The sequence below is a fragment of the Pseudomonas sp. B23(2017) genome, assembly GCF_002113725.1.
GTDB classification, from domain to species: Bacteria; Pseudomonadota; Gammaproteobacteria; order Pseudomonadales; family Pseudomonadaceae; genus Aquipseudomonas; species Aquipseudomonas putida_Z.
This window is the reverse complement of record NZ_NEJM01000002.1, coordinates 113,792-227,457: the sequence shown is the minus strand read 5'-3', so window position 1 is coordinate 227,457 and position 113,666 is coordinate 113,792. Positions and strand designations below refer to the sequence as shown.

Here is a 113,666-nt window from a genome sequence, read left to right as displayed (position 1 = left end):
GCCAAGGCCACGGCGCGCTCGAAGGTACGCGCGGCATCGGCAGGGCGCTGCTCGGCCATGTAGGCTCGGCCCAGGAAGTACACGGCCTCGGCCGAATCCGGCTGGGCCTGCACCACCCGTTCCAGGCGGGCAGTCATTTCTTCCATCGACTTGGGCGCCTCGGCAAACTCCTGGGTCAACTCCACCTTGTCGGCCGCGCCGAAATGCAGGTACAGCCCCAATGCCAGCAGCGGCACCAGCAGCGCCGCCAGCAACGGCAGGGCCTTGCCCAGGTGCCCCTGGCGCGGGGCCTCGGCACCTTCGGTATCCGCCAGCAGCTCACGGGCGGCCTCGTCACGGCCCTTGGCCATCTGCGCCTCGTCGAGCACGCCAGCGGCCTGCTGGGCAGCCAGTTCGGCGACGCGCTCCTGGTACAGGGCCACGTTCAGGGCGGTGCGGTCTTCTTCCTGCTGGCGGCCACGGCCACGCAGGATCGGGATCAGCAGGAAGCTGAGGGCAGCGAGCAGCAGCAGGCCCGCGCTAAGCCAGAATTCAATCATGGGTCTGTTCTTTTTCCAGCAATTTGGCGAGACGCTCGCGTTCTTCGGCGGACAACTCATTGGCGCCCTGCACGGCCGCACCGCGGCGCCGGCGCACGATCAGCGCCAGTACCACGAAACCACCGGTCAGCAAAATCCCCGGGCCGAACCACAACAGCCAGGTACGCCCGCTGAGCGCCGGCTTGTAGCGCACGAAGTCGCCATAGCGGTCGACCATGAAGTCGACGATCTGCTGGTTGCTCTTGCCCTCGCCGAGCATGCGGAAGATTTCCCGACGCAGGTCGGCGGCAATCGGCGCGTTGGAGTCGGCGATGTCCTGGTTCTGGCACTTGGGGCAACGCAGCTCCTTGGTCAGCTGCTGGTAGCGCTCACGCTCGGCATCGTCGCGGAACTGGTAGGTGTCGATGGCCGCCTTGGCCACGCCTGCCAGGCTAAACCCCATGAAGAGCCCCAGCACGGCAGCTGCCAGCCCCCGCTTCATGGCTTGGCCTCGTCGACCAGGCCCTGGTACAGCGGCGCCAGCTGCTCACGCCAGACCGTGGCATCGACCACGCCCACGTGCTTGTAGCGGATGATGCCCTTGGCATCGATCAGGAAGGTTTCCGGCGCGCCATACACGCCCAGGTCCAGGCCCAGGCTGCCCTGCTCGTCACGAATGTCCAGCTGGTACGGGTTGTGGAACTCGGCCAGCCACTTCAGGGCCGCCGCATTGTCGTCCTTGTAGTTGACGCCGTGGATCACCACGCCCTGCTGGGCCAGCTGGTTCAGGTACGGGTGCTCGACCTTGCACGACGGGCACCAGGTGGCCCACACGTTGACCAGTGCCGGGCGGCCCCGCAAGTCGGCCTCGGTCAGGGTACGGTCACCCTGGGTCGAGGCCAGGGAAAAGGCCGGGAACGGCTTGCCGATCATTGCCGAGGGCAGCTCGTCGGGCTTGAGGAACAGCCCTTTGTAGAGGAACACCGCCACCAGCAGAAATACCGCCAGGGGGACTACCATGATCCAACGCTTCATGCAGCTGCTCCAGACACGCCCAGGGCATCACGCACCCGGGTCTTGACCTTGACGCGATAGCGCCGGTCGAGGGCCGCCAGCAACCCGCCCAGGCCGGTCAGCAGACCGCCCAGCCAGATCCAGCGGACGTAAGGCTTGATATGCACGCGTACCGCCCAGGCACCGTTCTCCAGCGGCTCGCCGAGGGCGACGTACAAGTCGCGGGTAAAGCCGGCGTCGATGCCGGCTTCGGTCATCATCGACTGCTGCACGGTATACAGGCGTTTCTCCGGGTGCAGGGTGGTCACTTCACGGCCATCGCGGCTGACCACCACGGTGCCCTTGTCGGAAATGAAATTCGGCCCTTCGAAATGCCGGGCACCCTGGAACAGGAAGTGGTAACCGCCCAGTTCCACGCTCTCGCCCGGCGCCATGCGCAGGTCGCGTTCGGCGCTGTTGTTGCTCGACAGCACCACACCCAGCGCGCACACCGCCAGGCCCAGGTGCGCCAGCTGCATGCCCCAGTAGCTGCGACCCAGCCCGGGCAGGCCCTTGAGCAGGCCTTTGTGGCGGGTCTTGTCGAGAATGTCGCGCAGCCCGCCAAGCACCACCCAGGCGGCCAGGGCGAAGGCGGTCAGGGTCGGCCAGTCGAAGTCGTCGACGATAAAGCCCGCCACCGGCGCGAGGATGGCGCTGCCGAGCAGCACCGGGGTCATCATGCTGGCCAGCCATTTGCCGGGGGTGTCTTTCCAGCGCACCACCACGCCCACACCCAGCACCACCATCAGCAGTGCCATCAGCGGCAGGAACAAGGCGTCGAAATACGGTGGGCCCACCGACAGCTTGGCCCCGGTCAGCGCATCGAGCACCAGCGGGTACAGAGTACCGAGCAGAATCATCGAGGCCGCCACTACCAGCACCAGGTTGTTGGCCAGCAGCAGCGTCTCGCGCGACCACAGGGCAAAGCCGACCTGGCTCTTGACCACCGGTGCGCGCAGGGCGAACAGGGTGAGCGATCCACCGACCACGAACAGCAGGAAGATCAGGATGAAAATGCCCCGCGACGGGTCGGCGGCAAACGCGTGCACCGAGGTCAGCACACCGGAGCGCACCAGGAAGGTACCCAGCAGGCTCAGCGAGAACGCGGCAATCGCCAGCAGCACGGTCCAGCTCTTGAATACCCCGCGCTTCTCTGTCACCGCCAGCGAGTGGATCAGCGCCGTACCTACCAGCCAGGGCATGAACGAGGCGTTTTCCACCGGGTCCCAGAACCACCAGCCACCCCAGCCCAGCTCATAGTAGGCCCACCACGAGCCCAGGGTAATGCCGACCCCGAGGAAGGCCCAGGCAACGATGGTCCAGGGCCGCGACCAGCGCGCCCAGGCAGCGTCCAGGCGGCCACCGAGCAAGGCGGCGATGGCGAAGGCGAAGGCCACCGAGAACCCGACGTAGCCCATGTACAGCATCGGCGGGTGGACGATCAGGCCAAAGTCCTGCAACAGCGGGTTGAGGTCGCGGCCATCGGTCGGCACCTGCGGCAGCAGGCGCTGGAACGGGTTGGAGGTGATGATCAGGAAGCTCAGGAAGCCCACGCTGATCATGCCCATTACCGCCAGCACGCGGGCCAGCATCACCTGCGGCAACTGCCGCGAGAACACCGACACGGCGAAGGTCCAGCCGCCGAGGATCAGCGCCCACAGCAGCAGCGAACCTTCGTGGGCGCCCCACACGGCACTGAACTTGTAGTACCAGGGCAAGGCGCTGTTGGAGTTGCTGGCCACATAGGCGACCGAGAAGTTGTCGGTCATGAAGGCATGGGTCAGGCAGGCGAAGGCAAAGGCCAGGAAGGCGAACTGCCCCCAGGCCGCCGGCCGCGCCAGGCTCATCCACAGGCTGTCGCCACGCCAGGCGCCGAGCAGCGGTACGCTGGCCTGCACGGCGGCAAAGCAGATGGCCAGGATCATCGCCAGCTGGCCGAGTTCGGGGATCACCAGCGCCGCGTTCATGGCTTGGCCTCCCCGCCGGTGGCGGCCTGGCCGCTTTCCTTCAGGGCCTTGGTGACCTCGGGCGGCATGTACTTCTCGTCGTGCTTGGCCAGTACTTCATCGGCCACCACCACGCCATCGGCGTTGAGCTTGCCGAGGGCGACGATGCCCTGCCCTTCGCGGAACAGGTCGGGGAGGATGCCACGGTAGGTGATCGGCACCGACTTGTTGAAGTCGGTGACCACGAAGCGCACGTCCAGCGAATCGGACGAACGCTGTACCGAACCTTTCTCGACCATGCCGCCGGCGCGGATGCGGGTGTCCAGCGGCGCTTCGCCGTTGGCGATCTGGGTCGGGGTGTAGAACAGGTTGATGTTCTGCTGCAATGCGCTCAAGGCAAAGCCGACGGCAACCCCGACGCCGACCAGCAGGCCGACGATGAGCAACAGGCGTTTCTTGCGCTGCGGATTCACTGGTTGTTCTCCCGGCGCAAACGGCGCGCCTCATCTTGCAGGTAGCGACGGCGGGCCAGCACGGGCGCGGCGACATTCAGCGCCAGCACCGCCAGGCAGATGCCATAGGCCGTCCACACGTACAGGCCATGGTGGCCCATGGCGAGAAAGTCACCGAAGGTGGCGAAACTCATTGTGCGGCCCTCCGCCCCAGGCTGTTCAATACTTCGTCCTTGACCCAACTGGCGCGCGCTTCGCGCTTGAGCACTTCAAGGCGCATGCGCAGCAACAGCACCGCGCCAAAGAAGCAGTAGAAGCCCAGCGCGGTGCACAGCAGCGGCAACCACATTTCTGCGGGCATCGCCGGCTTTTCGGTGAGGGTGAAGGTGGCGCCCTGGTGCAGGGTGTTCCACCACTCCACCGAGTACTTGATGATCGGGATGTTCACCACGCCGACGATCGCCAGTACCGCACAGGCCTTGGCTGCACTGTCACGATTACTGATTGCCTGGCCCAGCGCAATAATGCCGAAGTACAGGAACAACAGGATGAGCATGGACGTCAGTCGGGCATCCCAGACCCACCAGCTTCCCCAGGTGGGCTTGCCCCAGATGGCCCCGGTGACCAGTGCCACGGCGGTCATCCAGGCACCGATGGGGGCGGCGCATTGCAAGGCGACGTCGGCCAGTTTCATCTTCCATACCAGCCCCACCACCCCGGCCACTGCCAGCAGCACGTAGCAGGACTGCGCCAGCATCGCCGCCGGCACGTGGATGTAGATGATGCGGAAGCTGTTGCCTTGCTGGTAGTCCTGGGGGGCGAAGGCCAGGCCCCAGGTGATGCCGACCAGCAGCAGGAGCACGGCAGCGCCGGCAAGCCACGGCAGCATGCGGCCGCTGATGGCATAGAACCATTTGGGGGAGCCCAGCTTGTGGAACCACGTCCAGCTTATTTTCATCAGGGTACATCCAGGGTATTGGCCGGGCTTGAAAGCCCGGGACTCGTTATTCGCCGACGCTGATCTTCAGGCCGGCCGCTATCGCAAAGGGTGCCAGGGTCACGGCCAGGGCCGTCAGGCTGGCGAGCCAGAGCAGGTGGCCGGTTGCCGGCATATTCTGCAACGCCGCTTGCAACGCACCACTGCCCAGGATCAATACAGGGATATACAACGGCAGAATCAGCAATGCCAGCAGCAAACCGCCGCGTTTCAGACCGACTGTCAGCGCCGCGCCCACCGCGCCCAGCAGGCTCAGCACCGGCGTGCCCAGCAGCAGGGAACCGAGCAGCACCGGCAGGCAATGGCTCGGCAGCCCCAGCATCAGTGCCAGCAGCGGCGCCAACAATACCAGCGCCAGCCCGGAAAAGATCCAGTGCGCCAGCACCTTGGCCAGCACCAGCAGCGCCAACGGGTGCGGCGACAGCACCCACTGTTCCAGCGAGCCGTCCTCGAAATCGCTGCGGAACAGGCCGTCCAGCGACAACAGCACCGCCAGCAGTGCCGCCACCCAGACCAGGCCTGGCGACAAGGTTTGCAACAATTGGCTTTCCGGGCCGACTGCCAGCGGGAACAGCGCAACCACGATGGCGAAGAATACCAACGGGTTGGCCAGCTCGGCCGGGCGGCGGAACAGCAGGCGCGCTTCGCGGCGCAACAACAGGATGAATACGCTCATGCCGCCCATTGCCCCAGGTTCAGTTCACGGTAACCGGAGGGCTTGCGTTCCAGCGTGTGGTGGGTGGTCAGCACTACCGTGCCGCCCTGCTCGCAGTGGGCCGCCAGGTGCGCCTCGAGCTGCGCCACGCCCTGCTTGTCGAGGGCGGTGAAGGGTTCGTCGAGGATCCACAGCGGCGGGCTGGCCAGGTACAGCCGGGCCAGGGCCACGCGGCGCTGCTGGCCGGCAGACAGGGTGTGGCAGGGCACGTCTTCGAAACCACGCAGGCCGACGGCCGCCAGTGCCGCCCAGATCGCTTCGCGGCTGGCAGGCTGGTGCAGGGCGCACAACCAGGTGAGGTTCTCCTCGGCGGTGAGCAGGTCCTTGATGCCGGCGGCGTGGCCGATCCACAACAGGATGCTGGCCAGGGCGTGGCGCTGCTCGGCCAGTGGCTTGCCGCCCAGCAGGATCTGCCCGGCCGTCGGCTGCATCAGGCCGGCCAGCAGGCGCAGCAGGCTGGTCTTGCCGCTGCCGTTGGGGCCGCTGATCTGCAGCATGTCGCCGGGCCGCAGCTCGAAAGCGAGGTGCTCGAACAGCAGGCGCCAGTCGCGCTCGCAGGCCAGGCCCGCGGCTTGGAGGTGAAGGGTCACGGTTTCGCCTTATCTTTGTAGGGCTAGAGGTCGGCGTCGCCTGCTTCGCGGGTAAACCCGCTCCTACAAAGGTTTGCGCAGCTTTCAAACCCTGCGCTGAACCTGTGGGAGCGGGTTTACCCGCGAAGCAGACGACGCCGACCTCTAGCCCTGTATCTCAAGTCGCCCCCCTCGCTGCCGTTATACTGGCAACGACGGACGGTCGGCATTATTACACGCGCCGCCGCGCTGCCAAGAGGGCGGGCTCGACAGGTTGTATACAATCATGACTGAAATCAATAGTCTCGGCGCACAAACCGCGATCAGCCCCCAGGCCATCAAGGCGGGCATGACCGGCGAACTGCTGCGCCTGACGCAACCGCAGCCCGGCTTGATGGCCCCCGGCGAGACCGCGCAGGCCGAGGTCATGTCTTTGCGCCAGGTGGGCCAGGACTTCCAGCTGGTGCTGCGGCTGATGCTGGCCAACGGCACCCAGACCCAGCTGCAAGCCAGCGCCAGCCAGCCCCTGCCCCAGGGTAGCCAGGTCACGGTCAGCCAGACCGAAAGCAACCGCCTGGCGATCATGCTGCAGCAGGCCAGCGCCAGCCAGGTCGCCACCCTCACCCAGCTGGACACCAGCAAGGTGCCGGTCGGCACCCTGCTGCAGGGCAAGGTCCTGACCAACCAGGCGCTGGCCCAGGCGCCCGGCCAGCCCGCCGTCTACCGGGCGCTGGTCAGCCTGCTGAACAGTGCCCAGGCCGGCGCAACCCTGAGCGTGGACAGCCCGCGACCGCTGGCCGTCGGCAGTCTGCTCAGCGCGCTGGTGCAAGGCGACCAGTCGCTGCGTTTCGTACCGCTCAGCGGCCGCCAGGACCAGCTCAGCATTGCCCAGCAGCTGCTGACCCAGCAGAACCGCCAGGCTTCGCTGCCCGGCCTGCTCAATGCCCTGCAACAGGTGGCCCGCGACCCGGGCGCCGATGGCGAACTGCGAGCCAGCGCCGAACGCCTGCTGGCGGGCCTGCCGGAAGCCCGGCAACTGGGTGATGCCAAGGCAGTGGCCCAAGCCCTGAACAACAGCGGTACCTTTCTCGAAGCCAAACTGCTGGGCGGCCTCCCGGCCAGCGTCGCCACCGACCTCAAGGCGCACTTGCTGCGGCTGATCACCGTCGCGCCGGCCAGCATACCCGGGGCGCCCAACCTGGCGCCCGCCAGCCTGGCCGTTACCATGCCGGCCCTGGCCCGCAGTGCGCTGGGCATGCTCGAACGGGTCAGCCCCAAACCGCAGCCGGGCGCATTCCCGCTGCCGTCGCGCCTGCTCAAGGCCATGGAAGACGAAGGCGACCTGCAACAACTGCTGCGCCTGGCTGCCGCTGCCGTGTCGCGCCTGCAAAGCCACGCCATGAGCAGCCTGCAACAAACCGGTACCTTGGAAAACGGCAACCTGCAGACCACCTGGCAAACCGAAGTGCCGATCCGTCACGGCCAGGAGTTCATCCCGTTGCAGGTCAAGCTGCAGCGCGAAGAAACGCCACAGCAGCAGGCCGACCGCCAGCAGGAATCAGCCGACCCGCTGCAAGCCCTGTGGCGTATCGAGCTGGCTTTCGACCTATCGCCCCTTGGCCCGGTGCAGGTCCAGGCACAACTGAGCCAAGGCCGCCTGGGTGGCCAGCTTTGGGCGGAACGCGAGGCGACAGCCCGGCTGATCGACAGCCAGCTCGGCAGCTTGCGCGAACGCCTGTTGGCGCGGGGCCTGGATGTGGGTGATGTGGAATGCCATCCTGGTATCCCGCCACAAGGCCCGCGTACGCGGGTAGAACAACGTTGGGTGGATGAGAACGCATGACGCACCAACCTGCACGGCAGGCGATTGCCCTGTTCTACGACGGGCAGCAAGCCCCTACCCTCACCGCCAAGGGCGACGATGCGCTGGCCGAGGCCATCCTGGCATTGGCCCGCGAGCACGAAGTGCCGATCTACGAAAATGCCGAGCTGGTGCGTCTGCTGGCGCGCCTGGAGCTGGGGGACCAGATACCAGAGGCGCTGTACCTGACCATTGCCGAAATCATCGCCTTTGCCTGGCACCTGCGAGGCAAAGTGCCTGCGGGCTTCGATGACGAACCTGCCGCTCCAGGGCCTACCCCACCGCTGCTCGGAAGGCTGCTGCCCGGAGGCGAAGGCGCCTGACACCAGTCCCCTGCCCTTGCGAGGGTCACGGGGGTGATGAGGACGGCCAGGTCCCGTACCGACATATCTACCACCGCTTTTCCGTGCCCCTGCTTCAACCTTGCCGGCTTCATCTCAGCGCAAGGTACCCCCCATGCATTCGACTCGCATCAACGTGATGGGCACGCATTACGTTATAGACCACCTCGGCCATGTGCCTCGCCCCGATCGTGAAGCCAACCGCGCCATCCGCCAATGGCTCGCGCAGCAAGGCCATGACCTGGACCCGGACCAGCTCGACGTCGTTACCCTCCACTACTGCCCGGACGGTGCAGGTGGCCAGCTGGCCGCGATCAGCCAGCGCACCAGCCTGCCCCAGGCACTGCTGGGCAACTGGCAGGGCGAGTCGGCCAGTGACATGTTCGGCAAGCTGCTGCAAGCACCCTGGGCCGGTGCATTACCCGCAGGCCCGCTACGATTGGTGGAAACCCTCCCGGCACCCGGCTTCAATCACTACGGGGCCCCCTTCGAGGTATTCAACGGCCTGTTCCGGCGCACTGCCCCGCAACGCTACGACGCTTCCACCCATCTGCCGGTAAGCGCCGAAGCCTTCCAGCAGTTCATCAGCAACCTGGACTTCCAGCAGCCTTTCAAGGCGGCGCTGGATGTGTACTGGCGTGACCATCTGCACAGTCACAGGCTGTCGCTGAAGCTCAACTTCATCGCAGCCTGCAACAGACAGGTCAGCGAGGGCAGCCTCAGCGAGCCTGCACGGCAACTGGTCTGGCAAGCGGCCGGGCTGATGCCACGGCGTAACAGGCTGCGACGCAGCACGTTGAGCATCTACGGCTATGCCGCAACCGACCTGCTGTACCTGAACGACCCCGCTACCGACCTGACAGTGCTGTATGTTCCTGGCAACAGCTCACCGTTGTTGACGTTCAGCAGCGAACGAGAATTGAAGGCCTGGGTCGGCGAACAATGCAAAGACCCGACCAAACGCCAGGCCCTGAAACAGCACTTTCGCTTGGCCGATTGCCCGCAAGGCCTCGACTTCAGCGGCCTGGACACTGCCATGGAGGGGCTGGGCGCCTACCCTGAACGTCACCTGCTGCCGCCCGAACACGGCTATTTCAACGACGACGGCACCTGGCCGCCGCAGACCTATGTCAATTATCGACCAGCCAAGTACAACCCCAAAATCAAGGGCGACCTGTTCCAGGCGTTGGCCGAGCGCCAGCGTCAGCGCAGCTACGACGATGCCGCGTTTCTGATCACGGCTGACAGCGAAGTCATCAAGGCCAGGTGGCGTGGCTACCTGGCCACTACGCTCAACCTGCTGGCGCCACTGTGCCTGGTGGTACCCGGCCTTGGGCCGCTGCTGGCCATCGGTGGCATCGCCCAGCTTGGCCTGGGGCTCGACCAGGCAATCAACGGCAAGTCCCTGCAGCAGCAGCAAGAAGGTATCGGCAACATCACCTGGGGCCTGTTCAATGCCTTGCCCCTGGCGTTGGGCGCTGCCGCAAGGGGCAAGGCACTGTTCGAATTCAAGGTCGAGGGTTTCGCGCCGCCGACGCGGCTGAATGAACAGTTCGGCTACCCCCTGAGCCCGCTCTCGCCACCGCGCTTCCCCGAGCCCGAGGGCGCAAGTTACTTCCATATCACCGACCCGATAGAGCCACTGGCAGACGCTGACGAGGCGGTTGCCCACGCCGTCATTCGTACGCCCCAGTACGATGGGGAACCAGACACCCTGACAGCCAGCATCGATGGCTACAACACCAGGATCATCTACGACATGGAGCGGGACGTATTCATTCGGGCCGAAGACCTGAACCAGGTCGACCCTGTCGGCTTCGTGGCGGTACCCGGCAGCCGGAACCTGCGCCCCGCACCACAAGGGCGCGTGGTTACCCATGCGATGCGCAGTCGTACCTTGCGGGCGCTGGGCGTGGACCTGCCATTGCCGCTACAGGTGCCGGCCAGAGCGCCGGGCAGTTGGCCAATACCCAGACACATCTCCTGCCTGTGGGTCGGTGACCAGATCATCGGCCCGGAGCTGCTGGCCAACCTGGGCCAGAACGCAGCGCGGTTGCAAGGCAGCGAATACAGCATACGGTTGTTCCTTTCCAGCACTGCCCGGCAGGCCTACGCCGAAAACCTGGACCTCCTGGCCGCTCACGCCCCGGGCTTGCAGGTGCTACCGCTGGAAGAGCAGGCCTTCTTCAGGGCTTTCCGCCAAAGCAAGTACTACACGCAGTACGACGCGGCCCTGGATGGCAACGGCGGTGTTGCCCGCAACTATGCATCGGCATGCGATGTGCTGCGCTACCCGATGCTGCACCACGAAGGTGGCTTGTACATGGATGTCGATGACACCTTGCTCGCGCCAGGCGAATACTCATTGATCATCGACGGGCAACCGGTAGGCCCCGCCGGTGAACCCATCGATCAGGTCGACTTGAGCACCGACGCCAATGGGCTGCTGCTGGTACCGCCCATGTCCAATGAAAAGATGAGCATGAACAGCCTCTACAACTCCAGCCTTATCGGCAGCCATCCCGGCAACCCCACCCTGGAGGCCATTTCCGAAGAGATGTACGCACGCTACCAGCTCAATCGCGACTTCTACGACAGCAAGCCCAGCCTGGCTGAGGACCCGGGGAATTTCTATGAATATGCCAGCCGCCTGAGCTACCTCACCGGCCCTGCCCTGCTCAGCGACGTGGTCGATCGGCAACTGCCGAGCCTGCGTATCCTGCGCCAGCTCACCAATCTTTATGGGATGCCGCGCATCAATGCCTACCGGTTCGTCGATCTGCCACGCATGCGCGATTCGGTGCGTACGCTCCTGCCCCTGAACCGGTTCGCCACTGTCGGCGGCAACCATTCCTGGAGCCGAACATGACCCAGCGCCAACCTGTGGTCGGCGCAGCCGGCCAAGACTACGTCAAGGCAATGCTGGGTTCCGTGCCTCGTCCTGACCGCAGTGCCAGTGCAGCCATCCGCGAATGGGCCAGCCAGCAGCGGCTGGATGTGGAACCCGACAACACGCTTGCGGTGACCTTGCATTGCAAATTCGTTCCCAAGCGGGGCTGGCTGGCCAAGGTCGTCCAACAAATGAACCTGACCGAAGCGCTGCTTGGCAACTGGCAGCAAAGTGGCTACTCCAAGGTTGCCGAGCAAACCGCGCAGTTGCTGCTAAGAGGCGGGACGGCCACCGTCGACCTGCTAGGTGTACTGCCGGAGCTGTCACTGCCACATGGTCGAGCACCCTGGGCCCAGGCCTTCAGCCATGGTCAGGTGACGATCGTCGATGAATTGCCAGGAAGCGGCCTGGACCACGACATCGATGTGCACACCGAATTCCACGGCCTTTTTCGCCGAACCGCACCCATGCGCTACGACGCCAGCACTTATGTCCAGTTCGACGCCACGACTTTCCAGTCCTTCATCTGGCAGCTCGACTTCCAGGGCGTATTCAAACGCCAGCTCGATGACTTCTGGTCTCATGCCGCCAGCCAGTACAGCGTCAGCGCGTGCATCGCATTCCTCGCTGCCTGCAACCGGCAAGCATTGCGGGGCAACCTCAGTGAACAGGGGCGCAGCCTGGCGTGGCGGGCGGCAGGCGTGGAACGCTGGCAGCACGGCGCCAGCCTCAGTGCCAACGGGGTAGACGCCAGGCTGCTGAACATCAATGGCTACCCATCAAGCGACATCCTCTGCCTGAACGATACGCGCAGCCACCTGACCTTGCTGTACATACCGGGCAATGCGGCGCCGTTGCATGAGTTTGCCAACCCGGGCGCCATGCGTGCGTGGCTTGCCAGGCAGTGCCGCGACGCCGAAAAACAGGGGGCCCTGCTTGCCCACTTCAGGGCCTGCGATATTCCGGACAGGATCGGTCGGTCGGGGTTGCGTCGGATACTTCAGGGCATGGGCGATTTCCCGCCCCGCCAGATCATCCTGCCTGCAACCAGCGTGTATCGCCTGGCCAGGGTTTGGAACCCGCATACCCTGATCAACTACAAGGCAGACACCTCCAGCCCACGCATCGAATACAACCTGTTCGAGGCATTGACGGTGGCACAACGTCAACGCAGCCAATCCGACGCCGACTTCCTGATCACGCGCGACAGTGAAGTGACCAAGGCCGCATGGCGCAGCTATTTCTACCTGACCATGAACCTGGCCACACCGTTTCTGGTGGTGGTTCCCGGACTGCTACCCCTGGCTGCCGTGGCCGGGGTGGCCCAATTTACAGTGGGCCTGGACCAGGCGCTGCACGGCAAGGACTTGAACCAACAGCTCGAAGGCGCGGAGCAGGCCGTGTTCGGCCTGCTGAACGCAGCCCCGGGGCTGGCGCGTGGAGTCAAGGCGAGCAAGGCGCTGTTCGGCCAACGCCCCATTGGCTTCATCAAACCGGTGAGGCTCAATGGCCGCATAGGCTACCCGCTGAGCCCGGTCTCGCCGCCACGCTGGCCCGGGCCTGCGATGACACCCTATTTCCAGGACCTGGCAGTAGCGGGCGACCAGGTAGCCGCCAGCTGGTCCGGCGCCGATTCACACATTGCCCGCTGCGTAACGCGGCGCAGGGCATTCGGCACGGGTGACGAACTGATCGGCGATGTGGGCAATGGCCCGCACCCGCTCTACTACGACGCCCGACAGGACAGCTTCGTGCTCAAGTACCCCAACGGCACACGCGGCGCCCAGCACTATGTGGCCAGCGCCGATCCGCTGCAGCCCTCGATCAGCCGGCTGCTGCCCGATACGGACCCGTTGCGGGAAATCAGCCCGGCATCGCGCTCGCGGACGCTGCGGGCACTGGGTATCGATCTGCAGCTGCCCGTCGACCTCGATGCCCTGGGGACTGCACCAGGCATACCCGTCCCCAGGCAGGTATTTCACATCTGGCTGGGTGACAGGACGATCGCCGGTGATTACCTGGCTGCGCTCGACAACAACGTACAGGCACTGCGAAACAGCGATTTCACGCTCAAGCTCTACCTCTCCAACGCAAACCCTCAGGCATTCGAACGCAACATGACCCTGCTGCAGCCCCGCATCGACGAGGGGTTGAAGGTTGCAGTGCTGGAGCAGCAGACCTTCTATCATCAATTCGCGGCAAGTGAATACTTCGGCCAGTACCAGGCTGCGCTGGAAGGAAATGGCGGTGTGGCGAGCAACTTTTCATCGGCCTCGGACATCTTGCGCTACCGCGTCCTGCACAGCGAAGGGGGCATCTACCTGGATATCGACGACCATCTGCTGGTCGAGCCGGACGCAACCGGGCAGCTGCGGGCAAAGATAGACAGCGTACCGCTCACCACGCCCCTCGACGGGCTGCTGTTGAGGAGCCCGGTGTGCAATGCGCAATTGGGCATGTATACCAGCTACAACACCAGCATGATTGGTAGCCGCGCTGGCAATCCGGTGCTGAACGCCATTTCCGACGAGATCCTGGCCCGCTACCGCACCCCGGAGGGCCAGGCGTTCTACGAGGCCCCCAAACCGCCGCGACAGCATGCGGCGGCATTCCAGGCCTATACCGAAAGGCTCAACACACTGACCGGGCCTGCGGTGCTCAACCATGTGATCGACCAACGTCTACCTGAGCTGTACACCTTCAGGCAGGTGGCGGACCTGGCAAACATGCTCACCCTGAACTACGACGCGCTGCTGGATGAAGCAGCACAACGGCGTGCAGAGCTGCGGCTGCTACCACTGGAGGAGGTCGCAATGGCGGGGAACGCACAGGGCTACTGACTGCCGGGCGAGCTTGCGCGGCCACTGTATCAGGGGCCGCGCAATGCTCATGGCAATCAGTTGCTGCGATGCAGCTTGCTCATCAGCTCTGCCTCGGCCTGGGTCAGGCCGCAGCTTTCGGTCAGCTCGGCCACGCTGGCGCCCATGCCCACCAGCTTGGCCGCCTGGGTGAAGGTGACGTTGTGCGGGTCGCGCTGTTCCAGCTGCTGGATCTTGTCTGGCAGCGGGGCAACCGCCACGCGCAGGTCGTGCAGCGCCTCGCCCATGCGCACGGTACCGTTCTGGTAGTCGTCCAGGCGCTTGGCGAGGTCCTTGATGCGCTGGTCACGCAGGGCATCACCCTCGGCCTGCTGCGCGGCCAGCTCGCGCTGGCGCTTGCTGTAGTTGAGGAAGAACCACAGGCTCAGCGCCCAGACCAGCGCCAGGAAGATGACAGCAACCTGTAGGATCAACTCAGATGTTCTCCAGCTCGGACCACTCTTCCTCGGTCATCATCTTGTCCAGCTCGACCAGGATCAGCAGTTCGCCATTCTTGTTGCACACGCCCTGGATGAACTTGGCCGATTCTTCGTTACCCACGTTCGGCGCGGTCTCGATCTCGGACTGGCGCAGGTACACCACCTCGGCCACGCTGTCGACCAGGATACCGACCACTTGCTTGTCGGCCTCGATGATGACGATACGGGTGTTGTCGGTGACTTCGGTCGGCATCAGGCCAAAGCGCTGGCGGGTGTCGATCACGGTCACCACGTTGCCGCGCAGGTTGATGATGCCCAGCACGTAGCTTGGCGCACCCGGCACCGGGGCGATCTCGGTGTAGCGCAACACTTCCTGCACCTGCATCACGTTGATGCCGTAGGACTCATTGTCCAGACGGAAGGTAACCCACTGCAGGATCGGATCTTCGGAACCTTGTGCAGACGACTTTTTCATTCCCCTACCCTCAAAATCCGCCATCGGCGGTGTATTCGGTGTCATTTCTGTTTGGCGTGCATCTGCTTGACCGCACCGCTGGCGATCAGCTCGGCCAGTGCGGCGACGTCGAGCAGTGCACACATGTGTTCAATCACCGTGCCGGCCAGCCACGGGCGCTGGCCACGCTGGCTGCGCCACTTGATCTCGGACGGGTCCAGGCGCAGCGAGCGGCTGACCTGGTGCACGGCCAGCCCCCATTCGTAGCCCTGCACGGAAATCACGTATTGCAGGCCCTGGCGAAAATCATCGCGATAGCGGTCGGGCATCACCCAACGCGCGGTATCCAGCACCTTCAGGTTGCCGGCCTGGCAGGTCAGGATGCCGAGGAACCAGTCGGGCTGGCCGAACAGCGGTGTCAGTTCCTGGCCGGCCAGGGTGTAGATCGAACCCAGGCACACCAGCGGCACCGCCAGGGTCAGGCCCGCCACGTCGAACAGCAGGCATTCGAACGGCTCGGCGGCCCAGGCCGGGCGGCCATCGACCGTAGCCGGGGGCACGGGCACCTGCGGCGCCGGCAGGTGCACATCCACCAGCGGCACTGCCGGTTCCACGGTTTGCTCTTCGACCAGCACCGGGATGCTGGCTTCGGCCACCACTTCGCGCTCGACCACCGTCACCACCGGTGCTTCCACCGGCATCACGCGGGGCAGCACCGCCAGCCTGGGCTCGGCGAACGGCCGTGGTGCGGGGCTGACGGTCGCTTCGGCTGACGCCGGCCTGGCTTGCTGCAAGGCATCACGCGCCTGCTCTTCGCGCACCGCTTCGGCGAACTCGTCCGCCGCCGCTGGCGCCTCGAACAGGTCTTCGGCTTCGGTGGCCTCCTGCAGCAGGCCGTCGAGGTATGACTGCAGGGCCATCTGTGGCCGGGTATTGGTTTGCCGGGTCTGGGTCATCAGGCCACCTGCGCTGCAGTCTTGTAGGTCAGCAGGTGCTTGAGCAGCGCCCGATAGGCAATCAGCCCGCGGCTCTTGCTGTCGAATTGCGAGGGCGTGACGCCCTTGCGGCTGGCATCGCGCAGGCGCGTATCCACCGGGATGTAGCCCTGCCATACATGCTGGTCGTAGGTGTCACGCAGCAGCTTGAGCGTGGCCAGCGAGGCCTGGGTGCGGCGGTCGAACAAGGTCGGCACGATCTGGTACGGCAGCGCTTGCTTGCGCGAGCGGTTGACCATGGCCAGGGTACCGACCATGCGCTCCAGGCCCTTGACCGCGAGGAACTCGGTCTGCACCGGGATCACCAGCTGCTGGCTGGCTGCCAGGGCATTGACCATCAGCACACCGAGCAAGGGTGGGCTGTCGATCAGGGCAAAGTCGAAATCCTGCCACAGCTGCGCCAGACTCTTGGCGATCACCAGGCCCAGGCCGTTCTGCCCCGGTGACTGGCGCTCCAGCACCGCCAGCGCGGTACTCGACGGCAACAGCGAGATGCGTTCGTCACTGGTGGGCAGCAGCAGTTGCCCGGGCAGGCCCTCGGGCACCGCGCCCTTGTGCAGGAACAGGTCGTAGCAGCTGTGCTCCAGGGCATCGGGGTTGTGCCCGAAATAGCTGGTCATCGAGCCGTGCGGGTCGAGGTCGACAACGACCACGCGCTTGCCGGCCTCGGCCAGCAGGCCGGCCAGGGCGATGGTAGTGGTGGTCTTGCCGACGCCACCTTTTTGATTGGCTACTGCCCAGACTCTCATCAAGCAAACTCTATCTATTGATTTGGCAGGGACACTGCTGGGGCAACTGTCTTGCTCAACATCGGAAAGCTGGCGCGATCAGTGTGGGAGCGGGTTTACCCGCGAACACCGGCGCAGCCGGTGCCATGCACCGTGTCACCTTCTTCGCGGGTGAACCCGCTCCCACACAAGACCGCGCTACATTCAACTATTTGGCAACGTCGGGGAATTGACGGATCACTGCCCCGCCACCGTTGCTGGCGTAGCCGGTGCACTTTGTGTGCCAGCCCGGCGCAATGCGGCATCCGGCGTGGCATTGGCACTGCCCGAGCCCGTCAGGCTGCGGCGCACTTCGAGATTGCGCGAAATCACCAGCACCACGCGGCGGTTGCGCGCACGGCCTTCGGCAGTGTCGTTGCTGGCCACCGGCTGGTACTCGCCATAGCCGACCGAGGCCATGCGTGCCGGGTTTACCCCTTCCATGGCCAGCAGGCGCACGATGCTCGCCGCTCGCGCCGATGACAGCTCCCAGTTGGTCGGGTACTGCGCGGTGCGGATCGGCAGGTTGTCGGTAAAGCCTTCGACGTGCACCGGGTTGGCGAACGGCTTGAGAATGCCGGCCACCTTCTCGATGATGGCAAATGCCTTGTCGCTGGGCATGGCATCGCCACTGCCGAACAGCAACGAGGAATTGAGCTCGATCTCGATCCACAGCTCATTGCCGCGCACCGTCATCTGGTCGCTATTGATCAGGTCGCCAAAGGCATCGCGCACATCATCGCTGATGGTTTTCAGCGGGTCGACACTGGTCGCCCCAAGGCCTGCATCGGTCTGCTCGCTGTCCTTCACCAACGGCTCGGCCGGGCGCACGCTCAGCGGCCGCTCTTCACCGATGGGGATCGGCTTCATGCTGCGCTCGGGGTCGTTGAACACCCCGAGCAAGGCCTGGGAAATGACCTTGTACTTGCCCTCGTTGATCGAGGAAATCGAGTACATCACCACGAAAAAGGCGAACAGCAAGGTGATGAAGTCGGCGTACGACACCAGCCAGCGTTCGTGGTTTTCGTGTTCCTCGGTATGACGACGGCGACGCATGGGTTACTCCATGAAGCCTTGCAGCTTCAGCTCGATCGAGCGCGGGTTCTCACCCTCGGCAATCGACAGCAGGCCCTCGAGCAGCATCTCGCGGTAGCGCGACTGGCGCATGACGATGGCCTTGAGCTTGTTGGCGATCGGCAGCAGCACCAGGTTGGCGCTGGCCACGCCGTAGATGGTCGCGACGAAGGCCACGGCAATGCCGTTGCCCAGCTGCGACGGGTCGGCCAGGTTGCCCATCACGTGGATCAGGCCCATCACCGCACCGATGATGCCGATGGTCGGCGCGTAGCCACCCATGCTTTCGAACACCTTGGCGGCCTGGATATCACGGCTTTCCTGGGTCAGGAAATCGACTTCGAGGATGCTGCGGATGGCCTCTGGCTCTGCGCCATCCACCAGCAGTTGCAGGCCCTTGCGCGCATACGGGTCAGGTTCGCTGTCGGCCACCCCTTCCAGGCCCAGCAGGCCTTCCTTGCGCGCGGTCAGGCTCCAGTTGACGACGCGGTCGATCCCGCCCGCCAGGTCGACCCGTGGCGGAAACAGGATCCAGCGCAGAATCTGCAAGGCACGCTTGAACGACGACAGTGGCGACTGCAGCAAGGCCGCCGCCAGGGTGCCGCCCAACACGATCAGTGCTGCCGGGCCATTGATCAGGGCACCGACATGGCCGCCTTCGAGGAAGTTGCCACCGACGATGGCGACAAAGGCAAGGATCAGGCCGATCAGGCTGAGCACGTCCATCAGACGCACGCCTCCACCAGGTGCTTGCCGATTTCGTCCAGGCTGTACACCGCGTCGGCCAGGTTGGCCTTGACGATGGCCATGGGCATGCCATAGATCACGCAGCTGGCTTCATCCTGGGCCCACACCGTACTGCCGCCCTGCTTGAGCAGGCGCGCACCTTCACGGCCATCGGCGCCCATGCCGGTAAGCACCACCGACAGCACCTTGTCGCCATACGACTTGGCCGCCGAGCCGAAGGTGATGTCCACGCACGGCTTGTAGTTCAGACGCTCGTCACCGGGCAGGATTTTCACCGCGCCACGGCCGTCGATCATCATCTGCTTGCCACCTGGGGCCAGCAGGGCCAGGCCCGGGCGCAGCATGTCGCCGTCCTCGGCTTCCTTGACGCTGATGCGGCACAGCTTGTCCAGGCGCTCGGCAAAGGCCTTGGTGAACGCCGCCGGCATGTGCTGGATCAGTACGATCGGCGCCGGGAAGTTGGCTGGCAACTGGGTCAGCACCCGCTGCAGGGCGACCGGGCCGCCCGTGGAGGTGCCGATGGCCACCAGCTTGTAAGGCTTGCGCTTGGGTGCCGGCGAGTGAGCTGGCGCCGCAGCCGGGGCCGCCGCACGGGCAGGCGCAGGCGTGCGCGCCGCTGCCGGGCTGGCGAAACTGCTGGTGGGTGCATGGCTGCTGCCTGCCGGCGCAGGTGCGGCAACCGGCGCATGGCTGGCGTAGCTGCCAAAACGGCGGTTGCTGCGGGAAATGGTATGCACCTTCTCGCACAGCAGTTGCTTGACCTTGTCTGGGTTGCGCGAGATGTCCTCGAAGTTCTTCGGCAGGTAATCCACCGCACCGGCATCCAGCGCATCGAGGGTGACACGGGCGCCTTCATGGGTCAGCGACGAGAACATCAACACCGGCGTCGGGCAGCGCTGCATGATGTGCCGCACCGCTGTGATGCCGTCCATCATGGGCATTTCGTAGTCCATGGTGATGACATCGGGCTTCAGCGCCAGCGCCTGGTCGATTGCTTCCTTGCCATTGGTCGCGGTACCCACTACCTGGATCGTCGGATCCGCCGAGAGGATTTCCGAGACGCGGCGGCGGAAGAAACCGGAATCATCCACCACCAGGACCTTGACTGCCATAAACACTCCATTAGGCGGCGCAACCCGCCAGGGTGCGCCACCGAAATCAAATACGCCGCGCGGCGTAACGCTTGAGCATGCTCGGGACGTCGAGAATCAACGCGATGCGACCGTCGCCGGTGATGGTGGCCCCGGACATGCCCGGGGTGCCCTGCAGCATCTTGCCCAGCGGCTTGATTACCACTTCTTCCTGGCCAACCAGTTGATCGACGACAAAGCCGATGCGCTGGGTGCCGACCGACAGGATCACCACGTGGCCCTCGTGCTGCTCTTCGTGCACCTGGCCCTGCACCAGCCAGCGCTTGAGGTAGAACAGCGGCAGCGCCTTGTCGCGCACGATCACCACTTCCTGGCCGTCGACCACGTTGGTGCGCGACAGGTCGAGGTGGAAGATCTCGTTGACGTTGACCAGCGGGAAGGCGAACGCCTGGTTGCCCAGCATCACCATCAGGGTTGGCATGATCGCCAGGGTCAGCGGCACCTTGATGACGATCTTCGAGCCCTGGCCCTTGGCCGAGAAGATGTTGATTGAGCCGTTGAGCTGGGAGATCTTGGTCTTCACCACGTCCATGCCCACACCGCGGCCGGACACGTCGGAAATCTCGGTCTTGGTCGAGAAGCCCGGGGCGAAGATCAGGTTGTAGCAGTCCGACTCGCTCAGGCGATCGGCGGCATCCTTGTCCATCAGGCCCTTTTCCACGGCCTTGGCGCGGAGGATGTTGGGGTCCATGCCCTTGCCGTCGTCAGAGATCGACAGCAGGATGTGGTCGCCTTCCTGCTCGGCCGACAGCACCACGCGGCCGGTGCGCGCCTTGCCGGAGGCTTCACGCTCTTCGGGCATTTCCACGCCATGGTCGACGGCGTTGCGCACCAGGTGCACCAACGGGTCGGCCAAGGCCTCGACCAGGTTCTTGTCGAGGTCGGTCTCTTCGCCGACCAGCTCCAGGTTGATCTCTTTCTTGAGCTGGCGGGCCAGGTCGCGCACCAGGCGCGGGAAGCGGCCGAAGACTTTCTTGATCGGCTGCATGCGGGTTTTCATCACCGCGGTCTGCAGGTCGGCGGTGACCACGTCGAGGTTGGACACAGCCTTGGACATGGCCTCGTCGCCGCTGTTCAGGCCCAGGCGCACCAGGCGGTTACGCACCAGCACCAGTTCGCCGACCATGTTCATGATCTCGTCCAGGCGCGCGGTATCGACCCGCACGGTGGTTTCCGCTTCGCTGGCGCCATGCTTCTCGGCAGCCGGCGCCGGGGCGCGGGGTGCTGCGGCAGGTTTGCTGGCAGGTGCCGGTGCCGGCGCAGCAACTGCGGCTGGCTTGGCCACGGGCTGGCTGTCGGTCTTGGCCGCGACCGGCGCTTGCACCTTGGCCGCAGCCGGGGCTTCGACGGCGGCAACGTCGCCACCGAACTTGCCCTTGCCGTGCAACTGGTCCAGCAGCGCCTCGAACTCGTGCTCGCTGATTTCGTCGCTGGCTGCGCTGGTATCGGTTGCGGCAGGCGTCTGCGCCTTGGCAGCGGGCAAGGCATCGGCCTGGAAGGTGCCCTTGCCATGCAACTGGTCCAGCAGCGATTCGAACTCGGCGTCGGTAATTTCGTCGCTGGCCGCTTCCGGCGCGCTGGCAACCGGCTGCGCGGCAACCTCGGCGCTGAACTGGCCTTTGCCGTGCAACTGGTCGAGCAGCGACTCGAACTCGGCGTCGCTGATTTCGTCACCTTCACCGCTGACGGTCTCGCCCTGCATCTGCTCGTCGGCCGCAGCTTGTGCCTTGACCGCATCGAGCGAATCGAGCAGCTGCTCGAACTCGCTGTCAGTGATGTCCTGCTCCTCGGCAGGCGCTTCGGCAACCGGTGCCGCAGCGGCAGGCACTTCAACGGCTTCGGCGCCACCCGGCTCGGCCAGGCGCGACAGCGCCGCCAGCAACTCGGGGGTGGCCGCGGTCACTTCGGTGCGCTCGCGCACCTGGCCAAACATGCTGTTGACCGTGTCCAGTGCCTCGAGCACCACATCCATCAGTTCCGCGTCGACCCGGCGCTCACCTTTGCGCAGGACATCGAACACGTTCTCGGCGATATGGCAGCACTCCACCAGCTCGTTCAGCTGAAGGAAGCCGGCGCCCCCTTTTACAGTGTGGAAACCGCGAAAGATCGCATTGAGCAGGTCGGCATCGTCGGGCCGGCTTTCCAGCTCGACCAGTTGCTCGGACAGTTGCTCAAGAATTTCGCCGGCTTCTACCAGGAAATCCTGGAGGATTTCTTCATCGGCGCCGAAGCTCATCAAACGTGCTCCTTAAAAACCCAGGCTGGACAGCAAATCATCGACATCGTCCTGACCGGACACGACGTCTTCACGCTTATCGGCATGAATCTGCGGACCTTCACCCCGAGTCGGATGTTTTTCTCGATCTTTTTCTGCGCGCAGTTGATCGTGGTCATGCTGGATGCCCGCAAAGCGGTCGACCTGGCTGGCCATCAGCACCAGTTTGAGCAGGTTGCTTTCCACCTCGGTGACCAACGTGGTGACGCGCTTGATCACCTGGCCGGTCAGGTCCTGATAGTCCTGGGCCAGCAGTATGTCGTTGAGGTGGCCGGCGACCTTGCGGTTACCTTCGGCGCTGTGCGTCAGGAAACTGTCGACGCGCTTGACCAGGTCACGGAACTCCGGCGCAGCCACTTCGCGGCGCATGAAGCGCTGCCAGTCGGTGCTCAGGGCCTGGGCCTCGCTGGCCAGGTCGTTGAGCACCGGGGTGCTTTCCTCGACCAGGTCCATGGTGCGGTTGGCCGCGCCCTCGGTGAGCCTGACCACGTACGACAGGCGCTCGGTGGCGTCGGTTATCTGCGACACCTCCTCGGCCTGCGGCATGGTCGGGTCGATCTGGAAACTGACGATGGCACTGTGCAGCTCGCGGGTCAGCTTGCCGACTTCCTGGTACAGGCCGCGGTCGCGGGTCTGGTTCAGCTCGTGAATCAGCTGCACCGCGTCGCCGAAACGGCCCCGCTCCAGGCTCTCGACCAGCTCCTGGGCATGCTTCTTCAGGGTCGATTCGAACTCGCCCAAAGACGTTTGTGATGAATCCATGGCGCGCCCCCTGACGTGACTCAGCCGTTGACGCGTTCGAAGATCTTCTCGATCTTTTCTTTGAGCACCTGGGCGGTGAACGGCTTGACCACGTAGCCATTTACGCCGGCCTGGGCCGCTTCGATGATCTGGTCGCGCTTGGCTTCGGCGGTCACCATCAGCACCGGCATGGATTTCAGGCGATCGTGGGCACGCACCTTGCGCAGCAGGTCGATGCCGGACATGCCAGGCATGTTCCAGTCGGTCACCAGGAAGTCGTAGTGGCCGTTTTCCAGCATCGGCAGCGCCGTGGTGCCGTCGTCGGCTTCTTCGGTGTTGGTGAAGCCCAGGTCACGCAACAGGTTCTTGATGATCCGCCGCATCGTCGAAAAGTCGTCAACGATGAGGATTTTCATGTCTTTGTTCAAGTAGACCTCCAAGCAGTCTCAAACGCGCTCGGCCCCGAGCGCGCATTCACAATTCGGTACAACGTAGAAAACGACTGCAACGACAGCGGGCTCAACGCGCCCGCCATTCCCCCAGGCGGCTGCGCAGGCGCGCGGCACACTGGCTGTGCAACTGGCTGACCCGCGACTCGCTGACCCCCAGCACCTCACCGATTTCCTTGAGGTTCAGCTCTTCGTCGTAGTACAGCGCCAGCACCAGGCGCTCACGCTCCGGCAGGTTGGCGATGGCCTCGGTCAGGGCGGCCTGGAAGCGCTCGTCCTCCAGGCCACGCGCAGGTTCCACCTGGCCACTGGCGCCATCCTCATGCAGCCCTTCGTGCTCGCCGTCCTGCAACAGGTCGTCGAAGCTGAACAGACGGCTGCCCAGGGTATCGTTCAAGATCCCGTAGTAATCATCGAGACTCAATTGGAGTTCGGCAGCAACTTCATGATCTTTAGCGTCACGGCCGGTTCTGGCTTCAACCGCACGCATCGCGTCGCTGACCATGCGGGTGTTGCGGTGCACCGAACGCGGTGCCCAGTCGCCCTTGCGCACTTCGTCCAGCATGGCCCCGCGAATGCGGATGCCGGCGTAGGTTTCGAAGCTGGCGCCCTTGCTGGCGTCGTACTTGTTGGCCACTTCCAGCAGGCCGATCATGCCGGCCTGGATCAGGTCCTCGACCTGCACGTTGGCCGGCAGCCGCGCCAGCAGGTGGTAGGCGATGCGCTTGACCAACGGGGCGTAGCGCTCGATCAGCTCGTACTGCGCGTCTTTCGACGCCCGGCTGTACATCTTGAAACCGCTGGCGTTCATAGCACAGGTCCCGCGCTGGTGGGCTGCACCAGACGCTCGACAAAGAACTCCAGATGGCCGCGCGGGTTGGCCGGCAGCGGCCAGCTATCGACCTTCTGGGCAATCGCCTTGAAGGCCAGCGCGCATTTGGAGCGTGGGAAGGCTTCGTACACGGCACGCTGCTTCTGCACCGCCTTGCGCACGCACTCGTCATACGGCACGGCGCCCACGTACTGCAGGGCAACGTCGAGGAAGCGGTCGGTGACCTTGGTCAGCTTGGCGAACAGGTTGCGGCCTTCCTGCGGGCTCTGCGCCATGTTGGCCAGCACCCGGAAACGGTTCATGCCGTAGTCGCGGTTGAGCAGCTTGATCAGGGCGTAGGCATCGGTGATCGAGGTGGGTTCGTCGCATACCACCAGCAGCACTTCCTGGGCGGCACGTACGAAGCTGACCACCGAATCACCGATACCGGCCGCAGTGTCGATCACCAGCACGTCGAGGTTGTCGCCGATTTCGCTGAACGCCTGAATCAGCCCGGCATGCTGGGCCGGGGCCAGGTGCACCATGCTCTGCGTGCCCGAGGCAGCCGGCACGATGCGCACACCACCGGGGCCCTGCAACATCACGTCGCGCAGCTCGCAGCGCCCTTCGATGACATCGGCCAGGGTCCGCTTGGGGGTAAGGCCCAGCAGCACATCGACATTGGCCAGGCCCAGGTCGGCGTCGAGCAGCATGACCCTGCGGCCAAGCTCGGCCAGCGCCAGGGACAGGTTCACTGAAACGTTAGTCTTGCCGACGCCACCTTTGCCACCGGTCACGGCGATCACCTGTACGGGATGCATGCTACCCATGTCTGTTCTTTACCTTGTCTCGCTGGGACTCAGGCCACACGTAGGGCAATTCTGCGTACCCCTTGGCATAGCTACCTTGCACACATTTCATCATCAACCCGCTCGCCGTGGGTTGTGATAGAGATCAGCGAACATGTCGGCCATGGCCTCTTCGCTGGGCTCGTCCTGCTGCTGCACATTGACCGCGCGGGAGACCAACTGGTGCCCCCGTGGCAGGTGCAGGTCGTCAGGAATGCGCGGCCCGTCGGTCAGGTAGGCCACTGGCAAATCATGACTGATGGCAAGGCTCAGCACGTCGCCAAGGCTCGCCGTTTCATCGAGTTTGGTCAGGATGCAACCGGCCAGGCCGCAGCGCTTGTAGCTGTGGTAGGCGGCGGTCAGCACCTGCTTCTGGCTGGTGGTGGCCAGCACCAGGTAGTTCTTCGCGGCAATGCCACGCCCGGCCAGGGTGTCCAGCTGCATGCGCAGGGCCGGGTCGCTGGCCTGCAGGCCGGCGGTATCGATCAGCACCACGCGCTTGCGCAACAGCGGCTCCAGCGCCGCGGCCAGCGACTGGCCCGGGTCGACGTAGGTAACCGGCACGTTGAGGATGCGGCCCAGGGTCTTGAGCTGCTCCTGGGCGCCGATGCGGAAGCTGTCCATGCTCACCAGCGCCAGGTTCTGCGCGCCGTACTTGAGCACGTAGCGGGCGGCCAACTTGGCGAGGGTGGTGGTCTTGCCCATGCCGGCCGGGCCGACCATGGCGATCACCCCGCCCTCTTCGATCGGCTCGACCTCGGGGATTTCAATCATTCGCGCCAGGTGCGCCAGCAACATGCGCCAGGCCTGGCGTGGCTCGTCGATCTCGGCAGTCAGGTCCAGCAGCTCACGGGCGATCGGCCCGGACAGGCCGATGCGTTGCAGCCGGCGCCAGACGGTGGCCTGCTGCGGCTTGCTGCCCTGCAGCTGGTTCCAGGCCAGCGAGCCGAGCTGCACTTCCAGCAGCTCGCGCAGGCCCGACAGCTCGGAGCGCATGGCATCGAACAGGCGCGGGTCGACCGGCGCCGACGCAGGCGCTGCAGCAGCCTCGGGCGCATCGACGTGCGGTTCGATCAACGGCTCGGCGGCGGTCAGCGACTGCCCGGCGAACAATTGGCGGTTGTTGTCGCTGCTGTCCTGGCGGTGGCCCAGCTCGGCCTGGGCAGTGGCGATGCGCGTATGGGTCTTGCGCAGCTCTTCTTCCAGTTCGGCGTTGGGCACACGCGGGGCCAGGGCGGACAGCTTGTAGTCCAGCGCGGCCGTCAGCTCGACACCGCCGGCGATGCGCCGGTTGCCGATGATGGCGGCATCGGCGCCCAGCTCATCACGGACCAGCTTCATGGCCTGACGCATATCGGCGGCGAAAAATCGCTTAACTTGCATTATCCCCTACCTCAGCCGTTAGGGCCCACGGTGGCAACGATGGTGACTTGCTTGTTGTCCGGTATTTCCTGATACGCCAGAACATGCAAATTCGGTACAGCCAGGCGACCGAAACGCGACAGCATGGCGCGGATCGGGCCGGCAACCAGGAGGATGGCCGGCTGGCCCTGCATTTCCTGGCGCTGGGCCGCCTCGATCAGCGAACGCTGCAGCTTCTCGGCCATGCTCGGTTCCAGAAGAACACCGTCTTCCTGACCTTGCCCGGCCCTTTGCAGACTATTGAGCAAAATCTGTTCCAACCTTGGCTCCAGGGTAATCACTGGCAGCTCCGACTCAACGCCGACAATGCTTTGCACGATGGCGCGACACAATCCGACGCGCACTGCCGCCACCAGCGCGGCGGTATCTTGACTCTTGCCGGCGTTGTTCGCGATCGCCTCGGCGATACTGCGAATATCGCGCACTGGCACCTGTTCCGACAACAGCGCTTGCAGCACCTTGAGCAGGCCCGACAAGGAAATGACACCCGGCACCAGCTCTTCTGCAAGTTTAGGCGATGCCTTGGCCAACACCTGCAGCAGTTGCTGGACCTCTTCATGGCCGATCAGCTCGTGGCAGTGCTTCTGCAGGATCTGGTTCAGGTGGGTGGCCACCACGGTGCTGGCGTCGACCACGGTGTAGCCCAGCGACTGCGCCTGGGAGCGCTGGCCGACATCGATCCACACGGCTTCAAGGCCAAACGCCGGGTCGCGCGCGGCAATGCCGTTGAGGGTGCCGAACACCTGCCCCGGGTTGATTGCCAGTTCGCGGTCCGGGTAGATCTCGGCTTCGGCCAGGATCACCCCCATCAGGGTCAGGCGATAGGCGCTGGGCTGCAGGTCGAGGTTGTCGCGGATGTGCACGGTGGGCATGAGGAAGCCCAGGTCTTGCGACAGCTTCTTGCGCACGCCCTTGATCCGCGCGAGCAATTGGCCACCCTGGTTACGATCGACCAGCGGGATCAACCGGTAGCCGACCTCCAGGCCAATCATGTCGATCGGCGTGACGTCGTCCCAGCCCAGCTCCTTGGTTTCCAGCGCACGCTGTGGCGAGGGCAGCAGGTCCTGCTGGCGCTGCGCCTCCTGCAGCGCTTGCACCTTGGCCTTCTGCTGCTTCTTCCATACCAGGTAGGCGCCACCACCGGCCAGCAGGCCGAGGCTGAGGAAGGCCACGTGCGGCATGCCCGGCACCAGGCCCATGACGATCATCAGCGCGGCGGACACCGCCAGGGCCTTGGGCGAATCGAACATCTGCCGGTTGATCAGCTTGCCCATGTCCTCGGAGCCCGAAGCACGGGTAACCATGATCGCGGCAGCGGTGGACAGCAACAGGGATGGCAATTGCGCCACCAAACCGTCACCGATGGTCAGCAAGGCGTACACCTTGCCGGCATCGCCAAAGCTCATGCCGTGCTGCAGCATGCCGATCAGCATGCCGCCGATCAGGTTGATGAACAGGATCAGCAGGCCGGCAATGGCGTCACCGCGGACGAACTTGCTGGCACCGTCCATCGAACCGTAGAACTCGGCTTCCTGCGCCACTTCGGCACGACGGTGCTTGGCCTGGGCCTGGTCGATCAGGCCGGCGTTGAGGTCGGCGTCGATGGCCATCTGCTTGCCGGGCATGGCGTCGAGGGTGAAACGCGCGCTCACTTCCGAGATACGCCCCGCGCCCTTGGTCACCACCACGAAGTTGATGATCATGAGGATGGCGAACACCACGGCACCGACCACGTAGTTACCGCCGATCACCACCTCGCCGAAGGCCTGGATAACCTTGCCGGCGGCGCCGTGGCCCTCCTGGCCATGCAGCATCACCACCCGGGTGGAAGCCACGTTCAGGGCCAGACGCAACAGCGTGGCCACCAGCAGGATGGTGGGGAACGCGGCGAAGTCGAGCGGGCGCAGGGCGTAGACGCAGACCAGCAGGACCACGATCGACAGGGCGATGTTGAAAGTGAAGAACACGTCGAGCAGGAACGGCGGTATCGGCAACATCATCATTGCCAACATCACCAGCAGCAACAGCGGCACACCCAGGTTGCCCCGGCCGAGCCCGGCCAGGTTGTTACGGGCGTTGCTGATTAACTGAGTGCGATCCACCGCGAGTCCTCTTGATGCAAAACTTTGACGCACAGGGGGCGCCTGGCGCTGGCTTTGCAAGAAGCTTTCCAACTTTGCTCGACGGGGGATTTATGTTGCCTGTTCCGGCCTCTTCGCGGGTGAACCCGCTCCCACAGGTGCGGCGTCGCCCTCGAGGAGCATGAGGTCCCTGTGGGAGCGGGCGTGCCCGCGAAAGGGCCAGAAGCCCTGACACAAGGTCAACTGTCGCGGCGCAGGCGCCTGGCGCTGGCTTGGCAAGAAGCCTTCCAACTTTGCTCGACGGGGAATTTATGTTGCCTGTTCCGGCCTCTTCGCGGGTGAACCCGCTCCCACAGGGACCGCACAGCCTTCAAGGCCTGCACAGGACCTGTGGGAGCGGGTTCACCCGCGAAAGGGCCAGGCGCCCTGACACAAGGTCAACTGTCGCGGCGCAGATCCGGCGGAATCGGCAGGTCGTCCTTCAGCGGCTCTGGCCGCTTGCCCTTGCCTGCCCGGTACTGGCGGATCTGGAACACATAGGCCAGCACCTGCGCCACCGCCAGGTAAAGCCCGGCAGGGATTTCCTGCTCGAGTTCGGTGGAGTAGTAGATCGCCCGCGCCAACGCCGGCGACTCGAGGATCTGGACCTTGTGCTCCACGCCGATCTCGCGAATCTTCAGGGCAATGAAATCCGTCCCCTTGGCCAGCAGCAACGGCGCCGCCCCGCCTTTCTCCGGGTCGTATTGCAAGGCCACCGCATAATGCGTCGGGTTGGTGATGATCACGTCGGCTTCGGGCACAGCCGCCATCATGCGCCGCTGCGAAGCCTCACGCTGCAGCTGGCGAATACGCTGCTTGACCTCGGGCTTGCCTTCGCTGTCCTTGTACTCGTCCTTGATTTCCTGCTTGGTCATCTTCAGCTTGTTGTGCGTCTGCCACAGCTGGAACGGCACGTCCGCCGCCGCAATCAACAGCAGCCCGGCCGACATCCACAACGCACTCCAGCCCACCACCTGCAGGCTATGGATGATCGCCTGCTCCAACGGTTCATTGGCGATGGCGAGCAGCGCCTGGCGGTCATTGACCAACACCACTACCGCCACGACCAGAATCACGAAAAACTTGGCGAGTGCTTTCAATAGCTCGGTCAGGGCGTTCATCGAGAACATGCGCTTGATCCCCGACAAGGGATTCATGCGGCTGAATTTCGGCTGCAACAGGCTGCCGGAAAACAGGAAACCGCCCAGGACAATCGGCGCGACAAAGGAAATCACGAACAACAGGATCAAGATCGGCTGCACCGCCCAGATGGCCATCTTGCCCGAGGCCAGCAGGAAGGCACCCATGGCCCGCTCATCGACGATGAAGTCGCGGGTCAGGCTGAAGTTCATGCGCATGATCGCCAGCAGTGTCTCGGCCAGGTGGCCGCCAAACGCCAGCAGGCCACCGGCGCCGGCCAAGGTCACCGCCACCGTGTTCAGCTCCTTGGAACGCGCGATCTCGCCTTTCTCGCGGGCATCGCGCTTGCGCTTGTCGGTGGGTTCTTCTGTCTTGTCCTGACCGCTTTCGCTTTCCGCCATGCTCAGCGCGCCCTTGCCAGATCACGCAGCCATTGCAGCGCTTCGCTGGCCAATGCCTGGTAATGGGAAAGTATGTCGGCCAGGCCGACCCAGAAAATGAACATGCCCATGACCAGGGTCAGCGGGAAACCGATGGAGAAAATATTCAGCTGCGGCGCGGCACGCGTCATTACGCCAAAGGCGATGTTCACCACCAGCAACGCGGCGATAGCCGGCAGGATCAGCAGCAGGCCGGCACCGAACACCCAGCCCAGGCGCCCCGCCATCTCCCAGAACTGATTGACCACCAGCGCATTGCCCACCGGCAAGGTGGTGAAGCTTTCGGTCAGCACCTCGAACGCCACCAGATGGCCGTTCATCAGCAGGAACAGCACGCTCACCAGCATGGTCATGAACTGGCTGATCACCGCAACGTTGACGCCGTTGGCCGGGTCGACCATCGATGCGAAGGCCATGCCCATCTGCACCGCGACGATCTGGCCAGCGATGACGAAAGCCTGGAACAACAACTGCAGCGACAACCCGAACAACGCCCCGACGATGACCTGCTCGGCACACAGCAGCAGGCCGCGCAGGCTCAGCGGATCGAACTCGGGCAATGGCGGCAGGGCCGGGACGATCACCACGGTGATGGCCACCGCCACGTACAGACGCACCCGCGCCGGCAGCATGCGGGTGCCAAAGATCGGCATGGTCATCAACACTGCCGTCACCCTGAACAACGGCAGGATGAAGGTGGCGACCCAGGTGCCGATCTGCGTGTCGGTCAGCTCCAGCATCGGCGCGTCAACCGATCAGCTGCGGGATGTTGGTGTACAGACTGGTGATGTACTCCATGAACTTCTGCACCAGCCACGGCCCGGCGACGATCAGCGTGACCAGCATCACCAGCAGGCGTGGCAGGAAGCTCAGGGTCTGTTCGTTGATCTGCGTGGCGGCCTGGAACATGGCCACCACCAGGCCCACCAGCAGGCTGGGCACCACCAGTATGGCGACCATCAGGGTGGTCAGCCACAAGGCATCACGGAACAGGTCGACAGCGACTTCAGGTGTCATCGGCGGCTCTCCTTGACGGCGTCAGACGCCGCCGAAACTGCTGGCCAAGGTGCCCATGATCAGCGCCCAGCCATCGACCAGCACGAACAGCATGATCTTGAACGGCAGCGAGATGATCAGCGGCGACAGCATCATCATACCCATGGCCATCAGCACGCTGGCTACCACCATGTCGATGATCAGGAACGGGATGAAGATCATGAAACCGATCTGGAACGCAGTCTTCAGCTCGGAGGTGACGAACGCCGGCACCAGGATCGTCAGCGGCACCTGGTCCGGGCCGGCGATGTCGGTACGCTTGGACAGGCGCATGAACAGGTCGAGGTCGCTTTGCCGGGTTTGCGCCAGCATGAAGTCCTTGAGCGGCCCCTGGGCCTTGTCGATGGCCTGCTGGGCAGTCATCTGCTCCTTCAGGTACGGCTGCAGTGCGTCCTGGTTCACCCGGTCGAACACCGGCGCCATGATGAACATGGTCAGGAACAGCGCCATGCCGGTCAGCAGCTGGTTCGACGGCGTCTGCTGCAGGCCCAGGGCCTGACGCAGGATCGAGAACACGATGATGATGCGGGTGAAGCTGGTCATCAGGATGACGAACGCCGGGATGAAGCTGAGCGCCGTCATGATCAGCAGGATCTGCAGGCTGACCGAATACTCCTGCTGCCCGTCCGCGGTATTGGACAGGGTAATGGCCGGGATCGACAGCGGGTCGGCCCCCAGGGCCAGCGGCGCAGCCAGCAGCAGCGCCAGAGTCAACAACACACGCAGCGCGCCATTCATCACTTCTTGTCCTTAGGGTCCTTGCCCATCAGCTCCATCAGCCGCTGGGCAAACTCCGGCGTCGCCTGGCGGGCGTTTTCCGGCACTTCCACGGGTTCGGCCAGCACATGCAGGGCCTCGATGCTGCCAGGGGTATGGCCGATCAGGATCTGCTCCTTGCCCACCTGCACCAGCAGCAGGCGGTCACGCGGGCCGATGGCCCGGCTGCCGACGATCTCGATCACCTGCCCGCCCTTCACCGCCGTGCTTTGCATGCGCCGCAGCAACCAGGCCAGGAAGAAGATCAGGCCGACCACCAGCAGCAGGCCGAAGACCATCTGCGCCAGCTGCCCACCGAGGCTGCCAGGCGCGGTTGCCGGGGTTGCCGCCGGTGTGGCCGCGGCCAGGCAAGCCTGGCTGGCGAGCAGCGCGGCGAGCGCCGCGATGGCGCGCATCGTGCCCTTCACTCAGCGCAGCTTCTTGATACGTTCGCTGGGGCTGATCACGTCGGTCAGGCGGATGCCGAACTTCTCGTTGACCACCACCACCTCGCCATGGGCAATCAGCGTGCCGTTGACCAGCACGTCGAGCGGCTCGCCGGCCAGGCGGTCGAGTTCGATCACCGAGCCCTGGTTGAGCTGCAGCAGGTTGCGGATGTTGATCTCGGTGCTGCCCACTTCCATGGAAATGTTCACCGGGATATCCAGGATCACGTCCAGGTTAGGGCCTTCGAGGCTGACGTTTTCGTTCGGCTTCGGCGAGCTGGCGAACTCCTCCATCGGCAGGCGGCCCGCGCCGCCGGTGCTGCTACCGGTGTCACCACCCAGCAGTGCATCGATATCGGCCTGGCCGGCCGCACCGGTTTCTTCCAGTGCCGCAGCCCATTCATCGGCCAGTGCCTGGTCCTCTGCGGAGGTGATCTCGTTTTCGTTAGCCATGGTTTCCTCGACAGGCATTCAATTCGTTATGAGCGACCGGCACGCGTCAGCGGCGTTCGATCGGGTCGATGATCTGCAGCGCCAGGTTGCCCTTGTGCGAACCCAGGCGCGCCTTGAACGACGGCACGCCGTTGGCGCGCAGCACCAGGTGCTCGGGCAGCTCCACCGGGATCACGTCACCAGGCTGCATGTGCAGGATGTCGCGCAGCTTCAGCTGGCGCCGGGCTACGGTGGCGGTCACCGGCACAGCCACGTCCAGCACGTCCTCGCGCAGGGCCTTGACCCAGCGCTCGTCCTGGTCGTCCAGGTCGGACTGGAAACCGGCGTCGAGCATTTCCCGCACCGGCTCGATCATCGAGTACGGCATGGTCACGTGCAGGTCGCCGCCACCGCCGTCCAGTTCGATATGGAAGGTGGACACCACCACCGCCTCGCTGGGGCCGACAATGTTGGCCATGGCCGGGTTGACCTCGGAGTTCATGTACTCGAAGGTGACCGGCATGATTGCCTGCCAGGCTTCCTTGAGGTCGACGAAGCACTGGTCCAGCACCATGCGCACCACGCGCAACTCGGTGGGGGTGAACTCGCGGCCTTCGATCTTGGCGTGGCGGCCGTCGCCGCCGAAGAAGTTGTCCACCAGCTTGAACACCAGCTTGGCGTCGAGGATGAACAGCGAGGTACCGCGCAGCGGCTTGATCTTGACCAGGTTGAGGCTGGTCGGCACGTACAGCGAGTGCACGTATTCGCCGAACTTCATCACCTGCACGCCGCCCACTGCCACGTCGGCGGAGCGGCGCAGCAGGTTGAACATGCTGATTCGGGTGTAACGGGCGAAACGCTCGTTGATCATTTCCAGGGTCGGCATGCGACCCCGCACGATACGGTCCTGACTGGTCAGGTCGTAGCTTTTGATGCTGCCAGGCTCGGATGCACTCTCGGTCTGCACCAGCCCGTCGTCGACGCCATGCAACAGGGCATCGATTTCATCCTGGGACAGCAGGTCCTGTACGGCCATTGCGGACTCCTACTGCAATACGAAATTGGTGAACAGCAACTGGTCGACGACCGGCTTGCCGACTTCCTTCTGCGCCACTTCCTGAACCACTGCGGTGGCCTTCTGGCGCAGCATTTCCTGCCCCACCGGGCTGCCAGCCAGGGTGTCGAAGCCTTGCCCGGAGAACATCATCACCAGATTGTTGCGGATCACCGGCATGTGCACCTTGAGGGCGTCCAGGTCAGCCTGGCTGCGCGCTTGCAGGGTGATGCTCACCTGCATGTAGCGCTGGCGGCCGTTCTGGTTGAAGTTGACCACGAAGGCCGGGGCCAGCGCTTCGTAGATAGCCGCTGGCTTGACGTTGCTGGCTGCAGGATCGGCGGCCGGGGCCGGCTCGCTCTTGTGCATGATGAACCAGGTAGCGCCCACCGAAAGGCCGATCGCCAGCAACAGGCCCACTACCGCCAGCAGGATCAGCTTGAGTTTGCCTTTAGTGGCGGGGTCTTTGACTGCTTCGCTCTTCGCCATGCCAATAATCCGTCGTCCATCGGGGGTTCAAGGGAGGATGGCTTGGCTTGAGCAAGTGTTATGCCAGATTTCGCAGAAGGGAGATTTCAGCAGGAACGACTGTGCTGGCTTCTTCGCGGGTGAACCCGCTCCCACAGGACCTCCACAGGCTTCGAAGCCTGCACTGTACTTGTGGGAGCGGGTTTACCCGCGAAGAGGCCAGTACAGGCAATCGGGATCTACGCGTAGTAATCGACCGCACTGTCGCCAACAACCACCTGCTGCTCCACAGGCCGGGCGCTATCGACTGCCTCTGCCCCGCCCTGCTCGGCCCGGCGCGCCGCCACTCCGGACAGGTTGCTGCCCTGCGCCTGCCCCTGCTGCTGTTGTTGCTGCCCACGCGACTGGTCGGCCACGTTGACATCCGGCTGTGCCAGCCCCTGCTGGGCAAACAGCTCGCGCAGGCGGTGCACCTGGCTGTCGAGGGCGTCACGCACGCCGGCGTGGCCGCTGATGAAGGTGACTTGTGTCGACTGGTCCGTCGCAACATTGACGCGAATGTCCAGGCGGCCCAGTTCTGCCGGTTCCAGCTGGATATCCGCCGACTTGAGGTTCTGGCTGGACAGGTACATGACCCGGTTGACCAGGCCCTCGGCCCAGGCGTTCTGGTTCATCGGCAGCGGTTGGTGCAATGGGCTGGCATTGGCCGGCACGGCATTGGCGGTCTTGGCCGTGGCGGCCTGGGTCAGGTTGGCCAGGCGGTTGGCGAAATCGTCTACGCGTGTATCGCTGCCAGCGCTCTTGGTGTCTTTCAGGCCATCTTCGAGCAAGCCGGCAAAGGCCTTGTCGCCAGGCTCGCCCGTTTCACCCTCGGCATTCTCGACCAGATTCGCCAAGGTATTGACGGCCATCTGCCCCTCTTCGCCCTGAGCCTGCGAAGGGTTCAGGGCATGCGCCGAGGTCGCTCCCTTGGCCTGGGCGCTTTGTTCCAGCGCCAGGCGCAGGGTAGGCAGGTTGGCCAAAGGGTCGGCGTCAGGGTCGAAGGCTTCCTCGGCGGCCGGCTCCTCGGGCAGCTCGGCGGTGACCTGCGCCTGCGCCGCGGCGGCCTGCAACACCGGCGCCACCGCCTCGGCCTGGGCCTGGATCAGTTGTGCGCCAGGCTGGGCGTCGGTGACCTGGCCGGCAACCAGGCTGGCATCGCGCAAGCCGGTGTCGGCCTGGGCCTGGTCGTCGGCTGGCAATTGTTTGCCGTCATCGGCAATCGCGGGTTTGTCGGCAGCGGCTTTCTTGCCGCCCTGCGCCGCCTCGGGCTTGTCCTTGGGCTTGTCCTTGGGCTTGGCCTGGGCGACCTTGTCGTCCTGCCCGGCGGCCTTGTCGCGGCCCTGCCGGGCCATCACCTGGCCGAAGCCGTCGCCCTTGTCGCCCGGCGCCTGCAGCGGCTTGTCGGCCTGTGCGGCGGCCGAACGCGAGGTGTTGGCAATGGCGTTGCCTTGCAACAATGGGTTGGGTGCGACAGGCATCGAGCGGTCTCCGCGCCAAAAACAAAAAAATCATCCAGCCAGAGACAGGCAAGACTCGCGCCAAGTCGTGTTTCAACCCGCCGAAATGCGCTGCTGCTCACCTCGGTAGAAGCCCTGCACCTCGAGGAACTCTTGGTCGATGCGGTTGATCAGGTCTTCGATGCCATACAGCGGGGGCCGCCGTGCGCGCTCCTCCAGCTGCTGGCACAGGCTGGCCAATGCAACCGCGCCCATGTTGCTGCTGCTGCCCTTGAAACTGTGGGCCGCGGAGCCGAGCTCTTCGGCATTTTGGGCCGCGTGCAGCTGGCCCAGGCGCCGTTCGGAGTCTTCGAGAAAGGTTTGCACCAACTGCAGGTAGCCATCTTCCATGACCTCACGCAGGTCGCTGAGTACCTTGTGGTCAATATGCATGTCAGTCACTTGTTCACTCCTTGATCAAGCCAGATTATGCCCGAGCCAACCCGTGGCTCACCAGACGAACTCCACATGCGCGCAGCGCCCGCCCTCACTCCAGTGCGCGCTGCTGGCCAGCCGCCTCACCAGGTTCAGGCCTCGCCCGCTCAGCCCCTGCTCCAGCGAGGGCCGCGACAGCACCCGTTGCACATCGAACCCGGCACCACTGTCACGGACCTCGATCATCAGACGCCCGCCGTCGGCTTGCGGTTCAACCTTGAAATCGATGCGCACGTAACCGTCGGTCAGAACCCCAAGGCGCCGGGCGCGTTCCTGATAATAGTCGGCAAAGCCCTGTACATCGCGCTTGAGCTGCGAGTCCAGGCCCAGCACGCCATGCTCCAGGGCATTGGAATACAGCTCGCTGAGCACGCTGTGCAGGTTGCCGGTACGCGCGCGCAGGCCATGAATCTCCTGCAACAACTGCACCAGGTACGGCACCGGGTTGAAGCGCTTCAGGCTCTGGCCACGCACCTCGAACCCCAGCGACCAGTCCAGCGGGCTGGAGCGGCCGCTATCAGAGTAGATCATCGGCGCCGGCACCCGCTCCTCGGCGCTGAACATGCGAATGTCGCACAGGCTGATGTCATCGCGCGGGCGCCCGCCAAAGCGCTCCAGGGCCTGCATCACTTCGTCGAACAACCGCACCGGGTCCCGGTTGTCGGCCAGCACCCTGCGCAGGCGCTGTACACCGAACAGGCGCTCCTGGTCGTCGGCGGTGTCCAGCACGCCGTCCGACAGCAGCAGCAGGCGCTCGCCCGGTGCCAGCGGCAACACTTCGGTACTGTCATCGAAACGCTCGGCGTCCAGGATGCCCAGCGGCAGGTGTCGCGACGTCAGCACCGACAGCACCTGGCCATCCACTGCCAGGCGATAGCCATCAGGCATGCCGCCGTTCCACACTTCCACCGAACCGCGCTGCATGCTGAGGTTGAGCAGCAGCGCACAACAGAACATGTCCACCGGCAGGATACGTTTGAGCTTGGCATTCATCTCGCGCAGGATCTGCGCCATGCCGTAGCCCTTGGCAGTCATGCCGTAGAACACTTCGGCCAGCGGCATGGCGCCTACCGCCGCCGGCAGGCCGTGGCCGGTGAAATCGCCGAGCAGCACGCGCATGTCGCCGGACGGGGTGAACGCGGCCAGCATCAGGTCGCCATTGAACAGCGCATAGGGCGATTGCAGGTAGCGGATGTTGGGCGCGGCCAGGCAGCCGGAGTGGGCCACCTTGTCGAACACCGCCTTGGCCACCCGCTGCTCGTTGAGCAGGTGGTGGTGGTGCCGGGCAATCTGGTCGCGCTGCTCCAGCACGGTGGCCTGCAGCCGGCGCAGGCGGTCCATGGCGCGTATCTTGGCACCGAGGATCACCGCACTGTAGGGCTTGGCCATGAAGTCGTCGCCCCCGGCCTCCAGGCAGCGCACCAGGCCTTCCTCCTCGTTCAATGACGTCAGGAAAATGATCGGCACCAGCGCTTCGCCGGCCAGCGCCTTGATCTGCCGCGCCGCCTCGAAGCCATCCATCACCGGCATCAGCGCATCCAGCAGCACAAGTTGCGGGCGCCGCTCGACGAACAGCGCCACCGCCTGCTCGCCGTTTTCCGCGGTGAATACCTGATGGCCCTGACGGCGCACGATCTGCGCCAGCAGCAGGCGGTCGGCGGCACCGTCTTCGGCGACCAGCACGGTCAACGTCTGTTCGGCCGGCATGTCGGCGCTCAACTGATATCGAAGAGTTTTTCGAAATTGGAGATGGCGAGGATCTTGCGCACATCGGAGCTGGCATGCACCACACGCACATCCGACTCATCGCCGCCCGCATGGTCGCGCAGCAACAGCAGCATGCCGAGTGCGGAACTGTCGAGGTAGGTGGTGTCCTTCAGGTCGACAACCACCGAATCTGGCCGGCTGGGCTGGCGTTCGTAGGCGTCACGAAATTCCTGATGCTTGCCGAAATCGAAGCGCCCCTTGATCTTGATCGTCAGCTTTTTCCCGTCCTGCGAAAAATCAGTCTCGACTGCCATGCTAGCGATTCCTTCGATGATGGCGGATGCAACTCCTTAAAGGTTTAGCAGGCGATGCCGGGGGTGGCAAGCATGTGGGCTGCCTGTCCCGGCCTCTTCGCGGGTAAACCCGCTCCCACAGGATCTCCACGAATTCGAATCCTGCGCCGTACCTGTGGGAGCGGGTTCACCCGCGAAGAGGTCAGTACAGGCTATAGGTGATTCTGCCGCGGCAGGCGTTGTGACAGCTCGTCGAGCAAGCGCTGCTCGCGCTTGTCTTCGGCCCGCCGGGCTTCGTCCAGGTAGCGCTGCACCAGCTTGCGCAAGCCTTCCACCCGGGCATAGGCCTGCTGCCAGGTACCGCGGGCGTTGTTGAGGTTGTTCTGGTGCCAGACCAGGCTCTGGCGCTGCTGGGTCATGGCCGTTTCCAGCTGCCCGAGGAAGCGCTGGTAATTGACCAGCCAGCTACCGTTTACCCCCTGCCCGCCACGGTTGATCCACTGCAGTTGGTAGTCCTCGCGAAACCGCTCGAGCTCGGCCAGCTTGGCCTGTGCCATGGCCACCTGCTGCTGGAACTGCCCAAGGCGCTGAGCGGCCTGGCGCTCGGCCTCTTCGGCCATGTCCACCACCGGCGCCAGGCGCGCGGCACGTCCGGGCAGTGCCATGGCCTATCAACCGCCCGCCGGGGGCGCAAAGATCGCCCCCAACTGTTCGCGGCTTTGCGCCATGCCCACGCTCTCGCGCAGGCCCTGGCGCAAAAACTCCACCAGCTTCGATTGCAGGGCGATGGCCAGGTCGGTTTCCGGGTCGCCACCCGCCACATAGGCACCCACGCTGATCAGGTCGCGGCTTTGCGACAGGCGCGACCACAACTGCTTGAACTTTTGCGCCTGGCGCAAATGGTCGGCATCGACCACCTGGGGCATGACCCGGCTGATCGAGGCTTCGATGTCGATGGCCGGGTAATGGCCTTCATCGGCCAGCCGCCGCGACAGCACGAAGTGGCCATCGAGCACACCGCGCGCCGCGTCGGCAATCGGGTCCTGCTGGTCGTCACCCTCGGACAACACGGTATAGAACGCGGTGATCGAACCACCACCTGGCTCGCCGTTGCCGGCCCGCTCCACCAGCTTGGGCAGTTTGGCAAACACCGACGGCGGGTAACCCCGGGTGGCCGGCGGTTCGCCGATGGCCAAGGCGATTTCACGCTGGGCCTGGGCAAAACGGGTCAGCGAGTCCATCAGCAACAGCACGTTCTTGCCCTTGTCGCGGAAGTACTCGGCAATACGTGTGCAGTACATGGCGGCCCGCAGGCGCATCAATGGCGCATCGTCGGCGGGCGAAGCGACCACCACCGAGCGCTTGAGGCCTTCCTCACCAAGGATATGCTCGATGAACTCCTTGACCTCGCGGCCCCGCTCGCCGATCAGGCCGACGACGATGATCTCGGCTTCGGTGAAGCGGGTCATCATGCCCAGCAACACCGACTTGCCCACCCCGGTACCGGCGAACAGGCCCAGGCGCTGGCCGCGACCGACGGTGAGCAGGCCATTGATGCTGCGAATGCCCACGTCCAGCGGCTTGCTGATGGGGTCGCGGTTCAACGGGTTGATCACCGGGCCGTCCATCGGCACCCAGTCCTCGGCCTTCATCCCGCCCTTGCCATCCAGCGCGCGGCCGGCGCCGTCCAGCACCCGGCCAAGCATGCTCATGCCCATGGGCAGGCGGCCGCTGTCATCCAGCGGCACCACCCGGGCGCCGGGGGCGATGCCGACAATGCTGCCGACCGGCATGAGGAATACCTTGGACCCGGCAAAGCCCATGACTTCGGCCTCCACCTGCACCGGGTGGTAGCTGTCGTCGTTGATTACCAGGCAGCGGCTGCCGACTGCAGCGCGCAGGCCTTCGGCTTCCAGGGTGAGGCCGACCATGCGCAGCAGGCGGCCTTCGACGATGGGCTGGGCCGGCAGCTCGATGGCCTCGGCGTAACTGCCCAGGCGCTTGCCGAAACTGGTGCGCTCAAGTTGCATCCGGGCTACCCACGGCGCGCTCTGGCAGGCTGTCCAGGTCTACCGACATGTCCGGCGCTGCCGGGTGCAGCGAATGGTCGTGCAACTGGTCGAACAGTTGTGCCACGGCTTTCTCGATGCGGGTTTCCATGGTCGCGTCGATGCGGCTGTGCGCAGTCTCGATACGGCAGCCGCCTGGTAGCAGTGCGCTGTCCTCGAGCAGCCGCCAGCTTTCCTCATGGCGCTCGCGCAGGGCCTTGGCCAGCTCGAAATCCTGCGGGTTGAGGTGGATGCGGATATTGTCCGCGCCCATGGGCAGCAGCTTGAGCGCTTCGCGCAGTACCTGGGTGATCTGGCTGGAATCGCCCCGCAGTTCGCGACCGATCACCTGGCGGGTCATGTGAGCCACCAGGTGGACCAGGGTTTTCTCGATCTGCGTGTCCTGCTCGGCGATCGGCTCCATCAGGTTGGTCATCAGCCGGTCGAGGCTCTCCAGCTTGGTCTTCAGGGCCTCTTCGGCTTCCTGGCGGACCTTGAGCTGGGTGCTATGGAAGCCCTCGCGCTCACCGGTGGCGAAGCCTTCGTTGTAGGCCTCCTGGCGGATGGCCTCGAGTTCTTCCAGGGTCAGTGGCTGGACTTCTTCCAGCGGCACTTCCTCGACTTCTTCCTCGATTACCTCGGGTTCCGGCGCCGGTTCGGGCTCAGGCTCCGGTTCCGGGTCGAAGCTGGGCAGCGCCCATACATCCACGCCCTCGAGGTCGCGGGCGCGGATCAGGTCGCTGGGGTGATGTTCTTTGGTGGGCATGCTGTCATGTTCTCAAACCATGTTCAGCCGACACGGTCCCTGTGGGAGCGGGTTTACCCGCGAATGCGTCGGCAGCGACAACCTCTATCGCCAGGTCCGACGCCTTCGCGGGTAAACCCGCTCCCACAAGGGGTGGCGTCGGCCTTCAGATCGCGAATACCTTAGATCATTTCCTCGGCACCCTTGCCGCCGAGCACGATCTCGCCGGCCTCGGCCATGCGGCGGGCGATGGTGAGGATTTCCTTCTGCGCCGTTTCCACGTCGCTGACCCGCACCGGCCCCTTGGCCTCCAGGTCGTCGCGCAACAGCTCCGAGGCACGTTTGGACATGTTCTTGAAGATCTTGTCCTTGACCCGCTCGTCGGCGCCCTTGAGCGACACCACCAGCACGTCGGACGAGACTTCGCGCAGCAACGCCTGGATGCCACGGTCGTCGACGTCGGCCAGGTTGTTGAAGACGAACATCAGGTCTTCGATCTGCTCCGACAGGTCGCTGTCGATCTCGCGGATCGCGTCCATCAGTGCACCTTCCACCGAGCTGTCGAGGAAGTTCATGATGTCGGCGGCGCGCTTGATGCCGCCCAAGGTGGTACGCGCCGCGTTGGAGTTGCCCGAGAACTGCTTCTCGAGGATCTGGTTCAGCTCCTTCAGCGCCGCCGGCTGCACGGTGTTCAGCGACGACACGCGCAGGACGATGTCCAGGCGCACCTTGTGGTCGAAGTTGCTCAGCACTTCGCCGGCCTGGTCGGGGTCGAGGTAGGCAACCACGATGGCCTGGATCTGCGGGTGCTCGTAACGGATCACGTCGGCAACGGCGCGCGGCTCCATCCACTTCAGGCTGTCCAGGCCGCTGGTGTTGCCACCGAGCAGGATGCGGTCGACCAGGCCGTTGGCCTTGTCCTCGCCCAGGGCCTGGTTGAGCATCTTGCGGATATAGGCATCGGAGCCCACGCCCAGGCTGGTCTGGTCGCCGACGATTTCGACGAACTCGCTCATCACCTGCTCGACCTGTTCACGGTGCACATTGCCCATCTGCGCCATGGCCACACCCACCCGCTGCACTTCCTTGGGCCCCATGTGCCGCAGCACCTGGGCGGCATCGGTCTCGCCCAGCGAAAGCAGGAGGATCGCCGCCTTGTCGACGCGGCTCAGCTTGGCGGTAACGGCTCGGTTATCACTCATCGGCGTTGATCCACTCTTTCACGACCTGGGCAACGCGGCCCGGGTCTTCGGCCACCAGGCCTTTGATTGCGTTGAGCTGTGCCTCGTAACCCTCGTTCGGGCTAGGCAGCAGAATGCTTGTCGGGCCACCCAGACTGACGCGGTCGTTGGCCAGTTCGCCATCCAGACCCATCATGCCGCCCAGCTCCATGTCGCTATCCGGGGCAGCCTGCTTGCCGCCCCCTGTAATGTTGTTCAGCACCGGGCGCAGCACACCGAACACCAGCACCAGGATGAACACCACGCCCAGCACTTGCTTGACGATGTCCCAGAACCACGGCTGCTGGTAGAAGGCGATGTCGGTGATCTCTTCGCCGCGGTCGGCGGCGAACGGCACGTTGATCACCGTCACGCTGTCGCCACGGCTGGCATCGAAGCCGACCGCGTCCTGCACCAGGCGAGTGAAGCGTGCCAGGTCCTCGGCGCCCCATGGCGCACGGGTGGCGTCGCCGGTGGCCGGGTCGATCTTGACCTGGTCGTCCACCACCACCGCCACCGACAGGCGGGTCATGCGCCCCTGCTGCTGGCGGGTGTGGCTGATGGAACGGTCCAGCTCGAAGTTCTTGGTGCTTTGCTGGCGCTTGTCCGAGGGGTACGGCGCAAGCATCGGCTGGCCGGTGGCCGGGTCCATGATCTGCTGGCCGTTGGCATCCACCAGCGGCTGGCCAGGCTGGATGGCCGCGGCCGGGGTAGCGGCACCACCGGTGGTCTGCGGTGCCGAGGCCGGGCCTGGCGGCTGGTTGCTCAGCGCACCGGGCACACCTTGCGGCCCCTGGCTGCTGGCACGTTGTTCATCGACCGACTGCTCGCTGCGCAGCGCCGGCTGGTCTGGGTTGAACTGCTCGGAGGTGGACTCGACCGCACTGAAGTCCAGGTCGGCGGACACTTCGGCCTTGTAGCGGTCATTGCCCAGCACCGGCTGCAGGATGTTGTGCACCCGCTGGGTGAGCATGCTTTCCACCCGGCGGCTGTAGTCGAACTGTTTGCCTGCCTGGGTCAGGGCGGTGTCCTGGATCTGCTCGGACAGCAGGTTGCCCTTCTGGTCGACCACGGTGACCTGGGACTTGTCCAGTTCCGGCACGCTTGTGGCGACCAGGTTGACGATGGCCATCACCTGCCCGGCTTCCAGGGCACGGCCCGGGTACAGTTCGACCAGTACCGAGGCGCTGGGCTTGCGTTCGTCACGCACGAACACCGAGCTTTTCGGGATGGCCAGGTGCACGCGCGCGCCCTTTACGTTGTTCAGGCTGGACACGGTACGCGCCAGCTCGCCTTCCAGGCTGCGACGGTAACGGGTGGCTTCCATGAACTGGCTGGTGCCCAGGCCCTGCTCCTTGTCGAGCAGCTCGAAACCGACGTTGCCATCGCTTGGTGCCACACCGGCGGCCGCCAGTTTCAGGCGCGCACGGGAGAGGTCGTCGGCCTTGACCAGCAGAGCACCGGAATTGGGCTCGACGTTGTAGGGGATGTCGGCGGCGGCCAGGGTGTCCATGACCTGCTTGGTGTCCATGCCCGCGAGGCTGCCGTACAGCGGACGGTAATCGGGTTGTTGCGACCACAGCACCACGGCAAAGCCGATCGCCACGCTGGCGGCCAGGCCGACCAGAAGGCCGATCTGACGCAGCATGGGCATCTGCGCGATGTTTTCCAGAAACGCCATGCCGAACAGCGGCGGCTTGGCCGCGGGCGGGCCGCTTTTGGCAGGGGGGTTGTCGACGACTGCTTCAGCCATGGTTTACGTCCGTCCTCAAACCGGCATCTGCATGATGTCCTGGTACGCCTGGACCAGCTTGTTGCGTACCTGGGTCAGGGCCTGCATCGACACGCTGGCCTTTTGCGAAGCGATCATCACGTCGGTCAGGTCGACGCCACTCTTGCCGATCTCGAAGGCGTTGGCCAACTGGGTCGAAGCCTGCTGCGTCTCATGCACCTTGCCGATGGCCTGGCCGAGCATGTCGGCAAAGGTACTTTGCCCGGGTGCCAACTCGGGGGCGGCGGCCACCTTGGGCAGCGACATGGCATCGGCCTGCATGGCCCGCATGTCCAACATCAGACGATTGAATTCAACACCTTGGCTCATGACCCTTCTCTCTCCTGCGGCCGCATTTTTTTGACAGTGATGCGGCGGATAGCCAACCTAAAGCAACAAAGGTGCCAGCCTATGTATGCCAGACAATCTGGGGCCGCTTCGCGCCCCATCGCCGGCAAGCCAGCTCCCACAGGTACAGCGCGGGGCTCTGTGGGAGCTGGCTTGCCGGCGATGGGCTGCGCAGCAGCCCCTTTCGATCTTCAGCCGAACAGGCTGGCCTCGACGTCAAACCCGGCATCGCGCATCTGCGCCAGCTTGTAGCGCAGGGTACGCGGGCTTATCCCCAGGCGTTCGGCCGCCTCTTTGCGGCGGCCGCGCTCGGCGCGCAGGGTGTCGATGATCATCTGGTACTCATGACGACGCATGTCATCGCCCAGCCCGCCGGGCTCGGCCACCACCTCGGATGATGGCTCGATGCCAGCTGACAATGGAATGGCGCCTGCCAGACAAAAATCCGCCGCCTCGATCACCCCGCCCTGCTGCAGGATCAGCGCCCGCTGCAGGGCGTTGTCCAGTTCGCGTACGTTGCCCGGCCAGGCATACGCCTGCAGGCAGGCTCGGGCCTGGGGCGACAGCTGCACGGGGGCGTGCTTCATCTTCGCCACGTGACGCGCCAACAGGCGCTCGGCCAGTTGCAGGATGTCACCCGGGCGTTCGCGCAGCGGGCGCCAGGCCAGAGGGAACACCGACAGGCGGTAGTACAAGTCTTCACGGAAACGCCCGGCCGCCACTTCGCCAGCCAGGTCACGGTTGGTGGTGGCCAGCACGCGAATATCCAGGCTGATCGGCTTGCGCCCACCCACCCGCTCCACCTCGCGCTCCTGCAGCACGCGCAGCAGCTTGGCCTGCAAGGCCATTGGCATTTCCGAGATTTCGTCGAGCAGCAAGGTGCCACCTTCGGCCTGCTCGAACTTGCCGGCCTGGGCAGCGATGGCGCCGGTGAAGGCACCCTTCTCGTGGCCGAACAGGGTGGCCTCGAGCATGTTGTCGGGGATGGCAGCACAATTGATCGCCACGAAGGGCTGCGCCGCCCGCGGCGACTGCTGGTGAATGAAGCGCGCCAGCACTTCCTTGCCGGTACCGGATTCGCCGGAAATCAGCACGGTAGAGTCACTGCGCGCCACCCGCGTGGCCAGCTCCAGCAACTGTCGACTGGCCGGCTCGCAGGCCACCGGGCCTTCCTCTTCAGCCACGCGCCCGGCGGCATGCCGCTCGACCAGGCTGAGCAAGGCCTTGGGTTCGAATGGCTTGACCAGATAGTCGGCAGCCCCTTGGCGCATCGCCTCGACGGCACGCTCCACCGCGGCATGCGCGGTCATCAGCAACACGGGCAGTTGCGGTTGCTGGCGGCGCAGCTGGGCCAGCAGTTGATGCCCATCCATGCCAGGCATGTTCACATCGCTGACTACCAGGCTGAAGGCCTCCTCCAGTACTGCTTCCAGCGCTTCTTCGGCACTGCCCACCGCCTGGTAGGCGAAGCCGCCGATTTCCAGGGTATCGCCCAGCGCCTGGCGCAATACGCGGTCATCCTCGACCAGCAGCACCTTGATCGCCATTACATGCCCTCCGCCAGTTGCCCGTCGATCAACGGCAGCTCCACCCGCACACAGGTACCACGGCCAACCCTCGAGCGCAGGCGCAGCGTACCCTGGTGCGCACGCACCACGGCCTTGACCACAGCCAGGCCCAAGCCGGTGCCGGTAGCCTTGGTGGTCAGGAACGGTTCGCCCAGGCGGCCGAGCAGGTTGGCATCGATGCCACTGCCGGCGTCGCTTACACACAGGTGCAGGCTGCGCTCGCGGCGGAACAGGTGCACCTTCAGTCGCGCCGGGCCGTCGCTGGCTTGCAGCGCATTTTCGATCAGGTTGAGCAATGCACCAACCAGGGTGTCGCGGTTGCACAGCAGCTCACCCAGGTGGCTGTCGCACTGCCAGCGCACGGCGTGCCCTTGCACATGCGCCTGGGCAGCCTGCTGCAGGGCCTGGAACAAGGCTTTTGGCGTGACTCGATCATTCAGCGGCAGCTCGCCACGGGCGAATACCAGCATGTCGCGCACCTGGTGTTCCAGCTCGTGCAGGCGCTCCTTCAGAGTGCCGGCAAAGCGCTGGCGGGTTTCCGCGCTCAGGTCTTGCTCGGGATCAGCCAGGTGGCTGGCGTAGAGCATCGCCGCCGACAGTGGCGTGCGGATCTGGTGCGCCAGCGAGGCGACCATGCGCCCCAGCGAAGACAGGCGCTCGTGGCGAGCCAGCTGGTCTTGCAGGCGACGGGTTTCGGTCAGGTCGTTGAGCAACACCAATTGGCCAGGCTCGGCATCCAGCGAGCGAGTGGCAATGGACAGACGGCGGCCGTCGCGCAGCGAGACTTCGTGACCGTCATCCTTGCGCGGGGCAAAGCTGCGGGCGATCACCTGGCGCCACAGCTGGCCGACCAGCGGCTCGCCGAGCAGTTCGCAGGCGGCCGGGTTGGCTTCGCGTACCAGGCCCTGGCCATCGATCACGATCACTCCGCCGGGCAGCAGGTCCAGCAGGTTCTGCAGGCGGTTGGCCAGGCGTTCCTTTTCGCTCAGTTCATCGATGCGCTGGGCGCTGACCACCGCCAGCTCGCCCTTGAGTTCGCTGACCCGGGCTTCGAGCAGGCTGTAGGACTGACTCAGTTGGGTGGATACCTGACTGAACAGGGCGAAGGCCTGCTCGAGACCCTGACGGCTTTCCTGCTCGATCGGGGTTTGCCCCTGCGGATCGGGGGCTAGGGATACGTGGGCGGCCTGGGGCATCTTGCTCTCTCGCGTGGCTGACCGTCATAAAAACGGTGTGTTGCCAGCGGTGTAGCAATAGCCGTGCCGGAGATAGGGATTTGGGTTGGCTGTGCCGGCCTCTTCGCGGGCTTGCCCGCTCCCACAGGGACCGTGCAGGCTTCAAGCCTTGCGTAGTACTGGAGATTTTGGCTCCCTGTGCCGGCCTCTTCGCGGGCTTGCCCGCTCCCACAGGGATCACCGAATTCAAGCTGTGCATCGATCCTGTGGGAGCGGGCGCGCCCGCGAAGAGGCCGGTACAGGCAACCGCCAGCCGTCAATCCTCCGCCTGTTCCTCGCCACCCTGGCGGCTCATGCCGTACTTGCGCATCTTCTCGACCAGGGTGGTACGACGTATACGCAAACGTTCAGCCGCGCGCGCAACGATACCGTTGGCATCATCCAGCGCCTGCTGGATCAGACCCTGTTCCAGGCTACCCAGGTAGTCCTTCAGGTCCAGGCCTTCAGGTGGCAGCATGGCGTGGTTGCTGAAGTTCGGCGTATGGCCGTTGATTGCGACGCGCTCTTCCAGGTCGCTGCGCAGGCTGTCGACCATCTGCTCGTCTTCGTCATCGACGTAACGGAATTTCTTCGGCAGCTCGGACACGCCAATCACCCCGTACGGGTGCATGATCGCCATGCGCTCGACCAGGTTGGCCAGCTCGCGCACGTTGCCCGGCCAGCCGTGGCGACACAGCGACATGATCGACGCGGAGTTGAAGCGGATGGACCCGCGCTTCTCGTGCTCCATGCGCGAGATCAGCTCGTTCATCAGCAGCGGGATGTCTTCCACCCGTTCACGCAGCGGCGCCATCTCGATGGGGAACACGTTCAGGCGGTAGTACAGGTCTTCGCGGAACGTGCCCTCCTCGATCATGGTCTCGAGGTTCTTGTGGGTCGCGGCAATGATGCGCACATCGATGCTCTGGGTCTTGTTGCTGCCCACGCGCTCGAAGGTACGCTCCTGCAGTACGCGCAACAGCTTGACCTGCATCGGCAACGGCATGTCGCCGATTTCGTCGAGGAACAGGGTACCGCCATTGGCCAGCTCGAAACGCCCGGCACGGCTGGTGATCGCCCCGGTGAAGGCGCCCTTCTCGTGACCGAACAGTTCGCTTTCCAGCAGCTCGGCCGGGATCGCGCCGCAGTTGACCGGCACGAACGGCGCTTCGCGGCGCTTGGAATGGTAGTGCAGGTTGCGCGCGACCACTTCCTTGCCGGTGCCAGACTCACCCAGGATCAGCACGCTGGCATCGGTATCGGCCACCTGCTGCATCATCTGCCGCACGTGCTGGATGGCACGGCTGGTACCGACCAGGCTGCGGAACAGGTTGGGTTCGCGCTGGCGGCCACGCTCGCGCGCCTGGTCGTACATCTCGCGATAGACCTGGGCACGGTGCAGCGAATCCAGCAGCTGGCTGTAGCTTGGCGGCATTTCCAGGTTGGAAAGCACCCGGCGGCGAAGGTCTTCCGGGAACTCCGCAGAAGAAATTTCACCTAAAAGCAGAACCGGAAGGAACTCATCCCACCCAGCCACTGTCTTAACGAGCCCAAGCACACTGCCCGGGGCGTTTACAGTGCCAATGAGCACGCACAGCACTTCGCGACTCGAAGACAATGGCTCGACCACCTGCTGCCAGTCCTGGCTGGAGCAAGCGAGGTTTTCTTCGCCGAGGAAGTTAAGCACCACCGCCAGGTCGCGGCGGCGTGCGCTGTCGTCGTCGATCAGCAGAATCTTGGTTTCACGCCACATGCAATAGCAACTTCCCTAGTCATATCGGCGCCCGAGGGCGTGCTCGACATCATTCCGACTGAATGGTCAGTGTTCGGACGTCTGAAATTCGAAAACAGCCACTAGTAAAGTCAAAAAACACCAGCCAGTCAAATTAATGGCGCATGGCTTTTGGCAACATCTGTGGTCAGGTGAATAGATGGTATACCTTTGCCGCGTTCTTCGCCTGACGGATTTTCGTCATTTCATCCACCAAGGATTGACGTTCGCCACTTGCAACATCGATTAGTTGACGGTATACGGCCAGCAACTGCTCAAGGCTGGCACTGACATCGGCCTCGTTGCCTTTCGCCTCGCTCACCATGTCACCGATGCGCAAGCGGCATTCCAGGTCCAGCTCACCCACCGCTTCCCAGTTGCGCTCGGCCAGCGCCGCCAGCAGCATTTCCCGAGTCTGCTCGATCCGGGCGATTACTTCGTTCATGTCATCCTCCTTTATCAGGAAGCCGACGACTGATCGCCGATTGCGTCCCAACCTTCCTTCACAGTGATCAGCAGGCGCGCGACCTCGTCGATGATGGCCGGGTCACCCTTGACGTTGGCCTCGATCAGGCGACGGCTCATGTACATGTACAAGCTGTCCAGCTCAGCCAGGCTGTCGGCATGGTTTTCCAGGTCCAGGCCTTCGCGCAAGCCGCCGATGATGTCAATGGCCTTGCCGATGAGGATGCCCCTTTGCGCGATGTCGTTGCGGGCAATGGCGCCCTTGGCCTGCGCCATGCGATCAAGGCCGCCCTGCATGAGCATCTGCACCAGGCGGTGCGGGCTGGCTTCGGACGTCTGCGCTGCGCCGTTGACTTTCTGGTACTGCCGAAGGGCCAACATCGGGTTCATGGATCTGCCTCGTTGCTGCGGTAAAAAGTTGCTTGTACCTGCTGTATCGCCTGTACGTCAAAAAACTTTAGGGGAAAAGCAAAAAGCCCGGGGCGTCTCGCGGACGCCGCCGGGCTTTTGGCATGTTCAGCCGATCAGGATTTCTTGGCCTGGGCGTTGATCGCTTCGAAGATCGAGGTGATCTGGTCGGCCTGGGCTTTCATCTTGCCCAGGGCGGTGTCCAGGGCCACGTACTTCTTGGTCAGCGATTCAGTCAGCGACTCGGTGCGGCGATCAAGCGCGGCCTGCTGGTTGGCCAGTTCCGAGACTGCCTTGTCGAGGTTCGACTTGCGCGTTGCAAGGCTGCCATCGGTCTTGTTGTAAGGATCGATGGCCTTGTTCATGCGCTCGAAGATGCCGTCGGTACCGGTGAACAGCTCCTGCACTTCCGGGCCGAGCTTCTTGTCGTTCATCGCCGCGGTGAACTTGCTGCTGTTGAATTCGAGCGTGCCATCTTTCTGGGTGTTGATACCCAACTGGCTCAGCGTGGTCAGCTGGTCGCCGGCCCCCACCTCACTCAGCACCTTGCGCACATCACCCAACAGAGAGCGGGTGGTCGGGTCGTTGGTGAGCGGGCCGAGCACCAGCTTGTCATCGTCATCACGGCTGGTCGACGTCAGCGACGTGATCGCCTTCTGCAGCGTATTGTAGGCATCGACGAAGCTCTGGACCGACTTCTTCAGGCCATCGTTGTCCGCCGCAACGGTGACCGCGGTCGGCGTACCAGTGGGGACGCCGCTGGCCTTCGGGCTGACCCCGGTCAACTCCAGGGTCATGCCGCTGATGGCGCTATCGAGCGTGTTGGAGGCACTCTTGACCTTCAAGCCGTCGATGGTCAGTTCAGCGTCCTGGGCCTTGGCAGTGATGAAGCCCGCACCGGTCCCGGACATCTGCGTGGTGCCATCGATTGTCAGCTCGGCGATACCGCTCAGGGAAATGTCAGTCCCCGCACCTGTGGTGGTCGAGCTGAGCACCAGGCGCGAGCCGCCTTCCTCGTTGACGATGTTGGCGGAAATGCCGTTGGCGCTCATTTCCTTGTTGATCTGGTCGCGCACACTTTGCAGCGTCGCACCACTGGCCACGTCCAGGTTGTAGGTCTTGCCGTTCTGGCTGATGGTCAGCTGGCCAGCACTGATCGGGCTGGTGGCACCACCGCTGAACTGCTGGCTGGCCACTTTCGAGCTGGTGGCCAGCTTGTCCACCACGATGTCATAGCTACCCGCTACCGCAGAGTTGCTCGACTTGACCTTGACCACCGACTCGTTGGCCGAGGTCGCTGCATAGGCGTTGAACGACGGCGCATCCTTGTTGTTGAGCGCCTTCATGGCGTCCTGGAATGCCGTGAGGGCACTGCGCAGCGAGCCAATACCCGAAATCATCGCAGTGTTGTTGCTGGTTTGCCGAGTGATCTGCGCCTGCTTGGCGGATGTATCGGCCTTGACCAACGCGGTCACGATCTCGGTAATGTTGAGACCAGAACCCAGGCCTGTACTGGAAGTAATCGGGCTTGCCATGCTGTAGTCCCTCTCATCAACGCGTCAACCCGCTCCTGCGGGACAGACATGCTTCACTTCATTGGTGTTCGCCGCCAACTATACCTTGGCGTCGAACAGAACACTTTTGACATCGCTCAGGCTGTGAGCGATCCGCAGGGCCTCTTCCGAGGGCAACTGGCGAATCAGTTCACCACTGTCGGTAGCGATGACTTTGACCACGATCTTGCCGGATTCTTCATCCGTGGAAAATTCCAGATTGCGCTGCGACGCCTTCAGGAACTTTTCGATCTCCGAAACGGCATGTTTGACCTTGTCGGCATCCTGCACCGCCTTGGCGTCTTTCTTGTCGTCTTCGGGTTTTACGTTTTCCGTCGACCGGGCAACCGGTTTTTCGGCAACCTGCTCGGCCGGACGTGCGGCCGGATAAGACAGGTTCAGCTTGACGCTCATGTCCATGCCCACCACCTCGCAATGAAAAGGCGGGGAAGTGCCTTACCAGCACTTCCCCGCCAGCAACCAGGCAGATTAGCCCAGCAGCTTCAGTACTGCCGACGGCAGCTGGTTGGCCTGGGCCAGAACCGAGGTGGAAGCTTGCTGCAGGGTCTGCTGCTTGGTCAGCTGGGCAGTTTCAGCAGCGAAGTCGGTGTCCTGTACACGGCCACGAGCAGCTTCGGCGTTTTCGTTGATGTTTTGCAGGTTGTTGATGGTGCTGGTCAGACGGTTCTGCGCGGCACCCAGGTCAGCACGGTTGCTGTTGATGGTTTGCAGAGCGGCGTCGATGGCCGAAACAGCAGCGCTGAAGTTGGCTTCGGCGGTGGTGGTGTCGGAACCCTGAATGTTGATCGAGGAAGTAACGCCCAGGTCCGAAGCGGTGAACTTGGCGCTCAGGTCGATGGTGATCTGGTTGGCGGAACCGGTGTTGGAACCAACCTGGAAGGTCATGACCGAAGCCGAACCGTCCAGCAGGTTCTTGCCGTTCAGCTGGGTGCTGTTGGCGATACGGGTCAGTTCCGAAGCCATCGACTGGAATTCTTTGTCCAGAGCGACACGGTCGTTGGTGCTGTTCGAGTCGTTTCGGGACTGAACGGCCAGTTCACGCATACGCTGCAGGATGTTGGTCTGCTCTTGCATCGCGCCTTCAGCGGTCTGGGCGATGGAGATACCGTCGTTGGCGTTTTTGATAGCCATGGTCTGACCACGGATCTGCGAGGTCATGCGGGTAGCGATCTGCAGGCCGGCGGCGTCGTCTTTGGCGCTGTTGATTTTCAGGCCGGAGGACAGACGGGTCATCGAGGTGCTCAGCGCATCGGAAGCACGGTTCAGGTTTTTCTGAACGCCCAGAGAGGTGGTGTTGGTGTTAACAGTCAAAGCCATGACGAATTCCTCGTTGGATTGGGTACTACGGCTTCCGGCCTTGGCAATTCGCCGGGTGTGGCACAGAGAACCTTCGTAATGTTTATCGTCGTCAGGGCAGTTTGCTTTAGGGCGATTTCTCACTTTTTTTGCTGGCATCCGGCCATCCCAATGAAATCAAGGGTTTGACGCCAGAAAACCATCATCAGAAACGAAAGAAGCGCGGCCCGAGGTCGGGCAGCGCTTCTTTGATAACGCGAGGGTGACGCTCGATCAGCCGTTGCGCTCGATGATCGCCGAACCCCAGGACAGGCCGACGCCGAAGCCACTGAGCGCAACGCGCTTGTGCTGCGAGTTCATCACGTGCTTTTCCAGCAGCAACGGGATGCTCGACGACACGGTATTGCCGGTCTCGACCATGTCCTTGACGAACTTCTGCTTGTGCGCGCCCTCATCGAAGCGCGCAGACACGGCATCAACGATCGCCGCGCTGCCCTGATGCAGGCAGTACAGGTCGATGTCCTCGGCGCGCAACTGGCTGGCCTCGAGCAACTGCTGCAGGTGCGCAGGCACTTTGACCAGGGCGAAGTTGTAGACCTGACGGCCGTTCATGAAGAACTTGCCGTCGGTGGTGCGCAAGTGCTCGGCACCTGCACCATCGCTGCCGAACAGCGATCTGCCAAGCTGCCAGGCAGCATCTTCGCCCATCCAGGTCGCGGTCGCGGCATCCCCGAACAACATGGTCGTGTTGCGATCCTCGGGGTCGACGATCTTCGAATAGGGGTCGGCGGTAATCAGCAGGCCATTCTTCAGGCCCGCCGCTTCCATGAAGCCCTTCATCGCATACAACCCATAGACGTAGCCGGAGCAGCCCAGGGAAACATCGAACGCCGCGACATGCGTCGACAGCCCCAGCTTGTGCTGGACGATCGCGGCCGTATGCGGCAGGCCTTCGGCATCACCATTCTGAGTGACCACGATCACCGCATCGATGGCCGCCGGGTCAAGCGATGGATTGGCAGCGAACAGCGTCCTGGCCGCCTCGACACACAGGTCAGAGGTTTCCTGGGCCGCATCCTTGCGCGGCAAGAAGGTCGAACCGATCTTGCCGAAGATGAAATCCTGATCCTTGCCGAATTTCGCACCCTGAGCGTAGTTATCCACGCCTTCTACAGGTACGTAACTGGCGATGCTTTTGATGCCAATCATTGTGGCTTCCCGATGGAAATGGCAAAAATTCGCAGGTAACGCGGCCATGGCTGCCAGAACTTGCACCCCACGGCGACGGGACTACCCACAGACTCAATAGATTAAAGATGCACGTTTCGACTGCCAAGTCACGATCAACGACAGATTGAACACAATCATACCAATGGAGAAGGTTGGCCGACTTCTTGCTATCAACCCATCAACCCGGTGCCGGCCGTCGGTTTCATGGCGAAACCTCGTCTGCGCACGTTGTTCAGCGGCAGGAACCAGCTTGCCCTGCTTCTATAACCGAAAAAACGAGCAGTGCCGCCATGGCCAAACCGATCACCGTAACCAGCCCTCTCCTGCCCCCCCTGGAAGAGTTCCTTCCTTATCTGGAGAGTATCTGGAAAAGCAAGCGCCTGACCAATGCAGGGCCGTTCCATCAACAGCTGGAAAGTGAGCTGGCCGAATACCTGGGCGTCAAACACATATCGCTGTTCTCCAATGGCACCCTGGCGCTGGTGACAGCGCTGCAGGCGCTACGCGTGACGGGCGAAGTCATCACCACCCCCTACTCCTTCGTCGCCACAGCCCATTCGCTTTTGTGGAACAACCTCAAGCCAGTCTTCGTCGACATCGATCCGCGTACCAACAACCTGGACCCACAACGCGTCATCGAAGCGATCACCCCTGAGACCACGGCAATTCTCCCGGTCCATTGCTATGGCATCCCTTGCGACATCGGTGCCATCCAGGAGATCGCAGACACCTACGGCCTGAAGGTGATCTATGACGCCGCCCACGCCTTTGGTGTACGCCAGGACGGGCGCAGCATTCTCGACAATGGCGACCTGTCGATCCTCAGCTTCCACGCCACCAAGGTATTCAACACCTTCGAGGGCGGTGCGATCATCTGCCAGGACGAAAAGCTCAAGCGCCGTATCGATTTCCTGAAGAATTTCGGCTTTGTCGATGAAACCGTGATCATGGCCACCGGCATCAACGGCAAGATGAACGAGATCCAGGCAGCGTTCGGTGTGTTGCAACTGCGCCACATCGATGATGCCCTGCAGCGCCGCCGCCAGGTCTTCGAGCGCTACCGCCGGGCCCTGGAAGACGTTGACGGTATCTCCCTGCTGCAACAGCCGGAAGGGCTCGACTGGAACTACGCCTATTGCCCCATCCTGATCGATGAACAACGCTTCGGTATCTCGCGCGATGCGCTGTACCAGCGCTATCGCGACCAGGACATCCTGGTGCGCCGTTACTTCTACCCACTGATCTGCGAATTCCCCATGTACCGGGGCCTGGCCAGCTCCAATCTGGAACGCCTGCCCAACGCCCTGAGGATCTCGAGCCAGGTGCTGTGCCTGCCGATCTATCCGGACCTGGACGTACCATCCCAGGAACAGATCATCGATATCCTGCTGCAGGCTCGCCAGGCATGACCCGACAGACCGCCCCCCGTTCGCCCGGGCGTCATCGGGTTGCCTTGATGCAGCCGTACTTCCTGCCATACCTGGGTTATTTCCAGCTGATCGCTGCTGCGGATCACTTTGTCCTCTATGACAATGTGCAATTCATCAAGAACGGCTGGATCGAGCGCAACCGTTATCTGCTCGACGGCGAAGCCAAGTGGTTTCGTATCGCCCTGGCCAAGGCCAGCCATACCCAGCACATCATGCAGCGGCGCATTGCCGAACAGTTCGAGCTCGCCGACCTGCTCAACAAGCTCGACTTCGCCTACCGCAAGGCGCCCCGTCGCGCGCCGGTGATGGCCTGGCTGGAAGCGCTGCTCACCCCGTCCGCTGACAGCATCGCAACGCTTGATGAGCGCCTGCTCAAGGCCTGCTGCACGCTGCTCGGCATCGACACACCGATATCACGCGCAAGCGCGCTGCCCATCACCGGCGAGGCCTCGAGCCAGGAGCGGGTCATTCAGATCGTTCAGGCGTGCGGCGCAACCCATTACCTCAACCCGATCGGTGGCGGGCACTTGTACCAGGCCGAGGCATTCCAGCAAGCCGGCATCACCCTGGAACTGCTTGGCGCCACGCTGCCCCCATATTCCCAGGGCAGCGACAGCCAACCCTTCGTTGCCGGGCTGTCGATCCTCGACGCCTTGATGTTCCAGGAGCCAGAAGTGGTGGGTACCTGGGCCAGACTCGGAGAAATCCAAAGTGCCTGAGGCCATAGGCGGCTATTTCGAACTGGAACTGCGCAGCGGCCAGCACCCCTACCCACAAGCCAAGGCGTTCAACAGTGCCCGCTCGGCCTTTCGCGCCTTGATGCAGGCACGTGATCTGCGCCGTGTCCACCTGCCCCACTATATCTGCGCCGTCCTTGAACAAGCGCTGGCCGGCCTGGACATCGAAGTGTGCCGCTACACGCTGGACGCCGAACTCTCCCTGGCCGCCCTGCCTGACGTGGCTGCCGACGAAGGTCTGTTGTACGTCGACTACTTCGGGCTCAAGGCCGACTACGTCCGCCAGGTGCTCGCGCCCCGCTACGGGCAGCAGTTGATCATCGACAACTCCCAGGCATTGTTCAGCCAGGCATTGCCAGGCATTGCCACCCTCTACTCGCCGCGCAAGTTCGTCGGTGTGGCCGATGGTGGCTGGCTGGTCAATGGCCCCGCCCGGATGCCCGAGGCACAGCCCAGCGCTTCGCGCTACCGCTTCGCGGCACTGCTCGGAAGGCTCGAGCAGGCGGCCGAGCAGCACTACAACGAATATCAGGCAAATGAGGCAGCACTGGCCGAGCAAGGCGTTCGAGCCATGTCCGCCAGCACCGCGCGCATCCTCGACAGCATCGACTATGCAAGCGTGGCTGACCGGCGCCGCAACAATCTGACCCTGCTGCGCGAGCGGCTGGACGGCTGCAATCGCTTCAGCGCCTGGCCCGGCGAGCTGCCTGCGGCCCTGTGCTACCCGCTGCTGCTCGATTCGCCTGCCCAGGCAAACCGCCTGCGCAGGCACCTGCTCGACCAAGCCATCTATGTTCCCTGCTACTGGCGGGAACTGATCGACAACCCGACGACACCCGCGCTGGAGCGGCATCTGGCCGAATGCCTGTTGCCACTGCCGATGGACCAACGCTACGGGGCCACGGACATGCACCGCCTGGCCGACGCCGTCATCCTGCATATGAGGACACCATGAGCATCAACGGCCAACGCATCGTGCTCAGAGCACTGGAACTCGAAGACCTGCCCATGTTGCACCGCTGGTCCAACGATGAAGCCCTGTGGAGCCTGCTGGGCGGCTGGCACTTCCCCGTCTCGCGCGAAGCTCAGCGGGATTGGCTGCTAGGCCTCAAGGGTGACCCGCTGAATCAACGCTTTGGTATCGAGGTCGCCCAGCACGGCCTGATCGGCACGGCCAACCTGGTGGGGATCGACTGGAAGAACGGCACGGCAGAGCACGGCATGATGATCGGCGACAGTTCACTGCGTGGCCAAGGCTATGGCACCGAGGTGATCAGCACGGTCATGCGCTACGCCTTCGATGAACTGGGCCTGCATCGCCTGTGGACGACCATCATCGAATACAACGAAGCCTCCCTCGCCACCTACACGCGCAAGGTGCCGTGGTCCATCGAAGGGGTCCAGCGCCAGTGGTACTATCGAAAAGGGCAACGTTGGGACCGGATCCTGCTCGGCGTCACCGCCGAAGACTATCGCCACTGGCGCGATGAGCAGGAGCAAGGCCGATGAATGCACTGCACGAAACCCTGCAGCGCAATGGCTACGCTTGCGTACCCGACCTGATCGCCCAACCGCTGCTCGACCATTTGCGCAACGACCTGGCCACGGCCATCGAGCGATGCCGCCAGGTACAACTGGAAAACGGCATCACCCAGCGCACGGAGCAGACGGCCCACCACATCATCACCCGTGACAGCCACTTCCCTGAACTGCTGGCCAGGTTCGCCGACTGGGGGCTGGTCGACACCCTCGCGCACATGCTCGGCGGTGTGCCGATACTCAACTCCTTTGGCGGCTTGAACAACCTGAACAGTACCGATGCCTACGTTCGCAACGTGCACCGTGATGTCCGTTCGTGGTCTGCCGAGAACATGCAGATGGCCCAGGCCCTGGTGCTGCTGGACGACTTCACCGCCGACAACGGTGCAACGCTGTTCCTGCCGGGTTCACATGGCGCCCCGCACAAGCCCACCGACGCCATTTTTGAAGCCCAGGCGCACATGGCCCTGGGCCGCGCAGGCTCGATCTACCTGTTCGATTCGCGCATCTGGCACGCCGCCGGGGTCAACCGCACCACCCTGCCCCGCCGTTGCCTTACCCTGACCTTCACCCGCAGCCATTTCAAGCCGCAATTCGACTACTGCCGGGCGCTCGGCGAAGCCTTCTGCGTCTCGCAACCGCCTGCGGTCCAACAACTGCTCGGCTGGTATGCCCGTACCCCGACAACCCTTCATGAGTGGTACCAGCCTGAAGATCAGCGCTTTTACCGCAAGAACCAGGGATGAGCCCCATGACCACACGCGACTACAACAAAGAGTTCCAGGACAACGCGCACCGCAGCTATTTCTATGATTTCGATGCGCGGCTCAGGGGCTACATGCTGGACACCTTCTCGCCCTGGCTGGTCAACGGCCCGGCGCTGGAGATGGGCTGCTTCGAAGGCGCCTTCACCGCCCTGTTCGCCAAGCGTTTCTCCGACCTGACGGTGATCGAGGCGGCCAGCGACCTGATCGAGGTGACGCGCAAGCGTGTCGATGCGCCCATCCAGTTCATCTGCAGCACGTTCGAACAAGCCCAGGTCGAACCGCGCTACAGCAACATTTTCCTGATCCACACGCTGGAACACCTGGACGACCGCCGTGGCGTGCTGGAGCGTGTGCGTGGCTGGCTGGCGCCCGGCGGCCGGCTGTTCATCGCCGTCCCCAACGCCAACGCACCATCGCGCCAGATCGCGGTGAAGATGGGTCTTATCGAGCACAACAGCGCCGTCACCGAAGGCGAGCGCCTGCACGGCCACCGCGTGACCTACAGCCTCGACACCCTTGAGCAGGAAGTACGTGGCGCCGGCTGGACCGTGCGCCAGCGAGGCGGCGTGTTCTTCAAGCCTCTGGCCAACTTCCAGCTGGACAAGGCCCTGCAGAGTCAACTGATCGACGATCGATTCATGGATGCCTGCCAGGCCCTCGGCATGGTCTACCCGGACCTGTGCGCCAGCGTCTACGTCGTCTGCGAGAACTGAACATGACCCCTGCAAGCCTGCACGGCAAGCCGCGCCACCCCTACTACATCTGCGCACCCGATTACCGCGAAACCTCTTCCGGTGTGTGCGTGCTGCATTACCTTTGCCACGCCCTGAACCTGGCAGGTCATGAAGCCTACGTGACTCATTGCAAGGTCAACCCAGCGCTGCGCACGCCGATCCTCACCGATGAGATCCGCCTGCGCCACATGGCCCTTGGCCTGGCCCCCATCGCGGTGTACCCGGAAGTCGCCGATGGCAACCCGATCGGCGCACCGATCGTGGCCCGCTACATCCTCAACCGTGAAGGCTTCCTGACCGGCAGGGCCATCGATGCCCGGGAATCGGACCTGTTCTTCTACTACACCCAGGATTTTCGCGGTAATGCCAAGAGCGACGACCTGCTGCTGCTGCCGGTAATCGACTCGGAACTGTTCTCGCCACCTGCCGAGCCGATCGAACGTCGCGGTCACTACCTCTACCTCAATCGCTTCGACAAGACCAAGGTCGACTACTCGCTGCTGCCGGACGACATCGAAGTGCTGAGCCTGGCCAACCCGAAGACACTTGCGCAACTGGCGCAGATCTTCCGTCAGGCCTCGGTGCTGTACAGCTACGAGATTTCCGCCACCTGCACAGAAGCCATGCTGTGCGGCTGCCCGGTCATCTACATGCCAGGCGGCCATGTCACGGCCCAGCCATTCGTCGAACAGTTCGGTAACGCCGGTTCGGCCTTGTACCACGAGCCCGGGGGGCTGGAGCGCGCCCGTGCAAGCGTGATGCAAGCGCGTATGCGCTGGCTGGATATCGAGCGGGCCTTCTGGCCGCAACTGCAGCGGTTCATCGATACCACCCAGCGCGCGGCGGTGCGCCACGTTGTGCAAAGCCAGGTGCCTTCAGTCAGGGACTGGCTGCTGCAGCGCCAACTCACCCCCGTGCAGCAGCAGCTGACCGACGCACGTCGCCAGCAACTGTCGGGGCTGACCAGCCTGACCTTGCTGGTACGTGATGAAAAAGGCGATGCCGCCGCACTCCAGGACACGCTCGACAGCATCGCCTGGTGGCGCACGTCGTCCTCCATCCGCCTGAGCACCGTGGTGCTCAGCACCCGGACAGCGCCACCAGCACTTGCCGCAGGTGTGCGCTGGCTGCATTGCACGGCCCCGGGCGCCCTCGAACTGAACGAGGCCCTGCAACGCGAAGACAGCGACTGGATGATGCTGCTCGACGCTGGTGACGAGATCCTGCCGTCCGGCGCCCTGATGCTGGACCTGGAACTTGCCGGTGCCGAAGGCTGCCGCATGCTGTACTGCGATGGCATGTTCCGCTCCGCCGAAGGCCCTGGCGCCGTATTGCGCCCAGGCGTCAACCTCGACTACCTGCTGAGCCTGCCGCTGGCCATGGCGTCCCACTGGCTGGTACGGCGAACCTTGGCGCTGCAGGTCGGCGGCTACGACCCGAGCCTGCCACGTGCATTGGAACTGGACCTGACCCTGCGCCTGATCGAACAGGACGGCCTGGCCGGCATTGCTCACCTCGATGAAGCCTTCATCGTCAGCAACACCCCTTTGATCGAAGACAACGCCGACGAGCGAAATGCCATCAGCCGACATCTGGCCAACCGCGGCTACGTCAACGCGCAAGTGCTGGAAAGCCCCGCTCGCCATTACCACATCAAGTACGGTCATGCGCAGCAACCGCTTGTATCGATCATTATCCCGACCCGCGACAACCTGGCCCTGCTGCAACGCTGCGTGGAAAGCCTGCTGGAAAAGACAGGCTACCCACATTTTGAAATCATCCTGGTCGACAACGACAGCCAGGACCAGCAGACCCATGACTGGCTGAACAACATGGCCATGATCGGCCAGGACCGCCTGAGCGTGCTGCGCTACCCTGGGCCGTTCAACTTCAGCGCCATCAACAACTTCGCCGCAGGGCAGGCCCGCGGTGAATACCTGGTGTTGATGAACAACGATGTGGCTGTGCTCGACGGGCATTGGCTGGACGAACTGCTCAACCACGCCCAACGCCCTGAAGTCGGCGCGGTCGGGGCCAAATTACTGACACCTGCAGGGCGTATCCAGCACGCCGGGCTGATCGGCGGCCTGCATGGCCCTGCCGGCAGCCCATCGCTGGACCAACCCGCCAACGCCAGCGGCTACCTGCAGCGCCTGCACGTCGACCAGAGCATGAGCGCTGTCAGTGCCAGCTGCCTGATGGTCGATAAAGCGCTTTACCTGGCTGCCAACGGCATGGACGACGAACACTTCCAGGTCACCTGCAACGATCTCGACTTGTGCCTGAAGCTGGTCGAGATGGGCTACCTGAACGTCTGGACGCCGCATGCCACGCTGGTTCATGAAGGGGGCGCCAGCTGGGCACAAGTGCGCAAACTGCCGCAGATGCGCGAACGCTTCGCCCAGGATCAGCACAATGCCTATGCCAAGTGGCTGCCCCAGCTGGCCAACGATCCGGCACACAACCGGCACCTTTCCCTGCATGGCAGCGGCTTTGAATTCGAGCGCTTGATGGAGCTGAGCTGGCGGCCGTTGTGCTGGCGTCCGCTGCCTGTGGTGCTGGCCTGCCCGAGCCAGGACGAGCATGCTGCGGCGCAACTGCAAGCGGCATTCAACAACCTGCGTGACGCAGGGCAGATCGACGGCTGCGTTAGCGATCGCCTGCTCAGCCCGGTCGAAGTGCAACGCCTGCGCCCTGACGTGATCGTGCTCCAGCACACCTGCGACGCTCGCCGGCTGCCGCGCCTGAGCCAGATGCTGGGCCTGTCGTCGGCGTTCAAGATCCTTCAGGTGACTGCCCTGCCGAACACCGCCGCAGAACGCGACACCCTCGAGCAAGCGGCGCGCATGGTGGACCGCATCGTGGTCTGCAGCCAGGCACTGGCCAACAACCTCGAGGGCCTGCATGACGATATCCAGGTCATCGACAACCGACTCGATGGACAATGGGCAGACCTGCCGCGACCTGTTCGACTCGAAGGCAAGCCTCGCCTCGGCTGTGCCTTCCTCGGCAACGACCCGGCCACGGCCGAACTGGCCGAGCAGGTGGTTCGTCACTGGGCCTCACGCGTGGACTGGGTACTTTGGGGAGATGTACCGGCACACCTGCAACAGCATGCCCGCGAACTGCACCCGGCACAGGTACAGCATTCGCCCAGGCTGCTGGCCAGCCTGAACCTTGATGCTGCCCTGCTGATTCGCAGCGACAGCACCCAGGCTGCATACGACGACGCCTTGGCACTGATGCAACTCGGCGCCTGCGGCTATGCGGTGGCCTGCAGCGACGTAGCCACCCTGCCCGCCAGCCTGTGCGTCACGCGTGCGGCCAATGAAGTATCGGCCTGGAACGATGCCATCACTGCCTTGGTCGACGATGAGCCAGCCCGGAACCACCAAGGCGCGGCACTGCGTGCGCAGGTGGGCCAGGCAGCCATGGCTGACGCAGCCTACCTGCAGAGGCTGGCGTCGGCCTGGCTGCCAGGTTGATCGATGGTGGCTGAGTCGCGCACTCAGCCGCCACTGCCGCCAGGCAATGAAAAATCCGCTACCCACGACAGGTAGCGGATTTTTTTTGCCGCATTGCCAGACGACGCTGGCCGAATGCCTGGCTCAGTGCTGACGCGCAGGACTCAGCGCATCACTGGCCCAAGTGCTGGCAAACGCGTCAGGCCAACGCGCCTGCAACACGCCACAGGCCACCGGGTCGGCCACGTTCGGCGCATCGTCGAACAGCTGCGCCACAGGCGTCCAGGCCACCAGCAAGCCCGCCGCCGCCGCCGCCAGGCAGACGTCCAGGTCGAACGCCCGTAACGGCCGCAGGCCACCGCAATGGTCGAACAGATCACGGCGCAGCAACATGCAGTCGGCGGAAACCGCGGCGCAGTTACGCACCGACGCTGGCCAGCGTGCCTTGCCGCAATCCACCACCGACATGCCCTGCCATGGCTGGTGCAGCACCGGCCCCTGCAACAAGTCGAAGCCAGCATGCACAACCGTGCCGTCGCGCGCGAGCAGACGAGCGCCGACGACACCTACTTCAGGCCTGAGCCCCTCGTTGAGCAACCCTTCGATCCAGGCCGGCGAAATCACTTCGCAGTGCTCGGCAAGCAGCAGCAGGTATTCACCCCGAGCCTGTTCCGCCGCCAGGTTGAGCAACGCCTCACGCCCGCTCGCCGTGCCTGCCAGCAGCACGACACGCTGGCCAAAGCCTTGCAGCGCGGCAGCGGTAGCTTCGGCGTGTTCGGAATTACAGGCAACCCGCAGCTCGTAGCGCGGGTAACGGGTGCGCTGCAGGACGCTGGTCAGGCAAGCCTGCAAACGCTGCACGTCACCTTCGGCGGCTACCAGAATGCTCACCAGCGGTGTGGCCGAATGGCGGAAGTCCACCACCAGGCCAGCCTCGCCCTGGTCGTGCACTTCACCACGGTAACCCAGCAGCGTCAGGTGCCGCTTGAGCGTAAGCAGCGCATCGGCCTGCAGCGCCGGCGTCGCCTGGCTGCCCACCACGAGGTATTCGTCCATGTGTGCCAGGCCGCCCTGCCCATGCTGCTCCACCAGGCGCAACAGCAAGTCGAACTCCAATGCATGGCGGCAGGTTTCGCTGTAGCCACCCAACTCCACCACGGTCTCGCGGCGCACGCACCAATGTCGCGACATCAGCCCCGGTTGTGCACGCAGCAGGTCGAGGTTGCTGCCTGGGCGAACCACGCCATGCAGGCGGCCCTCGGTGTCACGCTGCACTTCATTGGCACAGACCGCCTGGCAACCCGGGGCTTCGGCCAGCTCCTGCTGCAAGCGCAGCAAGCCACCACTGACCAAGGTATCGCCGGCCTCCAGCAACATCAGCCAATCGCTGCTCAGTTGGCGCACTTGCTGGTTGAGGTGGGTGACCCAGTTGCTTTCATTGACTTGCACAAAATGCAGGGTATCGCGGGCGGTGGTGATCGCCGGCGGCTTCCCACCCTTGAGCACCACCAGCTTGAACTGGCGCAACCCGCTGGCCAGCAGGCTGTCGAAGGTCGCCTGCAACGCCAGGTCGTCGTCGCCCAGGTCGGCAATCACGAAGGTGACCTGCGCCCCCGGGCGCTTGTTCAGGTGCGCCAACAGGCGCTGCTGCGCGGCCCTGTCCGGCGTGGCAGCGGCCAGCGCGTCAAGCACCTGGCCAGACCCCGTACTGCGCAACCAGCCGTTGCCATCGATACCGGGCACCGCCTCCAGGCGCGCAAGCCAATCACCCAGTTCGCGGGCGCGCTCACCATCGTCATTGCCGGTGAGGGTCGGTACCAGGCGCTGGCAGACCTCCAGGTTGAACAAGCCCAGCGCCAACGCTTTCCAGTAACGCTGCTGCAAGGTTTCGGCGGTGTCGTTGGGGTGCACCTGCAACAACTCGCGCTGGCGCACCCAGGTGCCCTCCAGCGCCTGGCGGTGGGCTTGCCCGGTCGGCCAGGCATGGCAGAGGAATTCCAGCGCGCTCAGGCGCTCGAACAGCGCGCCATTGTAGTAAGGCAACTCGACATACTGCCGCGGCTCGAAAATGCGCTCCGGTTCGCCGATCACCGTGCCCCATGGCGAGGTGAACAGCAAAGGTGCTTCGCCCTGGTCGTAGGTCGCGCGCACAAAACGATTGAGTACGGCAAAACCGGCCTCGTCATTGCACAGCTCGCCCCCCCATTCGCGCAGCAGGCGCACGGTACGGGTCAGCTGTTCGTCGCGAGCCACGGGGGTCAGCATGCTCGGCGCGAACTCGCAGACCACATCGGTCTGCGCCAGTTGCGCGATTCTGCCTGCGGCGACCAGGGCGCAAGACAAGGCCACACGCCAGCCAGCGAAATCCAGCTCGCCCGGCAAGGTGTCGAGCAGCGCCTGCACTGCCCCGACCCGCAGCACCGCACGCCAGGCCTGCTGACCAGCCATGGCGTACTGGCGCAGGCGTGCGCGCGCACTGTCATCGGCTGCGGCCTCGAAGGCCGAGCCCATCTTGTGGTAGGCAACCTGGGCATTGCCCGGCGCATAGCCCAACGCGTAGCCCTGAGCGCCCTGCACCTGAGGTTGCGCATGCAAGCAGGCAGCGGCCTGCTGCAGGGCCGACGCCAACACGAAATCGGCATCCAGGGCCAGGGTCACGAACGGAGTGGCGACCTGTTGCAAGGCCAGGGCCAGGCGGGCGCTGCACTGCGCGCCCGCGGTGTCCGCCTGCAGTGGCTCCAGGGCCAGGCAGGGAATGCCCGCCTGGCGATAGTAATGGATGGCTCGGGCACGATGGTCCGGCTGTTCATGCCCAAGCAGGACGACGGTCACTTGGTTGTGCGACCCGATTACGGTTTCGGCCATAGGGCACCTGTTCATGTTGTTGGTCTGGCGCCCGACGGTGGCAGGCCCCAAGGTTCAATCCGCCAGCCAGGCGTTGGCCCACTGTTGCAGGTGGTGTGGCATCAGCACGTAGTCCCGCAGCACCGTTTCGCGCAGGGCATCACCCTGGCGGTAGCTGGCCTGGGGGTCGGCCAGGTGCATGCGGATCGCATCCAGCCATTGTTCCGAGGTGTTGTTGCGCACCCGCGTGCAAGGCAGGTAGCCGTCATAGGCCTTGGTGTCGGTGCAGATCACCGGGAAGCCGCATGCACCATACTCAAGCAGGCGCAAGTTGCTCTTGCAGTCGTTGAACAGGTTCTGTTCGAGCGGCGCCAGTGCCAGGTCAAGGTTGAGGCTGGCCAGCTTCTGCGGGTACGACGCCAAGGGCACGCCTTTGTGGAACTCCTTCACATAAGGCCGCAGGGCATCCGGGCACATACCGAAGAAGACCCAGTCGACCTCGTCGGCCAGGGCCTTGATGACGTCCAGCAACAGCTCCAGATCGCCCCGGTGGCTGGTGCCCCCCGCCCAGCCCACGCGCGGCCGCGCGCTAGTCTGGCGCTCGCTGGCCAGCCCGGCCCACAGCGGGGCGGCGAGCATGTTGGGGACTACCCGGATATCGTGGTGCATGCTCGACAGTGCATCGGCCAGCGGCTGGGTCGACACCACCACCCGGTCGCACAAGGCAATACCCTGGGTGACCAGCTCGCGCATGTTGGCCGGTATGTTCCGCGCATGGGCGTTCTTTTCCGGCACCTCGATGATGTAGTCGTCGATCTCGTAGATGCGTCGGGCGTTCGACAGGCGCTTGAAGCGCGTCATTTCATCGATCGAATTGACCGTGTAGCGACACTGCAAGATCATCACGTCGGGCTTCTCGCGCTCGATCTCGATCATCTCCGGAGTACTGTAATCAAGCCGCCCCTGGATCCAGCCAGCACGCTCCAGCTCGGTGAACGGCTGTGCCACCCGGTAGTGACCGACCGCCGAAGTGTTGATCGGCAACGCCAACACCGACGGCAGCACACGGCTGATGAACGGGTCCCAGCCACGACGCTGTCCGGCATCGAGGTTGAAGCTGGCCATCTTCAGGCTCAGGTTGCGGTTATAGGCAGGGTCGCGGGCAACCTTGGCCAACCAGCGTTCATGGAAGATGTCCTTGTCCAGCACCTTGCGCTGGCTGTCGGTCCGCACGTCGCGGGTCGAAGCGAAGCGAACGAGCACCGCATGGGGCGTCCACACCGCCAGATAGCCCTGTTCGCGGATGCGCAGGCACAGGTCGGCGTCCTGCAGGCCGCCCTTGAGGCCCTGCACGTCGAAACCGCCCAGCGTGGCGAACAGCTCGCGGCGCACCAGCAGGCAGTCCAGGCTCAGCGCGCTCCAGTTCTGCACGGCATTGAGCCGGAGCATGTAGCCGCCGCTGTCAGCCGGCATGCCAACGAACGGGCTGCTGACGCCGCCATGCAGCCCCAGCACCAGCCCGGCGCCAAAGATCTCGCCGCTTTGGGTACATAGCTTGGGCGCCACCACGCCAACCTCCGGGCGCTGGGCCTGGGCCATCAACTGCTCCAGCCAGGACCGGTCGAAGGCGGCGCAGGCGCAGTCGAGCATCAGCAGGTAGTCGCCACGGGCAGCCTCGCTGGCCTGGTTCAACTGCGCCAGCTGGCTGCCGCTGGCCACCTCGATCACCCGCAATTGGTTGCTGCCCAGCCCCTGCATGGCCTGCAGCCATTGACGCAGGTCGGCAGGCGTATCCGGCGAGGCGATCAGCAGCACCTCGAAATGGCCATACCGGGTGTGTTCGAACACGGACTCGACACAACGCATCGCCGCGCTCAGGTCGTCCCCGAGCGTAACCAGGATCGACACCAGGGCTTGCTCCGGGTGCCGGTACGCCACTTGGCACAACGACATGCCTTCGGCACCGACAACCTCGGCATCGACGCCCAGCCGCTGCAGATGGGCCCGCACCACGCGTGGCGCCTGCTGTGCGCAGCGCGGGTCGTGCAGCCACTGGCCAAAGTCGTGCTGGCAATGCACCAGGAGTTCGTCGATGTGCTCGATGACCTGCAAGCCCTGGTGTTCCGCCAGGCGCCACAGCAGGTCGTGGGGTGCAAGGGTATCGAAGTCCGGGTCGAAGCCGCCGACCTCGCGCAGCGCCGTACAGTTGAATGCCAGTACGCGCCCTACATATGGCAGGCTGCGCATCAGGTCGAGGTTGAAGTCCGGCTTGAAGATGGGTGTTGTCGGGCGCAGCCCGTCATGGCTACCTTCGTCGACATAGATGCAGGCCCGCTCGCGAAGTGCCATGCGCTCGCCCATGATCGCCAGAGCATGGGGCACCAGGCGGTCGCCAGCGCGCAACAGCAGTATCCAGTCGGCATCGTCGGCACGCGCCAGGCGCGCCTGCAGCTGGGCCAGGCCATTGCCCTGCACGAGCATGCGTTCAACCGCGATCGGGTGGCCTGCCAATTCCAGCGTCGCCGGTGCCAGCAGCCAGGTGCCGGCTGCCGAACAGGACTGCGCGGCAAGGCTGTCCAGGGTCGCGCGCAGGGCCAGTTCCTCACCCGCCTCGGCCCAGATCACCGGGACGATGCGCGGCTGCCGGGGCCACTGTTCGAAGCGCTTGGGCAACGCCTTGAGCTGTGCAGCCGACAGGTCACGGCACTCCAGCCACTGGGCATACACCTCTTCAAACGACAGGCAGTCAGTGCCAACCTGCTGCGCCTGGCGGGCCTGCTGTGCCCCGTACAGGCGGTTGAGTTCGTACTCGTCCCACTGCGCACCCTGCTCGCCCTGGTACCGCTCCAGCGACAAGTAGCGCACCCAGCCACTGGCCGGTGCGGCCTCGCTTGCCCGCGCGGCCAGCATTGCCTTTATCCAGTCGGTCTCGATGGGGAAGGCCAGGGTCATGCCTGCCTGGTGGCTCAGGCGCGCAGGGTGCAGACGCTCCATGCTGAGGAAGCGTGACAAGTGCCCCAGGTTGCCTCGGCGCATGAGGCAAATGTACAGCGCCATGTCCAGGCGCGCGGCAAACCCGCTGCCCTCCTGCACCAACGCCGGCAGGAACTCGGCCACCAGGTCACGGCGCATCAGTGCATGGCTGAGGCCGCCGAACAGGTTGGGGGCGTTCGTCTCCAACGCTTCGAGCAAGTCGCTGCCCTTGACTACCGCATCCTCCGGGCACATCACCGCATTGAGCATGCGCGGCGGTAGCAAGGCATCGTCGGCCGCGCACAGCATGCGCTGGCAGATGGTCATGCTGACATCGGCATGCTGTTCCATGACCGCGGCCTGCAGGCCGACACATTCGGGGAACAGTCGGTCGTCGTCGCAGAGGAACTTGATCAGCGGCCCTTCAGCATGCCCCAGGCACGCCAGCAGGTTGCGGGCGAACCCAAGGGTCTGCGGATTGCGCACGTAGCGCACCGGCTTGCCGGTCTCACCTACCACCTCGTCGACGATACGCTGGATCTCCAGGCCCCGGCTGTCATCGCAGACCAGCACCTCCAGCGCCGAGTAATCCTGGTTGAGCGCGCTGAGCAACGTGGCGCGGAAGAACTCGGGGTTGAAGGCTGGGATGGCGATGCTGACGAGGGTCTGTTGATTCACGGCGAAGACCTTGAAGAGGTGGCGTGGCCAGCACCGAATGGGCTGGCACACGCCGGATGACGCGAGAGAGGTGAAATCAGATGTAGTTGACCAACGACAAGCTGGCGACCTTGGCATAGGCCTGCAGCGACGCTTGCAGCATGTTGGTTTGCATCTGCAGGCGCAGCATCACTTCAGCCGGGTCGCTTTCGCGGATAGAGCTCTGGGTCTTGGTGTTCTCGGTGCTCAGCGCCTCGTTGGTTTCGGACTGCACATCCAGCGCCTGGCCACGGCCACCGATCGCACTGACCGACGACGACACCTGATTGGTGGCGCTGGCGATGTTGCCAACGGCCGAATCCAGCGCGGCGAGGAAGTTCTGCCGGGCCACCGGGTCGTTGTCCACCGGGCTGGTCAGCGCGGTACGCAGCTTGCCGATGGTGTCGAGGATGTTCTGGGTCTGGTGGGTATCGACCTTGACCGCGAACGAGTCCCCGGCATTCGGTGCGCCGGACAGCTCGAAGCTGACCCCAGCCGCGGTGGCGGTGGTGCCGTTCGGCCCGCCCAGCGCACCCGATGCCACCGGGCGGCTGTCAGCAGTGACCGGCGCGGCGTACAGCTCGAAGGTGCTGCTGCCGGTGAACTTGAGCACCGCGCCACCGCCCGGGAAAGCGGCCTTGTAGGCAGCCTGATCGGTGATGGTCGCACCCGTCACCTGCTCGGAGGAGGTATTGCCAGGGCTGCGGGTGCCGGAAACCTCATCGGCCTTGGAACTCAGGCTGAACGTATGCCCTGCGATGGCGGCATCTTCATTACCCTTGTCGCCGTCCTTGAAGGTGATGTCCAGGCGCAGATCGACACCGCGGAAGCTGATGCTGGTGTTGTCGCCATTGGGGTCGAACTTGCCGCCCTGGCTGGCCTCGAGCGTGACGTCATTGCCGTCGACGTCGGTGATCTTGTATTCGGTGCTGCTGAGGAATTCGATGCTGTACGGCTCGCCACTGCGGAAGCGATCGTTGTACAGGCTGTTGCCAGAGACCTGGCCGTTGGACAGGCTGATGCGGCCATCGTCGGTGGCCGGCGCGGTCAGGCTGGTCTGGCTACGGCTGGTGTTGAGCGCCTGCTCGAAGGCGTCGTAGCCGGTTTCATTGGCCGCCAGGCTGAGCATGTCACCCACCTGCAGGTTGAGCTTGCCCTGGTCGCCCTGGTAGCTGTAGGTGCCATCGGCATTGCGCGCGTAAGGCGGGGTATCGCCCTTGGAGCCGGAGAAGATGTACTTGCCGTTCTCGTCCTTGCTGTTCATCAACGAGAACAGCTGGTCTTCCAGCGACGCCAGTTCATCGGCGTTGGCCTTGCGGTCGGCATCGGTGAACGTACCGTTGCCAGAGCTCACCGCCAGCTCGTTGACCCGCTGCAGGATGGTGCCGATGGAGTTCAGGGTGCTTTCGGCAGTGCCCAGGGCGTTACGTACGTTGACGATGTTGCCGCTGTACTGCTTCAGCATGTTCTGCTGCTGCTCCAGTTGCAGCAGACGCGCCGCCCCCACCGGGTCATCCTTGGCCGAACGCACGCGAATGCCATCGCTTGCCTCCTGCTGGCTCTTCACCGTCTTGGCGAAGTTGCTCTGGTAGTTGGCCTGGTTGGTGTTGTAGAACTGCGAAGTAGAGATGCGTACGCTCACGATCTACGGCTCCTTAAAGACTGTTGATCAGGGTGGCGAAGGTTTCCTGGGCCGCCTTGATGATCTGCGACGACGCGGTGTAGTACTGCTGGAACTTGACCAGGTTGCCGGTCTCTTCATCGATCGACACACCCGACAGGCCGTTGCGGCTTTCCACTGCTGAGGCATGCAAGGCAGTGGTCGCATCGCTGTCCATCTGTGCCTGGCCGGCCTTGCCGCCAACATTGGAGACCAGCTTGGCGTAGGCATCGGTGAAGCTGATGCCCTTGCCGTTGGCGCCAACCTCGACCGTGGACTTGGTCTGCAGGTCGATCACCGACAAGGCGTTGCGGTTGTCCGCCGAACCTGCGCCGGTCAGCGCCACGGTATAGCTGTCGCCGTTCTTCGGCGCGCCGGAAACGCTCATCTCGAAGGTGAAATTGCCGCCCAGCGAATTGCCACTGCCATCGACCATCGGCACCGACAGCTGCAACTTGTTCTCCTGGCCCGGCACGATGGTACCGCTGCCGATCTCGGTACCCTTGGCGTCGTACATCTTGTAGGCCTGGGGCGAACTGGTGTCATCGCCGAACACCAGCTTGACCGGGGTCGAATACTTCAGGCCAGCCTGCAATTGCGAACGCTGGGCGGCATCGTAGATGTCCATCTCCGAGGTCAGCGTCGGCTGGGTGATGACGCCGGTACCTTTGTTGCCCGATCCGCTGGTGGCGGTCAGTGGCGAAGCCAAGGCCAGGCGCTTCGGGTCGGTCAGGACAGTGTCGATGCCGGCGGCCGCATTGCGGGTCGGGGTGATCTTGAAGCTGTCGCCAGCACTCAGGCCGCCACCATTGAGCGACAGGGTGAACCCGTCGATCACCGGAGGCGGCGTGTCGGTGAGGTCGAAACTGCCCATGTCGGTGCCTTCCGGCAACTTGCGCACGCTGTAGCCAGTGGCGCTGGTGAAGGTCACCTGGTAATCGCTGGTGCTGAGCTTGCCGGTGTCCTTGATGGTCACATCGAGGTTGCCGGAGCCGGCGCTGTTGCCGGTCTTGGCGACACTGCGCTGGCTGATGGCCGCGGCGCTGTTGATATCGCCAAACAGGGTGGCACCGAAGTCACCGTTCTTGTCGATGCCCTGGGCCAGCTGGCTGTTGATCGCATCGGCTACTACCAAGGCCACGCGACCGAGCTCGTTGAGCGCCGGGTCGAGGGTATCCTTGCGGTAGCGGATCAGGCCGCCGAGCTCACCACCGGTCGTGGTGCTGGTGATGTCCATCTTGGTCGAGCCGCGATTGAGGATCAGGCTCATGCGGGTCGGGTCGGTGGCGCTCGGCTGCACGCCGATGGTCTGGGTGGTGTTGCCCAGCACCAGGGCCTGGCCGTTCTTCAGGTAGATGTCGTAGTTGCCGTTCTTCTGCTCTACAACGTCGGCACCGATCAGCGCCGACAACTCGCGCACCGCGCCGTCGCGCTGGTCGAGCAGGTCGTTGGGCTGGCCATTGACGGCCGTCATCTTGGAGATCTGGCCGTTGAGGTCGGCAATCGACTTGGTCAGCGCGTTGACCTTGTCAGCGATCGACGCCATGTTGGCATTGATGTCGCTGTTCTGCTGGTTCAGCTGCGCCGACAGTGTGTTGAAGCGCTTGGCCAGTGACTGCGCGCTGGTCAGCAGCAGTTGGCGCGAGGCGTCCTCGGTCGGCTTGGCCGCGGCATCCTGCATGGCGCTGAAGAAGCTTTTCAGTGCAGCAGTGATACCGGTGTCGCTGCTCGACAGGGCGGTATCCAGCGGCGTGATCTGGTTCAGGTACGAGGTGGCATCGCTGCTCAGCGAGGTGGTGCTGCGCAGCTGGTTCTCGAGGAACGCGTTATAGACCCGGCGCACATCCGCCAGGGTAGTACCGCTGCCGATGAACACCTGGCCGACTTGCTGCCCGCCCTTGGTCTTCTGCACGTTCTGCTGGCGCGAGTAGCTTTCGACATCGGCGTTGGCGATGTTGTTACCGAGGGTGTACATCCCCGATTGCGCGGCGCCAAGCCCCGACATACCAATGTTGATCAGACTCGCCATGGTTCCATGCCCTTAAAGTTTCGTTGCGGTACCGAGCATTGCGTAGTGCTCGTACGACTTCATCTGTCTTGCGATCTGCGAGATCTTGCTGGCGTAATTCGGGTCGGTGGCGTACCCGGCCTTTTGCAACTCTTGCACGAACTGTTCTGGTTTATCGGCGGCCTTCACCGCATCTTGATAGCGCGAATTGTTCTGTAGCAGGCTGACCAGGTCGTGGAAGCTGTCCTGGTAGGAATCATAGGAACGGAACGCCGCCGTCTCCTTGACGAACTGGCCATCGCGGAACTCGCTGGTGATCGCCCGCGCCTCGCCACCTTCCCAGTTGCCGGTTGCCTTGATGCCGAACAGGTTGTGGCTGCTGCTGCCATCGGTGTTGCGCATGACCGATTTGCCCCAGCCGGTTTCCAGTGCGGCCTGCGCCACCAGATAGCGCGGGTCGATACCGATGCGCCTGGCTGCCTGCTCGGCCATCGGCAGCATGGTGGCGACGAACTCGTCGCTGTCGGCAAAGGCTTTTTTCGGTGCCAGCGGTGGCTGGGCCACGGCGCGCCCGAGGATGCGCAGGCCGTTGTCCGGCACGGCGAAGGCCTTGGCCACTTGCTGGCCGTCACGGGCCGGCACGGCTGCGGTATTGGTGCTGGCCGCCGACGGCACGATGCCGGCCATCAGGCGGTCGGTGAGCTTGCTCGGCAGCGCCAGGCGTCGCGAATTGAGCGCGGCGACGTCGTTGCGGGTGGCGGTCGGCTGCGCGGCATGCACGGGCTCGGCCACTTTGTTGCCCCACAGCGTCGGGGCATTGCCCTCGATACGCGGAAACGGGCTGGTGTTGGCCGGTGTGCCCTTGTTCTTCGACAGCTGGCGCACCAGTACGTCCTGCAGCCCGATGCCGCCACCTTCGCGGGACATGCTCACGGCCAGCTGCTGGTCGTACATGTCGCGGTACTGCTTCACCGTTTCGGTGTTCATCGGGTTGTCATCGGCCAGCACGTCGCTGGCCTTGCGCGAGGCCTTGAGCATTTCGCTGATGAACAGCGACTCGAACTCCTGGGCCACCTTGCGCACGTTGGCGTCGCTGTCGCGGTCGCCATGCTTGAGCGAGCTCAGGCGGTTGAGGTCGGTGTAGGCGCCGCTGTCGGCGCTGCCGGAAACCAGGCTTTTGCTGTTCATCCGTGCCGTCCTCAGATCACGATCAGGTCGGCCTGCAGGGCGCCGGCCTGTTTCAGGGCTTCGAGGATGGCCATCAGGTCGCTGGGCGCTGCGCCCACCTGGTTCACCGCACGGACGATTTCATCCAGCGTGGTGCCCGGGCCGAACTTGAACATCGGCTTGGCTTCCTGCTCGGCGTTCACCCGCGAGCGCGGCACCACGGCGGTCTGACCATTGGAGAACGGCCCCGGCTGGCTGACGATCGGGTCTTCGGTAATGGTCACGGTCAGGCTGCCGTGGGTCACTGCGGCCGGCGACACCTTGACGTTCTGGCCAATGACGATGGTGCCGGTGCGCGAGTTGATGATGACCTTGGCGACTGCCTGGCCCGGGTCGATCTCGAGGTTTTCGAGGATCGACAGATAGTCCACGCGCTGGCTCGGGTCCATCGGCGCAGTGACCCGCACCGAACCGCCGTCCACGGCCTGGGCCACGCCCGGGCCGAGCAGGTCGTTGACCTTGTCGACGATGCGCTTGGCAGTGGTGAAGTCGGGGCGGTTGAGGTTCAGGGTCAGGCTGTTGCCCTGATTGAAGCCGCTCGGCACTGCACGCTCGACGGTAGCACCGCCAGGGATACGACCGGCCGACGGAACGTTGACGGTGATCTTCGAACCGTCACGGCCCTCGGCATCGAAGCCGCCCACCACCAGGTTGCCCTGGGCCACGGCATAGACGTTGCCATCGATACCCTTGAGCGGGGTCATCAGCAGGCTGCCGCCGCGCAGGCTCTTGGAGTTACCGATCGAGGACACGGTAATGTCCACTACCTGGCCTGGCTTGGCGAACGCCGGCAGGTCGGCATGCACCGACACTGCGGCAACGTTTTTCAACTGCACGTTGCCGGAGCCGGCCGGCACCTTGATGCCGAACTGCGACAGCATGTTGTTGAAGGTCTGCAGGGTGAACGGCGTCTGGGTGGTCTGGTCACCCGTACCATTGAGCCCCACCACCAGGCCGTAACCGATCAGCTGGTTGGAGCGCACGCCAGAAATGCTGGCGATGTCCTTCAGGCGCTCGGCCTGGGCGCCGAAGGCACAGGACAGGAGCAGGGTTGCGGCAATCAGCTGCCTCACGTTGAACATGGTCATCCGTACTCAGAAAGGCCAAAGCGGGCTGATGAAGAAGCGGTCCAGCCACCCGGGCTGGCTGGCATCGGCGAACGAGCCGGTACCGGAATAGGTGATGCGCGCGTCGGCCACGCGAGTGGACGGCACGGTGTTGTCGGTGGCGATGTCGTCGGCGCGGATCATGCCGGCAATGCGCACCAGCTCTTCGCCGGTGTTCAGGGTCAGCCACTTCTCGCCGCGCACGGCGATGATGCCGTTGGGCAGCACTTCGGCCACGGTCACGGTGATGGAACCGGTCAGGGTGTTGCCCTGAGTGGCCTTGCTGTCGCCCTTGGTGGCGCGCTCGCCGCTGTAGCCGGCCTCCAGCGACAGGTCACCGCTGCCGAACGGGTTGTTGGTGTTCGGCGTAGTGCCGAACAACGATGTCAGGCCGATGTTGGCGTTGCTGTTTTTCTGGATCTGCGAGCCGGCGTTCTTGCTGGCCGATGTGCGCTCGTTGAGGGTGATGGTGATGATGTCACCCACCCGGAACGCCTTGCGGTCGCTGTACAGGTTCTGCTCGAAGCCGGCCTGGTAGATCGAACCGTTGTTGGCCGCTGCCGGCAACGGGGTGCGCGGCAGTACCGGCGCGTAGTACGGGTCGTTGGGCTTGGGCGTCGGCGCGACGCAACCTGCCAGCAACACCGCCCCCCCCAGGGCGAAAACGGACAACAGACGATTCATGACGCTTACCTCACGGGTGCAACGGAGTGACGGGGTTAGAGCTGCCTGCTTCAGAGCTGTTGAGTAACGAACGACAGCATCTGGTCAGCAGTGGAAATGACCTTGGAGTTCATCTCGTAGGCACGCTGGGTGGTGATCATGTTCACCAGCTCTTCCACGGTGCTGACGTTGGAGTTTTCCAGGGTCTGCTGCAGGGTGGTGCCAAAACCGTTCAGGCCCGGGGTGCCGACTTGCGGCGCGCCACTGGCGGCGGTTTCGAGGAACAGGTTGTCGCCAATCGCCTGCAGGCCGGCCGGGTTGATGAAGTCGGCGGTCTGGATGTTGCCGATCACCTGCGCAGCCGGGTTGCCGGCGGTGGTGATCGACACGGTGCCGTCCTGGCCGACGGTGAAGGTCTGCGCGTCGTTCGGCACGACGATGGCAGGCTCCAGGGCGAAGCCGTTGGCGGTGACGATCTGGCCGTCGGAGTTCAGGTGGAAGGTACCGTCACGGGTGTACGAAACGGTGCCGTCCGGCTGCAATACCTGGAAGAAACCACGGCCGTTGACCGCCATGTCCAGCGGGTTTTCCGTGGTCTGCAGGCTGCCGGTCTGGAAGTTCTTCTGGGTGCCGACAATGCGCACACCAGTACCGACCTGCAGGCCGGAAGGCAGCTCGCTGTCCTGGGTGGACTGCGCGCCCGGCTGGCGTTTGATCTGGTACAGCAGGTCCTGGAATTCGGCGCGATCACGCTTGAAGCCGGTGGTCGAGACGTTGGCCAGGTTGTTGGAGATGACCGTCAGGTTGGTGTCCTGGGCGGACAGGCCGGTTTTAGCGACCCAAAGAGCCGGAAGCATGTAAGTTCTCCTCGTGCGCCTGTTTTACGGCACCCGTTCAAAAGTGATTAGCCGATTTGCAAAACACGCGCCATGGCTTCGTCGCCTTCCTTGGCCGCGTTCATCATCTTGACGTGCAGTTCGAATTGACGGGACAGCGCCAGCACCGAGGTCATTTCTTCCACGGCGTTGACATTGCTGCCTTCCAGGAAGCCCGACACCACCCGCACGTTGACGTCGGCGTCCGCCGGTTGGCCGTCGCGGGTATGGATCAGGCCATCCAGGCCCTTGGTCAGGCCTTTGGTATCCGGGTTGACCAGCTTGATGCGGTCGACTTCGGCCATCACGCGCGGGTCTTCCCCCATGGAGCGGATGCTGATGGTGCCATCGGCGCCGACTTCGACCTTTTGCTCTGGCGGAATCGCAATCGGGCCGCCGTTGCCGATCACCGGCATGCCGTTGCCGGCACGCAGCACACCGAGGGCATCGATGTTCAGGCTGCCGGTGCGTACGTAGGCTTCACTGCCATCGGGCGCCTGCACGGCGATGAAGCCCTTGCCGGTCACCGTCACATCCAGATCGCGGCCGGTTTCAACCATCGGACCTTCGCTGAAGTCCGTGGCCGGGCGCTCGGTCATGGCAAAGGCGCGCGACGGAAAGCTGTCGCCGAACACCGGCATCGAGCGAGCCTGCTCCAGGTCTCGCTGAAAACCGTTGGTGGAAATGTTCGCCAGGTTGTTGGCGTGCGCCTTCTGCGCCAGCGCATTCTGGCTGGCACCGGTCATGGCCACGTAAAGCATCTTGTCCACAGTCATCCTCCATTGCACTGGCGGTCGTTTGCCGCTCGCCGTTGCTATGCGAGCTAGAAAGCAAGTTCCGAACCAACTTTGCGAAATCATGAAAAAGCCCGTGGATACGGGCTTTTGGAGGCCTTGCTCAAGTCGCGAACGCCGGTTATCCGGCGCCGGGTTGCCGATGGCGGCAAACTTGTACCGGCCTCTGCGGGAGCAACTGTCTTGGCGCGACCCCTGTAGGAGTGGCCTTGTGTCGCGAAAGGGCTGCAAAGCAGCCCCAGCAATCTATGCGGCGAAGCTGAAATCCCGGGGGCGCTTCGCACCCCTTTCGCGACACAAGGCCGCTCCTACAGGTACAGCGCCAACCTCGAGAGCAACACTCCCACTGAACGGCCTTGCCAAATAAATCGGTCATGAACAAAGGGCCGGTACCGGCTTCATCAAGGCTCGCGGCAACCACCATTGCTGTAGGGGCCGGCGAACTTCTTCCAGCCATCCCCCGGCGGCCATTGCGAGCAGACCAGGCGCCCATCCACCTGGCTTTCCCAGCGCCACCAGGGCGCGGTACCGGCCTGGGCCTGGTACAGGCAGAAAGCAGCGACCAATGTGACAACCAGCCTTTTCATGACCCCTCCAGCAAAGACGACGAACCCCTTCATGAAAAAGGGGTTCGCCCACACACACTCAGCCAGCGACCATCAGGCCATCTGGATGACGGTCTGCATGATGGTGCTTTCAGTGGAGATGGTCTTGGCGTTCGCCTGGTAGTTGCTCTGCGCCTTGATCAGCTCTACCAGCTCCTGCGTCAGGTTCACGTTCGAGCCTTCCAGCGCGTTGGACTCGACGCTGCCCAAGGTACCTGTCTTCGGCGCATCGATGCCCGGGATGCCGGACGTGTAGGTTTCGGTCCAGCGGGTACCACCAATCTGCTGCAGGCCCTGCTCGTTGGCGAAGCTGGCCAGGGCCACCTGGCCAATGGCACGGGATTGCTGGTTGCTGAAGCTGGCGAACAGCACACCGGTCGAGTCGATGCTCAGGCTCGACAGGATACCGGTCGCGTAGCCGTCCTGAGACTGCGACATGCGCGCGGTCTCGGTGTTGTAGGAGGTAGTGCTGTTCATCGCCAGGCGCATGCCATCGGCATTGCCCACCGCGCCATTGGAAATCCAGTTACCCGCAGAATCTTCCACCGCCGGCACCCAGCCAGTCATGGTGAAGGTGTTGTTGGTCACGGTGAACGACGAGCCCGCCGGGTGGCCGGTATTGTCCGCAGTCATGCTCTTGACCGAGCCATCGCTGTTGAAGCTGATGGTGCCAGTCAGCGGCACGGTGGAGGATGGGGAAAACGGGTTGCGCCCATCGACCAGGGTGTACATGGTCCACTCATTGGTGCCAGTCTTGCGATAGAACTGCTCCATGGTGTGCTCGTTACCCTGGCTGTCGTACACCTTGGTCGGGAAAGACTTGGTGTAAGTCGTCTGATCGGAAGGATCGAACGGCAGGTTCGGCACCATCACGCCAGTGCCATCATCCACTTCCAACGGGATGTCGGCGGCCGAAGAGTTCAGGTTGATACCCTGGTCGATCAGCGATGTTGCCTTTGGCTGCAGCGACGACGTATCGATCTGCAGATCGGTGAGCACGCCCTTCTGGATCTTGCCAGTCGAGTCGGCGGCATAGCCCTGCAGGCGCAAGCCGTCCGAGGTAACCACGAAGTTGTCCTTGCTGGCCTGGAAAGCACCCGCACGGGTGTATACGCGCGAGCCGTTATCGGACAGCACGAAGAAGCCCTGCCCCTGAATCCCCATGTCCAGCACGTTGCCGGTGGTGTTGACGTCACCTTGGGTGAACTGCTGGGAAACCGCTGCCAGGCGCACACCGTTACCCACCTGGTTCTTGCCCACACCCAGGCGGTTGGAACCTGCATAGACATCGGCGAACTCGGCACGCGACGACTTGAAACCGTTGGTGTTGACGTTGGCGATGTTGTTGCCGGTGACATCCAGTTGCTTGTTTGCTGCGTACAGACCGCTAAGGCCGATATTGAAAGACATGAATTCGCTCCTTTTGCCGCTCTAGCGGGCCTTAGATACCGATGGTTTGCACGTCGGAGAGGGACACTTTGCCAACACCGGCGAGGTTGAGCACCATTTCGCCGGCGGCACTGAAACTGACGCTGGTCACCTTGGCTGGCAACAGCGTATTCATCTGCACCGACTTGCCATCCACCGTAGTGGTGGCAGTGAAGGTGTAAGTACCAGGGTCGACTTTCTGGCCACTGCTGTTGGTACCGTCCCAGATGAAATCGGCGTAACCGGCTTTCTGCTCGCCCAGCTCGATGGTCTTGACGGTATTGCCGTCCTTGTCCTTGATGGTGATCTTCGCTTCGCCGATGGCTTGCGGCACGACGAACTGCGCATTGAAGCTTTCTGCGGTGTCGACCACGGCCTTGTCGTTCTGCACCACCACCGAACGCCCGACCAGCGACGACGCCTGCAGGGCCTGGGACGAGGCCATGGCGCTGGTGATGGAGTTGACCGATTCGTTCAGCGAGGTAATGCCTTCCAGGCTGCTGAACTGCGCCAACTGGGCAACGAACTCACCGTTGTCCTGTGGGTCCAGCGGGTTCTGGTGTTGCATCTGGGTGACCAGCAATTGCAGGAACGCGTCCTTGCCGAGCGAGTCGTTGCCGGTCTTGGATGCGGTGTCCGTGGTCTTCTTCGTGCTGGTGCCTACACCCGACGCCGCGAGCACGTCGTTGAGGTTCACACCGTTGGTATCGATTGCCATGGTCTGGTTTCCTTATCACTGACCGAGGGTCAGGACCTTCTGCATCATGGCCTTGGCCGTATTCATCAACTCGGCGTTGGTCTGGAACGCGCGGCTGGCGGAGATCATGTCAGCCATCTCCTCGACCACGTTGACGTTCGGGTAGTACACGTAGCCGTCCTTGTTCGCCGCCGGGTGGTTGGGCTCGTAACGGGCCTCCAGGTTGCTCTGGTCCTCGACGATGCCTTTTACCTGCACGCCCTGCCCTGCCTCGCCCTGGTCTTCGAACAGCGACTGGCTGCCGCCGGCCTGTGCGTCCTGGAAGGTGGTGGCGAACACCGGGTGGCGGGCGCGGTAGGTCTGGTCGATGCTCGAGGACACGGTCTCGGCGTTGGCGATGTTGGAAGCAACGGTGTTCAGGCGCGTGTTCTGCGCACTCATGCCGCTACCGGCAATGTTGAAGACACTGGAAAGGGACATGGTCATTCTCCCCGCAGGGCCGAAACCAGCCCTTTGAATTTACTGTTGAGCAAGGTGAAGCTGGCCTGGAAGCCGACGGCGTTTTCGGTGTAGTTCGATTGCTCGATCTGCGCGTCCACGGTGTTCTGGTCGATCGACGGCTGCGTTGGTGTGCGGTACTTGAGGGTATCGTCGGCCATAACCAGGCCCTCGGCCTCGATATGGCGGCTGTTGGTACGATCGAGGCTGAAACGGCCGCCACTCTGCTGCTTGTCGCTTTCGGCAGCGAGCACCGAGGCGAAGTCCATGTCGCGCGCCTTGTAGTTGGGCGTGTCGGCGTTGGCGATGTTGTTGGCCAGCACTTCGGCGCGCTGGGCGCGGAAGCCCAGGGCCTTTTCGTGAATACCAAGCGCCTTGTCGAAGCTGATGCTCATGTCGGGGAAACCTTCGGAGGTTGACCGGAATATCGTTGGGCAAGGTATAGCAAGGGCTGTGCCAACCAATAGAAAGCCCGGAAATACGGGCTTGCAGGGCAAGGTGCTGTCAGAGTGATGCCAGAAAAGCGGCAAAGGCCTTCCGCCTTGAGCGGCGAAAGCGGCAATTGCCGGGCGGCAAAAGCGGCAAAACAAAAAATTGACGTCAGTATTTTTCCTGCGCCGGCCTCTTCGCGGGTAAACCCGCTCCCACAGGGTTCTGCACAGCTTTAAAAGTCGGTGCGGTACCTGTGGGAGCGGGTTTACCCGCGAAGAGGCCAGCACAGGCAAACAAAAAGGCCGGCAACTTTCGCTGCCGGCCTTTGTGCTTACTTCGCCTGGTAGATGATCCCCGGACTGCACTGCACCATCTGGTAATGGTCCGGCAACCCGTTCAGCGCCTCGGAAGCCCCGAGGAACAGATACCCACCCGGTTTCAAGGTACTGTGGATACGCAACAGGATGTCCTTCTTCACCTGCGCCGAGAAATAGATCAGCACGTTACGGCAGAACACCACATCGAACTTGCCCAGGCTGGCATAGCTGTCGAGCAGGTTGAACGAGCGGAACTCGACGCGGCTGCGAATCGCCGGCTTGACCGCCCAACGCCCCGGCCCCTTGGTGTCGAAGTAGCGCTGCAGGCGCTCCTGGGACAAGCCTCGGGCAATCGCCAGGCTGTCATACTCGCCGGTCTTGCAGTTGGTCAGCATGGTGCCGGACAGGTCGGTGGCAACGATCTGCGCGCCCATCTTCAACTGGCCGAGGTTGCTGCGCTCGAATTCGTCGATGGCCATCGAGATGGAGTACGGCTCCTGCCCCGACGAACAGGCCGCCGACCACATGCGCAGGCGCTGGCCGGGGTTGTTGCGGATGAACTCGGGGATGACCTTGTTCTTCAGCACCTCGAACGGGTAGGTATCGCGAAACCACAGGGTCTCGTTGGTGGTCATGGCATCGACCACCTGCTCGCGCAAGCCGCCACGCGGCTGGGCCTGGATGCGCTGCACCAGCTCGCCCAGGCTCTTGATGCCCTGTTGCTCCATCAGCTTGTTGAGACGGCTGGAGACCAGGTACTGCTTATTCTCGCCCAGCAGGATGCCACAGGCTTTCTCCAGGAAGACCCGGAACTGTTCGAAATCCAAATTACCCGTAGACACTACTGCCGCCTCTTTTAAATCACTGGTGCCGGGGGGCCTGCCCCCGGCTGCTTCAATGCGTTGCCTTGATCCGGTCGACCACCCGCTGGGCCAGGTCGTCCGGCTTGAACTTGGCCAGGAAGTCATCGGCACCGACCTTCTTGACCATCGCCTGGTTGAACACCCCGGAAAGCGAAGTATGCAGGCAGATGTGCAATTTTTGCATGCGCGGATCGCTGCGGATCTCCGCCGTTAGCGTATAGCCGTCCATTTCCGGCATTTCAATGTCCGAGATCATCATCAGGAACTCTTCCTCCGGCTTCTTGCCCTCATCCACCAGCTGGCGCAGGTAGTTCAGGGCCTGACGGCCGTCATTGAGCGCCACCACCTCGACCCCCACGGTCTGCAGGCAACGGCTGACCTGCTTGCGCGCCACCGACGAATCGTCGACGGTGAGCACCCGCAGCAGCACGGCCTTGTCCTGCACCTCGGCATCGATCACCCCGGCCGACACCGACTCGGACGACGGCGCCACTTCGGCCAGCACCTTCTCCACATCGATGATCTCGACCATGCGGTTGTCCACCCGGGTAACTGCGGTCAGGTAGTGGTCGCGGCCGGTGCCCTTGGGTGGCGGATGGATTTCTTCCCAGTTCATGTTGACGATGCGCTCCACCGAATGCACCAGGAAGCCTTGGGTCTTGGTGTTGTACTCGGTGATGATCACGAAACTGTTGCGCGTGTCTTCCTGCAGCGGCCGCAACCCGGTGGCCATCGACAGGTCGAGGATCGGGATGGTCGCCCCGCGAATATTGGCAACACCGCGCACCACCGGGTGCGCCTTGGGCAGCAGGGTCAGCGCAGGGCATTGCAGCACTTCCCTGACCTTGAATACGTTGATGCCGTAAAGCTGCTCGCCATTGAGGCGGAACAGCAGCAATTCCAGGCGATTCTGCCCCACCAGCTGCGTGCGCTGGTTGACCGAATCCATAACACCTGCCATGCCAGACTCCTTTATGTTTCAGCCTTTCGTTGCAACTCAAGTAGCGAGTCGGCACGGGCTTTGCTTTTTTGAGCGCCATGTACACGAAAACGACATTTTTCCGACGATTGACGCGCCTGCTGACTGGCTCGCTGGCCATGCTGTGCCTTCTGGTGCCCGGCGTTCGCACGGTAGCGGACGCGTTTACCTTGCCTGAACAGCTTATCGGTGTCACTCAAGGGTTTCTTGAATTCAGCGTCGAAGATTATCTGGCCACCACCCAGACCGCCGGCCGTTACGAGATCCAGGTCAACCCGCTGGACCCGCGCCTGCGCATGCCGCTGTGCAGCCAGCAACTGGACGCCTCGCTGGAAAGCCCGGCCCAGCCGTTGGGCCGCGTCACGGTAAAGGTGCGCTGCGAAGGCACGGCGCCTTGGACCGTGTTCGTGCCGGCCACCGTGCGGCTGTTCCGCGAAGTGGTGGTGGTGACCCGGCCGCTCAAGCGCGACAACGTGGTGGGCGAAGGCGACGTGGCCCTGCGCGAGCGCGATGTCGGCACCCTGGGCCAAGGCTTTTTGACCGAACTGGAGCAGGCGGTGGGCATGAAGATGCTGCGCCCCACGGTGATCGACCAGGTACTCACCCCGCAACACCTGGAACAGGCCGAGGTGGTGCGCAAGGGCGACCACGTGGTGATCATCGCCCGCAGTGGCAGCCTGAGTGTGCGCATGCCCGGAGAAGCCCTGAGCAAGGGCGGCCTGAGCGAACAGATCCGGGTGCGCAACCTCAATTCCAAACGGGTGATCAAGGCCAGGGTGACCGGCCCCGGCCAGGTCGAGGTAAGTATGTAGCCAGCCCATTGATTTGCGCTGGCGGTGAGGAACCGCTTTTCCTAAACTGTGTCAGAAAACGGGTTCGCGAGCTTGCTGACAGGCGGCTATGCATTTGCGCCTAAAGTTTCTTTCGGGTTGGCCGAAAACAAGGCAAGCGTCCAAATACCCAGAGGTTTCTGATCATGGTCATCGACTTCAGTCGTTTGAATAACTCTCCGTCCGTCACGGGCGGCGTGCGCGGCAACACCGCGAACGGCAGCGCCGAAAAACCGGCAGCCAGCCAGGAAGCGGCAACCGCCACCAGCGCCAGCGGAGAAGCGGTACACCTCAGCCAAGAGGCCCAGCAGTTGCAGAAGATCAGCGACAAGCTGCGCGACGAGCCAGTGGTCAACAGTGCCCGTGTGGCCCAGTTGAAACAGGCGATCGCCGACGGCAGCTACCAGGTCGATGCCGGCCGGGTCGCCAGCAAACTGCTCGATTTCGAAGCTCAGCGCTGACCGTTCGGCGCGCTGACTTCACGGACGCTAGAAAAGCCAAGAGTTAGCCATGCACGACACCACCTTGCTGCAACTGATCGAAGATGACATTGCCCCGATGCAGGAACTGCTCGATCTCCTGCAGAAGGAGGCCATTGCCCTGCATGGCCGCGACATGGCGCCACTGGAGAATATCCTGGCCCGCAAGCAGTCTTTGATCGTGCTGCTGGAGCAGCAAGGCCTGCGGCGCAACAACCTGCTTGCCAGCCTTGGCCTGAGCCCTGATCGCGCCGGAGTGGAGGCCGTGGCGGCACAATCGCCGAACGGTGAACTGCTGCTGCAGCAACTCGATGTGATCAGCCAGTTGATGCAAGCCTGCCAGCAGCTCAACGAGACCAATGGCCGGATCATCCAGGTGCAGCAACACGTCACCAACAACCAGATCCGGATCCTCATGGGCGGCGATTCTCCGTCGCTCTACGACAGCCGCGGCAGCACCTCGCCACTGGCCAAGCCACGGGCGCTCAGCCAAGTGTGATTTTTTCTATCAAGGCACGGAACATACTGGCAAAATGCCGTTAATTGCGTGTGTCGCTTTTGCCTGGAGAACGATAAGCCGTGTTCAATGAATCCGATGCCCCGCAGCCGCCAAAGGTGCTGAACACCCCTTTGGAGATTGCGGCCAACTTGCGGCAGCTGCAGGAAAGCCACGACCCCCTGATCATCACCTTCCACGACCGCAGCCAGCGCTTCCAGAGCTACGTGGTGCACGTGGACCGTGAAAGCAACACCCTGGCGCTGGACGAGATGATCCCGCGCGACGGTGAAAAGTTCATCGAGAACGGCGAACACTTCCGCGTCGAAGGCTTCCACGATGGCGTGCGCATCGCCTGGGACTGCAACCACGAGCTGAAGATCAGTGAAGTCGACGGCCACCGCTGCTACCGCGGCGCCATGCCATTGGAGATGACCTACCACCAGCGCCGCAATGCCTTCCGCGCCGCGCTGAAGCTGTCGCAGCTGGTCGATGTCATCCTCGATGGCGCCCACCTCAAGGGCAACGGCGCCCTGCGTGGCAAGCTGCTGGACATCTCCGCCACCGGCTGCAAGCTGCGCTTCGAAGGCAATGTCGAGGATCGCCTGCAACTGGGCCAGGTGTACGAGCGTTTCAAGGCGGGCAACCCGCTGGGCCTGGTCGACACCATGGTCGAGCTGCGCCACCTGCACTATGAAGAGCGGATCAACACCACCTTTGCCGGCGTGCGCTTCCATAACCTTACCGGGCAGGCGCAGCGCAAGGTCGAGAGCTTCGTGTACCAGTTGCAGCGTGAAGCGCGGCGGTTCGACAAGGACGACTATTGATCGTCGGCCGAGTACAAAAACGCCACCTATCAAGGTGGCGTTTTCATTTGTGCTTCTCCTGTGCCGGCCTCTTCGCGGGCACGCCCGCTCCCATAAAACTGCACATAACTCATTGAATTAGCAGGGACTCTGTGGGAGCGGCTTTAGCCGCGAACACCGGCGCAGCCGGTGCCATGCACCGCGTTGGATTCTTCGCGGCTAAAGCCGCTCCCACAGGGTACGCGTACTGCTTGCGGATTCAGTTATCTACGCGACAGCTCTCCCACAGGTAGAACGCATGCCTTGAACACTGCGCGGTCGCTGTGGGAGCGGGCGTGCCCGCGAACAGGCCGGCACAGGCCTACACCGACTTGCTGACCTCACCTTCCGGCTCAGGCTCCTTGTCAGCCCCCTTCTCTTCCGCCTCGGTATCCTCCGCCGCCACCGGCGCCTGCATCACCTCCTGTACCGTCTGCTCATCCACCCGTGGGTCCAGCGCCGCCGACAGTGGCGAACCGGCAGCCGGCATGGCAACGTGGCCCAAAGGCGCATCCTGCACCTGGTGCAGCCCGGTGACCGCCTTCGGCCGAATGCGCCACACCAGCACCAGGGCAAAGAACACGAAGAAGGCATACAGCATCTGCGGGCCCAGCACCTTCATCAGCACGCCTGCCGCCAGCGGCCCGATACAGGCACCCACGCCGTAGGTCACCAGCAGCATCGCGGTCAGCGACACCCGCCGTTCGCTTTCCACATGGTCGTTGGAAAACGCCACCGCCAGCGGGTACAGGCAGAACTGCAGCAACGAAATCACGAAGCCTATGCCGAACAGCAACTCCAGCGGCACGCTGGGCAGCATCGCCAGCGGCGCCGAGGCCAGCGCCAACCCCACCGCCACGCTGCGGATCAGCACTGCCCGATCGTAGCGGTCAGACAACCAGCCCAGCGGCCACTGCACCAGCAGGCCGGCAAAGATGCAGCTACCCATGAACAGACCGACCTGCTCGGTAGTCATGCCCTGGCTGGAGGCATACAAGGGCGCCAGGCCATAGAACGAGCCGACGATCAGCCCCGAACCCAGCACCGTGCTGAGCGACTGCGGCACGCGCTTGATGAAAAATTTCGGCTCCATCGGTGCCGGGCGCAACGGCGCCGGGTGAATGCGCCGGGTCATGGCGACCGGTACCAGGCACAGGGTGAAACACATGGCCACCAGCATCAGCAGCTCCAGGCCAAGCTGTGGGTGCACCACCAGGATCAGCTGGCCGAGCACAAGGCCCAGGTACGAGGCGATCATGTAGCCGCTGAACACCGCGCCACGATGCTTCACGTCGGCCTGCTCGTTCAGCCAGCTCTCGATGACCATGTACTGGCACATCATCCCCAGGCCGACGATCATCCGCAGCCCGACCCAGGCCGGCAACCAGCTGGTCAGGCCATGGCCGAGCACCGCCGCGCCGACGATGCCGGCGCAAGTGGCATAGGCGCGAATGTGCCCTACCCGCCCAATCAACCGGTGGCCGACCTTGCCGCCTACCGCCAGGCCAAAGTAGTTGGCCGCCATCAAGGCACCCACCCACAGGCTGTCGACATGATCGGCTGCCAGGCGCAGGGCCAGGTAGGTACTGAGCAGGCCCGAGCCGATCAACATCATCAGCGCGGCGAAATACAACGACTGAAACGGCTTCCATATATTTCGCATAGGTCCCTTGCGGCTCCCGGGTCAGGTGGCGATGGGTTGCAGCCAAGCATAAAAGCAAAATTGCTGCGGCGCAGTCCCCTGCCTGACAAATCGTGAATCAAGGGCGCGTCCAGTGTCGGTCATGTCGTGATCATGCATTTGCATCATGGGACCAAGCTGCGCTCCAAGCGTTTCCATCTCATTGTTCACCAGCCGAAGGGTTAGCTTGCCTCTTCCCATCCCGGGAGCAACTGAGACTGGAGGTTACATGATCAAAGCTGATTTCACCGCCGAACTGCATACCCATGCAGGCCGAGTGGTAGTTGCAGAATCATCCGTCGGGCAACACCCATTCACATGGCTGGATGAGGACGGCTGGTTGTGTGTCGATAATCACCGAAAGGCGCATGCGCGGAACGAGATCGTACGTATCGCGTTCGATTTCAAGTACATCACATCGGAGAAGGAACGGGACCTCTACTACATCTCGTGCAACAACCACTGGAAATTCGCAGACGCGAGGCTTGAGCAAAATTCCAGAGGCTGGCTCGGCCTGTATGGAACAGGCGTGATAGGCAGAGTCACGGATGCCGTGGCGAACTTCAAGCCACAACTGGCAGGCCTTGGCGACTATTGGAAAATCGATACACAAGATTATTGGAACGGCGACCTGAACAGCGCCGAAAGAGTTCCGTTCTACCTGCGCGACAAACACGGCCATCGTGTTGCATCGACAAGGCCTGAAGATGCATCCACAGACCTGTCCCTCACCTTTGACAGATTTCTCAATGCAAGCGCAACGCCGGGACAGATACTCACGTTCTACTTGAAGAACATCCGGCTAGCCTGAAACCCGGCATCACTGCGAAGGCCCTGTCAGAAGGTGCCCTGCCTCTCAGAACCAAAGAGGCATTGCCAAGGCCAATCATCAGTCGGACCACACCTATTCCCGCAAGGTCATGCCATTGGCCGGCAGCGGCAAGGCCGTCTTGTAGCGCACCTGCTTCAAGGCAAAACTGGAACGGATGTTGGCCACCCCTGGCAACCGCGTCAGGTAATCCAGAAACCGTTCCAGCGCCTGGATGCTCGGCAGCAGTACGCGCAACAGATAGTCCGGATCGCCCGTCATCAGGTAACACTCCATCACCTCGGGCCGTTCGGCAATTTCTTCCTCGAAACGGTGCAACGACTGCTCGACCTGTTTTTCCAGGCTCACATGGATGAACACGTTCACGTCCAGCCCCAACGCCTCGGGCGACAGCAAGGTCACCTGCTGGCGGATCACCCCCAGTTCTTCCATGGCCCGCACCCGGTTGAAGCAGGGTGTGGGGGACAGGTTCACCGAGCGGGCCAGCTCGGCGTTGGTGATGCGGGCATTTTCCTGCAGGCTGTTGAGAATGCCGATATCGGTACGATCGAGTTTGCGCATGAGACAAAATCACCGGTTTTTTGTGTTTATACGGAATGTTTATCTGCCCTGCTCGGCAAAGGCAATCAACTTGAGAGAAAAATTCTCCTGCCGGCCCACTAAGATGTAGGGACGCTGACCTACCAGTCACAAGCCGGTACTCAGCGGCGGCCGCTTCAGAGCTCACAAAAACAAATACCCGAGCGAGCGTAAAAAGCATGAACGAGTACGCCCCCCTGCGTTTGCATGTGCCCGAGCCTACCGGCCGGCCAGGCTGCCAGACCGATTTCTCCTACCTGCGCCTGAACGATGCAGGTCAAGCCCGTAAACCCCCAGTTGATGTCGACGCTGCCGACACCGCGGACCTGTCCTACAGCCTGATCCGCGTGCTCGACGAGCAAGGCGACGCGCAAGGCCCGTGGGCTGAAGACATCGACCCGCAAGTTCTCCGTCAGGGCATGCGCGCCATGCTCAAGACACGGATTTTCGACAGCCGCATGGTGGTCGCCCAGCGCCAGAAGAAGATGTCCTTCTACATGCAGAGCCTGGGTGAAGAAGCCATCGGCAGCGGCCAGGCCCTGGCGCTGAACCGCACCGACATGTGCTTCCCCACCTACCGCCAGCAAAGCATCCTGATGGCCCGCGACGTGTCGCTGGTCGAGATGATCTGCCAGCTGCTGTCCAACGAGCGCGACCCGCTCAAGGGCCGCCAGCTGCCGATCATGTATTCGGTACGCGACGCCGGTTTCTTCACCATCAGCGGCAACCTGGCGACCCAGTTCGTGCAGGCGGTCGGCTGGGCCATGGCCTCGGCGATCAAGGGCGATACCAAGATCGCCTCGGCGTGGATCGGCGACGGCGCAACCGCCGAGTCGGACTTCCACACCGCCCTCACCTTCGCCCACGTGTACCGCGCCCCGGTGATCCTCAACGTGGTCAACAACCAGTGGGCGATTTCCACCTTCCAGGCCATCGCCGGTGGCGAGTCGACCACCTTCGCCGGCCGTGGCGTGGGTTGCGGCATTGCCTCGCTGCGGGTTGACGGCAACGACTTCGTCGCCGTGTACGCCGCCTCGCGCTGGGCCGCGGAACGCGCCCGTCGCGGCCTGGGCCCATGCCTGATCGAGTGGGTCACCTACCGTGCCGGCCCGCACTCGACCTCGGACGACCCGTCCAAGTACCGCCCGGCCGATGACTGGAGCCACTTCCCGCTCGGCGACCCGATCGCCCGCCTGAAGCAGCACCTGATCAAGATCGGCCACTGGTCCGAGGAAGAACACCAGGCCACCACTGCCGAACTGGAAGCCGCGGTGATCGCCGCGCAGAAGGAAGCCGAGCAGTACGGCACCCTGGCCAACGGCCACATCCCGAGTGCCGCCTCGATGTTCGAGGACGTGTACAAGGAAATGCCCGACCACCTGCGCCGTCAACGCCAGGAACTGGGGGTTTGAGATGAACGACCACAACAACAGCATCAACCCGGAAACCGCCATGGCCACCACTACCATGACCATGATCCAGGCCCTGCGCTCGGCCATGGATGTCATGCTCGAGCGCGACGACAATGTGGTGATCTACGGCCAGGACGTCGGTTACTTCGGCGGCGTGTTCCGCTGCACCGAAGGCCTGCAGAACAAGTACGGCAAGTCCCGCGTGTTCGACGCGCCGATCTCCGAGAGCGGCATCGTCGGCACCGCCGTGGGCATGGGTGCCTACGGCCTGCGCCCGGTGGTGGAAATCCAGTTCGCCGACTACTTCTACCCGGCCTCCGACCAGATCGTTTCCGAGATGGCGCGCCTGCGTTACCGTTCGGCCGGCGAGTTCATCGCCCCGCTGACCCTGCGCATGCCCTGCGGTGGCGGGATCTATGGCGGCCAGACCCACAGCCAGAGCCCGGAAGCGATGTTCACCCAGGTGTGCGGCCTGCGCACTGTCATGCCGTCCAACCCGTATGACGCCAAGGGCCTGCTGATCGCCTCGATCGAATGCGATGACCCGGTAATCTTCCTGGAACCCAAGCGCCTGTACAACGGCCCGTTCGACGGCCACCACGACCGCCCTGTCACGCCGTGGTCGAAGCACCCGCAAAGCGCCGTGCCCGATGGCTACTACAGCGTGCCGCTGGACAAGGCGGCCATTACCCGCCCCGGCAATGACGTGACCGTGCTGACCTACGGCACCACGGTGTACGTGGCCCAGGTGGCCGCCGAAGAAACCGGCGTCGACGCCGAGGTAATCGACCTGCGCAGCCTGTGGCCGCTGGACCTGGAGACCATCGTCGAGTCGGTGAAAAAGACCGGCCGCTGCGTGGTGGTACACGAGGCCACCCGCACCTGCGGCTTCGGCGCCGAACTGGTGTCGCTGGTGCAGGAACACTGCTTCCACCACCTGGAGGCGCCGATCGAGCGCGTCACCGGCTGGGACACCCCCTACCCCCACGCACAGGAATGGGCTTACTTCCCAGGGCCTTCGCGGGTAGGTGCGGCATTGAAAAAGGTCATGGAGGTCTGAATGGGCACGCACGTCATCAAGATGCCGGACATTGGCGAAGGCATCGCGCAGGTCGAGTTGGTCGAGTGGTTCGTCAAGGTCGGCGACATGATCGCCGAAGACCAGGTAGTGGCCGACGTCATGACCGACAAGGCCACCGTGGAAATCCCTTCGCCGGTCAGCGGCAAGGTGCTGGCCCTGGGTGGGCAGCCAGGTGAAGTGATGGCGGTCGGCAGCGAGCTGATCCGCATCGAAGTGGAAGGCAGCGGCAACCATGTGGATGCGCCCACCAAGGATGCGCCAAAGCCCGAACAGGTCGAGGCCCCCGCTGCCCCGGTAGCCGCCAAGCCAGAGCCGCAGAAGGAAGCAAGACCGGCCGCGTGCCAGGCGCCCGTCAACCACGAGGCAGCCCCGATCGTGCCGCGCCAGCCAGGCGACAAGCCGCTGGCCTCGCCGGCGGTGCGCAAGCGCGCCCTGGATGCCGGTATCGAACTGCGTTACGTGCATGGCAGCGGGCCGGCCGGGCGCATCCTGCACGAAGACCTCGACGCCTTCATGAGCAAGCCGCACAGCACTGGCGGACAAGCGCCGAGCGGCTATGCCAAGCGCACCGACAGCGAGCAGGTGCCGGTGATCGGCCTGCGCCGCAAGATCGCCCAGCGCATGCAGGACGCCAAGCGCCGGGTCGCGCACTTCAGTTATGTGGAAGAAATCGACGTCACCGCCCTGGAAGCACTGCGCCAGCAACTCAACAGCAAGCACGGCGACAGCCGCGGCAAGCTGACCCTGCTGCCGTTCCTGGTGCGCGCCCTGGTCGTGGCACTGCGCGACTTCCCGCAGATCAACGCCACCTATGACGACGAAGCCCAGGTCATCACTCGCCATGGCGCGGTGCATGTGGGCATCGCCACCCAGGGTGACAACGGCCTGATGGTGCCGGTGCTGCGCCATGCCGAAGCTGGCAGCCTGTGGAGCAATGCCGGCGAGATCTCACGCCTGGCCAACGCTGCCCGCAACAACAAGGCCAGCCGCGACGAGCTGTCCGGTTCGACCATCACCCTGACCAGCCTGGGCGCCTTGGGCGGCATCGTCAGCACACCGGTGGTCAACACCCCGGAAGTGGCGATCGTCGGTGTCAACCGCATGGTCGAGCGGCCTGTGGTGATCGACGGCCAGATCGTCGTGCGCAAGATGATGAACCTGTCCAGCTCGTTCGACCACCGCGTGGTCGATGGCATGGACGCCGCGCTGTTCATCCAGGCCGTGCGCGGCCTGCTCGAACAACCCGCCTGCCTGTTCGTGGAGTGAGCATGCAACAGACTATCCAGACTACCCTGTTGATCATCGGCGGCGGCCCTGGCGGCTACGTGGCTGCCATCCGCGCCGGGCAACTGGGCATCCCCACCGTGCTGGTGGAAGGCCAGGCACTGGGCGGTACCTGCCTGAACATCGGTTGCATCCCGTCCAAGGCGCTGATCCACGTGGCCGAGCAGTTCCACCAGACTTCGCGCTTTGCCGGCCCGTCGGAGCTGGGCATCAGCGTTGCCTCGCCGCGCCTGGACATCGGCCAGAGCGTGGCCTGGAAGGACGGCATCGTCGACCGCCTGACCACCGGCGTCGCAGCCCTGCTGAAAAAGCACGGGGTCAAGGTGATCCATGGCTGGGCGAAGGTGCTCGACGGCAAGCAGGTCGAGGTCGATGGCCAGCGTATCCAGTGCGAGCACCTGTTGCTGGCCACTGGCTCCAGCAGTGTCGAACTGCCGATGCTGCCGCTGGGCGGGCCGATCATTTCCTCGACCGAAGCCCTGGCGCCGAAAACCCTGCCGCAGCACCTGGTGGTGGTGGGCGGCGGCTATATCGGCCTGGAGCTGGGCATCGCCTACCGCAAGCTGGGCGCACGGGTCAGCGTGGTGGAAGCGCGCGAGCGCATCCTGCCGACCTACGACAGCGAGCTGACCGCACCGGTGGCCGAATCGCTGAAGAAACTGGGCATCACCCTGCACCTGGGCCACAGCGTCGAGGGTTACGAAGGCGGCTGCCTGCTGGCCCGTGATGGCCAGGGTGCGCAATTGCGCCTGGAAGCCGACCAGGTGCTGGTGGCCGTGGGCCGTCGGCCGCGCACGCAAGGTTTCAACCTGGAGTGCCTGGACCTGAAGATGAACGGCGCCGCCGTCGCCATCGACGAGCGCTGCCAGACCAGCATGCGCAACGTCTGGGCCATCGGCGATGTGGCCGGCGAACCGATGCTGGCGCACCGGGCCATGGCCCAGGGCGAGATGGTCGCCGAGATCATCGCCGGCAAGGCACGCCGTTTCGAACCCAGCGCGATCGCCGCGGTGTGTTTCACCGACCCGGAAGTGGTGGTGGTCGGCAAGACCCCGGAACAAGCCAGCCAGCAAGGGCTGGACTGCATCGTCGCGCAGTTCCCGTTTGCCGCCAATGGCCGGGCCATGAGCCTGGAATCGAAAAGCGGTTTCGTGCGGGTGGTGGCGCGCCGTGACAACCACCTGATCCTGGGTTGGCAGGCGGTTGGCGTGGCGGTTTCCGAGTTGTCGACGGCGTTTGCCCAGTCGCTGGAGATGGGCGCGTGCCTGGAGGATGTGGCCGGCACCATCCATGCCCACCCGACCCTGGGTGAGGCGGTACAGGAAGCGGCACTGCGCGCCCTGGGCCACGCCCTGCATATCTGACACTGAAGCGGCCCAGGCCGATTTGGCCCGCAGCGCTCCAGGCGTTGCGGGTCTTTTTTCATTCGGGCCTTACGGCGGTCCAAGACGCTGAAGCTAGCGCGACCGCTGTAGGAGCGGCCTTGTGTCGCGAAAGGGCTGCGTAGCAGCCCCGGCAATTTGTGCATCCTCGCTGAAACCCTGGGGCTGCTTCGCAGCCCTTTCGCGACACAAGGCCGCTCCTACAGGGGATCTGCGCCAGGCGGCCTATTCGGCTATCGCGTTCTTGCCAGCATCTTTGGCCCGGTACAGCGCCGTGTCGGCACGCGCCAGCAGTGCATGCTGGTCCTCTCCTTCCTGCCATTGCACCACGCCGTAACTCATGGTCAGCTGGCAATCGCCCACCGGCTCCACCTGCACCATCGCCTGGCGCAAGCGTGCTGCCACCTCCAGCGCCTCGCCGAGCGAGGCCTGCGGCAATACGATGACGAACTCGTCCCCGCCCCAGCGCGCCAGCAGGTCCTGCTGCCGCAGGCAGGTACGCAGGACGTCGACCACCCGCACCAGCGCCGCATCGCCACGGGCATGGCCATAGCGGTCATTGATCGGCTTGAAGTCGTCCAGGTCCATGGCTATCAGCGACAACGGCTGGCGAAAGCGCTTGGCACGCTCGCACTCCAGTTGCAGCGCCTTCTCCAGCCGATAGCGGTTGGCAATGCGGGTCAACGCGTCGCGCTCGGCCAGCTCGCGGTTTTCGTCCAGCTGCCGCTGCAACTGCTGGTTCACCCAGGACAGCTCGCGGGTGCGTTCGGCCACCTGGCTTTCCAGCGACTGGTTCCTCTGCTCCAGTTGCGCCACCAGGCGCTTGTTGGCGTCGATGTTGCGGTGGGCACCGAGCATGCGCGCCACCGAGCCATCCTCGTTATGGGCGATGATGTAGCCGCTGTCTTCGATCCACAGGTAGCTGCCATCGTGGCAACGGCAGCGGTATTCGACCAGGTAATGCTCGTTGCGCTGGTTGATGTACGCCTCGAAATGCGCCATCACCCGCGAGTAGTCCTCCGGGTGGATCACGCTTTCCCAGGTGAGCACCGAGTTGGCCATGGAGTGACTGGGGTAGCCGAGCATGGCGTACCAGCCCGGGTTGCGATAGACGTAGCCGGTATTGGCATTCCAGTCCCAGATACCATCGCTGATCAGATCGAACAACGTATGCAACTGCTGTTCACTGAAGCCGGCGGGTACCGGCCGGGTTTCCTGACTCATGGACGCTCTCCCTGATGCCGAGCCACAAGTGGCATGCCTCTGACGGGCAAGCATATGCCTAGCGTGGCACCATCGGAATAGCCCCAACGCCCTATTTTCGCGGTGTTGACGACGGGCATGGCACTTGCCCCGTTCGGCCTCTGTGGGAGCGGGCGTGCCCGCGAAGCAGGCGCTGCGGTGTAGGGCACCGGCTTCGCCGGTGTTCGCGGGCACGCCCGCTCCCACAGAAGCCGTACATGGCTTGGGGGCGCTCAAGCCAACTGCAACAGCGCCTCCTCCACGGCAGCAACCACCTGATTGCCCTTGGCACCCGGCAGCCGCCATGCGGCGATGGTCATGCCCAGTGGCACCGCGCGGTCGATGGGGGCGACCAGTTCGCCGCTGTCGAGGTAACGTTGCACCAGGCTTCTGCGCCCTATCAGCACCCCGGCGGCCAGCAAGGCTTGCTGCAGGGCGATCGAGTACAGGGAAAAACCCGGCCCACGGGCAACGAACTTGTGCCCGGGCATCACCGCCCCCGTCCACACCGCCCAGTCGTTCCAGCCCACGTCGGCGATGCAACGGGCGTCGGCAAGGTCCTCGGGCTTGGCGATGCTGGCGGCCAGGGCCGGCACGCACACGGGCAGGACTTCTTCCGTGGCTATCCTGCGTTGCCAGCGCTCGGGCTTTTCGGTGTAGAACAGGCACAGGTCGAACGGGCTGCGCTTCAGGTTGGGCGGCTCATCCACCGCCGTCACCGAGATCTCGATGGGTGCCAGTAGCCGGGTCAGTTCCGGCAGGCGTGGCCCTATCCACAACTGCGCCAGGGCAGGCGATGTGACGATATGCACCCGCTGCGGTGCGGCCAGGCGGCGCAGTGTGCGCGCGGCGGCTTCCACCGCGTCGAACGCCTCGGTGAACTGGCCTTTCACGCTTTCGCCCAAGGGCGTCAGGCGCACGCCTTTGGCGTGGCGCTCGAACAAGGCCGCGCCATATTCGCTTTCCAGGGTCTTGACCAAGGCGGCGATGGCCCCCGGGGTCACCTTCAGCTCGAGTGCGGCACGGGCAAAACCGCCCAGGCGGGCTGACGCTTCGAAGGCACGCAGGGCATTGAGCTGCAGCGAGTGCCGGGTAGGAGTATCGAGGTACACGGTTTCAGGCCTATTTTTTTAGGCCTACTATTCCAGAAATCTGACGTTGAGGCCAACTGTCGCGCGCATTAACGTGGACGTACCGCCCTTGCACCGTCTGCACTCTTTCAAGGATTTCAAATGCCGTATCCAAACGGGACCCAAGCGTTCAGGCAAGGTGCCCACAGCGCCCTGCCATTAACCTCCGGCATCGTGCCCTTCGGCCTGATCACCGGGGTCACGGCGATCGGCATGGGCCTGTCGCCAACCGATGCCATTGGCATGACCTTGCTGTTCTACTCCGGTTCGGCGCAAATGGTGGTGATGCAGTTGATGCAAAGCGCCGCCCTGCCGGTGACCATGGTAGTCACCGCACTGGTGATCAACCTGCGCTTCCTGATGTACAGCGCCAGCCTGGCCCCGCACCTGGGCCAGCTGCCGCGCCGCTACAAGTGGCCGATGGCGTACATGCTGTCAGATCAGTCCTTCGCCCTGTGCACGCTGAAGATGGGCTCGGGCGGGCTCGGGCAGCATGCCTACCCCTACTATGCCGGTACGGCAATCACCATGTTCTTCGGCTGGAACCTCTCGGTGCTGGCGGGCATGTACCTGGGCGCGAGCATTCCTGAAGACTGGTCGCTGGGCTTTGCCATTCCATTGTCATTCCTGGCCCTGTTGATACCCGGCATTCGCAATGCGGCCACGCTTGGCGCAGCGCTGACCGGCGGCGTGCTCGCCGTGCTGGCTGCCAACCTGCCCTACAACCTCGGCCTGCTGGCTGGCGCGCTGGGCGGCATCATCGCCGGGCTGGCCATCGAGAGCTGGCAAAAACAGCAAACCGTGGCAGACGCCAATACCGAGCAGGAAGCATCATGAGCGAAACGACCCAGTGGATAACCTTCATTCTGATCGGCCTGGGCACCTTCGCCATCCGCCTGTCGTTCATCGAGTTGCACACGGTGCTGCGCATCCCGCCACTGTTTCGCCGCGCCCTGGCGTATGTGCCGGCCAGCGTGTTGGCGGCATTGGTACTGCCGGCCGTGGTATTCCCCGACCGGCAGGCAGGGTTCGACTGGATGAACCCGCAGATACCAGCGGCGATACTGGCCGCGCTGGTGGCGTGGCGTACGCGCAGCACGATGCTGACGCTGATTGTGGGAATGGGAATGCTGTGGGCCTTGAAGCATCTGGGGATGTAGGAATACGCAGGTTCAAGGCTTCCCGATTTCGCGTCACCAACACCGGGTGAACGCGGTAAGGGAACGAAAGGAAATGGCGTCCCAGGCAGGAATTGAACCTGCAACCTTCCCCTTAGGAGGGGGATGCTCTATCCAATTGAGCTACTGAGACGCAAGTGCCGGCAGCGAACGCTGCACAGCAGGACGGCCAGCATGTTAACCAGCATGCTGGCGTTTGTCATGCCTCACGCGGGCTTTTTCGCGTAATCCTTTTCTGCCAATGCTACACCTGCGCCAGCACACCTTCATCACGCAGCAGCGCGAACAATGCCGCGACCGCGGTTTCCAGGGTGGTGGAGTTGTCCAGCACATGCAGCGACGGATCGGCCAGCGCCTGCAAGCGTGCATTACGTGCCAGGCGCTGCTCGACTTCCTCTGCGCTTTCCCGGCCGCGGGCCACCAGGCGCTCGCGCAGTACCTCGTGCCTGACCTCGACCAGCACTGCCAACAGGTTCGGGTAGCGCCGACGCGCCTCGGCCAGATAAGCCCGCGAACCATTCACCAGCACCGCCCTGCCCTCCGCCAGCCACTGGTCCACCTGCAGTGGAATGCCGTAATCCAGGCCATTGGCCCGCCAATGCATGGCGAACGCGCCTTGCGCGCGCAGTGCTTCGAACTGTTCGGCCGAGACTCCATGGGCGGCTTCGCCCTTGGCTTCGGCCGACCGGGTAATGACGCGACGGGCGATTTCCACCCCCGCGGCTGCCAATCGCTCACGAGAAGCATCGATCAGGGAATCTTTCCCGGAACCCGACGGTCCTACCAGATATATCAACCGACCTGTCCCTGATTGGCGGTCGCTTGCGTCATGTTGCATAGCCACTATGCTCTATGGAGGGAAACCGGCACATTCTAGGGGCTTTCCCAGCCTTTTGCTGCGTTTTACCAGTTTTTGACGGCAAAAGTCTGACGATTGGGCAAGCTGGAGCATGTAAAACTTTTCAAACCAGTACTCATTTCTGATAATTGGTACTGGCACAAAGCCTTTATCCGGCTCACTATTTGTCACAGAATTGACGCCAAGGAAACGGCGACCATGAGGCAAGATGAGCATCCATTTTTCACAGACGGTTGAACATTTCGTCGTCGCCACGGTCGTACTACCACCCCGTGCGGCCAATTTGAGAACCGCTTCCCCTGAACCAAAATCCGGTCAATTTATATGCGCCCAATGAAACAGGCTATTTATTCGAGCCGCACCGCTGACAAGTTCGTCGTCCGCCTGCCAGACGGGATGCGTGAGCGCATTGCCGAGGTAGCGCGCAACCATCACCGCAGCATGAACTCCGAAATCATCGCGCGCCTGGAACAGAGCCTTATCCAGGAAGGTGCGCTGGGTGACGAGCTGAGCATGCGCCTGGACAGCCCTGAACTGTCCCTGCATGAACGCGAGTTGTTGCAACGCTTCCGCCAACTGTCGCACCGCCAGCAGAACGCGCTGGTCGCCCTCATCGCTCACGATGTGGAAATGGCTACCGACGCCTCCTGAGGTTTGCAGCCGAACATGAAAAAGCCAGCGTAAGCTGGCTTTTTTGTGGATGGTGATCCTGCAAGAGACGCGATCCGTTTGTTTGTAGGAGCGGCCTTGTGTCGCGATGGGCCGCACAGCGGCCCCAGGATTTCACCAGCGTTGCGAAGATTGTTGGGGCCGCTGTGCGGCCCATCGCGACACAAGGCCGCTCCTACAGGGGACCGCGGGCTACAGCAGGAACAACGTGGCCAGCCCGAGGAAGATGAAGAACCCGCCGCTGTCGGTCACCGCGGTAATCATCACACTGGAGCCCATCGCCGGGTCGCGCCCCAGGCGCGTCAGGGTCATCGGGATCAACACTCCCATCAAGGCCGCCAACAGCAGGTTCAAGGTCATCGCCGCAGTCATCACCAGGCCCAACGACCAGCTGCCATACAGCCAGAACGCCACCGCACCGATCACCCCGCCCCAGATCAGGCCGTTGAGCAGCGATACCGCCAGCTCCTTGCGCATCAGGCGGCTGGTGTTGCCCGGCGACACCTGGTCCAGCGCCATGGCGCGCACGATCATGGTGATGGTCTGGTTACCGGAGTTGCCACCAATACCCGCCACGATCGGCATCAGCGCAGCCAGCGCCACCAGCTTCTCGATCGAACCTTCAAACAGGCCGATCACACGCGACGCAACGAAAGCGGTAATCAGGTTGATGGCCAACCAGGCCCAGCGGTTGCGCAGCGAACGCCAGACCGAGGCGAAGATGTCTTCTTCCTCACGCAAACCGGCCATGTTCAGCACTTCGCTTTCGCTTTCTTCACGAATCAGGTCGACCATTTCGTCGATGGTCAAGCGGCCGATCAGGCGTTCGTTCTTGTCCACGACCGGCGCAGATACCAGGTCATAACGCTCGAAGGCCTGCGCCGCATCATAGGCATCTTCCTCGGGGTGGAAGGAGACCGGGTCGGTCGCCATGACCTCCGCCACCTTCTTTTCCGGGTCATTGACCAGCAGGCGCTTGATCGGCAATACACCCTTGAGAATGCCGTCATAGTCGACCACGAACAGTTTGTCGGTGTGGTTCGGCAGTTCTTTCAGGCGGCGCAGGTAGCGCAACACCACTTCCAGGCTGACGTCTTCGCGGATGGTGACCATCTCGAAGTCCATCAGCGCACCAACCTGCTCCTCGTCGTAGCTCAGCGCCGAACGCACGCGCTCGCGTTGCTGGGCATCGAGGGTTTCCATCAGCTCGTGAACAACGTCACGCGGCAGCTCAGGAGCCAGGTCGGCCAGCTCGTCGGCGTCCATTTCCTTGGCGGCAGCGAGCAGTTCGTGATCGTCCATGTCGGCGATCAGCGATTGCCGCACGGCGTCGGACACTTCCAGCAGGATGTCGCCATCGCGATCCGAGCGCACCAGCTGCCAGACCGTCAGGCGGTCTTCCAGGGGCAAGGCTTCGAGGATGTAGGCGATGTCGGCGGGGTGCAGGTCATCGAGCTTGCGCTGCAGCTCGACGAGGTTCTGGCGGTGGACCAGGTTTTCCACCAGGTCGTTGTGGGCGCCTTCCTGACGGTGGGTCAGGTCTTCGACCACGCGCTGGCGTTGCAGCAGTTCGACCACCTGGGCCAGGCGGTCCTGCAGGCTTTCCTGCGCTTTTTTTACTTCTACTTCAGTCATAGGCGAACTCCACTCCCAGCAGCGGAGCACGCCGGGAGAATCAATCGGTCAGATCTTTCTGTATGAATCTTGTTAGCGAGTAACTACTGGGTAAGTCCATGGTGGTTTTCCACAAGCCCCGGCGGGGCTGACGGGCGCAATCATACACTGCTAAAGCTGTCAGATCGCTTAAAATTTTGGCCAGAACAATCGTTTGCGTGATAAAGCTGGGACAACGCTCGAAGCTATCAGTGCGACGGTGGGTCTGGCGGTCAAGTTACATTTGTTGTGTGCCTGGATGTGTATGCGGTGCCTGATCGATCCTGGGGCTGCTTTGCAGCCCATCGCGACACAAGGCCGCTCCTACAAGGGATCGCGTACTTCTGTAGGAGCGGCCTTGTGTCGCGAAAGGGTCGCGCAGCGGCCCTAAAGGCACACGCTCAATCTACAGAAGAGCTTAGATCGACATCACCAACAATTCATTGGCGCAGAAAAACAAAAAGCCCGCTCAATTGAGCGGGCTTCTTGATTTGGTGTGGCGCCACATTTGTTGTGTGCCCGGATGTGCATGCGGTGCCTGATCGATCCTGGGGCTGCTTTGCAGCCCATCGCGACACAAGGCCGCTCCTACAAGGGATCGCGTACTTCTGTAGGAGCGGCCTTGTGTCGCGAAAGGGTCGCGCAGCGGCCCTAAAGGCACACGCTCAATCTACAGAAGAGCTTAGATCGACATCACCAACAATTCATTGGCACAGAAAAACAAAAAGCCCGCTCAATTGAGCGGGCTTCTTGATTTGGTGTGGCGCCACATTTGTTGTGTGCCCGGATGTGCATGCGGTGCCTGATCGATCTTGGGGCTGCTTTGCAGCCCATCGCGACACAAGGCCGCTCCTACAAGGGATCGCGTACTTCTGTAGGAGCGGCCTTGTGTCGCGAAAGGGTTGCGCAGCGACCCCAAAGGCACACGCTCAATCTACAGAAGAGCTTAGATCGACATCACCAACAATTCATTGGCACAGAAAAACAAAAAGCCCGCTCAAATGAGCGGGCTTTTTGATTTGGTGTGGCGGACTCAGGAGGATTCGAACCTCCGACCGCTCGGTTCGTAGCCGAGTACTCTATCCAGCTGAGCTATGAGTCCGTGGTGGTATTTTTTAGACCAGGTTACCACTGGTTGGTTGAAGTGCCTTTGCAAGCAGAGCCACTTCAAAAAGTGGCGGACTCAGCAGGATTCGAACCTGCGACCGCTCGGTTCGTAGCCGAGTACTCTATCCAGCTGAGCTATGAGTCCGCGATGGTAGTTTTAGACCAGATTACCACTGGTTGTTTGAAGCAGCCTTGCAAACAAAGCCACTTCAAAAGTGGCGGACTCAGGAGGATTCGAACCTCCGACCGCTCGGTTCGTAGCCGAGTACTCTATCCAGCTGAGCTATGAGTCCGTGTCTTGCCGCGCATTATAGGTCGCTGAAACATTTTTGCAAGAACTTTTTCGTTTAAAATCAACTACTTAGCGTTCTTACTGTTTACAGCGCCCTAAGCGAATAATGGCGGTGAAGGGGGGATTCGAACCCCCGATACCCTTATGAGGTATACTCCCTTAGCAGGGGAGCGCCTTCGGCCACTCGGCCACCTCACCGCAACACGAGGCGAATATTAAACAGGCTCTTCCTCGTTTGCAACCCTTTTTTTGAAAAAAACTTCAAAAAAATTAAAGGCTTGGCTCCTCGTCCTTCTCTTTCTTGATCCGCAGGTAGATTTCCTCGCGGTGCACAGCCACTTCTTTCGGGGCGCTGACGCCAATACGCACCTGGTTGCCTTTGACGCCGAGCACCGTCACGGTGATCTCGCCGTCTCCAATGATCAGGCTCTCGGCGCACCGACGAGTCAGAATCAACATAGCTTTCTCCTTACGCAAAACATTCAGGGGTAACAGTCTTGGGTGTCGCGGCCTGGTCGTGGACGACGACCAGGGCCCGGTTACTCGCCACACAGGGCAGGACAGGCCTGTGTGGCGAGCAGAAACGCGAAGGGCGCGGCAAGCCGCGCCCTTCCAGGCAGCGTATTACTCGCTCTGTCGTGCCGGAGCGTCGAGCTCGAACGCGGTGTGCAGCGCGCGTACGGCCAGCTCCAGGTACTTCTCTTCGATCACGACCGAAACCTTGATCTCGGAGGTGGAGATCATCTGGATGTTGATGCTCTCCTTGGCCAGCGCTTCGAACATGCGGCTGGCAACACCGGCGTGCGAACGCATGCCGACGCCGACGATCGAGACCTTGGCGATCTTGGTGTCGCCGATCACTTCACGGGCACCGATTTCGCGGGCAGTGTTTTCCAGCACGCTCTGCGCCTTCTCGTACTCGTTGCGGTGTACGGTGAAGGTGAAGTCGGTGGTGTTATCGTGGGCAACGTTCTGCACGATCATGTCGACCTCGATGTTCGAGGCGCTGATCGGGCCGAGGATCTTGAAGGCCACGCCCGGGGTGTCCGGCACGCCGCGAATGGTCAGCTTGGCTTCATCACGGTTGAAGGCGATACCGGAAATGATCGGCTGTTCCATGGATTCCTCTTCATCAATGGTAATGAGGGTACCCGGACCCTCCTTGAAGCTGTGCAGCACGCGCAGCGGAACGTTGTACTTGCCGGCGAACTCCACCGAACGGATCTGCAGCACCTTGGAACCGAGGCTGGCCATTTCCAGCATCTCTTCGAAGGTGATCTTCTCCAGGCGCTGGGCCTGTGGCACAACGCGCGGGTCGGTGGTGTAGACGCCATCGACGTCGGTGTAGATCTGGCACTCGTCAGCCTTCAGCGCAGCCGCCAGGGCCACGCCCGTGGTGTCGGAGCCACCACGGCCCAGGGTGGTGATGCTGCCGTGCTCGTCGACGCCCTGGAAGCCCGCTACCACGACCACGCGGCCTTCCTTGAGGTCGGCACGAATCTTCTGGTCGTCGATCTGCAGGATGCGCGCCTTGTTGTGCGCGCTGTCGGTGAGAATGCGCACCTGGTTGCCGGTGTAGGACACCGCTGGCACACCACGCTTGATCAAGGCCATGGTCAGCAAGGCAATGGTGACCTGCTCACCGGTCGACACGATCACATCCAGTTCACGCGGAACCGGCTGATCGGTGATCTGCTTGGCCAGGTCGATCAGGCGATTGGTTTCACCGCTCATGGCCGACAACACAACCACCAGGTCGTCGCCCGCCTCACGGTGTTTCTTGACCTTATCGGCTACCTGCTCGATCCGCTCGATGGAACCGACAGAGGTGCCGCCAAATTTCTGTACGATCAACGCCATTTCAATGGTGCCTCAGCCCATACAGGGCCCCAAAAAACAATCCAACATGAAGAGGCCGGATGGGAGTGGCCTGTGTGGCTAATTCTTGCACCCAAATTCGGCACCAGGATTCGCCTCGCTGCGTTGCCACTCCTCGCCGTAGCCCGGCTACGACTCGTCGCGGCGCCTTGCGCGGCAAACCCTGGCACTCGAATTTGAGCGCAAGAATTAGCCGTACAGGCCACTAGACCGCCGGCCCCCTCATCTCAAAGTCCCTGCTCTGCGAATGGCACGGCCAGCGCCAGGGCCTGGTCCAGTGCAGCGACGTCGACGCCGCCACCCTGGGCCATGTCCGGACGGCCACCGCCCTTGCCACCCACCGCCGCAGCGGCTTGTTTCATCAGATCGCCAGCCTTGAGTTGGCTGGAGAGGTCCTTGGTCACGCCGGCCACCAGCACGACCTTGCCCTCATGCTCGCTGCCCAGCAGGATCACTGCGTGGCCGAGCTTGTTCTTCAGCTGATCGACCAGCGCCAGCAGGGCCTTGCCGTCCTGCCCATCCAGGCGGGCGGCGAGCACCTTGGCGCCCTTGACCTCAACGGCCGCGTTGGAGAGATCATCCCCGGCGGCGCTGGCGGCCTTGGCCTGCAGCTGTTCCAGCTGCTTCTCCAGCTGGCGGTTGCGCTCGAGCACAGCCGACAGCTTGTCGATCAGGTTGTCGCGGTTACCCTTCACCAGCTGCGCGGCTTCCTTGACCTGCTCTTCGGCAGCGTTCAGGTAGGCCAGCGCAGCAGCGCCGGTGACCGCTTCGATACGGCGCACGCCAGAGGCCACGCCGCCTTCGCTGATGATCTTGAACAGGCTGATGTCACCGGTGCGCTTGGCGTGGATACCGCCGCACAGCTCCACCGAGAAATCGCCGCCCATGCTCAGCACACGCACGGTGTCGCCGTACTTCTCGCCGAACAGCGCCATGGCACCCTTGGCCTTGGCGGTTTCGATGTCGGTCAGTTCGGTTTCCACCGCAGTGTTCTTGCGCACTTCGCGGTTGACGATGTCTTCCAGGGCCTTGATCTGCTCTGGTTTCACCGCCTCGAAGTGGCTGAAGTCGAAACGCAGGCGCTGGCTGTCGACCAGCGAGCCTTTCTGCTGCACGTGCTCGCCCAGTACCTGGCGCAGCGCTTCGTGCAGCAGGTGGGTGGCGGAGTGGTTCAGCGAGGTGGCGTGCTGCACGTCGGCATCGACCTTGGCCTGGACCGGCGAACCGATCACCAGCGCACCGCTGGCAACCACGCCGTGGTGCAGGAAAGCACCACCGGTCTTGGTGGTGTCGCGCACGTCGAAGCGCGCAGCGCCAGCCTGCAGGTAGCCGGTGTCACCCACCTGGCCACCGGATTCGGCGTAGAACGGCGTGCGGTCGAGCACGACCACGCCCTGCTCGCCTTCACCCAGCTGGTCGACGGCCTGGCCGTCCTTGTACAGGGCGATGATCTTGCCCTGGCCTTCGGTGGCCTCGTAGCCGAGGAACTCGGTGGCGCTGTCGACCTTGACCAGGCTGTTGTAGTCCATGCCGAAGGCGCTGGCGGAACGGGCGCGCTCACGCTGGGCGTCCATCTCGCGCTCGAAGCCGGCTTCGTCGATGGTCAGCTCGCGCTCGCGGGCGATGTCGGCGGTCAGGTCCATCGGGAAGCCGTAGGTGTCGTACAGCTTGAACACCACATCGCCCGGCACCACCTCGCCCTTCAGCTGGGCCAGGTCCTGCTCGAGGATGCGCAGGCCCTGCTCCAGGGTCTTGGCGAACTGTTCTTCTTCAGCCTTGAGCACGCGTTCGATGTGCGCCTGCTGGCTGTTCAGTTCCGGGAAGGCCTCGCCCATTTCGGCGACCAGCGCGGCGACGATCTGGTAGAAGAAGCTGCCTTTGGCGCCCAGCTTGTTACCGTGGCGGCAGGCACGACGAATGATGCGGCGCAGCACGTAGCCACGGCCTTCGTTGGACGGCAGCACGCCGTCGGCGATCAGGAAGCCGCACGAACGGATGTGGTCGGCGACCACTTTCAGCGAGGCCTGGCCCTCATTGCCGCAACCGATGGCCTTGGCCGCGGCCGACAGCAGGTTCTGGAACAGGTCGATCTCGTAGTTCGAGTGCACGTGCTGCAGCACGGCGCTGACGCGCTCCAGGCCCATGCCGGTGTCCACCGACGGCGCTGGCAGCGGGTGCAGCACGCCGTCGGCGGTGCGGTTGAACTGCATGAAGACGTTGTTCCAGATCTCGATGTAGCGGTCGCCGTCTTCTTCAGGCGAGCCGGGTGGGCCGCCCCAGATGTCCGGGCCGTGGTCGTAGAATATCTCGGTGCATGGGCCGCACGGGCCGGTGTCGCCCATGGTCCAGAAGTTGTCGGAGGCGTACGGGGCGCCCTTGTTGTCGCCGATGCGCACCATGCGCTCGGCCGGCACGCCGACTTCCTTGGTCCAGATATCGTAGGCTTCGTCGTCAGTGGCGTAGACGGTGACCCAGAGCTTTTCCTTGGGCAGGTTCAGCCATTTTTCCGAAGTCAGGAAGGTCCAGGCGAAGGTGATCGCATCGCGCTTGAAATAGTCACCGAAGCTGAAGTTGCCCAGCATTTCGAAGAAAGTGTGGTGACGCGCGGTGTAACCGACGTTTTCCAGGTCGTTGTGCTTGCCACCGGCGCGCACGCACTTCTGGCTGCTGACGGCACGCGTGTAGGCACGCTTCTCCGCACCGAGGAAGCAGTCCTTGAACTGGTTCATGCCGGCATTGGTGAACAGCAGGGTCGGGTCGTTGTTCGGGATCAGCGAACTGGAGGCGACTCGGGTATGTCCCTGCTCTTCGAAGAAGCGAAGGAAGGCTTCACGGATTTCTGCGCTTTTCATAGGTTCTTCCACGGAAACGGCGGCCGTTTGGGCTAATACGTCGAATCGACGAAACGACGGCAAAGGGCGCCATTATAGCCAGCCTGAACGGGAGATACAGTGTGTTTGTACACCAGAACAGCAATCGGCGGATGAAAAGCCGTTCATGAGCACGGCCAGGGCGGAAAAGCAGACCTGCAGGCCCACCCATGCGGTACATAAGCAACACCTGACCCGCGCAGTGGAACGGGATCCTGCTGGCCCACCCTCGCTGCCGGAGCACTCCATGCCTGAGCTGAACCTGTCCAAACTCCACTCGGATCCACACCCACTGCCTCACGAGGCTACCCTGGCCAATCCGAACCCGATCTACTACATAGATGCTCGCGAACCTGGTTACGCCCAGACCGCCTTTCCCAATGAAGACACCCCCCAGCAGCAGACCGAGGTCAAGTACATCCAGGCTGACCCCAACGTGCGAATCACCCTGGAACACACTTACCCGTTGGGGCGACGCTATCGCCGCAACACCCAGAACAGCGAGCTGCTGGTCTTCAACGTGGCCCCGCGTGCGCTGCGTGCGGATGAGCAGCAAAAGCGCGTACGTATCGCCCCTCGCGAATGCCTGCTGGAAGTGACCATCAACGATGCGGTATTCATGGTCGCCGCGCATACCGCCCAAGCCATCGCCATTCGCCTCACCGATGGCAATCACCACGTCGTCATCGCCCCGGAGGTGAAGAAGACGTTGCTGATCGACATGATAGGGAGCGGCAACAGGATCGACACCGGCGCAGGTATCGTCCACATCGACGCCCATACCGGCACGCACCAGATTGTGGTCGGTAGCGGCCCGGTACTCATCGACAAGGGCGACGCGGTTGTCAACGTCACGGGGCACCGCCTGCTTGGCCGCGAATCCTCCAGGGTCGGGCTCTACCGCGATACCGAAAACGATGCACGACTGGCCCGGCCCGTGACGGTCGAACATCAGGCCCTGGGCAATATCGGCGTGCGAGTGACGGGTAGCGACCCGTTCAGGCAAGCAGCACAGGATGCGCTGGAGCTGCTGCGCAAACTACCCTGCGGCCAGGCGCTACTGGCGGCCCTGGATAAAAAGGCCGGGCAGTCCGGGACACCAATCAGCGTGATCGAAGCATCCAGACACCAATTCACGACCTATACACCCAGCGACCACGAAGAAGATGAAGACGAAGGCCACTTCATCATCGACGAAAACCAGAGTAGCTGGGGCTACAGCGGCGGCACCCTGGCATACAACCCAGGCTGGTCGACCGCTGCGCAACTGCCACTACTCGACCTTTACCGCTGCCTTTGCCAAGGCTGGAACTCGATGTCAGGCACAGTCTTTCCGGGCCAGACCGAGGTTCAAGGCAAAAACGGCGCTTATCCGGTGGACAACCTGCTGCTGCAGAGCATCGGCTTACCCACCGATTGCAGGTTCACATTCGGCGGCAGCACCGCCCTGAACACCAACCCACCCGCCTTCACTGAAAACGGGCTGCGCCAGGCGCTGCAACTGGAGCTGCGCACACAGCCGTGAGCCCAGTGTATCGGGGCCAGCTCAGCCTAGTCGCTGGCCGGAGTCAGGAACGATCAGAATCCCCGCCCTGAGGCCATTCTTGACCTTGGGGTTGGGGAAGATGATGCGCGCGCCCTCCTCCTCGACTACCCAGCGCGTCTCAGCCAGGTCTTCGGCCAGCAGGTAACCTTTGCTCAGCTCAGAGAAATTCTCGATGTCCGCCGGCAGGTGCAGGTGGAAGCTGTCGCTGTGCTTGATGATCTCGCGGGACACGCTGAACAGCTGCAGGCCATCCAGAGAGCCTTCGCCCTGTGGCTCGGTGTCTTCGATGATGTGGATCAGCCTCGCTTCCAGCTTGTCGAGGTTGACCAGCTCGTTCTGACCGAACGGGCGGGCCTTGCCCAGCTCCAGGGTGAAGGCTTCGGCCTCCAGCTGCTCGTAGGTGAAGGCGCTGAAGGTGATGGAAGACTTGCTCTGCAGCAACACCGCCTCCATGCCCGCCGCCGCCAGGCGCGCCAGCTCGCGACGGGAATGCTTGCGCCCCTCTTTATAAGGGTACAAGGCGAACTGCTCGATCTTCGAGCCGCGGATGGCGGTATGCAGGTCGTAGTGCAGGCGGCTGCGCCCCGGCTTGCTGAAGAACACCCGGGCGAACTGTTCCAGCTCGGCGGCACGCAATGCCTCGAAGCCACTGGAAAGCTCGTGGCGGCCGTTGAACAGGCGGTTGATGTCCTGCTCGATGAAGCGCTCGCCCTTGCGGATCGCTGCCGGGTTGCCGAACAGGAACAGCACCCGGGCCTTGGGTTTGATCTTGCCGTTGGCCACGCCATGCAGCAGCCGCTCGAGCAACTCGATCGGTGCCGTTTCGTTGCCGTGGATGCCGGCGGACAACAGCAAGTCCAGCCCGCAATCCTCGCTTTCGGCCGGGCGCACTTCGAGCGCGCCCTCCCCCAGCCAACGCAAACGCGCGCCCTTGGGTGTCACTTGGGTCTTCTCGGCCGGTTCGTGATCGGTGAGGGTCAGCTCAAGCAATTTGCCAAGGGCGAGCATAGGTACTTCCTTAGTGGTGGTGGCCGCAGTCGGGGCCATGGACGTGATCGTCGTCTTCGCCGACCTCCGCCGGTTCCATTTCCAGCTGCAGGCTGACCAGGTTGGTGGCCATCGGGCGCAGCAGCAGGTTGGCGTACTCGGTGTCGTCTTCCTCGACATCCACGCCGATCAGCAGCTGGCCACGACCATCCTGCTGAATCCACACTTCCTTGCCTTGCCAGACCACGGCAAAGCGGGTGCAGGAAGTTTCCAGCTGGGTGCCGTCTTCATCTTCCAGGATAAGGCGCAGGGCGTCGGTCATTGCAAAGTCTCTCTTCAAGGTTGGCGTTGGAACGGATACACCGAGCCCAACTTCAGGATCTGGGTCAATTCGTCCAGTGCCGTACGGCATTCCACCAGCAACTGCGGGTCGGCCAGGTCCGCCTCGCCAAGGCGATCGCGGTAATGCTTGTCGACCCACAGTAGCAGGGTGTCGTACAGCGAGGCGGTCATGATAACGCCTTGGTTGACCGCTGCCAGTTCCGTTTCCTTCAACGCCACGCGCAAACGCAGGCAAGCCGGCCCACCGCCGTTCTGCATACTCTGCTTGAGGTCGAACACCTTGACCTCTTTCACCGCGCCGCCCTGGCTGGTCAACTGGCCCAGGTAGGCCCAGACCCGCTCGTTGTTGCGGCACTCTTCCGGCACCACCAACAGCATGGAGCCGTCGTCGCGGCTGAGCAGCTGGCTGTTGAACAGGTAGGAACGCACCGCGTCCTCCACCGTCACCGCTGCCCGCGGCACGCAGATGGCCTGGAAGTTGCCACCCTTGCTGGCCAGTTTAGCTCGCAGCTGGCCAAGTACCGCGTCGGTGTCGAGGAAAGCGTCCTCGTGATAGAACAGCACCTCGCCGTTACCCACCGCAATTACATCGTTATGGAACACGCCCTGGTCGATCACGGCCGGGTTCTGTTGAGCGTAGACCACGCCGTCATCGCTCAGGCCATGCAGCCGGGCCACAGCCTGGGAGGCTTCCAGGGTTTGCCGGGCCGGGTACTTCTGCGGCGCCGGGTAGCGGCTGTCGAAGGCGCTGCGGCCGTAGACGAAGAACTCCACGCCGGCCTCGCCATATGCACGGCAGAAGCGCGTGTGGTTGGCCGCCCCCTCGTCACCGAACTGCGCCACGGCAGGCAGTGCCTCGTGGTGGGCAAAGTGCTTGTCGTTGCTGAACATGGCACCCAGCACTCGGCTGGTGGTCGGGTGCTCGATACTGCGGTGGTACTTGCAGTTGAGGTTGGCAGCAGTGAAGTGCACGCGGCCATCGGCAGTGTCGGCACTGGGGCTGACCGTGGCGGCGTTGGCCACCCACATGCTCGAGGCCGAGCAGCTGGCCACCAGCAATGGCATGGCCTCCTTGGCGGCGCGCTGGATCACTTCGGCATCGCTGCCGCTGAAGCCCAGGCGGCGCAGTGCGGCCACGTCCGGGCGCTCCTGCGGCGCCAGCACACCCTGCTTGAAGCCCATGTCGGCCAGCGCTTTCATCTTCGCCAGGCCCTGGCGCGCGGCTTCGCGCGGGTTGGAACCCTGCTGGCTGTTGCTCTGCGAAGCCACGTTGCCGTAGGACAGGCCGCCATAGTTGTGGGTAGGCCCCACCAGGCCATCAAAATTCACTTCATAGGATTTCATCGGCTAGGCTCCGTGACCTGTTGTTATAGGGTGACGCCCGGCGTCAGGGTTGCCGGCAAGGCAAGGCTGGCGGTCTCCAGCGAAGCCACGGGGTAAGCGCAGTAGTCCGCCGCGTAATAGGCGCTGGCGCGATGGTTGCCACTGGCGCCCACGCCGCCGAACGGTGCACTGCTGGCGGCACCGGTGAGTTGCTTGTTCCAGTTGACGATGCCAGCGCGGCTGCGCAGCCAGAAGTACTGGTAACGGGCGCGGGAGTCGGACAGCAAACCGGCAGCCAGGCCGTACTGGGTGTTGTTGGCCTCATCGATGGCGGCATCGAAGTCGGCATAGCGGATCACCTGCAGCAGCGGGCCGAAGAACTCTTCGTCCGGGCGCTCGGCCACTGCGGTGACATCGACAATGCCCGGGGTCAGCAGTGCGGCATCGGCCTGTGGCTGGGTCATTTCCAGCAGCTTCACGGCGCCCTTGGCGACCAGTTCGGCCTGGGCTGCAATCAGCGCCTGCGCTGCCTGCAGCGAAATCACCGAGCCCATGAACGGCGCCGGCTGCTGGTCGAACGCACCGACCGTGATGGATCTGCTCACCTCGACCAGGCGCGCGATCAGCGCATCGCCCCAGGCGCCTTGCGGCACCAACAGACGGCGGGCGCAGGTGCAGCGCTGGCCGGCGGAAATGAACGCCGACTGGATAATGGTGTACACCGCCGCATCGAGGTCCTTGACCTCGTCCACCACCAGCGGGTTGTTGCCGCCCATCTCCAGGGCCAGGATCTTGTCCGGGCGGCCGGCGAACTGCTGGTGCAACAGGTTGCCGGTGCGGCTGGAGCCGGTGAAGAACAGGCCATCGATACCCGGGTTGGCGGCCAGCGCCACACCGGTTTCACGCGCGCCCTGCACCAGGTTGAGCACACCCGCCGGCAGCCCGGCGGCAATCCAGCAATTGACGGTCAGCTCGGCGACCTTGGGCGTCAGCTCACTGGGCTTGAACACCACGCAGTTGCCCGCCAGCAGCGCCGGCACGATATGGCCGTTGGGCAGGTGGCCGGGGAAGTTGTAAGGGCCGAACACCGCCACCACACCATGGGGCTTGTGCCGCAGCACGGCCGTGGCATCGGCCAGCGGGCCGCTCTTTTCGCCGGTGCGCTCGCGGTAGCTCTGCACCGAGATCGCTACCTTGTTGATCATGCTGGTGACTTCGGTCGCCGACTCCCACAGGGGCTTGCCGGTTTCCTCACCGATGCACTGGGCCATGGCTTCGGCATGCGCTTTCAGTTGCGTGGCGAACTTCTCCAGCAAATCGATACGCGCTTCCAGGCTCAATTGCGCCCACGCCGGGAAGGCCTGACGGGCTGCCTGCACGGCGGCATCCACCTGGCTGGCGTCAGCGCCCTGCCCCTCCCAGACGACGGCTTGCGTCACCGGGTTGAGCGACTGCAGGGTTTCACCCTGGCCAACCTGCCAATTGCCTGCGATGTAATGCGTGGTCATTTACTGGGCCTCCCGGCTTGCCGACAGCGGCACGGTGCGCACGTTGTCGCCGGCGCCCATGCGCAGGCGCTTGGCGGTCAAGGGGTCGACCACCAGGGTACCGGCAGCCAGCCGCGCAGGTGCGGCCGTGATGCGGCAGTCGTCGCGCTTGCGGTTGTGGATGATGTAAGGCGTCGCGTCATCGCCCGGCGTACCCACCGCCAGCACCAGGGTCTGGCTCTCGCGCACGGCGCGGATATTGGAGGTGTCGCACTCGATGGCAGGGCCGGCATCGAAGATGTCGACGTAGCCCTGGTAGTTGAAGCCTTCCTGCTTGAGCATGGCCAGCGCCGGCTCGGTGTCCTTGTGCACGCGGCCGATCACGTTGCGCGCCGCTTCGGACAGGAAGCAGGTGTACAGCGGGAACTTCGGCATCAGTTCGGCAATGAACGACTTGTTGCCCACGCCGGTGAGGTAGTCGGCCTGGCTGAACTCCATCTTGAAGAAGTGCCGGCCCAGGCTTTCCCAGAACGGCGAGCGGCCCTGCTCGTCGGACATGCCGCGCATTTCGGCGATGATCTTCTTGCCGAACAGCTCGGGGAACTCGGCGATGAACAGCATGCGCGCCCGCGACAGCAAGCGGCCGTTGAGGCCGGAGCGGTAGTCGCTGCGCAGGAACAGCGAGCACAGCTCGGAGTTGCCGGTCAGGTCGTTGGCCAGGAACAGGGTGGGGATTTCGCGGTAGATCTTCAGCTCCTGCGAGGCGCTGACGGTCAGGCCGACCCGGTAGTTGTACCAGGGTTCGCGCAGGCCGACGGCACCGGCGATGGCACTGATGCCCACCACCATGCCTTCGTCGTTTTCCAGCACGAACAGGTAGTCGGTGTCGCCACGCTCGGCTTCGCCGCGGAAGCTCTTCTCCGCCCAGCCAACGCGATGCCCCAGGCGCTCT

At 63.4% G+C, this 113,666-nt stretch carries 104 protein-coding genes and 5 tRNA genes (2 of these 109 running past the window's edge); 24 read left to right on the top strand and 85 right to left on the bottom strand.

Going from position 1 to position 113,666, the window contains the following annotated elements; genetic code table 11:
- The 9 genes in view from ccmI to ccmA are tightly spaced (at most 46 nt apart) and all read right to left on the bottom strand, a layout consistent with a single transcriptional unit that may run on beyond the window.
- Window positions 1-539: the 5' end (the start) of a c-type cytochrome biogenesis protein CcmI gene (gene ccmI / locus CAG46_RS04390; protein WP_085614515.1), read on the bottom strand. The gene continues 652 nt to the left of window position 1, outside the view; only the first 539 of its 1,191 coding nucleotides appear in the window; the start codon lies at window positions 537-539; its stop codon lies off the left edge, out of view.
- The gene (locus CAG46_RS04385) at window positions 532-1,020 is read right to left on the bottom strand and encodes a cytochrome c-type biogenesis protein (protein WP_085614516.1); all 489 of its coding nucleotides are present in this window, start codon (window positions 1,018-1,020) and stop codon (window positions 532-534) included. The genes ccmI and CAG46_RS04385 overlap by 8 nt, the downstream gene beginning before the upstream one ends.
- A complete protein-coding gene (locus tag CAG46_RS04380; protein ID WP_023663391.1) occupies window positions 1,017-1,553 on the bottom strand; it encodes a DsbE family thiol:disulfide interchange protein in 537 nt (178 codons plus the stop codon). The genes CAG46_RS04385 and CAG46_RS04380 overlap by 4 nt, the downstream gene beginning before the upstream one ends.
- Window positions 1,550-3,523, bottom strand: a complete 1,974-nt coding sequence (locus CAG46_RS04375) for a heme lyase CcmF/NrfE family subunit (RefSeq protein ID WP_015271186.1) — start codon at window positions 3,521-3,523, stop codon at window positions 1,550-1,552. The genes CAG46_RS04380 and CAG46_RS04375 overlap by 4 nt, the downstream gene beginning before the upstream one ends.
- Window positions 3,524-3,534: 11 nt before the next feature.
- Window positions 3,535-3,990, bottom strand: a complete 456-nt coding sequence (ccmE, locus tag CAG46_RS04370) for a cytochrome c maturation protein CcmE (RefSeq protein ID WP_019096399.1) — start codon at window positions 3,988-3,990, stop codon at window positions 3,535-3,537.
- On the bottom strand, window positions 3,987-4,163 hold the full coding sequence (gene ccmD, locus CAG46_RS04365; RefSeq protein ID WP_013973562.1) for a heme exporter protein CcmD: 177 nt from the start codon (window positions 4,161-4,163) through the stop codon (window positions 3,987-3,989). The genes ccmE and ccmD overlap by 4 nt, the downstream gene beginning before the upstream one ends.
- Window positions 4,160-4,927 (bottom strand): heme ABC transporter permease, encoded by a 768-nt coding sequence (locus tag CAG46_RS04360; RefSeq protein ID WP_012273476.1) that lies wholly within the window; start codon window positions 4,925-4,927, stop codon window positions 4,160-4,162. The genes ccmD and CAG46_RS04360 overlap by 4 nt, the downstream gene beginning before the upstream one ends.
- A gap of 46 nt (window positions 4,928-4,973) precedes the next feature.
- Entirely contained in the window at window positions 4,974-5,651 is a 678-nt protein-coding gene (gene ccmB, locus CAG46_RS04355; RefSeq protein WP_013973563.1) for a heme exporter protein CcmB, read from the bottom strand.
- Window positions 5,639-6,271, bottom strand: a complete 633-nt coding sequence (ccmA, locus tag CAG46_RS04350; protein ID WP_013973564.1) for a cytochrome c biogenesis heme-transporting ATPase CcmA — start codon at window positions 6,269-6,271, stop codon at window positions 5,639-5,641. The genes ccmB and ccmA overlap by 13 nt, the downstream gene beginning before the upstream one ends.
- 265 nt (window positions 6,272-6,536) lie before the next feature.
- Between ccmA and CAG46_RS04345 the strand changes: the two genes are divergently transcribed.
- The 4 genes from CAG46_RS04345 (at window position 6,537) to CAG46_RS04330 (ending at window position 14,182) form a co-directional block, all read left to right on the top strand.
- Complete coding sequence (locus tag CAG46_RS04345) at window positions 6,537-8,093, top strand: flagellar hook-length control protein FliK (RefSeq protein ID WP_085614517.1); 1,557 nt, start codon at window positions 6,537-6,539, stop codon at window positions 8,091-8,093.
- Window positions 8,090-8,434, top strand: a complete 345-nt coding sequence (locus CAG46_RS04340; protein WP_085614518.1) for an EscU/YscU/HrcU family type III secretion system export apparatus switch protein — start codon at window positions 8,090-8,092, stop codon at window positions 8,432-8,434. Before CAG46_RS04345 ends, CAG46_RS04340 begins: the two co-directional genes overlap by 4 nt.
- Window positions 8,435-8,567: 133 nt before the next feature.
- Complete coding sequence (locus tag CAG46_RS04335) at window positions 8,568-11,321, top strand: dermonecrotic toxin domain-containing protein (protein WP_085614519.1); 2,754 nt, start codon at window positions 8,568-8,570, stop codon at window positions 11,319-11,321.
- Complete coding sequence (locus tag CAG46_RS04330) at window positions 11,318-14,182, top strand: dermonecrotic toxin domain-containing protein (protein WP_085614520.1); 2,865 nt, start codon at window positions 11,318-11,320, stop codon at window positions 14,180-14,182. Before CAG46_RS04335 ends, CAG46_RS04330 begins: the two co-directional genes overlap by 4 nt.
- Before the next feature lie 56 nt (window positions 14,183-14,238).
- On the opposite strand, the gene CAG46_RS04325 is transcribed toward CAG46_RS04330, so the two are convergent.
- The 41 genes from CAG46_RS04325 to CAG46_RS04120 form a co-directional block, all read right to left on the bottom strand.
- Window positions 14,239-14,634, bottom strand: coding sequence for a DUF2802 domain-containing protein (locus CAG46_RS04325; RefSeq protein WP_025340064.1), 396 nt, complete (start codon window positions 14,632-14,634; stop codon window positions 14,239-14,241).
- Window position 14,635: 1 nt separating this feature from the next.
- Window positions 14,636-15,115: a chemotaxis protein CheW gene (locus tag CAG46_RS04320; RefSeq protein WP_003254393.1), complete on the bottom strand. Its 480-nt coding sequence runs from the start codon at window positions 15,113-15,115 to the stop codon at window positions 14,636-14,638.
- A gap of 41 nt (window positions 15,116-15,156) precedes the next feature.
- A complete protein-coding gene (locus tag CAG46_RS04315; protein WP_025340065.1) occupies window positions 15,157-16,050 on the bottom strand; it encodes a CheW domain-containing protein in 894 nt (297 codons plus the stop codon).
- Entirely contained in the window at window positions 16,050-16,838 is a 789-nt protein-coding gene (locus CAG46_RS04310; RefSeq protein ID WP_025340066.1) for a ParA family protein, read from the bottom strand. The genes CAG46_RS04315 and CAG46_RS04310 overlap by 1 nt, the downstream gene beginning before the upstream one ends.
- A gap of 216 nt (window positions 16,839-17,054) precedes the next feature.
- Entirely contained in the window at window positions 17,055-17,912 is an 858-nt protein-coding gene (motD, locus tag CAG46_RS04300) for a flagellar motor protein MotD (protein WP_075045915.1), read from the bottom strand.
- Window positions 17,913-17,915: 3 nt separating this feature from the next.
- On the bottom strand, window positions 17,916-18,656 hold the full coding sequence (locus CAG46_RS04295) for a flagellar motor protein (protein WP_085614522.1): 741 nt from the start codon (window positions 18,654-18,656) through the stop codon (window positions 17,916-17,918).
- Entirely contained in the window at window positions 18,656-19,789 is a 1,134-nt protein-coding gene (locus tag CAG46_RS04290) for a chemotaxis response regulator protein-glutamate methylesterase (RefSeq protein ID WP_025340069.1), read from the bottom strand. Before CAG46_RS04290 ends, CAG46_RS04295 begins: the two co-directional genes overlap by 1 nt.
- A 46-nt stretch (window positions 19,790-19,835) precedes the next feature.
- Window positions 19,836-22,064, bottom strand: a complete 2,229-nt coding sequence (locus CAG46_RS04285; protein WP_085614523.1) for a chemotaxis protein CheA — start codon at window positions 22,062-22,064, stop codon at window positions 19,836-19,838.
- 12 nt (window positions 22,065-22,076) lie between these two features.
- A complete protein-coding gene (locus CAG46_RS04280; RefSeq protein ID WP_085614524.1) occupies window positions 22,077-22,865 on the bottom strand; it encodes a protein phosphatase CheZ in 789 nt (262 codons plus the stop codon).
- Window positions 22,866-22,885: 20 nt separating this feature from the next.
- Entirely contained in the window at window positions 22,886-23,260 is a 375-nt protein-coding gene (locus CAG46_RS04275; protein ID WP_075045918.1) for a chemotaxis response regulator CheY, read from the bottom strand.
- A gap of 103 nt (window positions 23,261-23,363) precedes the next feature.
- The gene (gene fliA, locus CAG46_RS04270) at window positions 23,364-24,104 is read right to left on the bottom strand and encodes an RNA polymerase sigma factor FliA (RefSeq protein WP_046614576.1); all 741 of its coding nucleotides are present in this window, start codon (window positions 24,102-24,104) and stop codon (window positions 23,364-23,366) included.
- Window positions 24,101-24,934 (bottom strand): flagellar synthesis regulator FleN, encoded by an 834-nt coding sequence (gene fleN / locus CAG46_RS04265; RefSeq protein WP_003254408.1) that lies wholly within the window; start codon window positions 24,932-24,934, stop codon window positions 24,101-24,103. The genes fliA and fleN overlap by 4 nt, the downstream gene beginning before the upstream one ends.
- Window positions 24,935-25,027: 93 nt before the next feature.
- Window positions 25,028-26,335 (bottom strand): flagellar biosynthesis protein FlhF, encoded by a 1,308-nt coding sequence (gene flhF, locus CAG46_RS04260; protein ID WP_085614525.1) that lies wholly within the window; start codon window positions 26,333-26,335, stop codon window positions 25,028-25,030.
- Between the two features lie 11 nt (window positions 26,336-26,346).
- Complete coding sequence (gene flhA / locus CAG46_RS04255) at window positions 26,347-28,476, bottom strand: flagellar biosynthesis protein FlhA (RefSeq protein ID WP_085614526.1); 2,130 nt, start codon at window positions 28,474-28,476, stop codon at window positions 26,347-26,349.
- 416 nt (window positions 28,477-28,892) lie between these two features.
- A complete protein-coding gene (flhB, locus tag CAG46_RS04250; protein WP_015271208.1) occupies window positions 28,893-30,035 on the bottom strand; it encodes a flagellar biosynthesis protein FlhB in 1,143 nt (380 codons plus the stop codon).
- A 2-nt stretch (window positions 30,036-30,037) separates the two neighbouring features.
- Window positions 30,038-30,814 (bottom strand): flagellar biosynthetic protein FliR, encoded by a 777-nt coding sequence (gene fliR / locus CAG46_RS04245; RefSeq protein WP_085589009.1) that lies wholly within the window; start codon window positions 30,812-30,814, stop codon window positions 30,038-30,040.
- A 7-nt stretch (window positions 30,815-30,821) separates the two neighbouring features.
- Window positions 30,822-31,091, bottom strand: a complete 270-nt coding sequence (gene fliQ / locus CAG46_RS04240) for a flagellar biosynthesis protein FliQ (protein ID WP_075045922.1) — start codon at window positions 31,089-31,091, stop codon at window positions 30,822-30,824.
- Window positions 31,092-31,112: 21 nt separating this feature from the next.
- Window positions 31,113-31,868, bottom strand: a complete 756-nt coding sequence (gene fliP, locus CAG46_RS04235; protein ID WP_085614527.1) for a flagellar type III secretion system pore protein FliP — start codon at window positions 31,866-31,868, stop codon at window positions 31,113-31,115.
- The gene (fliO, locus tag CAG46_RS04230) at window positions 31,868-32,302 is read right to left on the bottom strand and encodes a flagellar biosynthetic protein FliO (RefSeq protein WP_085589202.1); all 435 of its coding nucleotides are present in this window, start codon (window positions 32,300-32,302) and stop codon (window positions 31,868-31,870) included. The genes fliP and fliO overlap by 1 nt, the downstream gene beginning before the upstream one ends.
- 12 nt (window positions 32,303-32,314) lie before the next feature.
- Window positions 32,315-32,785 (bottom strand): flagellar motor switch protein FliN, encoded by a 471-nt coding sequence (gene fliN / locus CAG46_RS04225; RefSeq protein ID WP_003257291.1) that lies wholly within the window; start codon window positions 32,783-32,785, stop codon window positions 32,315-32,317.
- A 46-nt stretch (window positions 32,786-32,831) separates the two neighbouring features.
- Window positions 32,832-33,800, bottom strand: coding sequence for a flagellar motor switch protein FliM (fliM, locus tag CAG46_RS04220; RefSeq protein ID WP_085614528.1), 969 nt, complete (start codon window positions 33,798-33,800; stop codon window positions 32,832-32,834).
- A gap of 9 nt (window positions 33,801-33,809) precedes the next feature.
- Window positions 33,810-34,307: a flagellar basal body-associated protein FliL gene (gene fliL / locus CAG46_RS04215; protein ID WP_025340078.1), complete on the bottom strand. Its 498-nt coding sequence runs from the start codon at window positions 34,305-34,307 to the stop codon at window positions 33,810-33,812.
- Window positions 34,308-34,525: 218 nt separating this feature from the next.
- Complete coding sequence (locus tag CAG46_RS04210) at window positions 34,526-35,806, bottom strand: flagellar hook-length control protein FliK (RefSeq protein ID WP_085614529.1); 1,281 nt, start codon at window positions 35,804-35,806, stop codon at window positions 34,526-34,528.
- 72 nt (window positions 35,807-35,878) lie between these two features.
- Complete coding sequence (locus CAG46_RS04205; RefSeq protein WP_061304343.1) at window positions 35,879-36,226, bottom strand: Hpt domain-containing protein; 348 nt, start codon at window positions 36,224-36,226, stop codon at window positions 35,879-35,881.
- A 48-nt stretch (window positions 36,227-36,274) separates the two neighbouring features.
- Complete coding sequence (locus tag CAG46_RS04200) at window positions 36,275-37,966, bottom strand: fused response regulator/phosphatase (protein WP_085614530.1); 1,692 nt, start codon at window positions 37,964-37,966, stop codon at window positions 36,275-36,277.
- 8 nt (window positions 37,967-37,974) lie between these two features.
- The gene (locus CAG46_RS04195) at window positions 37,975-38,280 is read right to left on the bottom strand and encodes an STAS domain-containing protein (RefSeq protein WP_013973600.1); all 306 of its coding nucleotides are present in this window, start codon (window positions 38,278-38,280) and stop codon (window positions 37,975-37,977) included.
- Between the two features lie 191 nt (window positions 38,281-38,471).
- Window positions 38,472-38,924: a flagellar export protein FliJ gene (gene fliJ, locus CAG46_RS04190; protein WP_085614531.1), complete on the bottom strand. Its 453-nt coding sequence runs from the start codon at window positions 38,922-38,924 to the stop codon at window positions 38,472-38,474.
- A gap of 6 nt (window positions 38,925-38,930) precedes the next feature.
- Window positions 38,931-40,289: a flagellar protein export ATPase FliI gene (gene fliI / locus CAG46_RS04185; RefSeq protein ID WP_085614532.1), complete on the bottom strand. Its 1,359-nt coding sequence runs from the start codon at window positions 40,287-40,289 to the stop codon at window positions 38,931-38,933.
- Complete coding sequence (fliH, locus tag CAG46_RS04180) at window positions 40,279-41,073, bottom strand: flagellar assembly protein FliH (protein ID WP_085614533.1); 795 nt, start codon at window positions 41,071-41,073, stop codon at window positions 40,279-40,281. Before fliH ends, fliI begins: the two co-directional genes overlap by 11 nt.
- A 161-nt stretch (window positions 41,074-41,234) precedes the next feature.
- Entirely contained in the window at window positions 41,235-42,254 is a 1,020-nt protein-coding gene (gene fliG, locus CAG46_RS04175; RefSeq protein ID WP_003257289.1) for a flagellar motor switch protein FliG, read from the bottom strand.
- A complete protein-coding gene (gene fliF, locus CAG46_RS04170; RefSeq protein WP_025340086.1) occupies window positions 42,247-44,025 on the bottom strand; it encodes a flagellar basal-body MS-ring/collar protein FliF in 1,779 nt (592 codons plus the stop codon). Before fliF ends, fliG begins: the two co-directional genes overlap by 8 nt.
- 15 nt (window positions 44,026-44,040) lie before the next feature.
- Window positions 44,041-44,373, bottom strand: coding sequence for a flagellar hook-basal body complex protein FliE (gene fliE / locus CAG46_RS04165; protein ID WP_013973606.1), 333 nt, complete (start codon window positions 44,371-44,373; stop codon window positions 44,041-44,043).
- Window positions 44,374-44,582: 209 nt separating this feature from the next.
- Window positions 44,583-45,938, bottom strand: a complete 1,356-nt coding sequence (locus CAG46_RS04160; protein WP_085614534.1) for a sigma-54 dependent transcriptional regulator — start codon at window positions 45,936-45,938, stop codon at window positions 44,583-44,585.
- Window positions 45,938-47,155 carry a PAS domain-containing sensor histidine kinase gene (locus CAG46_RS04155; protein WP_085614535.1) on the bottom strand — a complete coding sequence of 406 codons (1,218 nt, stop codon included), beginning with the start codon at window positions 47,153-47,155 and terminating at the stop codon, window positions 45,938-45,940. Before CAG46_RS04155 ends, CAG46_RS04160 begins: the two co-directional genes overlap by 1 nt.
- A gap of 295 nt (window positions 47,156-47,450) precedes the next feature.
- Window positions 47,451-48,926, bottom strand: a complete 1,476-nt coding sequence (gene fleQ, locus CAG46_RS04150; protein ID WP_046614590.1) for a transcriptional regulator FleQ — start codon at window positions 48,924-48,926, stop codon at window positions 47,451-47,453.
- A gap of 166 nt (window positions 48,927-49,092) precedes the next feature.
- Window positions 49,093-49,389 carry a flagellar protein FliT gene (locus CAG46_RS04145; RefSeq protein ID WP_075045931.1) on the bottom strand — a complete coding sequence of 99 codons (297 nt, stop codon included), beginning with the start codon at window positions 49,387-49,389 and terminating at the stop codon, window positions 49,093-49,095.
- Window positions 49,390-49,403: 14 nt separating this feature from the next.
- Window positions 49,404-49,799, bottom strand: coding sequence for a flagellar export chaperone FliS (gene fliS / locus CAG46_RS04140; protein ID WP_003257284.1), 396 nt, complete (start codon window positions 49,797-49,799; stop codon window positions 49,404-49,406).
- A gap of 134 nt (window positions 49,800-49,933) precedes the next feature.
- Window positions 49,934-51,352 carry a flagellar filament capping protein FliD gene (gene fliD, locus CAG46_RS04135; protein WP_085614536.1) on the bottom strand — a complete coding sequence of 473 codons (1,419 nt, stop codon included), beginning with the start codon at window positions 51,350-51,352 and terminating at the stop codon, window positions 49,934-49,936.
- Window positions 51,353-51,430: 78 nt separating this feature from the next.
- Window positions 51,431-51,790 (bottom strand): flagellar protein FlaG, encoded by a 360-nt coding sequence (locus tag CAG46_RS04130; protein ID WP_015271224.1) that lies wholly within the window; start codon window positions 51,788-51,790, stop codon window positions 51,431-51,433.
- Window positions 51,791-51,859: 69 nt separating this feature from the next.
- Window positions 51,860-52,708: a flagellin domain-containing protein gene (locus CAG46_RS04125; protein ID WP_015271225.1), complete on the bottom strand. Its 849-nt coding sequence runs from the start codon at window positions 52,706-52,708 to the stop codon at window positions 51,860-51,862.
- 252 nt (window positions 52,709-52,960) lie between these two features.
- Entirely contained in the window at window positions 52,961-53,896 is a 936-nt protein-coding gene (locus CAG46_RS04120) for a ketoacyl-ACP synthase III (RefSeq protein ID WP_085614537.1), read from the bottom strand.
- Between the two features lie 311 nt (window positions 53,897-54,207).
- On the opposite strand from CAG46_RS04120, the gene CAG46_RS04115 reads away from it, so the two are divergent.
- Genes CAG46_RS04115 through CAG46_RS04085 form a run of 7 tightly spaced genes read left to right on the top strand, consistent with a single transcriptional unit; the run spans window position 54,208 to window position 62,609 of the window.
- Window positions 54,208-55,326: a DegT/DnrJ/EryC1/StrS aminotransferase family protein gene (locus CAG46_RS04115; protein ID WP_085614538.1), complete on the top strand. Its 1,119-nt coding sequence runs from the start codon at window positions 54,208-54,210 to the stop codon at window positions 55,324-55,326.
- Window positions 55,323-56,066: a WbqC family protein gene (locus CAG46_RS04110; protein WP_178080674.1), complete on the top strand. Its 744-nt coding sequence runs from the start codon at window positions 55,323-55,325 to the stop codon at window positions 56,064-56,066. The genes CAG46_RS04115 and CAG46_RS04110 overlap by 4 nt, the downstream gene beginning before the upstream one ends.
- Window positions 56,059-57,039 (top strand): hypothetical protein, encoded by a 981-nt coding sequence (locus CAG46_RS04105; RefSeq protein WP_085614540.1) that lies wholly within the window; start codon window positions 56,059-56,061, stop codon window positions 57,037-57,039. The genes CAG46_RS04110 and CAG46_RS04105 overlap by 8 nt, the downstream gene beginning before the upstream one ends.
- Window positions 57,036-57,593: a GNAT family N-acetyltransferase gene (locus CAG46_RS04100; RefSeq protein ID WP_085589037.1), complete on the top strand. Its 558-nt coding sequence runs from the start codon at window positions 57,036-57,038 to the stop codon at window positions 57,591-57,593. The genes CAG46_RS04105 and CAG46_RS04100 overlap by 4 nt, the downstream gene beginning before the upstream one ends.
- Entirely contained in the window at window positions 57,590-58,369 is a 780-nt protein-coding gene (locus CAG46_RS04095) for a phytanoyl-CoA dioxygenase family protein (protein WP_085614541.1), read from the top strand. The genes CAG46_RS04100 and CAG46_RS04095 overlap by 4 nt, the downstream gene beginning before the upstream one ends.
- A 5-nt stretch (window positions 58,370-58,374) precedes the next feature.
- On the top strand, window positions 58,375-59,103 hold the full coding sequence (locus CAG46_RS04090; RefSeq protein WP_085614572.1) for a bifunctional 2-polyprenyl-6-hydroxyphenol methylase/3-demethylubiquinol 3-O-methyltransferase UbiG: 729 nt from the start codon (window positions 58,375-58,377) through the stop codon (window positions 59,101-59,103).
- A gap of 2 nt (window positions 59,104-59,105) precedes the next feature.
- Window positions 59,106-62,609 (top strand): glycosyltransferase family 2 protein, encoded by a 3,504-nt coding sequence (locus CAG46_RS04085; RefSeq protein WP_085614542.1) that lies wholly within the window; start codon window positions 59,106-59,108, stop codon window positions 62,607-62,609.
- Between the two features lie 123 nt (window positions 62,610-62,732).
- On the opposite strand, the gene CAG46_RS04080 is transcribed toward CAG46_RS04085, so the two are convergent.
- From CAG46_RS04080 to CAG46_RS04000, 16 genes are all read right to left on the bottom strand, one after another.
- Complete coding sequence (locus CAG46_RS04080) at window positions 62,733-65,453, bottom strand: glycosyltransferase (protein WP_085614543.1); 2,721 nt, start codon at window positions 65,451-65,453, stop codon at window positions 62,733-62,735.
- 54 nt (window positions 65,454-65,507) lie between these two features.
- Entirely contained in the window at window positions 65,508-69,083 is a 3,576-nt protein-coding gene (locus CAG46_RS04075) for a glycosyltransferase (protein WP_085614544.1), read from the bottom strand.
- A gap of 76 nt (window positions 69,084-69,159) precedes the next feature.
- On the bottom strand, window positions 69,160-70,743 hold the full coding sequence (locus CAG46_RS04070; protein ID WP_085614545.1) for a flagellar hook-associated protein 3: 1,584 nt from the start codon (window positions 70,741-70,743) through the stop codon (window positions 69,160-69,162).
- Window positions 70,744-70,756: 13 nt separating this feature from the next.
- Complete coding sequence (gene flgK / locus CAG46_RS04065) at window positions 70,757-72,790, bottom strand: flagellar hook-associated protein FlgK (protein ID WP_085614546.1); 2,034 nt, start codon at window positions 72,788-72,790, stop codon at window positions 70,757-70,759.
- Window positions 72,791-72,802: 12 nt separating this feature from the next.
- Window positions 72,803-73,957 carry a flagellar assembly peptidoglycan hydrolase FlgJ gene (gene flgJ, locus CAG46_RS04060; RefSeq protein WP_085614547.1) on the bottom strand — a complete coding sequence of 385 codons (1,155 nt, stop codon included), beginning with the start codon at window positions 73,955-73,957 and terminating at the stop codon, window positions 72,803-72,805.
- 11 nt (window positions 73,958-73,968) lie between these two features.
- Window positions 73,969-75,078 carry a flagellar basal body P-ring protein FlgI gene (locus CAG46_RS04055; RefSeq protein WP_015271237.1) on the bottom strand — a complete coding sequence of 370 codons (1,110 nt, stop codon included), beginning with the start codon at window positions 75,076-75,078 and terminating at the stop codon, window positions 73,969-73,971.
- Between the two features lie 12 nt (window positions 75,079-75,090).
- Complete coding sequence (gene flgH / locus CAG46_RS04050; RefSeq protein WP_015271238.1) at window positions 75,091-75,786, bottom strand: flagellar basal body L-ring protein FlgH; 696 nt, start codon at window positions 75,784-75,786, stop codon at window positions 75,091-75,093.
- 50 nt (window positions 75,787-75,836) lie between these two features.
- On the bottom strand, window positions 75,837-76,622 hold the full coding sequence (gene flgG, locus CAG46_RS04045) for a flagellar basal-body rod protein FlgG (RefSeq protein WP_015271239.1): 786 nt from the start codon (window positions 76,620-76,622) through the stop codon (window positions 75,837-75,839).
- Between the two features lie 47 nt (window positions 76,623-76,669).
- A complete protein-coding gene (locus tag CAG46_RS04040) occupies window positions 76,670-77,410 on the bottom strand; it encodes a flagellar basal body rod protein FlgF (protein ID WP_015271240.1) in 741 nt (246 codons plus the stop codon).
- Window positions 77,411-77,835: 425 nt separating this feature from the next.
- Window positions 77,836-78,021 (bottom strand): hypothetical protein, encoded by a 186-nt coding sequence (locus CAG46_RS04030; protein ID WP_039612679.1) that lies wholly within the window; start codon window positions 78,019-78,021, stop codon window positions 77,836-77,838.
- A 72-nt stretch (window positions 78,022-78,093) separates the two neighbouring features.
- Window positions 78,094-79,449 carry a flagellar hook protein FlgE gene (flgE, locus tag CAG46_RS04025; RefSeq protein WP_075045942.1) on the bottom strand — a complete coding sequence of 452 codons (1,356 nt, stop codon included), beginning with the start codon at window positions 79,447-79,449 and terminating at the stop codon, window positions 78,094-78,096.
- A gap of 31 nt (window positions 79,450-79,480) precedes the next feature.
- Window positions 79,481-80,185: a flagellar hook assembly protein FlgD gene (gene flgD, locus CAG46_RS04020; RefSeq protein ID WP_075045943.1), complete on the bottom strand. Its 705-nt coding sequence runs from the start codon at window positions 80,183-80,185 to the stop codon at window positions 79,481-79,483.
- 15 nt (window positions 80,186-80,200) lie between these two features.
- Entirely contained in the window at window positions 80,201-80,644 is a 444-nt protein-coding gene (gene flgC, locus CAG46_RS04015; RefSeq protein WP_003257260.1) for a flagellar basal body rod protein FlgC, read from the bottom strand.
- 2 nt (window positions 80,645-80,646) lie between these two features.
- Window positions 80,647-81,057 carry a flagellar basal body rod protein FlgB gene (gene flgB, locus CAG46_RS04010; RefSeq protein WP_085614549.1) on the bottom strand — a complete coding sequence of 137 codons (411 nt, stop codon included), beginning with the start codon at window positions 81,055-81,057 and terminating at the stop codon, window positions 80,647-80,649.
- 368 nt (window positions 81,058-81,425) lie between these two features.
- Window positions 81,426-82,253: a protein-glutamate O-methyltransferase CheR gene (gene cheR, locus CAG46_RS04005; protein ID WP_015271244.1), complete on the bottom strand. Its 828-nt coding sequence runs from the start codon at window positions 82,251-82,253 to the stop codon at window positions 81,426-81,428.
- A 52-nt stretch (window positions 82,254-82,305) separates the two neighbouring features.
- Window positions 82,306-83,235: a chemotaxis protein CheV gene (locus CAG46_RS04000; RefSeq protein WP_039612677.1), complete on the bottom strand. Its 930-nt coding sequence runs from the start codon at window positions 83,233-83,235 to the stop codon at window positions 82,306-82,308.
- Between the two features lie 77 nt (window positions 83,236-83,312).
- On the opposite strand from CAG46_RS04000, the gene flgA reads away from it, so the two are divergent.
- The 4 genes from flgA (at window position 83,313) to CAG46_RS03980 (ending at window position 85,885) form a co-directional block, all read left to right on the top strand.
- Entirely contained in the window at window positions 83,313-84,065 is a 753-nt protein-coding gene (gene flgA / locus CAG46_RS03995; protein WP_075045946.1) for a flagellar basal body P-ring formation chaperone FlgA, read from the top strand.
- 164 nt (window positions 84,066-84,229) lie between these two features.
- Complete coding sequence (flgM, locus tag CAG46_RS03990) at window positions 84,230-84,544, top strand: flagellar biosynthesis anti-sigma factor FlgM (protein ID WP_025340104.1); 315 nt, start codon at window positions 84,230-84,232, stop codon at window positions 84,542-84,544.
- 49 nt (window positions 84,545-84,593) lie between these two features.
- A complete protein-coding gene (locus CAG46_RS03985; RefSeq protein ID WP_039612676.1) occupies window positions 84,594-85,061 on the top strand; it encodes a flagella synthesis protein FlgN in 468 nt (155 codons plus the stop codon).
- A gap of 80 nt (window positions 85,062-85,141) precedes the next feature.
- Window positions 85,142-85,885: a flagellar brake protein gene (locus CAG46_RS03980; protein WP_025340106.1), complete on the top strand. Its 744-nt coding sequence runs from the start codon at window positions 85,142-85,144 to the stop codon at window positions 85,883-85,885.
- A gap of 340 nt (window positions 85,886-86,225) precedes the next feature.
- Here the strand turns inward: CAG46_RS03980 and CAG46_RS03975 are convergent, their stop codons facing one another.
- A complete protein-coding gene (locus CAG46_RS03975; RefSeq protein ID WP_003257254.1) occupies window positions 86,226-87,566 on the bottom strand; it encodes an MFS transporter in 1,341 nt (446 codons plus the stop codon).
- A 247-nt stretch (window positions 87,567-87,813) separates the two neighbouring features.
- On the opposite strand from CAG46_RS03975, the gene CAG46_RS03970 reads away from it, so the two are divergent.
- Entirely contained in the window at window positions 87,814-88,395 is a 582-nt protein-coding gene (locus CAG46_RS03970; RefSeq protein WP_085614550.1) for a hypothetical protein, read from the top strand.
- Window positions 88,396-88,488: 93 nt separating this feature from the next.
- Here CAG46_RS03970 and bkdR read toward each other — a convergent pair whose 3' ends face one another.
- Window positions 88,489-88,974 carry a Bkd operon transcriptional regulator BkdR gene (bkdR, locus tag CAG46_RS03965; protein ID WP_012273540.1) on the bottom strand — a complete coding sequence of 162 codons (486 nt, stop codon included), beginning with the start codon at window positions 88,972-88,974 and terminating at the stop codon, window positions 88,489-88,491.
- A gap of 197 nt (window positions 88,975-89,171) precedes the next feature.
- Between bkdR and CAG46_RS03960 the strand changes: the two genes are divergently transcribed.
- From CAG46_RS03960 to lpdA, 4 genes are read left to right on the top strand one after another with little or no spacing between them, the layout of a single operon-like run.
- Window positions 89,172-90,404, top strand: coding sequence for a 3-methyl-2-oxobutanoate dehydrogenase (2-methylpropanoyl-transferring) subunit alpha (locus tag CAG46_RS03960; protein ID WP_085614551.1), 1,233 nt, complete (start codon window positions 89,172-89,174; stop codon window positions 90,402-90,404).
- A 1-nt stretch (window position 90,405) separates the two neighbouring features.
- Window positions 90,406-91,464: an alpha-ketoacid dehydrogenase subunit beta gene (locus CAG46_RS03955; RefSeq protein ID WP_015271253.1), complete on the top strand. Its 1,059-nt coding sequence runs from the start codon at window positions 90,406-90,408 to the stop codon at window positions 91,462-91,464.
- Window positions 91,465-92,751, top strand: a complete 1,287-nt coding sequence (locus CAG46_RS03950) for a dihydrolipoamide acetyltransferase family protein (protein WP_085614552.1) — start codon at window positions 91,465-91,467, stop codon at window positions 92,749-92,751. It begins immediately after the preceding gene.
- 2 nt (window positions 92,752-92,753) lie between these two features.
- Window positions 92,754-94,133 (top strand): dihydrolipoyl dehydrogenase, encoded by a 1,380-nt coding sequence (lpdA, locus tag CAG46_RS03945; protein WP_085589062.1) that lies wholly within the window; start codon window positions 92,754-92,756, stop codon window positions 94,131-94,133.
- 243 nt (window positions 94,134-94,376) lie between these two features.
- Here the strand turns inward: lpdA and CAG46_RS03935 are convergent, their stop codons facing one another.
- The gene (locus CAG46_RS03935; protein ID WP_085614554.1) at window positions 94,377-95,375 is read right to left on the bottom strand and encodes a diguanylate cyclase; all 999 of its coding nucleotides are present in this window, start codon (window positions 95,373-95,375) and stop codon (window positions 94,377-94,379) included.
- A gap of 251 nt (window positions 95,376-95,626) precedes the next feature.
- Complete coding sequence (locus CAG46_RS03930; RefSeq protein ID WP_025340113.1) at window positions 95,627-96,505, bottom strand: LysR family transcriptional regulator; 879 nt, start codon at window positions 96,503-96,505, stop codon at window positions 95,627-95,629.
- A 120-nt stretch (window positions 96,506-96,625) separates the two neighbouring features.
- Here CAG46_RS03930 and CAG46_RS03925 point away from each other — a divergent pair, with 120 nt between their 5' ends.
- A complete protein-coding gene (locus CAG46_RS03925) occupies window positions 96,626-97,360 on the top strand; it encodes an AzlC family ABC transporter permease (protein WP_085614555.1) in 735 nt (244 codons plus the stop codon).
- Window positions 97,357-97,683 carry an AzlD domain-containing protein gene (locus tag CAG46_RS03920; RefSeq protein WP_085614556.1) on the top strand — a complete coding sequence of 109 codons (327 nt, stop codon included), beginning with the start codon at window positions 97,357-97,359 and terminating at the stop codon, window positions 97,681-97,683. The genes CAG46_RS03925 and CAG46_RS03920 overlap by 4 nt, the downstream gene beginning before the upstream one ends.
- Window positions 97,684-97,757: 74 nt before the next feature.
- On the opposite strand, the gene CAG46_RS03915 is transcribed toward CAG46_RS03920, so the two are convergent.
- Both CAG46_RS03915 and phnN read right to left on the bottom strand, forming a co-directional pair.
- Window positions 97,758-97,834: transfer RNA gene (locus CAG46_RS03915), tRNA-Arg, on the bottom strand.
- A 111-nt stretch (window positions 97,835-97,945) separates the two neighbouring features.
- The gene (gene phnN, locus CAG46_RS03910) at window positions 97,946-98,539 is read right to left on the bottom strand and encodes a phosphonate metabolism protein/1,5-bisphosphokinase (PRPP-forming) PhnN (RefSeq protein ID WP_085614557.1); all 594 of its coding nucleotides are present in this window, start codon (window positions 98,537-98,539) and stop codon (window positions 97,946-97,948) included.
- 345 nt (window positions 98,540-98,884) lie between these two features.
- On the opposite strand from phnN, the gene CAG46_RS03900 reads away from it, so the two are divergent.
- The gene (locus tag CAG46_RS03900; RefSeq protein ID WP_012273554.1) at window positions 98,885-99,211 is read left to right on the top strand and encodes an Arc family DNA-binding protein; all 327 of its coding nucleotides are present in this window, start codon (window positions 98,885-98,887) and stop codon (window positions 99,209-99,211) included.
- 210 nt (window positions 99,212-99,421) lie between these two features.
- Here the strand turns inward: CAG46_RS03900 and mgtE are convergent, their stop codons facing one another.
- The 8 genes from mgtE to alaS all read right to left on the bottom strand — a co-directional run bounded on the left by mgtE (window position 99,422) and on the right by alaS (window position 107,011).
- Entirely contained in the window at window positions 99,422-100,864 is a 1,443-nt protein-coding gene (gene mgtE, locus CAG46_RS03895) for a magnesium transporter (protein WP_025340118.1), read from the bottom strand.
- Window positions 100,865-101,907: 1,043 nt separating this feature from the next.
- Window positions 101,908-101,984, bottom strand: a tRNA-Arg gene (locus CAG46_RS03890).
- 73 nt (window positions 101,985-102,057) lie between these two features.
- Window positions 102,058-102,134, bottom strand: a tRNA-Arg gene (locus CAG46_RS03885).
- Between the two features lie 71 nt (window positions 102,135-102,205).
- Window positions 102,206-102,282: transfer RNA gene (locus CAG46_RS03880), tRNA-Arg, on the bottom strand.
- A 106-nt stretch (window positions 102,283-102,388) separates the two neighbouring features.
- A tRNA-Ser gene (locus CAG46_RS03875) sits at window positions 102,389-102,479 on the bottom strand.
- A gap of 72 nt (window positions 102,480-102,551) precedes the next feature.
- On the bottom strand, window positions 102,552-102,740 hold the full coding sequence (gene csrA, locus CAG46_RS03870; protein WP_003254503.1) for a carbon storage regulator CsrA: 189 nt from the start codon (window positions 102,738-102,740) through the stop codon (window positions 102,552-102,554).
- A gap of 165 nt (window positions 102,741-102,905) precedes the next feature.
- Complete coding sequence (locus tag CAG46_RS03865) at window positions 102,906-104,141, bottom strand: aspartate kinase (RefSeq protein ID WP_013973645.1); 1,236 nt, start codon at window positions 104,139-104,141, stop codon at window positions 102,906-102,908.
- Window positions 104,142-104,386: 245 nt separating this feature from the next.
- Window positions 104,387-107,011 carry an alanine--tRNA ligase gene (alaS, locus tag CAG46_RS03860; RefSeq protein WP_025340119.1) on the bottom strand — a complete coding sequence of 875 codons (2,625 nt, stop codon included), beginning with the start codon at window positions 107,009-107,011 and terminating at the stop codon, window positions 104,387-104,389.
- A gap of 265 nt (window positions 107,012-107,276) precedes the next feature.
- Between alaS and CAG46_RS03855 the strand changes: the two genes are divergently transcribed.
- Window positions 107,277-108,554, top strand: coding sequence for a M91 family zinc metallopeptidase (locus CAG46_RS03855; protein WP_085614559.1), 1,278 nt, complete (start codon window positions 107,277-107,279; stop codon window positions 108,552-108,554).
- A gap of 21 nt (window positions 108,555-108,575) precedes the next feature.
- Here CAG46_RS03855 and astE read toward each other — a convergent pair whose 3' ends face one another.
- The 5 genes in view from astE to astA are tightly spaced (at most 23 nt apart) and all read right to left on the bottom strand, a layout consistent with a single transcriptional unit that may run on beyond the window.
- Window positions 108,576-109,583: a succinylglutamate desuccinylase gene (gene astE, locus CAG46_RS03850; RefSeq protein ID WP_085614560.1), complete on the bottom strand. Its 1,008-nt coding sequence runs from the start codon at window positions 109,581-109,583 to the stop codon at window positions 108,576-108,578.
- 10 nt (window positions 109,584-109,593) lie between these two features.
- A complete protein-coding gene (locus tag CAG46_RS03845) occupies window positions 109,594-109,884 on the bottom strand; it encodes a topoisomerase II (RefSeq protein WP_003256592.1) in 291 nt (96 codons plus the stop codon).
- A 14-nt stretch (window positions 109,885-109,898) separates the two neighbouring features.
- Window positions 109,899-111,248, bottom strand: coding sequence for an N-succinylarginine dihydrolase (gene astB / locus CAG46_RS03840; RefSeq protein WP_085614561.1), 1,350 nt, complete (start codon window positions 111,246-111,248; stop codon window positions 109,899-109,901).
- A gap of 23 nt (window positions 111,249-111,271) precedes the next feature.
- A complete protein-coding gene (astD, locus tag CAG46_RS03835) occupies window positions 111,272-112,735 on the bottom strand; it encodes a succinylglutamate-semialdehyde dehydrogenase (RefSeq protein ID WP_085614562.1) in 1,464 nt (487 codons plus the stop codon).
- Window positions 112,736-113,666, bottom strand: the 3' portion of a protein-coding gene (gene astA, locus CAG46_RS03830; RefSeq protein ID WP_085614563.1) for an arginine N-succinyltransferase. Its footprint extends 98 nt past the window's final position; only the last 931 of its 1,029 coding nucleotides appear in the window; its start codon lies beyond the right edge, outside the window; the stop codon is at window positions 112,736-112,738.

Excerpts from the sequence above, each read along its gene's own strand:
- fliO (WP_085589202.1), bottom strand. The coding sequence starts at position 32,302 with ATGCGCGCCATCGCGGCGCTCGCCGCGCTGCTCGCCAGCCAGGCTTGC.
- mgtE (WP_025340118.1), bottom strand. The coding sequence starts at position 100,864 with ATGACTGAAGTAGAAGTAAAAAAAGCGCAGGAAAGCCTGCAGGACCGC.
- CAG46_RS04195 (WP_013973600.1), bottom strand. The coding sequence starts at position 38,280 with ATGGCAGTCGAGACTGATTTTTCGCAGGACGGGAAAAAGCTGACGATC.
- CAG46_RS04145 (WP_075045931.1), bottom strand. The coding sequence starts at position 49,389 with ATGAACGAAGTAATCGCCCGGATCGAGCAGACTCGGGAAATGCTGCTG.
- CAG46_RS04285 (WP_085614523.1), bottom strand. The coding sequence starts at position 22,064 with ATGAGCTTCGGCGCCGATGAAGAAATCCTCCAGGATTTCCTGGTAGAA.
- CAG46_RS04280 (WP_085614524.1), bottom strand. The coding sequence starts at position 22,865 with ATGGATTCATCACAAACGTCTTTGGGCGAGTTCGAATCGACCCTGAAG.
- csrA (WP_003254503.1), bottom strand. The coding sequence starts at position 102,740 with ATGTTGATTCTGACTCGTCGGTGCGCCGAGAGCCTGATCATTGGAGAC.
- CAG46_RS03845 (WP_003256592.1), bottom strand. The coding sequence starts at position 109,884 with ATGACCGACGCCCTGCGCCTTATCCTGGAAGATGAAGACGGCACCCAG.
- CAG46_RS03985 (WP_039612676.1), top strand. The coding sequence starts at position 84,594 with ATGCACGACACCACCTTGCTGCAACTGATCGAAGATGACATTGCCCCG.
- flhB (WP_015271208.1), bottom strand. The coding sequence starts at position 30,035 with ATGGCGGAAAGCGAAAGCGGTCAGGACAAGACAGAAGAACCCACCGAC.
- CAG46_RS03865 (WP_013973645.1), bottom strand. The coding sequence starts at position 104,141 with ATGGCGTTGATCGTACAGAAATTTGGCGGCACCTCTGTCGGTTCCATC.
- CAG46_RS04100 (WP_085589037.1), top strand. The coding sequence starts at position 57,036 with ATGAGCATCAACGGCCAACGCATCGTGCTCAGAGCACTGGAACTCGAA.
- CAG46_RS03955 (WP_015271253.1), top strand. The coding sequence starts at position 90,406 with ATGAACGACCACAACAACAGCATCAACCCGGAAACCGCCATGGCCACC.
- fleQ (WP_046614590.1), bottom strand. The coding sequence starts at position 48,926 with ATGTGGCGTGAAACCAAGATTCTGCTGATCGACGACGACAGCGCACGC.
- lpdA (WP_085589062.1), top strand. The coding sequence starts at position 92,754 with ATGCAACAGACTATCCAGACTACCCTGTTGATCATCGGCGGCGGCCCT.
- flgJ (WP_085614547.1), bottom strand. The coding sequence starts at position 73,957 with ATGAACAGCAAAAGCCTGGTTTCCGGCAGCGCCGACAGCGGCGCCTAC.
- flgA (WP_075045946.1), top strand. The coding sequence starts at position 83,313 with ATGTACACGAAAACGACATTTTTCCGACGATTGACGCGCCTGCTGACT.
- ccmD (WP_013973562.1), bottom strand. The coding sequence starts at position 4,163 with ATGAGTTTCGCCACCTTCGGTGACTTTCTCGCCATGGGCCACCATGGC.
- flgD (WP_075045943.1), bottom strand. The coding sequence starts at position 80,185 with ATGGCAATCGATACCAACGGTGTGAACCTCAACGACGTGCTCGCGGCG.
- flgC (WP_003257260.1), bottom strand. The coding sequence starts at position 80,644 with ATGTCCCTTTCCAGTGTCTTCAACATTGCCGGTAGCGGCATGAGTGCG.
- fliD (WP_085614536.1), bottom strand. The coding sequence starts at position 51,352 with ATGGCAAGCCCGATTACTTCCAGTACAGGCCTGGGTTCTGGTCTCAAC.
- fliE (WP_013973606.1), bottom strand. The coding sequence starts at position 44,373 with ATGAGCCAAGGTGTTGAATTCAATCGTCTGATGTTGGACATGCGGGCC.
- flgM (WP_025340104.1), top strand. The coding sequence starts at position 84,230 with ATGGTCATCGACTTCAGTCGTTTGAATAACTCTCCGTCCGTCACGGGC.
- CAG46_RS04290 (WP_025340069.1), bottom strand. The coding sequence starts at position 19,789 with ATGGCAGTCAAGGTCCTGGTGGTGGATGATTCCGGTTTCTTCCGCCGC.
- CAG46_RS03960 (WP_085614551.1), top strand. The coding sequence starts at position 89,172 with ATGAACGAGTACGCCCCCCTGCGTTTGCATGTGCCCGAGCCTACCGGC.
- fliI (WP_085614532.1), bottom strand. The coding sequence starts at position 40,289 with ATGCAACTTGAGCGCACCAGTTTCGGCAAGCGCCTGGGCAGTTACGCC.
- CAG46_RS03935 (WP_085614554.1), bottom strand. The coding sequence starts at position 95,375 with ATGAGTCAGGAAACCCGGCCGGTACCCGCCGGCTTCAGTGAACAGCAG.
- CAG46_RS04055 (WP_015271237.1), bottom strand. The coding sequence starts at position 75,078 with ATGTTCAACGTGAGGCAGCTGATTGCCGCAACCCTGCTCCTGTCCTGT.
- flhF (WP_085614525.1), bottom strand. The coding sequence starts at position 26,335 with ATGCAAGTTAAGCGATTTTTCGCCGCCGATATGCGTCAGGCCATGAAG.
- CAG46_RS04330 (WP_085614520.1), top strand. The coding sequence starts at position 11,318 with ATGACCCAGCGCCAACCTGTGGTCGGCGCAGCCGGCCAAGACTACGTC.
- CAG46_RS04120 (WP_085614537.1), bottom strand. The coding sequence starts at position 53,896 with ATGATTGGCATCAAAAGCATCGCCAGTTACGTACCTGTAGAAGGCGTG.
- astB (WP_085614561.1), bottom strand. The coding sequence starts at position 111,248 with ATGAAATCCTATGAAGTGAATTTTGATGGCCTGGTGGGGCCTACCCAC.
- CAG46_RS04360 (WP_012273476.1), bottom strand. The coding sequence starts at position 4,927 with ATGAAAATAAGCTGGACGTGGTTCCACAAGCTGGGCTCCCCCAAATGG.
- CAG46_RS04340 (WP_085614518.1), top strand. The coding sequence starts at position 8,090 with ATGACGCACCAACCTGCACGGCAGGCGATTGCCCTGTTCTACGACGGG.
- CAG46_RS04090 (WP_085614572.1), top strand. The coding sequence starts at position 58,375 with ATGACCACACGCGACTACAACAAAGAGTTCCAGGACAACGCGCACCGC.
- CAG46_RS04320 (WP_003254393.1), bottom strand. The coding sequence starts at position 15,115 with ATGAAAAAGTCGTCTGCACAAGGTTCCGAAGATCCGATCCTGCAGTGG.
- astE (WP_085614560.1), bottom strand. The coding sequence starts at position 109,583 with ATGCTCGCCCTTGGCAAATTGCTTGAGCTGACCCTCACCGATCACGAA.
- fliM (WP_085614528.1), bottom strand. The coding sequence starts at position 33,800 with ATGGCCGTACAGGACCTGCTGTCCCAGGATGAAATCGATGCCCTGTTG.
- CAG46_RS03950 (WP_085614552.1), top strand. The coding sequence starts at position 91,465 with ATGGGCACGCACGTCATCAAGATGCCGGACATTGGCGAAGGCATCGCG.
- CAG46_RS04275 (WP_075045918.1), bottom strand. The coding sequence starts at position 23,260 with ATGAAAATCCTCATCGTTGACGACTTTTCGACGATGCGGCGGATCATC.
- fliQ (WP_075045922.1), bottom strand. The coding sequence starts at position 31,091 with ATGACACCTGAAGTCGCTGTCGACCTGTTCCGTGATGCCTTGTGGCTG.
- astD (WP_085614562.1), bottom strand. The coding sequence starts at position 112,735 with ATGACCACGCATTACATCGCAGGCAATTGGCAGGTTGGCCAGGGTGAA.
- CAG46_RS04380 (WP_023663391.1), bottom strand. The coding sequence starts at position 1,553 with ATGAAGCGTTGGATCATGGTAGTCCCCCTGGCGGTATTTCTGCTGGTG.
- fliN (WP_003257291.1), bottom strand. The coding sequence starts at position 32,785 with ATGGCTAACGAAAACGAGATCACCTCCGCAGAGGACCAGGCACTGGCC.
- CAG46_RS03920 (WP_085614556.1), top strand. The coding sequence starts at position 97,357 with ATGAGCGAAACGACCCAGTGGATAACCTTCATTCTGATCGGCCTGGGC.
- CAG46_RS04155 (WP_085614535.1), bottom strand. The coding sequence starts at position 47,155 with ATGCCCCAGGCCGCCCACGTATCCCTAGCCCCCGATCCGCAGGGGCAA.
- phnN (WP_085614557.1), bottom strand. The coding sequence starts at position 98,539 with ATGCAACATGACGCAAGCGACCGCCAATCAGGGACAGGTCGGTTGATA.
- fliG (WP_003257289.1), bottom strand. The coding sequence starts at position 42,254 with ATGAGTGATAACCGAGCCGTTACCGCCAAGCTGAGCCGCGTCGACAAG.
- CAG46_RS04295 (WP_085614522.1), bottom strand. The coding sequence starts at position 18,656 with ATGGACGTGCTCAGCCTGATCGGCCTGATCCTTGCCTTTGTCGCCATC.
- flgB (WP_085614549.1), bottom strand. The coding sequence starts at position 81,057 with ATGAGCATCAGCTTCGACAAGGCGCTTGGTATTCACGAAAAGGCCCTG.
- ccmB (WP_013973563.1), bottom strand. The coding sequence starts at position 5,651 with ATGGGCGGCATGAGCGTATTCATCCTGTTGTTGCGCCGCGAAGCGCGC.
- CAG46_RS04000 (WP_039612677.1), bottom strand. The coding sequence starts at position 83,235 with ATGGCAGGTGTTATGGATTCGGTCAACCAGCGCACGCAGCTGGTGGGG.
- fliH (WP_085614533.1), bottom strand. The coding sequence starts at position 41,073 with ATGCCCACCAAAGAACATCACCCCAGCGACCTGATCCGCGCCCGCGAC.
- CAG46_RS04385 (WP_085614516.1), bottom strand. The coding sequence starts at position 1,020 with ATGAAGCGGGGGCTGGCAGCTGCCGTGCTGGGGCTCTTCATGGGGTTT.
- CAG46_RS04345 (WP_085614517.1), top strand. The coding sequence starts at position 6,537 with ATGACTGAAATCAATAGTCTCGGCGCACAAACCGCGATCAGCCCCCAG.
- flgG (WP_015271239.1), bottom strand. The coding sequence starts at position 76,622 with ATGCTTCCGGCTCTTTGGGTCGCTAAAACCGGCCTGTCCGCCCAGGAC.
- flgE (WP_075045942.1), bottom strand. The coding sequence starts at position 79,449 with ATGTCTTTCAATATCGGCCTTAGCGGTCTGTACGCAGCAAACAAGCAA.
- fliF (WP_025340086.1), bottom strand. The coding sequence starts at position 44,025 with ATGGCTGAAGCAGTCGTCGACAACCCCCCTGCCAAAAGCGGCCCGCCC.
- CAG46_RS04125 (WP_015271225.1), bottom strand. The coding sequence starts at position 52,708 with ATGGCTTTGACTGTTAACACCAACACCACCTCTCTGGGCGTTCAGAAA.
- CAG46_RS04115 (WP_085614538.1), top strand. The coding sequence starts at position 54,208 with ATGGCCAAACCGATCACCGTAACCAGCCCTCTCCTGCCCCCCCTGGAA.
- flgK (WP_085614546.1), bottom strand. The coding sequence starts at position 72,790 with ATGGCGAGTCTGATCAACATTGGTATGTCGGGGCTTGGCGCCGCGCAA.
- alaS (WP_025340119.1), bottom strand. The coding sequence starts at position 107,011 with ATGAAAAGCGCAGAAATCCGTGAAGCCTTCCTTCGCTTCTTCGAAGAG.
- CAG46_RS04200 (WP_085614530.1), bottom strand. The coding sequence starts at position 37,966 with ATGCCGGCCGAACAGACGTTGACCGTGCTGGTCGCCGAAGACGGTGCC.
- CAG46_RS04335 (WP_085614519.1), top strand. The coding sequence starts at position 8,568 with ATGCATTCGACTCGCATCAACGTGATGGGCACGCATTACGTTATAGAC.
- CAG46_RS03855 (WP_085614559.1), top strand. The coding sequence starts at position 107,277 with ATGCCTGAGCTGAACCTGTCCAAACTCCACTCGGATCCACACCCACTG.
- motD (WP_075045915.1), bottom strand. The coding sequence starts at position 17,912 with ATGCGTCGCCGTCGTCATACCGAGGAACACGAAAACCACGAACGCTGG.
- CAG46_RS04030 (WP_039612679.1), bottom strand. The coding sequence starts at position 78,021 with ATGAAAAGGCTGGTTGTCACATTGGTCGCTGCTTTCTGCCTGTACCAG.
- bkdR (WP_012273540.1), bottom strand. The coding sequence starts at position 88,974 with ATGCGCAAACTCGATCGTACCGATATCGGCATTCTCAACAGCCTGCAG.
- CAG46_RS04315 (WP_025340065.1), bottom strand. The coding sequence starts at position 16,050 with ATGACCCAGACCCGGCAAACCAATACCCGGCCACAGATGGCCCTGCAG.
- CAG46_RS04210 (WP_085614529.1), bottom strand. The coding sequence starts at position 35,806 with ATGCCTGTCGCACCCAACCCATTGTTGCAAGGCAACGCCATTGCCAAC.
- CAG46_RS04310 (WP_025340066.1), bottom strand. The coding sequence starts at position 16,838 with ATGAGAGTCTGGGCAGTAGCCAATCAAAAAGGTGGCGTCGGCAAGACC.
- CAG46_RS03900 (WP_012273554.1), top strand. The coding sequence starts at position 98,885 with ATGCGCCCAATGAAACAGGCTATTTATTCGAGCCGCACCGCTGACAAG.
- CAG46_RS04095 (WP_085614541.1), top strand. The coding sequence starts at position 57,590 with ATGAATGCACTGCACGAAACCCTGCAGCGCAATGGCTACGCTTGCGTA.
- fliA (WP_046614576.1), bottom strand. The coding sequence starts at position 24,104 with ATGAACGCCAGCGGTTTCAAGATGTACAGCCGGGCGTCGAAAGACGCG.
- CAG46_RS04110 (WP_178080674.1), top strand. The coding sequence starts at position 55,323 with ATGACCCGACAGACCGCCCCCCGTTCGCCCGGGCGTCATCGGGTTGCC.
- fliS (WP_003257284.1), bottom strand. The coding sequence starts at position 49,799 with ATGAACCCGATGTTGGCCCTTCGGCAGTACCAGAAAGTCAACGGCGCA.
- flgH (WP_015271238.1), bottom strand. The coding sequence starts at position 75,786 with ATGAATCGTCTGTTGTCCGTTTTCGCCCTGGGGGGGGCGGTGTTGCTG.
- fliP (WP_085614527.1), bottom strand. The coding sequence starts at position 31,868 with ATGAATGGCGCGCTGCGTGTGTTGTTGACTCTGGCGCTGCTGCTGGCT.
- CAG46_RS03925 (WP_085614555.1), top strand. The coding sequence starts at position 96,626 with ATGCCGTATCCAAACGGGACCCAAGCGTTCAGGCAAGGTGCCCACAGC.
- CAG46_RS04130 (WP_015271224.1), bottom strand. The coding sequence starts at position 51,790 with ATGGACATGAGCGTCAAGCTGAACCTGTCTTATCCGGCCGCACGTCCG.
- CAG46_RS04085 (WP_085614542.1), top strand. The coding sequence starts at position 59,106 with ATGACCCCTGCAAGCCTGCACGGCAAGCCGCGCCACCCCTACTACATC.
- CAG46_RS03970 (WP_085614550.1), top strand. The coding sequence starts at position 87,814 with ATGATCAAAGCTGATTTCACCGCCGAACTGCATACCCATGCAGGCCGA.
- fliJ (WP_085614531.1), bottom strand. The coding sequence starts at position 38,924 with ATGGCACTGCCCGGACGTGCCGCGCGCCTGGCGCCGGTGGTGGACATG.
- CAG46_RS03975 (WP_003257254.1), bottom strand. The coding sequence starts at position 87,566 with ATGCGAAATATATGGAAGCCGTTTCAGTCGTTGTATTTCGCCGCGCTG.
- fliR (WP_085589009.1), bottom strand. The coding sequence starts at position 30,814 with ATGCTGGAGCTGACCGACACGCAGATCGGCACCTGGGTCGCCACCTTC.
- CAG46_RS04080 (WP_085614543.1), bottom strand. The coding sequence starts at position 65,453 with ATGGCCGAAACCGTAATCGGGTCGCACAACCAAGTGACCGTCGTCCTG.
- fleN (WP_003254408.1), bottom strand. The coding sequence starts at position 24,934 with ATGGGTAGCATGCATCCCGTACAGGTGATCGCCGTGACCGGTGGCAAA.
- CAG46_RS04160 (WP_085614534.1), bottom strand. The coding sequence starts at position 45,938 with ATGGCGATCAAGGTGCTGCTGGTCGAGGATGACCGCGTATTGCGCCAG.
- fliL (WP_025340078.1), bottom strand. The coding sequence starts at position 34,307 with ATGGCGAAGAGCGAAGCAGTCAAAGACCCCGCCACTAAAGGCAAACTC.